A 102,328-nucleotide genomic window follows, 5' to 3' on the forward strand; every position below is an offset into this window, starting at 1 on the left:
ATGCCGTTTGAGTTGCTTGCGGCATTTGACCTGCTCATGGCTGTCAACACCATGAACTTGAAAAACCTGCTTTGCCAAATCCACGCCTATGCGTTTAAGTTTCATGCGGGCTCCCCCTCCGGGATTGCTTGTTTTACAACCTTCAGTCTGGCGCAATGACGCCGTAGGAGGGAGGAGTCCATCTCATTGGGCTACGGACTGAACTCAGCGTTTGTCCGCATCGTCTGGTTTGTTCAGATCCATCACCGTTTGCGCCGGCTCTTGCGGTTTGGCCTCGGCAACCGGTGAGACCGGAGCGCTCACTGCGTCGGCCGGAGCTTGCTTCTTGCGCATGCCAATGCGCTTGAACAGCCAGCCGCCCAGCACCACCGGGATGAACCAGAACTTCTTCAGCAATACCAGCAGCAGCGCCAGCAAACCAGTCTTGGCCGCCACCTTGCCGGCGACCAGCGCTCCCAGGCCGTATGCGGCTACGGTATCCAGATCTGGATCGAACTCGGCATAGCGCTAGCCCGGGTTGAACTCGGTTACAGCCAGCACGGTCGGTACGCTGGCCTCGATTTCTGCCAGTTGATCCATATTGGCGACGAAATTCAGCACCAGCACGCCCTTACGGCCCAAGACGCGAATGTTGTAGTTCAGGGTATTGGCCTCGCTGTCGCCAAACTTCAGCTCCTTGGCCCAATACAGCTTCTTGCCTTCGGTATCTTAGTGCGGCTCGGCGGCCCAGCCGACCAGTTGCACGGCCTCGCAGCCGTTCTCTTCACGCCAGGTGTTGGCCTCGCGCACGTCGGCCTGCATGTCCTTGAGCATGTCGCCGTAGTCGATATCGCCGGCGTTCTCATCGGACACGTAGCCGCTGTCTTCGTATTCGACGGTCACACCCCAGGATTCATCGGCCAGCGGCGACACGCCAGCCGGCAGGATCATGCCCAGCGGCGGAACGTCATCTGGCGGATTGCCCCAGCCATCGACCAACAGACGCTGGGCGTTCTCACCGTCGAGAAACACCAGGGTATCGGGCAGGTTGAGGGTCGCCAGATCGTTGCCCAGGACGACGCGGCCGCTCTTGAACTCCAGGCTGGCGACGAATTCTTCAGGACTGATGGATTGCGCCGCATCCTCGGTCTCGATGACCTCGGCGTCGACCGCAGCGTTTTCTGGCTCGATCTCGGGATTGGCGTATGCAACACAGCTGAATGGCAGGACAGCAGCCAGCGCGACTGCCAGGATCGAATCCTTGATCGACATGAGAACTCCATAGGCACGGCTAGGTAAATATAACCGCGTATTTCGTTGCCACGCGCATGGAACTCGACATGCGCCATACCGCAACTTTTTGCGATATTCCGCCCCCCCTGCAAAGAAGACCACGGAGCACCGCCCCCGCAGGCGATGCTCCGCAGCCAACCTGGCGCCGACCTTGGCTACCGTGCGTGATCCGAACGCCAGGGATCACGCCACCTCATACCAACTGGAAGTCGGCGATGGTCACGCTGGTGTGGTCGGTCACACCGACCAGGCGGATATTGCCGCCATCTGCACCGCCCACCGTCACCAGCACATCGTTGCCAGCATCGGCGATTGATACCCGACTGGCGAAAGTCGCCGCCGTCAGATTGAACGCCGCGATGTTGAGCAGGTCCTGCCCTCCAGCCGGGTTGGCGTCGAAACCGATGATGGTGTCGTTACCGAAGTTGGGGCCGAACACGAGGATGTCGTTGCCCTGACTGGCATACAGAGTGTCGTTGCCGGCACCGCCGATCATGATGTCGTTACCCACACCACCATCGAGGATGTCGTCACCGTCGCCGCCGTCGAGGATGTCGTTGCCACCCTCGCCGAACAGGGTATCGGCCCCCTCGCCTCCCAACAGACTGTCGGCACCGGCTCCGCCGTAGAGGGTATCGTTGCCGCCCAAGCCGCTGAGCACATCGTCGCCGCCCTGGCCGCGCAGGATGTCAGCGGCTGCCCCACCGGTCATCTGGTTGGCCAGGCCGTTGCCGGTGGCATTGGCTGCACCGGCACCGAGATGCACGTAGTTCTCCACATTGGCGCCCAGGGTAAAGCTGGCACTGGTGGAGTAGACGGTATCGACCCCTGCGCCAGCAGCCTCGACCACCACATCGCCGGGGTTGTCGACGTAGTAGCTGTCGTTGCCCGCCCCACCAACCAGACGGTCGATTCCGGTACCGCCATCGAGCACATCGTTGCCCGCGCCGCCGGTGATGGTATTGGCCAGCTCGTTACCATAGCCGGTGAAGTTGCCCGTGCCGATAAAGGTCAGGTGCTCGACGTTAGCGCCCAGACCGTATTCCTGCAGGGTGGTGCGCACGGTATCGGTGCCGCCACCTGCCGCCTCTATCACTTGGTCGCCCACGTTATCGACGATATAGATGTCGTTGCCCAGACCACCGAGCATGACATCGGCGCCGAGGCCGCCATCCAGGGTGTCGTTGCCCGCGCCGCCGTCGAGGATGTCGTTACCGGCCAGACCGTTGAGCACGTCGTTGCCGCCCAGGCCGAGGATATGGTCGTCCAACGCCGTACCGTTGAGCGTATTGGCCGCGTTGGTGCCCATGATCACCGCGCTGGCCACCACCGCGGTGGCCGCCGAGGTCAGCGACTCGAAGGTGCCGCGGTTATCGGTGTAGCTGACCTGCACCCGCACCTGCTGGCCGGCCTGAGCCGCCGTCAGGGTGAAGGACTGCGCGGTGGCGCCGGCGATATTGCTGAAGCTATCGCCGCTGCCGACCTGCCACTGGTAGGCGAAGGTCACCCCGACCAAGCCGTCGGCATCGGCGATCATCGCCGTGGAGGCGATCAGCACCTGACCGACACTGGGCGAAGCATTGTTGAGTTGCGGCAAGCCGGTCGGCGCATCGTTGACGTTGAGCACCGGCGCGGTGACCGCGGACACCAGGCTCTCCGGGTTGCCCATATCATCGTTGAAGCTGACCACAACGCGCAGCGCCAGCCCGACCTCGGCATCGCCGGGGGTGAAACTCTGCCCCGTACCGACCTGCACCCACTCGCCGGCCACCAGCGCCTGCCAGGCGTAGCTGAGCACGGCGAACTCGGTGCCATTGGGATCGCTGACGGTGGCGGCAGCCAGCAGCATCTCGTCCTCGGCCGGCGCCATGTTGCTGATGGCCACGCTGCCCTCGGCCGGGCGGTCGATCAACCAGACCACCTGGTCGGCGAACTGCACGCGGTCGATATTGCGCAGGGTATCGGTGCCGTCGGAGACGATCTTGCGGGTGGTGCTGAGGCCGTCCGGATCGAGCGGGTCGAAGGTGGTCACGGTACCGCCGCCACCGGCGAAGCGGGTATGGCTGACGGTCCAGGTACCATCGAAGTTCTCAATGATGTCGTACTCGTCGGCCAGACCGAAGTACACCGCGGTGTCGATGTCGTTCTCGTCCTTGCTATAGAGAATCTCACGCACGATATGTAACTGGCCGGGATTGAGCAGGCGGCTGAACATCGCCTGATCCAGGGTCAGGCTCTCCGCAGTGCCGGCCAGCACCCCGCTCTTGCCGGTGATCACCTTGGTCATACCATCGGCCGTGCCGATCTCGTTGCCGGCGTCGTCGCGAATGCTGATGCGCACGTTGAGCCAGGCCGCACCGTCGATGTAGTCGTCACCACCGCGGCCCTCGATCACGTCGCTGCCGCCGCCGCCGAGCAGGATATTGCCGGCATTGAAGGCGATGGCGGCCTCGAGGTCGCCCTCTTCTGGCGGCAGTTCCACCAGATAGTCGAGCATCTCGCGCAGACCATTGATACGGTCGACCCCGGCCTGGCTGAGGGCGTTGTTGGCGTTGAGCTGTTCCTCCTCGCCGGCATCCGGGTCGTTGCCGCGGTCGTCGCCGCGCAGCACATCGTCCCGATCCCAGCCCGACAGCGCCTCGACGTCGCTGAAGCGGTCGCGCAGCACCTTCAGCGGCTCGGTGTCGAACACCAACTGGTTAAGATCCGAGTAGGCGGACACCGTGCTGTCCTTGTGGATCACCCAGTCGAAGCCCCACATGCCGATATTCTTTTGGATACCCGCGCCGGCGAACATGATGTCGTCGCCGGAGTCGGCGTCGTAGTCGGTGTCGCCCTGGCCGCCGTTGAGCACATCGTGGCCGAGGATCGGGCTCTCGAAGAAGATGTCACCGTTGTCGCCGGCGATGTAGTCGAAACGACCGCCGCCCTCCACCCAGTCGTCGCCGGAACCGCCGAACAGCGCGTCGATACCGTCGCCACCGTGGATGAAATCGTTACCCGTGCCGCCCAGGATCTCCTTGCCGTCGGTGCCGCCGATAACGAAGTCATGGCCGTCGCCGGCGAAGATCAGATCGAGGCCGTTGCCGCCATGGATCACGTCGTTGCCGGCGCCGGCCTTGATGATGTCGTCGCCGCCGATGTCGGTGATGATGTCGTCGCCGTCACCGCCCTGGATGATGTCGTTGCCGTAGCCACCCTCCAGACGGTCGTTGCCGCCATCGCCCCACAGGGTGTCGTCGCCGATGCCGCCGATCAGGGTGTCGTTGTCTTCGGTGCCACCCAGCACCACATGGGCTTCGCCGTTGTAGCGCAAATAACCTTCGCCACGTTCCACCATGGGCGTCAGCGCCTGCATGATGGGATTGCCCCAGACCGGATCGGCGCCGATCTGCAGCGCCTGGTTCAGCTCGAGGATATGGTCTACCGAGGCGAACAGATCCCCCGGCAGGTGCGAGGAGCCCGGTTGACCAAGGTCGGTATTGGCCATCACCAGCGAGGCGAAGGAGTTGGCCTCCAGCGCCCCCAACAGGTCGAGCCCCTGGGTACGCGACAGGTAGTAGAAGCGGTCGCCGTCCTGCAGTTTTTCCATCTGTATTTCAAAGACGAAGTTGAAGGTCGAGCCGAGCATGCCGCCGAACAGCATCTTGCGCTCGGCCAGCCCGCCGATCCAGAAGTCCACCAGGTTCAAGCCGGACTCCCGGTCGGCCCAGGTGCCGCTGCTGTTGAGGAAGTCGGTGCGATCGCTCGGGCTGCCGCTACCGCCCATCACCAGCAAGGTGGCGGCGGCGCGCTTGGCCTCGGCGGTATCGGCCGCGAGGATACTCTCGTGTTGGCCGTAGGCGGCGATGAAGTTGATGATCGATGCCGGGTTCTTGATGTTCAGCGCGAAATCGACCCAGCTGACATAGGGCTTGAGGTTGCTGTCGCCGGTGGCGGCGAAGAACTGCTCGCGCGCACTGTTGAGCGACGGCACGCCGGTGTCGCGGCCGCGGGCGATATTGATCGCCGCCAGATCCAGGGGCAGCCCCACCAGGTTGTTGCGCAAGACGCCGGTGACGAACTCGTCGATCTCGTTGCCGGTCTGCCGGGTCATGCCGCGGATGATCGAGCCAGCCATGACATCGCCGTCGGCGCTGGCGAACTCGACCGGGTTGAGGAAGGCCTCGATCAAGCCGATATCGCTGGACTGCATGTCGAAGCTCAGCCGATCCACCGTTTCGTTGAGCATGGAGTGGCCGAAGCGGTACACCACGTGGGCGAACTCGGCGACGATGGCCGCATCGATCTCAATATCCGGCTGCACCATGAAGATATCGGTGAACGGCTGGATCTTGCGCACGAACTCCTCGAACACCAGGTGCTGGTACTGCATCTCGTTGACGAAGCGCGCGGCCTGGAACAAGCGCTCGCCATTCCAGATCAGCCCGTCGGCACTCTCCGGCACCTGGTCGACCTGCACCAGCAGCCACTCGTTGATAAAGGCCAGATCGCCGCTGGCGAGGATGGTCTGCTTGTTGGCCTCCACCAGGCGATTGTGCTCGGAGTGGAACACATGGTGCACCGCGGTCAGGCCGATGTTCTCGTTGCCGCGACCGTCGCCGGTGATGTAGTGGGCGTCGAGAAGTTCGTTGTCGTACTGCTGGTTGCGTCCGGTCATGGAATTGACCGGTACGGCATTGCCCACGTCGCTGTCGCTATCGGCCATCAGTTGTCCGCCGACGATCACCGGCACCGCGTTGTGAGCGATATCGTCGAGGAAGGCATGACCGGTGCGCACGGCCCCCTGGGTGCTGATGGGATTGTCCGGATCGCCCTCCACCTGCACTGGCGGGTTGCCGGGCATGATCAACATGGCGAAACCGTTCTCGCCACGGATGAACTGACCGTATTGGTCGGTGGCCAGCAGCGGCACGTTGGTCACATCGGCATCGGTGAGGTCGATGCCGAGCATCTCGCGCGCCTGCGCCTTGATGTCGGCCCAGGTGGCCAGGCCGCCGTTGGGCCCGTCGAGCAAATGCCCGGTGGCGACCGGCTTGCCGTCGACCATCACGTACTCGCGCAGGAAAACCTGGTGCGAGGCGTGCGAGGTGTAGGTCTGGTTCTGGTCGACGAAGGGGGTGGTCTGGTTGACATGCTCACGCACGTCGTCGGGCGTGCCGAGGATGCCATCCGGCCCCGGCTGGTTGGTGGCGCGGGTAAGCACCATGAAGTTGCTGTGCGAGCCCTCAACGTACAGCGGGTCGTCCGGCTGCAGCGGGATATACACGGTGCCGCTGCCGCCCTTGTTGACCAGATCCAGGCCATGGTCGAAGAACTGGCCGAACAGGCTCATCCAGGCGTTGAAAGGCGCGCTCAGGCCTTCGTCCGGCGAGACGTTGGGCACCTGCACGCTGCCGTTGTCCATGACGATACCCATATCGTCCAGCAGCCCATCCAGCGCGGCCTGGGCAGCAGCAACCTCGGCGCTGTTTTCGGCAACCTCGGTCAACAGCAATTCGTGGGCGGCCGTATCGCTGGCCAACCGTGTAGCCGCTGCCTGGGCATCGGCTTGGGCGGTTTCTGCGGCGGCAGCCGAAGCCGCAGCGCTTTCACCAGCCGCCGCGGCCTGCTCCTGAGCGGTGACAGTCGCAGCCGCTGCCGTGTTGTAGGCAGCCAAAGTGCCGACAACATCACCACCGTTGTTCAGGGCGAAAATCAACGCCGCCAAGGCAGCCCCTTCCGCGGCCTGCGCAGCAGTTACCAGCGCCAGCGCCTCGCTGTGCGCCAGGGCTTCGGCATCGGCCTGCGCCTGCGCCTGCGCCGCCGCTTCGGCTGCAGCCTGGGCCGCAGCGGCAGAGGCGGCCAGCAGCGCGGCGCTGGCCTCGACCAGCGCGCTATTGCCCAGCGCCGCCGCCTCGGTGGTTTTCAGCGTGGCCAGGGCGTTGGCCACCAACTGTGCATCGCCGAAGACGTCGCTGGATCCGGCGTACTCCAGCGCGGCCATCACCGCCGCCGGGTTGTTCAGGCTCTGGTCGACGATCAGGTTGCTGATCACCCGCGGCTGCGAATCCACCACATAGCCGCTGGTCTGTTCATAGCTGGTCTGGGTGCCCGAACCGGGGAAGCCGGGGGGCGCGCCGTTGCCGTCGATGCCGTTTTCCGCGTCGCGGAACTCCGGCTCCAGCAGGCGCGGCATGGTCTGGTCGGCCGAGCCGTAGTGCTGCTGGCCAGGCACCAGGTTGTTGTAGGTGCCGTCGACCGTGCGCAGACCATAGGGCAGCAGCGGGTTGCCGACCAGGTCGTAGAGCGAGGCGCCACCGGCGTGGGCTTCGGCGATCTTGATTTGCTGGAGGATGAATTCCAGATCGGATTGGGTTGTCTTGACAGCCATTTTGTTGTGCTCCCTTTGATGTGAGCGCGACTGACGGAGACGTCAGTGAAACCACATGCATACGGCAACATTGCAACGGCGTGGCGCAGCGCAGGAATATGTGTGTCTGGGCAGATGGAAAAGGGCTCGAACCGCACCTGGCGATCGTTTGCCCCGGCGGCAGCTGGGCCGAGGGATGGGACTAAGGTGGCCCGTGACCATGCCACAAACCGGTACCACACAAGCTCGCCGCTACGGGACGGCGTGGACTGCTGTCCATCTTTTGCGCTCCATCACAGGTGGCCTGAACGACAGCCGTGGCGCCCTCTCTTGCCCCGCATGCCATCGCCAGCACCACGCTTGAGAATGCTCAAGACCCACTCCATGCGTCCTATCAAGCTACAGCTGTAACTGCCACCTCACCTGTCGCCTGAAGCACACGCCAACCTCTGCGGAGTTGGTGATCTGCTCTCGGCGACCCGACAAGGCCAATCCTGAACTAGCTTGTTGATAGACCTCAGCACGTCGCAGCCAGCAAAAGGTCTTTCAGCACTTGGCTCCAAGCATCCGGGAGTAACGGCAATGACCATAGATGCAAAGGTCGAATCCATTTCAACGACCTTGGTCGAGAATGGTGATGGGACTTTGGTCGAACCCACTTCATCCGGCTGGCGTCGCCTGGGGTCGGCGAACCGTTCGGTGCAGTTCGTTCTCGCTGCTGCACTGATTCTCGGCGTAAGCATGACCTTCGTCGGCAGCCTGGTCAGCCAGCAAATCAGGCTGGCCGCAGCGCAGAGTGCAGGAGAAGGCGCGGCCATCTATATGGAGGCCTATCTCGACGAGTACGTGCAGGAGCTGGCCAGTGCGCGCAACCTCAAACCCGAGAGCACGCAGGCCATCGATGCACTGATGCAGCAAACCTCGCTCAACAGCCACATCGTTTCGGTGAAGATCTGGCTACCCGACGGCAGCAACGTCTACAGCAGCAAGCGGCCGGTCTTCTACTATCACCCGGCCGGCCCCATCGCCGCCGCCATGCAGGGCGAGGTGGTCACCCGCCTGAGCCCGCTGGATCACGACGAACACGCCTACGAGCGCAGCTTCAATCAGCCGCTGTACGAAACCTATGTGCCGCTGCGCGAGTTCGGTAGCGGACGGATCATCGCCATCGGTGAGTTCTACGAGATGGAGCACGAGATCGCCAGCATCCATCTGCAGGTCTGGGCAATCATCGCCGCCGCTACCCTGGCCATGCTCCTGCTGCTGTTTCTCATCGTCCGCCGCGGCGACCGCATCATCGATCGCCAGCAGGCGATCCTGCGCCAGCAGATGTGCGAGCGGGAGGCCTTGCACCAGCAGAACACCGCGCTGCAGCAGCGCGTCAATACCGCCAGCCACGAGTTCGCCACCATCAACGAGCTGACACACAGGCGTCTGGGCGCCGACCTGCACGATGGTCCGGCGCAGCTCCTGACCCTGATCCTGCTGCGCCTGGATGAACTGGCGGCATTGTCTACAAGCACGACCAGAGAGCCATTGGAGACCATCCGCAACGCCGCGCAGGAAAGCCTGCGCGAGATTCGCGGTATTTCCCGTGGCCTGGCCCTGCCGGAAATCAACGAACTGAATCTGGATGAGCTGCTCAAACTGGTGGTGCAACGCCATGAACAGCGCAGCGAAACCAAGGTGCAGCTAGATCTCGGCGAGTTACCCGAGGCGCTGAGTCTGTCCTACAAGATCTGCGTCTACCGGCTGGTACAGGAGGCGTTGAACAACGCCTTCCACCATGCCGGCGGCCAGGGACAGCGGGTCAGTGCCAAGTGCCGGCAGGGCGTACTGGAAGTACAGGTGGCGGATACCGGCGCCGGCATCGATAAGGGTCTTCAGGCCGCGACAGGGTCACATCGCTCGCGCCTGGGACTGGTGGGCATGCGCTATCGCGTGGAGTCTCTGGGTGGGACGTTCGAGCTCGAATCGGCCCCCGGGCAAGGTACCCGGGTCACGGCCAGATTCGATTTACACGATGACGAAAACTGCCAGTAACACCTGTGCCGTCACGGCGCACCGATGCCTACAGTCCAGGTCTTGTGGCTTTCCCAATAGCGGCGCACTGCCGCCACCGCCTCGACACGATTGCGCGCATGCAGTTTCTGCATCACGTTGGTCATGTAGTACTTCACCGTCTTCTCGCTCAAACCCAGCTTGACCGCCACCTCACGATTGGTCAGACCGTTGGCGACCTCGCGGATGATCTGTTCTTCGCGGTGGGTAAGGTCCACCCCGCGCTGCTCGGTCTGGTGCTTGCGGAAGTTGCTCAGCAGGCGCGTCGCCAGCGCCGGGGTGATAAAGGTTTCACCCTTGGCCACGGTGCGAATCGCCTGAATCAGCTCAGGACCACTGACCCCCTTTAGCACGTAGCCCTGGGCGCCGCCCTCCAGGGCCGAATAGGCGTCGTCCTCGGACTCTGACACCGTCAGCATCAACACCTTGACCTTTGGCTGTGCCTTGCTGATGGCGCGTACCGCAGCGAAGGTATCACCCGGCATGTTGACATCCATCAGCAGCACATCGGGCTGACAGCGCGCGGAAATTTCCCGCGCCTCGTCGGCGCAACCGCCCTGCTCCACCACCTCGAAGTCCTCGACCCGGCTAAGGGTCGCGGCGACCCCCTGCCGTAGCAGCGGATGGTCGTCGACTATGCCTACCTTGATCTTGTCACTCATCGAATATGCTCCCCTCAAGGTTTATACCCTTGTCGCCATGGTGCCGGGCAAAGCCAGGCACCAGGCTTCCCGACTCAACTCAACTGGAAGTCCGCTACCGTCACCGTGGTGTGATTGGTGACTCCAACCAGGGTGATGGTGCCGCCATCCGCACCGTTGACCGTCACCAGGGTGTCGGCACCGGCATCGGCGATGCTCACCCGCGCAGCGAAGGTCGCTGCCGTAATCCCCAGCGCGGCGATATTGAGTAGATCTTGGCCCTCCGGCAGAGTTGGCATCGAAGTCCGTGATCCGGTCATTGCCGAAGTTCGGCCCGAACACAAAGATGTCGTTGCCAGTACCACCGGTCATGGTGTCGTTGCTGGCACCGCCAGTCACCCTGTCGTTGCTGACGCCGCCATCGAGGATGTCATTGCCACCATCGCCAAACAGTTGGTCGTTGCCGTTGCCGCCGAGCAACTGATCGGTACCGGCGCCCCCGTTAAGGTTGTCGCTGCCATCCACTGTACGCAGCCCCCAGGGCACCTGGGAGTTGGGCAGCAACTCGCTCAGGCTCTGTCCGGCGGCATGCGCCTCAGCAATGAAAATCTGCTGCAGGATGAACTCGAGATCGGATTTGATGAAATCGGCCATTTCCTTCCACCTCTGAAACCCAGCAGCTGAATGCGCGAAATCGGAGGAATCGCTGGCCCAGAAGCAGCCCACCCCATCCGTTGCGCATCACACAATCGTCAGAGCGTCCCCGGGATAGAGGCCAAACGCTGCCACTCCGACCTGCTGGGCTAATCGGCGTGCAATCAGTATTTGGTATGTCCCTATGCTGAAGCTGGCACGAAGCCTGGCGTCAAAAATCAGGCAGTAGGAGACCCGTGCAGTTTCAGGTCGGCGAAATGCCCTAGCAAAGACGCCTCAGGCGTCCGGTAAAACGTGATTCCGATGGTGATCACCCCATGCAGGAGCTTGCCAACGAAAGCTGTGTCGACTTATTGGCTTGGATCACACGCCTAGACTTAAGTCCAAGCCAATAGGATTGTCAAGATACCGTCAATCGCCTCATTAATTATCCTTATTTCCTATAAGCTTTTATTGAATAAAGATTTTTTTTATGAAACAAAACGAAACATCGAAAAAATAAGGCGATTAAATCCCTTGCACATCGACGAAAACCCCATCTATACCTAGAGGGCGACACCCAAAGAGACAAGAAAACGTCTCCAATAGACGGTCCTGCACGCCAATCGTCGAAATGCCGTCACCCCACGCAGGACACCCAGCGAACATGCAGTGCCGGAGGGTCCCATGGACGTCCCGCAGTCCCCGCGTTCCGAGCTGGCCGAGGTGCTCTTTCGCCTGCGCCGCACCTTCTACGCCCTGGCCGCCTTCAGCGGGGTGATCAACCTGCTGATGCTGACCCCGGCTGTTTATATGCTGCAGGTCTACGACCGCGCCTTGGTCAGCAGCAATGTCACCACCCTGCTGATGCTCACCGTGCTGGTGATTGGTCTGTATGTACTGATGGCGCTGTTGGAAGTGGTGCGCTCAAGCGTGCTGATCCGCGTCGGCAACCGCCTCGACATGATGCTCAACAAGCGCATCTTCGGCGCCGCCTTCGAGCGCAACCTGCGCCGCGCCGGCGGCAACCCGGCACAGGCGCTGCAGGATCTCTCGCAGGTCCGCCAGTTTCTTACCGGTAACGGCCTGTTCGCCTTTTTCGACGCCCCCTGGACCCCCATCTTCCTGCTGGTGATCTACCTGGTACACCCACTGCTCGGCCTGATTACTCTGATCGGTTCGTTACTGCTGGTGGGCCTGGCCTGGCTCACCGAAGTCAGCACGCGCAAGCCGCTGGCCGAGGCCAATCAGGCCTCGCTGGTATCCGGCAGTTTCGCCAACAACAACCTGCGCAATGCCGAAGTGATCGAGGCCATGGGCATGCTGCCGGCAATTCGCCAGCGCTGGTTCGGCAACCACCTGAAAATTCTCGAGCTGCAGACCCTGGCCTCCGACCGCGCGGCCTACATCGCCGGAGGCAGTCGTTTCGTGCGTGTCACCCTGCAGTCACTGATCCTTGGTGCCGGCGCCTGGCTGGCGATCCAGGGCACGATCACCCCGGGCATGATGATCGCCTGCTCGATCCTCTCCGGCCGTGCCATGGCGCCGGTGGAGCAGGTGATCTCGGCCTGGAAGCAGTTGCTCTCCAGCCGTGCAGCCTGGGCTCGGCTATCCGGACTGCTGGCTGACTTTCCTGCGCACAAGCCATCCATGCCGCTACCCAAGCCGCTGGGCATGCTCCACGTGGAGAACGCCTTCGCCAGCGCACCGGGCTCGCCCGCGCCGATCCTGCGCGGCGTCAGCTTCAACCTGGCACCCGGCGAGGTCCTGGGCATCATCGGCCCCTCGGCCTCAGGCAAATCCACCCTGGCACGTCTGCTGGTTGGCGTCTGGCCGGCGCAAGGCGGTAAGGTGCGCCTGGACGGCGCCGATATCTATCAATGGAACAAGGCTGAGCTGGGTCCCTGGCTCGGCTACCTGCCACAGGACGTCGAGTTGTTCGAGGGCAGCGTCGCCGAAAACATCGCGCGCTTCGGCGCTATCAACGGCGAGGCGGTGATCCTCGCCGCCAGGCAGGCCGGCGTGCACGAGATGATCCTGCACCTGCCGCAAGGCTACGACACCCACCTGAGCGCCGACGGCGGCTCCTTGTCCGGCGGGCAGAAGCAACGCATCGGCCTGGCCCGTGCACTCTACGGCGAGCCATCACTGATTGTCCTCGACGAGCCCAACGCCAGCCTCGACGACGTCGGCGAAGCAGCGTTGCTGCAAGCGCTGCTCGACCTCAAGCAACGCGGCAAGACCCTGGTGCTGATCTCCCACCGCCCCACCGTGCTGAACATGGTGGACAAGGTGCTGGTACTGCGCGAAGGCGCTGTGCAGATGTTCGGCAGCCGCGATGAGGTATTCGCTGCGTTGCGCCAGGCCAACGTGATCCCCACCGGCAAGGGGTCGCCGACCCTGGCCTCGGTACGGGCCAAGGAGTGACATGTCATGTCCGATCTGCAGTACGAAAGCAAGGGGCTGATACTGACGGATAGCCCCTGCACGGTTGACATGGACGACGGCAAACCGAGTCGCTGGGGCTTGTCGCTGGTGCTCGCAGGCTTCGGTGGATTCATTCTCTGGGCCATTCTCGCGCCTCTGGATGCCGGGGTGGTGGCCAATGCCACGGTCAACGTCACCGACAACCGCAAGACCATCCAGCATCTGACCGGCGGCTCGGTCGGCGCCATCCTGGTGCGCGAGGGGGATCTGGTGCAACGCAACCAGCCGCTGATCGAGCTGGATGCCACTCGCGCCATCGCCGAGCAGGGCATGGTCAGCGCCCAGTACATAGTGGTCAGCACGGTGAAAAGCCGCCTGCAGGCCGAGCGCGACGGCGCCACACAGGTGGAGTTCGATCCCGAGCTGCTCAGCCGTTTCGCCGGCGACCCACGTTTGGATGCCTCGGTCGCCCTGCAGCAGCGCCTGTTCGCCACCCGCCGCGCGGCACTGAGCGGCGAAGCCGAGATTCTCCGCGAGAACATCCACGGCGCCGAGGAACAGCTCAAGGGCCTGCGCCAGGTACAGCACTCGCGCAGCGCGCAGATCAGGCTGCTCAACCAGGAACTCGACGGGGTGCGCAGCCTGGCGGCGGAAGGCTATGTGACGCGCAACCGCATGCTCGAACTGGAACGCAACGCCGCCGAACTGAGCGCCTCGCTGGCGCAGAACATCGCCGACACAGGGCGTACGCGCAACCAGATCGCCGAGCTCAAACTGCGCATCCTCCAGCTTGAACAGAATTACCAGCAGGAAGTGCAATCGCAGCTCAGCGATATGCAGAAAGAGGCCGCCGCTCTCGCCGACCGCCTGCGGGCGCTGGACTACGAAGTCAGCAACACGGTGATCCGCTCGCCCATCGATGGCGTGGTGCTGGGACTGTCGGCCTCCACCATAGGCGGGGTGATCCAGGCCGGCTCGCGAATCATGGACGTGGTGCCGGCCAATGAGCCGCTGCAGGTCGATGCCATGGTGCCGGTGCAGGCCATCGACAAGATGCAACCGGGATTGCCGGTGGACATCGCCTTCCCCGCGTTCAATCACGCGCAGACGCCGAACATCCCCGGTCGCGTACTGACGATTTCCGCCGATCGCCTCATCGACGAGACCAACAAGCAGCCCTACTACCTGGCCGAGATCGAGGTCACCACCGACGGCATGGACAAGCTGGGCAGCAATCGCATTCGCCCCGGCATGCCGGCTACCGTGACGATCAAGACCGGTGAACGCAACCTGATGAGCTATCTGATGAAGCCCATGCTTGACCGTATCGACGGAGCCTTCAAGGAGCAATGACATGCTCGTACGCCAGATATTGTCAGGCCTCTGCTGCCTGGCCTGCCTGCCCGCCCACTCCATGGACCTGTTGCAGGCCTGGGAATTGCTGCAACTGCAGGGCCCAACCTATCGTGCCGCCGTCCACGAGCGTGCCGCTGGTCTGGAAAACCCCGCTATCGGCAGAGCCGGGTTACTGCCGCAGATCACTGCCAGGGCCAGCAAAAGCCAGGTCGACGGCACCCAGGAGCAACAGAATGCACTTGGCCGGCGCATCGAGAACGATCTGGACTACGACTCGGAAAACCTCAGCCTGCAATTGCGTCAACCGCTGTATAACCGCCAGAAAATGGTCGAGTATCGCCAGGGCAAGCAGCGCGCCAGCTATAGCGAAGCGGTGTTCGATGCCAAGACGCAGAGCGTTGCCGTACGCCTGGCCAGCCGCTACTTCGATGTGTTGCTGACGCGCGAGACCATCGAGCTTTCACGCGCCAAGCTCAAGGCTTTCGAGCAGCAGGTAGCGGCTGCCAAACGCCGCTTCGATCTGGGCGACGGCACCATCACCGACGTCGACCAGGCCACCGCCCGACGTGACCTGGCGCAGGCCGGCGTGATCGAAGCCGAAGACAATCTGGTAGTCGCCCTGCGCCTGCTGCAGGAGTTGCTCGGCAACAACCCGGATCAACTCGCCACCCTGCACGCGGAATTTCCTACCCCGCCCCTGCAACCGGACAACCTCCAGGACTGGCTACAGAAGGCGCAATTGAACAACCCTTCGCTGCGCGCACGCCAGCTCAATCATGGCCTCGCCGAAGAAGAGGTCAAACGCGCCAGCAGCGCCCACTGGCCGACTCTCGACCTGGTCCTGGGCTATACCGACAGCGAGAGCGATTCGCTCTCCACCATCAACCAGACCAACCGCTACAGCTCCATCGGCCTGGAATTCACCATGCCGCTTTACTCCGGCGGCGGCGTCAGCGCGCGGGTGCGCCAGGCCACCGCGAGTCGTGAACAGGCCGGGGAAGAAGTCAATGCCAGCCGCGAGGAAGTGTTCTCCGCCACAACCCGTGAGTTCCACGGCGTGCAGAGCGGCCAGGCACGCATTCGCGCCCTGCAGCAGGCCGTCATTTCCAGCGAGCGGGCACAGGATTCAGCGCGCAAGGGGTTTCTCGCGGGCTCCAGTACCAATGTCGATATCCTCAACGCCGAGGAACAGGTGTTCATCGCCCGCCGTGATCTGCTCGAAGCCAAACTTCGCTATCTGCTCGCACGCCTGCAACTGGCCGCTGCGGTCGGCCTGCTCGGCGAGGACGATATCCTCCAGGTCAATGACTACCTGGGTCCGGAGTTGGCACTCGGCTACTGAGCCAGCGTTTGCCCGAGTCCCCTGGGCAGGTATTCAGCGCCAGTGGCGCTGTTGAGCGCGCCTGGTCTGCCCTGCGCCGAACATCCAGCCGCACAGCACCACCAGCACCTCCGCCAGCCAGGCCAGCAGCAGTGCGCTGATCACACCCCAGAGAATCGCATCCGGGGTAAACAGCACCTGATAACGGTAAGCCTGCAGGGTTTCCTCGAACAGCTCGTGATCCGCGCCAGTTGCCAGGTGCCAGGCCTGGGCGTACCAGGGCCCCTGCATGGCCTGCCATTCGCGTTCGAGCAAGGCGGAGCGCTGCACCAGGTGCCCGACGCTCTTGGCATCGCTGCGCATCACCGGGTCATCGCTGACGCGGTAGTGCGCAACCAGCGCGTCCATATCGCCCTTGAAGAAATTGCGCGCCGTTTCCTGAAAACCTTTGAGACTCTGCTGCGACTCCAGGCGATGAGCTTCGACCCGCTTGGCGTAGTCATCGACGAAGCCCGGCACCTGCACGCCGAGCAACAGGCCGAAAGCGAACAGCGTCAGGCGCAGGTAGCTTCTAAGCATGAGATCAGGCCTTGCCGTGAGTGATGCATTCGCCGCGGCGCCACAGGCGCCATTCGCCCGGCTGGTACAGCGACCACTGTTCGTTGTCGGTCAAAGGTTCAGTGGCGATGACGGTCACCACGTCGTTGGGCGTGGTCTCTGACTGGAAATCCACCTTCAGGTCAGCGTCCTTGAGCTGCGCAGGGCCAAACGGCGCGCGGCGGGTGATATGCGCGAGCTTGGTCGAGCAGAAGCTGAACAGCCAGTCGCCATCGCTGAGCAGACAATTGAACACGCCGAGCTTGCGGTAACTGGCACAGGACGCCACCAGCACCGGCAGGAGCATTTCCACCGATACCGGCTCGGGAAAGGCGCGACGCACGCGGTTGAGCAGGTCGCAGAACGCCGCTTCGCTGTCGGTCTCGCCGACCGGTCGGTAGAAGGTAGTGGAGCCTTCCAGGCCCGCCAGCTGGCCGTTATGGGCGAAACACCAGTTACGCCCCCACAACTCACGACTGAAGGGATGAGTGTTGACCAGGCAGACCTTGCCGACGTTGGCCTGGCGGATATGGCCGATCACCACTTCGCTCTTGATCGGGTAGCGCTGCACCAGCTGCGCCACCTCGGATTCGCTGCTCGCCCGCGGGTCCTGGAACAGACGCAAGCCGCGCCCTTCGTAGAAGCCGATACCCCAACCATCACGGTGCGGCCCGGTGCGGCCGCCACGCTGCATCAGCCCGGTAAAGCTGAACACGATATCGGTGGGTACATTGGCGCTCATGCCGAGCAATTCGCACATCGAATCAATTCTCCTTGCCGAGGATCAGGCGCAGACGCTCGGCTTCATCTTGCAGACGCGCTTCGATTCGCTTGCGGCCCATTGGCAGAAAGCGCACCAGCAATCGCCAGAGCAGCGCCGGCAGGTCACCCGGCCGACGCGGAATCAGGTGTAAATGGAGATGGGGCACGTGCTGATTGGAATCCGGACCGTCATTGATCAGCAGATTGATGCCGTTCTTACCGAAGCCGGCCTCGCGCAGCGCAGCGGCGATACGCTCGGCCAGCGTCAACAGACGTTCACGCACCGGTGGCGGCAGATCTCGTAGAAATGGCGCATGCACACGACTGACGATCAGCACATGGGCCGGACGCATCGGAAAGATATCCAGCAGCACGATGAAATCTTCGTCTTCATACAGACGATGAGCGGGTAGACGTTGCTCGGCAATGGCACAAAACACGCAATCCATCAGGCCTCCCTTGCACAAGGCCATCATGCTGAACGCCTGGGCCGGCAGGCGCAAGGGGTCAGATCAAATACGCGGTTCCATACGCCCCGAGCGATCGCGCCCGTAGTCACGAGTTGGCAGGTCGTCGCCCTCTTCCATGCGCTCGCGCAGGGTGCGCGGGTCCTCGTCGGGCTCGGTTACATGCTCGCCCTGACGCCCCTTCCACCAACGCTCGATGGGCCAGCGAACAGCGACGAACAATAGATACATGGCAAGCGCGATCAGGCTATAGAGCGCCAGATCAGCGACCGCGCGCCAGGCGTTGTTGCCAACCTTGAGCAATATATCCATGGCGGTCACCGCGAGGGCGGGCGCGAACAGTTCGCGCGCCGGGTCGACGATGGTCGGGCTGAACAGCAGCACGGCCATCAGCACCCGCAGCGGCTCGCGCAGGTAGCGCCACATCCAGCTGGTCAGGCGCATCCACACCAACAGGCAACCCAGAGCGGCAATCCCGTAGGCCGCCCAGGCCAGGAGGTAGTCGTTTTCATTCATCATAAGCAGGCGCCGGCGTGGCAGGTCTGGCAAAGGGGCGCTTATGATAGCGGCTTTTGCCCAGTGCGGCGCCCCTGCCGTCGCCCTCTCGTTCTCTGGAGCCACGCCATGTCCTCTGCCCCCATCGCCCGCCAGGAAGCCGGCAACGACCCTTATCACTGGCTGGAAAACCGCGACAGCGAGGAGGTGCTGGCATACCTGCAGGCCGAGAACGCTTACCTGGAGACGGTGCTGGAACCGCAGCAGGCGCTGCGCGAGCAACTGTTCGAGGAGATCAAGGGGCGCATTCGCGAAAACGACCTGTCGCTGCCCACGCCCTGGGGCGACTACCTCTACTACCAGCGCACCACCGCCGGAGACGAATATCCGCGGCACTATCGCTGCCGCCGTCCTGCCGATGGTTCGCTGGATGTCGACGCGGCCAGTGAAGCCTTGCTACTCGACGCCAACGAACTGGCCGGCGGCGGCTTTCTTTCCGTAGGCGCCTTCAGCATCAGTCCTGACCAGCAACGCCTGGCCTACAGCCTCGACAGCAACGGCGACGAAATCTACCGCCTGTTCGTCAAGGAACTGGACAGCGGCCAGATCATCGAACTGCCCTTCGACGACTGCGACGGCAGCATGATCTGGGCGAACGACAGCCAGACGCTGTTCTTCACCGAACTGGACGACACCCACCGCCCCTACAAGCTCTACCGTCACCGCCTCGGCGACGCCGCTGCGCAAGCCGTATTCGAGGAAGCAGATGGCCGCTTCTTCCTGCACTGCTACCGCTCCAGCTCCGAGCGCCAGTTGATCCTGCAACTGGGCAGCAAGACCACCAGCGAGGTCTGGGTGCTCGACGCGCAGCAGCCGCAAGGCGATTTCAGCTGCCTGGCACCGCGCGAGGAAGGCCACGAATACGATGTCGATCACGGCATGCTGGACGGCCAGTGGTGCTGGCTGATCCGCAGCAATCAGAGCGGCATCAACTTCGCGCTCTACCGCGCCAGTGAGGCGCAGCCGCAGCGCCCGCACTGGCAACAGATTCGCGCCCACGACCCGCAGGTAATGCTCGAAGGCGCCACGCTGAACCAGCGTGCCATCGTCCTGGCGCTGCGCGAAGGCGGTCTGCCGATCCTCGAAGTGCAGCCACAGGGCGCTGAAGCCTATCGCGTGCAGTTGCCGGATGCCGCCTATAGCCTCTACGTGCAAGACAGCCTGGAGTTTCACAGCCCGGTGATCCGCCTGCGCTATGAAGCGCTCAATCGCCCCGCGCAGATACGCCAACTGGAGCTGACCAGCGGCGCGCAGCAGGTACTGAAGCAAACGCCCGTGGAAGGTCCGTTCGATGCCGACGCCTATGAAAGCCGACGCCTCTGGGCCACTGCGGCCGACGGCACGCAGATACCGATCAGCCTGGTGGCGCGCCGCGAGGTATTCGCCGCAGGGAAGCCTGCACCGCTCTATCTCTATGGTTACGGCGCCTACGGCGCGAGCCTCGACCCCTGGTTCTCCCACGCCCGCCTAAGCCTGCTGGAGCGCGGTTTCATCTTCGCCATCGCGCATATCCGCGGTGGCGGCGAGATGGGTGAAGCCTGGTACCGGGCCGGCAAGCTCGAACACAAACAGAACAGCTTCGACGATTTCATCGCCAGCGCCGAACACCTGATCGCCGAGGGTCTGACCACCACCGCACAACTGGCGATCAGCGGTGGCAGCGCCGGTGGCCTGCTGATCGGCGCCGTGCTCAACCAGCGCCCCGAGCTGTTCGCTGCTGCCATTGCCGAAGTGCCTTTTGTCGATGTGCTCAACACCATGCTCAACCCGGACCTGCCACTGACCGTCACCGAGTACGACGAATGGGGCGACCCGAATCAGCCCGAGGTATATGCACGCATCAAGGCCTACGCGCCCTACGAGAACGTACGCGCCCAGGCCTACCCGCCCATCCTCGCCGTCGCCGGTTACAACGACAGCCGCGTGCAGTACTGGGAAGCGGCCAAGTGGGTGGCCAAGCTGCGCCGCGACAAGACCGACACCAATCTGCTACTGCTCAAAACCGACTTCGGCGCCGGCCATGGCGGCATGAGTGGGCGTTATCAGGGCATCAAGGATGTGGCGCTGGAGTATGCCTTCCTGTTCCGTGTGCTCGGGATAGCACAGCCGTAGCAGCGACTTCAGCCGCGATTCCCCAAGCATCGCGGCTGAAGCCGCTCCTACGCCGATCACTCCGCCTTGCGCTGCCCGTCCAGCCCCTGGCTATTGCGGCGCAGTTGCTCATCAAGCTGCGGAATCGATTGATCGCCAGTGGATTTCAGCGCAGTCCCTGGAGGCGTTTGTCCCTGGGGCGGCGGTAAGAGGGGCGCCGATCCCTGGCGCTTGATCGTAGTGGGCGTGGAAGGCTGGCCGTAAGGCTGTGGCGTCGCAGTGCCCGGCGCACCTGCCCCAGGCGCGGACGGCATGCGCATCGGTTCCTGAGCCCAGGCCAAGCCGGCAAGGCTGGAGGCCAGAATCATCACGGCGAACATAGGCAAGCGCATGACATATCTCCTGTACAGCTGGCTTTCGTTCTATTCTGGCAACATATCCAGTCAAGCGTTCACCTCCCGATAACAGGTTCTGTCATGAGCACCAATAACAACCGCTACTACCTGTCCGCCCAGGCCGAAGAAGGCTACCGGCAGAAAGCGCTGAAAATGTACCCACATGTCTGCGGCCGCTGCGCCCGCGAGTTCTCTGGCAAGCGCCTGAGCGAACTGACCGTGCATCACCGCGATCACAACCACCACAACAACCCGGCCGATGGTTCCAACTGGGAGCTGCTGTGCCTGTTCTGTCATGACAACGAACACTCGCGCTACACCGACCAGCAGTATTTCGCCGAAGGCTCCACCGCCAGCCCTCAGGCTGCCAAATCGACCTACAAGGCCTTTGGCGATCTGGCCAGCCTGTTGAAAAAGGACTAGCAGGCCGTTGAAAAACGTAGGCGAGGCAGGCAAGACAAGGAAAACACGGCCGAAAAAGCGCAGTTTACGAGTTGTAAATGAGCATTTTGAGGCCGTTTTTGACGCAGTATTGCCAACGTAGGTAGTTTTTCAACAGCCTGCTAGGGGCCGGTGGTTAGCACCGTATAATAGGCGCTTTTGCGAGTGCCACCGTGGCCAACAAACGATACGCCTGCATCGGCCTGTTCAACCCGAAATCACCGGAAAACGTCGGCTCCATCATGCGTGCGGCGGGCTGCTATGACGTCAGCTCGGTGTTCTACACCGGCACCCGCTACGACCGCGCCAAGGATTTCATCACCGACACCAAGAAGGTTCACCAGGATATCCCGCTGATCAACATCGACGATCTGCGCAAGATCCTGCCGCTGGGTTGCACCCCAGTGGCGGTGGAACTGGTCGATGATGCACGCGCCCTGCCCGCCTATACCCATCCCGACCGGGCGCTGTACATCTTCGGCCCGGAGGACGGCTCACTGCAGCAGGAGATTCTCGACTGGTGTGGCGCTGAAGTCGTGTACATCCCTACTCAGGGCTGCATGAACCTGGCCGCGACGGTCAACGTGGTGCTCTACGACCGCCTGGCCAAAGGTAACAATACCCGCTCCGGCCCCTTGTTCTGACCCGACAGGGAGCGAAGCGGTAACACTCAACGCAGCAACCGCGTATCCAGCGTCTTCGACGGCCCACCGATGACGTTCTCAGTGATGTCGATGAAGTCCTTGGTGCTGACCTTGTCCAGACGCATCAGCCCACGGGTCACGTCATCCAGCGACAGGTTGCCCTTGTCCTTGGTCTTCTGACGGATTTCCCGGTCCAGCTCCTGCAACAGCAGCACCGCACGCGCGGTGACAGCGCCGCTGGCATTGTCGGTACGCAGGCTGTTGACCGGCTTGCTCCAGCGAATCAGCTGCTCGCGGATCTTCTGATAACGGTCTTCGCTGATGCCCCCGGCGCGGCGCATCAATTCGATGGCGTAGTACTCGGCCAGGCCTTCGGAGATCCAGTCACTGCGCTCGCGGCCATAGATGCGGCTGAATACGTGCACCAGTTCGTGCACCAGAGAGCTGGTGCCGTTCTCGCTGACCAGGGGCCGGTCAGCGTGCATGAAGTAGGAGTTGGCCGCCGACAGGCCGCCACGCCACATCGGATCGCCAGCGCCGACGATCAGCAGCTTGTCCGGGTCGCGCGGAAACACCTGCTGCATCTGCGGCCAGACGAAGGTGAGGAAGGTCATGATATCCATGCGCCGCATGCCCTCGCCGACCGGCGCGGAGATGGCGATTTCGGTATCACCCAGGCGGGTGCGCCGGGTACCCAGCTTGCCGGCCAGCATCCAGCCGGTCGGACGATCGAACTTGCGCTGCGGGTTGTCGATGCGAAAGCGGTTCTTGCCGATGCGCGGCCAGCCGGTTTCCACGCTCGTCCAGCCCTTGGGCAGCTCGAACTGCAGGCGCGCCACCAGCTCGGTCTTGTTCTGCTGGTCGAGCTTGGCCGCCGGAATCAGGTCGTCGCCCCTGAACAATGCCCAGTCGTCAGTCATCCTGGCGTCGTAGCGCCCCGGCTTGCGTTCGCTGTCGATCAACACGCGGTAGTTCAGTACGCTCTTGCCCTCGCCTGGCTGCCACTTGCCGCGTCCGGCAACCTCCTGCGACCACTGGCCATCGGCCTGGAAATCGCTGAAACGCCCGTCTTCGCCAAGATTGAAGTCGAGGCTGCGCACGTACTCGCCCTTCTCCAGCGTGATGCTGACTTCAGCCTGATTGCTCTCCGGCAAGAAGCGCACCCGGTAATCCAGATCGACCTTCTGCGTGGCAGCGAAGGCCGGCAGACCCAGAAGCAGCAGAGACGCGTACAACGGCAAGCGAAGGGACATCGAGCAAAACTCCTGATGCGGGACGTGGCAGCTTATGACAGCTGCGCCACAGGGCAAATTCCATTAACGGGGGACAGATTTGCCACGAAGCCGCGCGGCAATCAACCGGCGCGAAAAATCAGATGATCTTCCCAATCGTCTTCGGCCACGCTGTTCTCACTGAGCATGCGTCCTGATTGGGAAATGCGCTCGGCGTGCACGGCGTCCGGGTCGCCGCTGACCAAGTAGTGCCAATGTGGCAGGTCCTTGCCTTCGCTGACCAGGCGATAAGCACAGGTCGGCGGCAGCCAGCGGAACTGATCGGCCTGCGCCGGAGTGAGCTGAATGCAGTCAGGCACATGTTTGACCCGGTTGGGATAATCGCTGCAGCGGCACGTCTGCAAGTCCAGCAATTTGCAGGCGATGCGCGTGTAGTAGACGGCGCCATCGTCCTCGTCCTCGAGCTTCTGCAGGCAGCACAGGCCACAGCCGTCGCACAGCGACTCCCACTCCCCCTGATCGAGCTGGGCGAGGGTCTTGCGTTTCCAGAAGGGTTCGAGGTCGGCAGCCATGGCAGCGGTATGGACTCAAGCGGAAAAAGCGCGGCAGTCTAACTTGAGCCCCAGCCCTGGCCAAGCGGCGCATGCCGAATGGCGCCATCAGGGATTGATTGTACGAGCCGGTCATCGCCGCTGGCGGGTTGCACCCGCACTGCAGATCTGCACCCGTAGGGCGGGTGTAACCCGCCAAGTACCTCAATAACCGCGGGCGAAATCCACTTCACCCCGTAACGGCTCTCCCGTTTGCCAGCGCACCAGGTTGTCGATGAAAAGCTCACTCATCAGCGCCGGATCGGTAGGCGCCGAGCTGTGGCCGGTGAGCAGTAGGCGCGGGGCATTCCAGAACGCATGACCGGGCGGCAGCGGCTCTTCGCGACAGACGTCGATCACCGCGCCGGCCAACTGGTGGCGCTCAAGCGCGGCGACCAGATCGGCATCGACCACGGCGACACCGCGACCGGCATTGATCAGCACCGCTTCTGGGCGGAAATGGGCGAGCAGCCGGGCATCGTACAGATCGCGCGTGGCCGGCGTGTCCGGCAGCAGGTTGACCACGTAATCGGCCCAGGTGACCAGATGAGGCAGTTGATCCATCGCCGCCACGTCGAGAAACGGCGCCTGCTCACGCGCCTGACTGGCGACGCCGCGCAATTCCACCCCGAAAGGCTGGAGAAACTCGGCGACGGCCTGACCGATATCACCGCAACCGACCACCAACACGCGGCGTCCGCGCAGGCTGCGTGGCAGACGGTGATCCCAACGCTGCTCGACCTGCGCCGCCAGGCGGGCGAACAGACGCCGTTCATGGGCCAGCAGATGACCGAGCACGTATTCGGCCATCACCTGACCGAAGATGCCGACAGCGCGGGTCAGACGGTAATCGCGCGGTAATCCTTGCGCCAGCAGCGGCGTGATGCCGGCCCAGGTCGACTGCAGCCACTGCGGGCGCACACCTTCGCGCAGCAAGGGCGCGAGCAGGTCGGGCTGTCCCAGCCAGAGGTCGCAGTCGCGGGCGACCACACGCAGTTGTTCGAGCTGTGCGCCGGCGACCAGTTGCAGTTCAGGGCAGGCGCTACGAATACGCTCGGCGTAGAACGCATGATCCTCTTCGGCGATCAGCAGGCGCATGACTTACCAGGCCGTTGAAAAACTACCTGCGTTGGCAATACTGCGTTAAAAAAAGCCTCAAAATGCTCATTTACAGCATGTAAACTGCGCTTTTTCGGCTTTTTTTGCCTTGTCTTGCCTGCCTCGCCTACGTTTTTCAAGGGCCTGTTACACCGGATCGTTGCGGCGCAGCAGTTCGTCGGGCAGATGCTGAATGTACTCCTCCTCGGGAGGCGGCATCTGCAGGTGATAGCCCTGCTTGTCGAGATTCTCCAGCACGGTGGCGATGTCTTCCCGAGACAACTTCCGCTCCGGGCTGAGCACCAGATCGAAGGCATGCGCAGGCGGGCCGAACACGGCGAGCAGCCCTTCGGGCACACGCTTCAGGGCATCGGCCTTGAGCACGTAGAGATACATCTCGTTCTTGCGCGGACTCTTGTAGATGGAACAGATGCGTTTCACGCGGATTCTCCTTCAGCGGCCAGCAGGCTTTTGAAAAATGTTGGCGAGGCAGGCTGGCCTGGGCAAAAGCAGTCGAGAGAGCGCAGTTTACAAGCGGCTAAATGAGCATCTCGACCGGGCTGGCGACCCAGACTGCTTTTAACAACGGCCAGACAACGTAGATAATTTTTCAATCGCCTGCGAGGCAATCGAGCAGCGCTTGCCCCATCAACTCCCGACGCCAGCCGCGCAGGGAGTCGGGCAATTGATAAGGACCATTGGGATAGCCGCTTTTCAGCAGGGCTTCCAGGGTTTTCTTGCGCAGCATCAGCTCGGGCACGATATCCAGGCGCTCGCCCTCGCGCTGGCCGACGGCGCGCAGCTTCTTCAGCAAAGCCGAGGCTTCGATGGGCAACGGCTCGGGCAAGGCTTCGGGCCACTGTTCGGGCGGCAGCGCCGCGGCATCATGGATCAGCTGCAGCAGCGTCTCTCCGTCCTGACGCACGGTTTTCGGGTGCATGTCCTCGATGCGCGCCAGCGCCACCAGGTTATCTGGCTGGGTACGGGCCAGTGGCCACAACGAATGCTCGCGCAGGATGCGATTGCGTGGCTGGTTGCGCGCGCGCGCCTCGCGCTCGCGCCAGGCGCACAGCGCGCGCAGCACGGCCTGCTGCTGGCGCGAGAGTTTCCAGGCCAGCTTGGCATCGCGCCAGGCATCTTCCGGAGCGACTTCACGACCAAGATTGGCAACCAGCTCGGCACCGTCCTCCAGAATCCACTCGACCTTCTGCGGCGCCAGGCGGGCCATCAGGGCGCGATACACCTCAACGAGATGCAGCACGTCCTCGGCAGCGTAACGCACCTGCAGCTCAGACAGCGGCCGCTGCAGCCAATCGGAGCGGGTTTCGCCCTTGGGCAGTTCGATATCGAGCAGCGCCTGCACCAGGCGCGAGTAGCCCATGGAGAAACCGAGATTGAGGTAACCAGCCGCCAGTTGCGTGTCGAACAGCGGCGCCGGCAGGCTGCCGGTCAGGCGTAGAAAGACCTCCAGGTCCTCACTGCATGAATGCAGCACCTTGACCACGCCCGGCGCTTCGAGCAGTGCGGCGAACGGCCGCCAGTCGCTGATGCGCAGCGGGTCGATCAGGTAGGCGCCGTCGCCACCGCTGACCTGCAGCAACCCGGCGATGGGATAGAAGGTGTCGACGCGCATGAACTCGGTGTCCAACGCGACGAAGGGCAGCGCCTGCCAGGCAGCGCAATGCTCGGCTAGGCTGGCGTCGTCGAGAATCCAGTGAATGTCGTTAGCCACGCGGCTCTCCCGTTAACGGGCATGCCGCACAGGCACCCCGCATTATCAAATACCTACGCGGCATACCCGCCCCCTCATCCGGCGCTTCGCGCCACCTTCTCCCGGAGGGAGAAAGGCCCTAAGGAAGGCGTCGCTACGCGACTCTCAGGTTAAGAATGCCGCGCAGTATATATGCCCGGGCCAGCGCACGGGGCGACAGCCTGCCGCCGATCACCGGACCTGTGTAATCTGTGGCGCGCACCACCTCCGACACGGAAGAACAACAATGCTGAAGAAACTGCTTGCCCTGATCGTCATACTCCTGGCCGCAGCGGCCAGTTACCTGGCCCTGACCCCCAGCCCGATCGATCCGCTGCCCTGGGACGCCGCGCCCGCTCCGGCGATGACGGGCGCACTGGAGCCCAACGATACCCTGATGAAAGCCGAGCTGCTGGCGCGCGGCCAGGTGCACGGCCCGGAAGACACCGCCGTCGACAGCCAGGGCCGGGTATACGCCGGCCTGCATGACGGCCGCATCGTTCGCGTGCTGGCAGACGACAGCCTGGAAACCTTCGCTGACACCGGCGGCCGCCCGCTGGGCATGAACTTCGACGCCAGTGGCAACCTGATCGTCGCCGACGCCTACAAGGGCCTGCTGAGCATCGACCCGCAGGGCGCGATCAAGGTGCTGACCACCGAGGCTGAAGGCCTGCGTTTCGCCTTCACCGACGACCTGGACATCGCCAGCGACGGCACCATCTACTTCAGCGACGCCTCATCGCGCTTCGAACAGCCGGACTACCTGCTCGACCTGCTCGAGGCCCGTCCTCACGGCCGCCTGCTCAGCTATGACCCGGCCAGTGGCGAAACCCGCGTATTGCTGAAAGACCTGTACTTCGCCAACGGCGTGGCGCTGTCGGCGAACGAGGACTTCGTGCTGGTCAACGAGACCTATCGCTATCGCATCACCCGCTACTGGCTCAAGGGCGACAAGGCCGGCCAGCACGACATCTTCATCGACAACCTGCCGGGCCTGCCGGATAACCTGCAGGGCGACCGCAATGGCACCTTCTGGGTCGCGTTGCCGACCCCGCGCAAGGCCGACGCCGACTTCATCCATCGCCACCCCTGGCTCAAGGCGCAACTGGCCAAACTGCCGCGCGCGCTGTGGCCGAAAGCGATCCCTTACGGCTTCGCCATCGCCCTCAACGAGAACGGCGAGATCGTCCGCAGCCTGCATGACACCAGTGGCACCCATCTACGCATGGTCACCTCGGTGAAGCCGGTAGGCGACTACCTGTACTTCGGTAGCCTGGACAACGATCGCATCGGCAAACTGCAGATTCACTGAGAGTCTGCCCACGATCTTTCGACGAGATTCCACCTGCGAATAGCGGTAAAAAGGCGAAGCAGTCATTCGCGGTGGTGCGGTGGCGCGTCATGTTGGTGGGCTGAAGCGGATCGCCGCCCGGCCCATCCTACGGTAGGGTGGGCTTCAGCCCACCAAATCGAAAGGCTGCAGGCTCAGACCTTCTGGGCAATCCAGATGGTATGTCGCGTGCCCCTGTTGCCATGGGCATACACCTGCACCGCCTCGCCCTTGAAGCCCGCCTTGCGCACCTTCTCCGAAAATGCCCGGTCGGCGCTGGACGACCACACTGCCAGCATGCCCTTGGGCCTCAGCGCCTTGGCACACTGACGCAGGCCGTCCATGCTGTACAGCCAGTCATTACCCTTCTGGGTCAACCCTTCGGGGCCGTTGTCGACGTCCAGCATGATCGCGTCGTAGCACTGCTCGGCAGCCTGCAGCACCTTGGCGACGTCCTCCTGAATGATCACTGCACGCGGGTCATGCAACGGATAACCGGACTTCGCCCCCAGTGGGCCACAGTTCCACTCGACCACCCCGGGCACCAGCTCGGCCACTGCCACCTCGGCGTCAGGCCCAAGGTGCTGTAGCGCCGAGGCCAGGGTAAAGCCCATGCCCAACCCGCCGATCAACACCCGTACCCGTGGGCGACTGGCGATCTGCTTGCAGGGAATTGCGGCCAGGGCATCTTCCGAGCCGTGCATGCGCGTATTCATCAGTTGCCCGCCATCACCACCGGCGATCTTGATGACGAAGTCTTCCCCATGCTCAAACAGGTTCAGCGCACCATTCGCACCCGGGATCGGAGCGGTATCGAGCAAGACAAAACGTTTCATGCAGAACCAAGACCTGTGTAGCGAGCGTGAGGGCAGGCAGCATGCCTGAATCGGCCGGGCAGCACAGCCCCACCAGAAACGACGAGGCCCCGCGTTCTCACGCGGGGCCTCGAGTCTACTGTGATGAGCTCAGACCACGCCTTGCGCCAGCATCGCATCGGCCACTTTGACGAAGCCGGCGATATTGGCGCCCTTGACGTAGTTGATGCGACCGTTCTCTTCCCCGTGATGGACGCAGGCATGGTGGATGTTCTGCATGATGCCGTGCAGACGCTCGTCCACCTCGCCGGCGCTCCAGTGCAGGCGCATGGCGTTCTGGCTCATTTCCAGGCCGCTGGTGGCCACGCCACCGGCGTTGGACGCTTTGCCTGGTGCGTAGCAGATGCCGGCCCCGACGAACAGGTCCACCGCTTCCAGGGTCGAAGGCATATTGGCGCCTTCGGCCACGCAGATGCAGCCGTTCTTCAGCAGCGCGCGAGCATCCTCAGCGTCCAGTTCGTTCTGCGTCGCGCAGGGCAAAGCGATATCGCAGGCCAGGCCCCACGGACGCTGCCCGGCGAGGAACTGCAGACCATAGTACTCAGCCATCTCGCGCAGGCGGCCACGACGCACGTTCTTCAGGTCCATCAGGTACAACCACTGCTCATCGCTCAGGCCGCCCTCGGCGTACAACGTGCCTTCGGAGTCGGATACGGAGATGACCCGGCCACCCAGCTCCATCACCTTCTGCGCCGCGTACTGGGCGACGTTGCCGGAACCGGAGATGGCCACGCGCTTGTCCTCGAAACCCTGATCGATGCGCTTGAGCATCTCCTGGGCGAAGTACACGCAGCCATAGCCGGTGGCTTCCGGGCGGATCAGGCTGCCGCCGTAGCTCAGGCCCTTGCCGGTCAGCACCGAGGTGAACTGGTTGGACAGGCGCTTGTACTGGCCGAACAGGTAGCCGATCTCGCGGCCACCTACGCCAATATCACCAGCCGGCACATCGAGATCGGCACCGATATGGCGATACAGTTCAGTCATGAACGACTGACAGAAGCGCATCACCTCGCCCTCGCTCTTGCCCTTGGGGTCGAAGTCCGAGCCGCCCTTGCCGCCGCCCATGGGCAACGAGGTCAGCGAGTTTTTGAACACCTGCTCGAAGGCGAGGAACTTGAGCACGCCCAGGTTGACCGAGGGGTGGAAACGCAGACCGCCCTTGTACGGACCGATGACGCTGCTCATCTGGATACGGTAGCCGCGGTTAACCTGCACCTGGCCACGGTCGTCGACCCACGGCACGCGAAACAGGATGGCCCGTTCCGGCTCGACCATACGCTCGAGAATGCCGGCCTCGCGATAGCGCGGACTGGCTTCGAGGAAGGGCCATAGGCTGCGCACCACCTCCTCCACCGCCTGGTGGAACTCGGGCTGGTCAGGATCGCGCTGTTTCAGGCGCGCCAGGAAAGAATCAACGGACAACGACATGCGGCACCTCGACACCACAAAAACAAAGTGGCCGGCACTCTATCAGGCGGCAAAGCACCAAAACAGATCAAAATGTCGCCTTGATGAAACTTCTTAGTGCATTTACTCGCACAGCAAGACTGGATACGGCTCTATAACGCGACTCTAATGGCCTTATGGCGCACCAAAACAACACCAGCGCTGCACGTATTTTGCCCCCATCTGACCTGCTGCGCACGACGGGGCCACGGTGCGATCTCAATGGAGGATCGAACAGCAGGCTAGGCGGTATGATCGGGCAAACGTTGCTACGACACAGGAGGCACCATGCCACTCGCTCAACTGATCAGCACGGAACAACTTCAACAACGTCTAGGGCAGGAAAACCTGCTGATCCTGGACTGCCGCTTTGCCCTCGAAGACCCGGCCTACGGCCGCCGCAGCTACCTTGATGGGCATATTCCAGGCGCCCACTTCCTCGACCTCGAACAGGACTTGTCCGCGCCAGTGGTCAAGGGCGTCACCGGCCGTCACCCGCTTCCCGACCCGAGCGCACTGGTAGAACGCCTGCGCAGCTGCGGCCTGAAGGCGGACAGCCAGGTGGTGCTGTATGACGATGGCCCCGGCGCCTTCGCCGCGCGCGCCTGGTGGTTGCTGTTGTGGCTGGGCAAACGTGATGGCCTGTACCTGCTCGATGGCGGCCTGAAAGCCTGGCGTGAAGCCGGCCAGGAGTTGACCACAGCGGCACCGAGCAATGCCCCCGGTGATTTTTCCGCGCAGCCCGATAACAGCCTGCTGCTGACGGCCGATCAACTGGCCCAGCGTTTGGGCAACCCGGACCTGACCCTGCTCGATGCGCGGGCACTACCGCGCTTTCGAGGCGAGGTCGAGCCGCTCGACCCGGTCGCCGGGCACATCCCCGGCGCGCAATGCGCCGTGTTCACCGACAACCTGGGTAACGATGGCCGCTTCCTTGCGCCGACCGCCTTGCGCGAGCGCTTCGACAAACTGCGCGGAGAACGTCCCCTGGAAAATCTGGTGGCTTATTGCGGCTCCGGCGTCACCGCCTGCCACAACCTGTTCGCCATGAACCTCGCCGGCTACCCCTTGGCACCGCTCTATGCGGGGTCCTGGAGCGAATGGATCACCGATCCGGCACGTCCGGTTGCTACCGGCCAATGAACAGCGGTTTAAGCACGAATCGAAATATGCCTAATAGCTCAAGTCAGTAATCAATTTAAAAACAGACCGTTACCGCTTAAATATCGCACTAGGCTTGAGAATGAGCGGCTAACTCCGCTCCCGGTGGAGTCTTTATCGAACAACGATCAGAAGCACGGCCCCCACCGGCACCTTCCGCGAGGATGCAATGGGAATAGCCGCCTGCGATCTCAGCCAGCACGTGATCCGCCCGACCCTTGTCTACCTGCAGCGCCACAGCAACAGCGCCGAAGCCCTGCTACTCGGAACTGCCGCTTGCCAGTCGGCGCTGGGCAGCGCGCTGGATACGCCGCAAGGTCATGGCTTGTATCGCATCAGCGAACCGACCCACCAGATGCTCTGGGATCAATACCTGGCCTTCGATCCGGAGCTTGCCAGCCGTGTTCGCGGCCTTGCCAGCCAACACGCGTTTCTCGAGGCGCCGCACCTCGAACTGACGGTCAACCTGCGCTATGCAACGGCCATTGCCTGGCTGCTGATCGAGCAGGAAAAGCTGACGCTGCCGGCCGCCGATGACGTACTGGCCATGGGCCGAATTTGGTGCAAGGTTTTTCAGCCGCAGGCAAGTCAACAGGATTTCCTCGAGACCTGGCAGCGCTGCATCACCCCAGTGAGCCGGGTAGCCTGACCATTCAATCAGGAAATAAACTTCGTATTTTTCATACCTATTTGCAGAAATTGTCTGACAATCCACTCAATATCATTGAATTTGTTTGCCTTGGCAGGGAGCGGGAAAAACGGTAGCGTGCGCCGCTCGCCTCACCACAGGAGCCTCCCCCGTGAGCAAACGCCTTCTCAAGACCGGCCTGGCAGTTGCCATCACCGCCACCTCGGGCCATGGTTTCGCCAGCGGCTTCGCCCTCAACGAACAAAGCATTTCCGGCATGGGTACCTCCTTCGCCGGCCGCTCATCGTTCGCCGATGACGCCAGCACCGTGTTTGGCAACCCGGCCGGCATGTCCCGCCTCAAGCGCGACGAAGTGTATGTAGGGGCGGCGGCGATTCATGCCAAGAGCGATATCAGCCACGCCAGCGCCAACGCCGGCCCTGCGACACTGGCAGGCAGCAACGACGGCAATATGGTGCCGACCACCGGCGTACCCATGGGTTATTACGTCAAACCGCTGGACGACAAGGTCGCCTTCGGTCTCGGTGTCTACGTGCCCTTCGGCCTGATGACCGACTACGAGCGCACGTTCCAGGGCCGCTACTACGCCGACAAGAGCTATTTACGGGTGATCACCGTGCAGCCGACCTTGAGCTATCGCTTCAACGACAAGCTGTCGGTCGGTTTCGGCCCGACCTTCAACCACATCGAAGGGGAACTGAGCTCCTCGCTGCTCAACCCGGGCAACAGCGATGGCAAAGTGAGGGTCAAAGGCGACGACACCGCCGTCGGCTTCAACGCCGGTGTGCTCTACGAGTTCACCCCGAACACCCGCGCAGGCGTGACCTACCATTCGCGCGTGAAGTACGAACTGGAGGGCGATACCCGTGTTTCCGGTAACGGTGCACTGGCTGCTATCGCCGGCAAGTACGACGCCAATCTGGGGCTGACTACGCCCGAGTCGGTGGACATGTCCATCACCCACAAGCTGACCGATGCGCTGACGCTGTATGTCGGCAGCACCTGGACGCGCTGGAGCCGCTTCAAGGAAATCCGCGTGGAGAACAATTCCGCAACGCTGCCGGCCAACCTCTCCACCATCGTCGAAGAGCAGAACTGGCACGACGCCTGGGCCCATGCAGTCGGTCTGTCGTACAAGGTCAGCCCGCAGTGGACGCTACGCACCGGTATCGCCATCGACCAGTCGCCGACCAACAACGTCGACCGCTCGCCGCGCGTGCCCTCCGGTGACCGCACCATCTTCAGCGTCGGCGCCGGCTGGAGCCCCAACCAGGACATGACCATCGACGTGGCCTATTCCTACCTGCAGGAAGAGTCAGTGGACGTGAACCACGTCAGCGCTACCCGTGGCACCTACAGTGCGCGCTACAAGAACAGCGCTCATGGCCTGGGGGCTTCACTCAGCTATCGTTTCTAATCGCAGCGCAGCATTGGCTAACAGCCCATTGAAAACTACTTCGGCTTTGGCTTCCTGCGTCGCTCTACCTCCTGCATCCATGCAGTCGTGCGTTGCCATTGCTGCGTTAAAAACAGCCTCGCGTGCGAGCCCAGTCAAAATGCTCATTTACAACGCGTAAACTGCGCTTTTTCGGCTGTTTTTGCGGGGCCGCCATCGGTATTGCACTGACTGCCTCGCCTACGTTTTCAACAGCCTGTTACACTCACGCGGCAGAACAACAATAAAAGCCGCGTGAGAACATCATGACTGCCCTCTGCACCACCCTGCCCGACAATCTTCGCCTGCTGCTGGTCGACGACCACCGCATCTTTCTCGACGGCCTCTCCCTGGCCTTGTCGCCACTGAGCCAGAACCTGCAGATCCACACCGCGCACAGCGCTGCAGAAGCGGAGCAGTGCCTGCGCCAGCATGACTACGACCTGGTCCTGCTCGACCTGCGCCTGCCTGACGAACCCGGCATCGAACTGTTGCAGCGCTGGCTGGCGCGCGGCGAGAGCACACCGGTGGCGATTCTCAGCGCCAGTGACTCCGCGCTAGAGGCGCAGGCGGCGCTGGCCGCCGGTGCGCTCGGCTTCATCCCCAAGAGCTCCGATGGCAACGCACTGCGCCAGGCAGTGACCCGCGTCTTGCTGGGCGAAATCCTGCCGGCGCCAAGCAGCTCATCACCGCTGACACCCAGGCAGTTGGAAATTCTCCAGTTATTGGCAGAAGGCTTGCCGAACAAGGCCATCAGCCGCGAGCTGGGTCTGGCCGAAGACACGGTGAAAACGCACCTCAAGGCGCTGTTCGAAACCTTCGCCGTGCATACCCGCACCGCCTGCGTCAGCGCTGCCCGTCAGCGCGGCTGGCTGTGATCAGGTGAGTGCCTGGCGTGCCTGCAACTGAGTGGCCAGCACCTGGCGCAAACGCGCCGGCAACAGGGGCTTGCCCAAGGGAATGACGTGCGCCGGCAGGCAGCGTTCATGCAGTTCCGGGCTCAGATCAGCAGTGATCAACAACGCCGGCAACATCTGCCCTGCCGCCTCGCGCAGTCGCTCGATGGCCTGCAGCCCGTCGCCCCGCTCGGCTAACCGATAGTCGCTGATCAGCAACTGCGGCGCCTCCTGGCGCAGAGCCTGCAGCGCACTGGCCAGATCGGCGCAGGCCTGCACCTCGCAACCCCAGCGACGCAGCAAGCCGGCCAGGGCTTCGCGCCCAGTGGCGTCGTCTTCGAGCAACAGGATGCGCCCGCGCAACGCCAGCGCAGCATCAACGCGTGGTGCCGGCGCCGGTACCTCGGCCAACGGCAGGCGCAGGACGAAACGCGCACCGCCGTCAGGTCGGGAATGCAGCCGCAGGGGATGCTCCAGCACCTCAGCCAGCTGCCGCACGATGGCCAGACCGAGACCGAGTCCGCGCTCGGCATTACGCCCGGGATTGTCCAACTGACGGAACTCCTCGAACACCAACGCCTGTTCCGCTTCGCTGAGACCGCGGCCATCGTCCGCCACCTCCAACACGATTGCGTCGCCGTCACGCCGCACACTCAGCTTCAGGTGCTGCGCCTGTGCGTGCAGCAGGACATTGTTGAGCAGATTGCGCAGCAGTCGCTCCAGCAACAGCGGATCGCTGTACACCCCGTAGTCGTCACAGTGCAGCTCAAGTTGCAGCCCTTGTTGCTGCGCCTCTGGAGCCACTTCGGCAATCAGCCGCTCAAGCAATGGGCGCAGGGCGAACACATGTGGCCTGGCCTGCACGCCACCGGGCAAGGTCAGGCGGGTGTAGTCGAGCAACGATTGCAGCAGACGCCCCAGCTGCTCTACCGAAGCGGCCAGACTCGCGCTGATGCGCCGGGTTTGCTGATCACCGCCCTGTTCCGGCAGGTGTTCGGCGTATAACCCCATGGCGTTGAGCGGCTGGCGTAGGTCGTGACTGGCAGCCGCCAGCAGACGCAACTTGCGCGCGTCATCGGCTTCGGCGCGCTGGCGCGCCAGGTCGAGCAGGCGCAGGTTCAGCCAGGCACCGCGCTGACCGTGCTCCTGCATATAAGCACCGACGCTGCCGATCAGGTTGGCACAGAACAGAAACAGGCCCTGGTAGGCCAGCTCACCGCCGGTTTCGCCGAACAGCACACCCACACCGATGAACAACAGGCAGAAGCTCCAGCTGCACAGACTGATCGCGCGGAACGACAGCCCAAGCAGGGCGTAGCCGAACAACAGGACGAGGAACAGGCCGTCGTAGGGCATCGCCACGCCCTGCTGCCAGCACAGGTGCACGATCAGCGCGACGCTGACACCGTTAACCCAGTAGGCCGCGGCATAGACCAATGGCACCCTGGCAGGCGGTGCCTCGATCCGGCGACAGTAGAAAAAGGACAGCGCCAACACCGCCAGTGCGAGCAGGCGCAGCGGTAGCACCGTGAGACTGACCGTCAGCGGCATCAGCAGAAAATCCAGCAGCGCATAGATCAGCTGGAACAAGGCTGCCGTGGGGGCGATCAGGGGCAGACGCCGACGAATGCGCTGCACCCGATGCTCGGCAAAACCCGCCTCCAGCTCGGCGACGAAACGCAGCGAGCGATAGCCTCGGCGCTGCTGGGCCAGCAGCAGGCGCTCGCTCATGGGGAGCATCCGTCAGGGGTCGAGCGGCTCCGGCTGCTTCGCGGCAATGGCGTCATAGGTTTCCACACGGTGTCGGTCTTCACTGCTGAACAGCCGCTCGCGCAACTGGCGCTGCAGTTGCTCGCCATCCGCCTCGCTCAGCCCCCGACCTTGCAGGCTGGCCAACTCATTGCGATAGGCCTGGTAATGCTGCTGCCAGTCGCGCTCGCGACGCTGCTCATCGAGCAGGCGCTGCACGGTGTCATTGAAGGCAGCGACACTGGCGACGTGCACCCGGGCGCCATCGCGCTCGAGGTTCCAGGGAATGGTAGGAAGTAATTGACCAGCCCGCCGATAGTTGGCCTAGGCCTCGACGGCGCCAAGCAGAGCGAGTGTTGCCAGGGCAGCGGTATAGACGCGACGCATGGGTGCCTCCTTATTGTTCTTGTAGGGCACGCCGGGTGAACTGCCTCCGGCTCCTGGCCAGTCTAGGCAGGCAGACGGACACGGCCCATCGCCCAGATGGGTGAAGGGCCTTGAAGCGGGACGGCTCAGAGCCTGTTCAGAGACTCTCAGGGTTGCGAGGCGATCGCCTTTTCTACGGCGGCAATCAGCTCGGGATCGTCAGGCTTGGTCAGACTGGAGAAACTCGCCACCACCTTGCCCTGACGGTCGACCACGTACTTGAAGAAGTTCCAGCGCGGCTGGCGGCTCTGCTCGGCCAGGCCCTTGAACAACGGGATGGCATTGGCACCGGAAACCGGCTGCGGCTCGGTCATGGCGAAGGTCACGCCGTAGTTGACGTAGCAGACGGTGGCCGTTTCCTTGCTATCGGCGGATTCCTGGCGGAAGTCGTCGGACGGCACGCCCAGTACTTCCAGGCCCTGATCCTTGTACCGCTGGTAAAGCGCTTCAAGCCCTTTGAATTGCGGGGTGAAGCCGCAAAAGCTGGCGGTATTGACCACCACCAGCGGCTTGCCCGAGAACTGACAGAGCTCGATGTTTTCACCTTTGGCGCGCAGCTTGGGCAGTTCGCCCTGGAGCATGGCCGGACACTCTGCGGCCAGCGCCGGCAACGCCAGGCTGGACAGCAACAGGGAACAGGCAAGAGGGCGAAGAGACATGGCGGTGACCTCAGGCGATGACGCGATTCCACCACGCTACTCGCAGGCCCAGACGCAAGCAACTAGCAGATACCGACGCCCAACTGCAGCAACGCCAACCCACCCTGGCGCCAGCCCCACCAGGCCAGCGCCAACAGTAGACCAAAGCCCAGCGTCAGGCCGGCGAACAGCAGTACCCTGTGGCTCACGCCGGCGCACCTTGCAGCCGCGCCACCGGCACCTCACGCACCGGCCAGTTCAGCGCGGCAGCCATCACACTCAGGCCAATGGCGATCTGCCAGACCAGGTCGTAGCTGCCAGTGGTGTCGTAGAGGTAGCCGCCCAGCCAGCCACCGAGGAAGGAACCGATCTGGTGGAACAGGAAGACGATACCGCCGAGCATCGACAGGTTGCGCACGCCGAACAGGGTCGCCACGGTACCGTTGGTAAGCGGCACGGTCGACAGCCACAGCAGGCCCATGGCGATACCGAACAGGTAGGCACTCCACTGCGTCAGCGGTGCCACCAAAAACAGCGTGATCACCACCCCACGCAGCAGATACAGCGCACTGAGCAGGCGCGGCTTGGACATGCGTCCACCGAGCCAGCCGGCGATGTAGGTGCCGAAGATATTGAACAGGCCGACCAGCGCCAGCACCGTGGTACCGGTCAACGCCGGCAGATGGTGATCGACCAGATAGGCCGGCAGGTGCACGGCGACGAATACCACCTGAAAGCCGCAGACGAAAAAGCCCAGCGCCAGCAGCCAGAAACCGGAGTGACTGGTGGCCTCACGCAGCGCTTCGACCAGCGTCTGCTGCGGACCATTGGTCACTGGTGGCGGCGTCTCCTTGATCATCGCCGCCAGCGGAATCATCAACGCCACCAGCAGCCCCAAGGCCAGCAGTGCTGCCGACCAGCCGAGCCAACCGATCAGACCGAGCGTGCCCGGCAGCATGGCGAATTGACCGAAGGAGCCGGCCGCCGCAGCGATGCCCATGGCCATGCTGCGCTTTTCCACCGGCACGGCGCGACCGACCACGCCGAGAATCACCGAGAACGACGTGCCGGACAGACCGATGCCGATCAGCAGACCTGCGCTCAGCGACAACGACAGCGGCGAGTCGGCCATGCCCATGCACACCAGGCCCAGCACGTAGAGCACGCCGCCGATGACGATGGCCTTGCGCGCGCCGAAACGGTCGGCCAGCGCACCGGTGATCGGCTGGGCCAGACCCCAGATCAGGTTCTGCAGGGCGATGGCGAAGGCGAACACCTCACGGCCCCAGCCGAATTCCGCACTCATTGGCGGCAGGAACAGGCCGAAACCATGGCGCGTGCCGAGCGACAGCGCCAGGATCAGCGACGCGCCGAGCAGCAGCCAGGTGGTTGAACGCCATGTAGTTGTCATCGGTATCTCCAGCGGACGGTCGCCTGCGACCGTGTAGGCAGTGATGCGGCCTTCAGGCCAGTTCTTCGAGCAGCCTCATCAGCTCGGCACGGCGATCTGCGCCTAACCGGGCATTGAGTTCACGCTGCACCTGTTCCCATAGTGGCAGCGCCTGTTCGATGCGTTGCAGGCCGGCTTCTGTGAGCCGTACCTCGCGAGCGCGCAAATCGCGCCCTTCTCCCAGTTGCACCAGCCCCTGTTCCTCCAGCACCCGCAGATTGCGCCCGAGCGTGCTGCGATCGAGCCCCATGGCGTCGGCGAGCAGGGAAATGCTCGGTTGACCGAGCCGCTGCACATGACGCAACAGGGAAAACTGCGCGGCACCGAGCCCGACGGCCGCGAGGGCATCGTCGTAACGGCGGGTGACACCACGGCTGGCGCGGCGCAGTTGGGTACAGAGACAGGAGGTCGGCAACATGGATACAGGTATATACCCGCATCAGCGATGGGCACTCATACAGTTGCCCACCGCCTCGCCATAACAGTTGAGGTCAGAGACTCAGGGCCAGCGTCAGGAGCACGGCGCACTCGGCCAGCTCGACCAGTGCACCGGCGGTATCTCCGGTGGTGCCGCCCAGGCGTAGCAGCAACGCGCGACGCAGCCAGACGAACAGCAGCAATGCCGTGGTCAACGCCAGCAGCCCCGCCCAGCCGAACAGCAGCATGCCCAGTAGATGCACGCCCAGCACCCAGGGCAGTTGCCCGCGCGGCAGATGATCGACCAGGGCCTGACCCAGCCCACCGGCCCGCACGTAGGGCGTGGTTGCCAGCAGCAACGGCAACAGGCTGCGCCCCAGCCAGGGCAGCAGCAACAGGTAGATGCCGTGCCCGGCCTGCAGGAGCGTGAACAATGTGGCGAACTTGAGCAGTAACAGCAGCACCAGCACCACCACGGCGATAGGGCCGCTGCGCGGGTCCTTCATGATCGTCAGAGTGCGCTCGCGATCACCGAAACCGCCGACCCAGGCATCAGCGGTATCGGCCAGGCCGTCCAGATGCAGACCGCCGCTCAACCCCACCCACAGCGCCAGAATGATCGCCGCCTGCAATAACGCCGGTGTCGGCCCCAACAACAGATGGGCGCCCCACAGCAGCAGACCGAGCAGCAGCCCCACTAACGGGTACCAAAGCAGCGAGCGCCCCACCTGCTCGGGGGTCGGCATGCCCGGCAGGCTGACCGGCAGACGAGTGAGGAACTGCAAGGCGATCAGCAACGCGATCATGGCAACTCCGCCAGTTGCCCATCGGCATCCAGGCGCAGACGAAAACGCTGGGCATAGCCGACGTTGACCTGCAGCAGATCCTGACGTGGCAGGCCGCGCGCACGCGCCAATAGCAGGCGCATCACACCGCCGTGAGTGATCAGCAGCAGCCGCTCTCCCGTGTGGCGCTGCTGCAAGCGCCGCAAGGCAGCCAGCACACGCGCCTCGAACTGCAGCAACGGCTCGCCATTAGGCGGCGTGAACGCATAGGGATCGGCCCAGAAGCGACCCAGCGCCTCAGCATCGCTGTCCATCAGCTGGGCAGCAGTGCGCCCTTCCCAATCACCGAAATGCAGCTCTTGCAGATCCGCCTCGAAGTGCAGCGGCAAGGCATTGGCCAGCGCGACTTCCTCGGCAAAACGCGCGCAGCGCTGCAGTGGCGAGCTGATCAGGCGATCCCAGGGGCCGGCGCCCTGCACCGCTGCGCGCAGTTGCGCCCAGCCCTGCTCGGTCAGCGCATCATCCAGGCTGCCACGCAGCCCACCGCCCAGCTCGGTTTCACCGTGACGCAGCAATTCCAGATGCAGCATCAGCTCGGCCTTTCGGCGACGGCCGCTTCGGCGAAGGTCGCCATCTGTCCGTGCAGGGCGCAGGCCAGGCGCAGCAACGGCACGGCCAATGCAGCACCACTGCCTTCACCCAGACGCAAGCCCAGCTCCAGTAGCGGCTCCGCTTCCAGCGCCTGCAGCACACGCACATGACCGGGCTCGGCACCGTGATGGGCAAACAGCAGCCAGTCGCGGCAGCCAGGGTTCAGGCGCACGGCGAGCAAGGCCGCAACGCTGCAGATAAAGCCATCGACCAATACCGCCATGCCTTGCTGCGCGGCGGCCAGGTAGGCGCCGGTGAGTGCAGCGATCTCAAATCCGCCCAGGTGGATCAGCGCCTGCAATGGCCCGTCGATCTGCGCCCGGTGCAGGGCCAACGCGGCATCGATCACCCGCGCCTTGTGCGCCACACCCGCGCCATCCAATCCAGTACCGGGCCCTGCCAGTTCGCTCGCCGGGCAATCCAACAGCCAGCAGGCCAGCGCTGCCGCCGCAGTGGTATTGCCGATGCCCATCTCGCCACCGACGAACAGATCACAACCAACGGCACGCGCGCGTTGGATGCTGTCGCGGCCAGCTTCCAGGCAAATCATCGCCTGGGCCAGGGTCATGGCCGGATCACGGGCGAAGTTCTGCGTACCGGCACCGACCTGCAGATGACGCACGCCTGGCAGCGGCGGCAAGGGTGCGGCAGTACCCAGGTCGATCACCTCGAGCGCCGCATCCAACTGACGCGCGAGCACACTGATCGCCGCACCGCCAGTGACGAAGTTGGCCAGCATCTGCCCCGTCACCGCTTGCGGATAGGCGGAAATGCCCTCGGCCACCACGCCATGGTCACCGGCAAAGATGGCGATCCACAGCTTGTCCAGGCTCGGCCGCTCGCGCCCCTGCAGCGCTGCCAAGTGAATAGCCAGTGCTTCCAAGCGGCCGAGCGAACCCGTGGGTTTGGTCAACTGCTGTTGCCGCGTTTCGGCCTTGGCCCTTGCAACATGATCGAGCGGCTGACACGGCCCTTGCCACCATTGCAGACTCATAACGCATCCCCCTTGAGCACCATGGGCAGCCCGGCCACGGTGAACAGCACACGCTGGCTGCGCTCGGCCAGCGCCTGGTGCAGCCAGCCGGCCTCATCGACATAACGGCGAGTCAGCTCGCCCAGCGGCACCACGCCCAGCCCGGTTTCGTTGCTGACCAACAGGATGCGTCCTGGCAACCCATCCACACAACCGAGCAACAGCTCGCGCTCAGCCTCAAGCCGCGCCGAATCCTCCAGCATCAGTAGATTGGTCAGCCACAGGGTCAGGCAGTCCACCAACAGGCAACGACCGGGCGCAGCCTGTTCGCGCAGCACACGGGCCAGCGCCAGCGGCTCCTCGACCAACGCCCAGTGCGCCGGGCGACGCGCGCGATGCTGAGCGACGCGCGCATTCATCTCGCCATCGAGCGGCTGGCTGGTGGCAATGTAGACGACCTCCAACCCGGACTCGTCGGCCAGCTTCTCGGCCAGCCGGCTCTTGCCGGAACGAGCACCGCCGAGGATCAATTCAAGCATCTTCACTCCGTAGGGTGCGCTGTGCGCACCATTTCAAAACCTGCGGCTGCCGCGCGCCCTACCCCAGGCCGCAAAGCGCCTTGAGTTTTTCGGTATCCAGGTGCAATTCCACCTGATCGGCCAGGCGTTCGATATCGCGCTCGCGCAGCGCCTGGTAATCCACCGTCTGCACCTCACGCAGCCCGGCCCAGCGCAACAACACGGCGAGCGCCGAGGGTTGCTCGAACAGGCCATGCAAGTAAGTAGCAAGCACCTGCCCATCGGCGCTGAGGCCCCCGTCACTGCGGCCGTCATCGAGTTGCACGGCGCCGTTGAGGCCCGGACCACGACTGACGCCGGCATGAATCTCGTAGCCGCTGACATCAGCCTGCTCCAGGCACAGCCGACCGCGGACGTTACGCAGCTGTTTTTCCGGCTCAAGCAGCGTCTCGAAATCCAGCAGGCCGAGGCCCTCGCTGCTGCCGGCAGCGCCTTCCAGGCCATGCGGGTCGTGAATCTGCCGGCCGAGCATCTGCAGGCCGCCACAAATACCCAGAACCTTGCCGCCGTATCGCAGGTGGCGGGCAATGGCGGCGTCCCAGCCCTGCTCGCGCAGCCGTGCGAGATCGGCGCGCACGCTCTTGGAGCCGGGCAGGATGATCAGATCCGCCGGGGGAATGGCTTGCCCCGGCCCGACGAAGGTCAGCTGCACCTGTGGGTGCAGGCGCAACGGATCGAAATCGGTGTGGTTGCTGATGCGCGGTAATACTGGCACCACCACGCGCAAGGCCTGTTCGTCCTTGGCCTGCTGGCGGGTATCGACGGCGTCTTCGGCTTCCAGGTGGAAATCCATCAGATACGGCAGCACGCCGAGCACCGGCTTGCCGGTACGCTGCTCGAGCCAGTCCAACCCCGGTTTGAGCAACGCAATGTCACCCCGAAAGCGATTGATCACGAAGCCCTGGACACGCGCCTGCTCGCTCGGGCTGAGTAGTTCCAGGGTGCCGACCAGATGGGCGAACACGCCGCCCTTGTCGATATCGGCAATCAGAATCACCGGGCAATCCACCGCTTCGGCGAAGCCCATGTTGGCGATGTCGCCGGCGCGCAGGTTGATCTCGGCGGGCGAGCCGGCGCCTTCGACCAGCACCAGTTCATGGCGCTCCAGCAACCGTGCATGGGATTCCAGTACCGCTGCCATGGCCACCGGCTTGTAGCCGTGATAGGTCAGCGCCTGCATGTTGCCGATGGCGCGACCGTGGATGATCACCTGGGCACCCATGTCGCTGTTGGGCTTGAGCAGCACCGGGTTCATGTCGGTGTGCGGCTCCAGGCCGGCGGCCTGTGCCTGCACCGCCTGCGCGCGGCCGATCTCGCCGCCGTCGGCGGTCACGGCGGAATTGAGTGCCATGTTCTGTGGTTTGAACGGTGCCACGGAAATGCCCTGGCGCCGCGCCCAGCGGCACAGTGCCGTCACCAGCGTGCTCTTGCCGGCGTCGGAGGTGGTGCCCTGCACCATCAAGGTCGGCATCAGGGCGTTTCCTCGAGGTTCGCCAGCATCGGCGCGCACTCAAGCAGCCCCTGCTCCAGACGCAACCAGCCACATTCGTCGGCCGGCAGGCCGAAGCGCAGGCTGTCCAGCTCGGCGAACAGCCGCACCAGAATGCCGCGCCGCGCCAGCAGCTCGGCGCAGGGCACGGCGCGACGGGTGCAGCAGAACTGGAACAGCGATGAGCCACCGGTCGACGGCAAGCCACAGTCACGCAGCAGCGCCTTGAGGCGCTCGCCGTCAGCCAGCAGGCGCTCACGCTGGCGGCGCTGCCCCTCACCATCGACCAACAAGCTGAGCGCCACGCTGCGCGCCGGGCCGCTGACGGCCCAGGGCCCGAGCAGCGCCTCCAGCTCATCCAGCAAGGCCTGTGCGGCCAGGACAAAGCCCAGACGCAGACCGGCCAGGCCGAAGAACTTGCCGAACGAGCGCAGCACGATCAGCCCCGGCATGTCGCTGTAGGCGGCCAGGCTGTGCTCCGGCGTGCAATCGATGAAGGCTTCGTCGACCACCAGCCAGCCGCCGCGCTCGGCCAGTTCATTGTGCCAGTCGAGCAGGCGCGCCGGCTCGATCAGGCGGCCGGTCGGATTGTTCGGGTTGACCACCAGCAACACATCCAGGTGCGGCAGCGCGCGATGCACCGAACCCTCACTGAGTTTGGTGACACGATGGCCTTCACGACGCCAGGCCGCGGCGTGCTCGGCGTAAGTGGGCGCGATGATGCCGACGCTGGCATTGCGGCGCAGACGTGGCAGAGTCTGGATCGCCGCTTGCGAACCGGCTACCGGCAGCAGGCTGACGGCGCCGTAGTAGTCGCGCGCCGCCTGCTCCAGGCCGTCATCCGCCTCAGGCAGGCGCGCCCAGGCAGCCCCCGGTACAACCGGCAGATCCCAGCCGTAGGGCGCGACACCGGTGGACAGATCCAGCCAGTCCTCCAGGGGGATGCCGTAGCGCTGCGCGGCGGCGCGCAGTCGACCTCCATGCTCAAGCAACCCAAACCTCCCACAGCGTCAGAATCACCAACCACAAACCCACGCCAGCGACGACCCGATTCATTGCCCGCTCGATATCCCGTGCCTGCGGCGGCGGGCCTTCGCCCAGTTGCGGGCGCTCATGCCGCTCGCCGTGATACTCCGCCGCGCCGCCCAGGCTTACACCCAAACTGCCTGCGCCAGACGCCATTACCGGGCCGGCATTGGGACTGTCCCACAAGGGTGCCTGCCTACGCCAGCAGCGCAGCGCCAGAGCCGTACGCCCAAGCAGTGCATAGGTCAGCGCCACCAGGCGCGCCGGGATGTAATTGAGCAGGTCATCGATCTTCGCCGCCGCCCAGCCAAAGCGCTCGAAGCGTTCGTTGCGGTAACCCCACATGGCGTCGAGGGTATTGCTCAGGCGGTACAGCACGACGCCGGGGGCACCGGCGACGATGAACCAGAACAAGGCGGCGAATACCGCATCGGAGCCATTCTCCAGCACCGACTCGGTGCCGGCGCGAGCCACACCGGTGGCATCCAGTTCGGCGGTATTGCGGCTGACCATCCAGCCGACGCGCTCGCGCGCCAGGGCCAGGTCGCCCAGACGCAGCGCGCGGGCCACCGGCTGTGCGTGCTCATACAGGCTGCGCAGGCCAAGGGCGAAGTACAGGGCGAAGATCTCCACCGCCCAGCCAAACGAGCTGACCTGCACCAGCAGCCAGGTGATGAAGGTCAGCGGCAGCACTGCCAGGCACCAGGCCGTCACGCCATGGCTGCGCCAGCCACCACCAGCGGGATTGAAACGCTGCTCCAGGCGCCCGGCCAGGCGGCCGAAGGCGACCAGCGGATGCGCGCGGCGTGGCTCGCCCAGCACGGCATCCAGCGCCACGCCGGCACAGGTGATCAGCGCCAGGCTCATCGTTCACTCACCAGAGGATCCCCATCGATTCTCGAACAGCAATTCGGACAGCGGCCGGGGCGTGGCCCAGCCCTCTTCCACCAGCATCGGTTTCTCGTAGAAGGCGTGCACCGGCCCCAGGCACAGCAGCGCCACCGGCTTGCTGCCAGCCGGCATGTCCAGCAGCCCGGCCAGCGCCTCGGGGTCGAACAACGACACCCAGCCCAGGCCCAGCCCTTCGGCCCGCGCGGCCAGCCACAGATTCTGAATGGCGCAGGCCACCGAAGCCATATCCATTTCCGGCAACGTGCGTCGCCCGAAGACATGCGCCTCGCGCCCCTCCATCAGCGCCACCGCCAGCAGCTCGGCGCAATCGCGGATGCCTTCGACCTTGAGCCGCATGAACTCATCCGAACGCTCGCCCAGGGCTTCGGCGGTGCGAACGCGCTCCGCCTCCACCAACGCATGGGCCGCCTCACGCAATTGCGGATCGCTGATACGAAGAAAGCGCCACGGCTGCATCAGGCCGACGCTGGGCGCATGGTGCGCCGCTTCGAGCAGTCGCGCCAACACCTCGGCAGGCACCTGTCCGCCAACGAAGTGGCGCATGTCGCGGCGCTCGGCGATGGCGCGGTACACCGCCGCACGCTCTGCTGGAGTGAAGGCATGCTCGCTCATGGACGCAGCAGCGCAGCGGCCGCCTCCGGATTGGACGGCAGATAGAAGTGGATATAGCTGGCCGTCAGTCGCCCCAAACGATACACCGCCTCGGCCACCGGCTTGCCGTTCGGGCAGCGGCCGAGCGTCAGAGGCTGCAATGGACTCTCCAGGCGCGAGTGGTGGTAACTGTGGCCGCGCAACTCGCCTTCCGGCAGTGTCACTTCCTGCAGGGCCAGTGCCGTCAGCCGTGGCTGCAAAGCCGCACTGCCGCTGAGCAGGCCAAGCATGCGGCCACTGCCGCCCTGCTTGTCGCGCAGCTCATCGAGCAAATAGAGCATGCCGCCACACTCGGCGAGCAGTGGCTTGCCGGCCTGGTGATGGGCACGGATCGCCGTAGCCATGGCCTGATTGCCCTCCAGCTCTGCCAGGTACAGCTCGGGATAACCGCCAGGCAAGTAGAGACTGTCCACGTCCGGCAGCGCTTGATCGGTCAGCGGCGAGAAATAGCGCAGCTCAGCCCCCAGTGCCTGCAGCAGGTCGAGATTGGCCTGATAAAGGAAGGCGAACGCGGCATCGCACGCCACACCGATGCGCACACCGTTGAGCAAGGGCGCAGGTTCGTCGATCTGCGGCGCAGCGAAGCTCACCGCCGGCGGTAGATCGACATCGGCGCTGGCCGCCAAGGCATCGGCGGCGGCGTCCAGGCGTGCATCCAGATCGGCCAGCTCAGCTGCCTGCACCAGGCCCAGATGCCGACTCGGCAACTCCACCGCGGCACTGCGCGGCAAGGCGCCGAACCAGCGAATGGTCGATGGCAAGGCATCGCGCAGAATATCGCCATGGCGCGTACTGGCGACGCGGTTGCCGAGCACTCCGGCAAACGGCAGATCCGGCTGGAAGGTGGCCAGGCCATGAGCCAGGGCGCCAAAGGTCTGGGCCATGGCCGCACCGTCGATCACGCCCAGCACCGGCACGCCGAAGTGACGGGCCAAATCGGCCGCCGACGGTTTGCCGTCGAACAAACCCATGACCCCTTCGATCAGGATCAGATCGGCCTCGCCCGCGGCCTGCCACAACAGCCGGCGGCTCTCCGCCTCACCCACCATGGCCAGGTCGAGCTGGTACACCGGCGCGCCGCTGGCACGGGCATGGATCATCGGATCGAGAAAGTCCGGGCCGCACTTGAACACCCGCACCCGACGCCCTTGACGCGTATGCAGGCGCGCCAGCGCGGCGGTGACGGTGGTCTTACCCTGACCCGAAGCCGGCGCAGCAATCAGCAGCGCCGGGCAGTGACGTGCTTCCATCAAAATTCGATGCCCTTCTGCGCCTTCACCCCGGACTTGAACGCATGCTTGACCAGGCTCATCTCGGTGACCGTGTCAGCCGCCTCGATCATCCCCGGCAACGCGCCACGGCCGGTCACCACCACGTGCTGCAACAGCGGCCGCGCCTCGATATCGGCCAGCACCGGCTCCAGTTCGAGATAGCCGTGCTTGAGTGCGATGTTCAGCTCGTCCAGCACCACCAGGCCGACGGTTTCGTCACTGAGCAGACGCCGGGCGACCGCCCAGGCTGCCTGCGCCTTGGCGATGTCGCGCTGACGATCCTGGGTTTCCCAGGTGAAGCCTTCACCCATCACGTGATAGCTGACTTCCTCGGGGAAACGGCGGAAGAAGGTTTCTTCACCAGTGCTGGCCGCGCCCTTGATGAACTGCACCACGCCGACCTTGAGGCCATGACCGAGGGCACGCGCGACCATGCCGAAGGCGCTGCTGCTCTTGCCCTTGCCATTGCCGCTGTGCACCAGCAACAGGCCGTATTGGTCCTGGGCCTGGGCGATCTTCTCGTCGATCAGGGCTTTCTTGCGCTGCATGCGCGCCTTGTGGCGGGCATCGCGCTCGGTGGACTCGCTCATGCTGTGCTCCTGTACGTCAGGCACCCGCGCCGCCTGTTCATCGAACAGTACGAACGGCAATGAGGAAGAATCGCGATGATCCGCACGCACTCATCCAGGCGCCAATGGCTGGTCAGGCGAGCGGAAGACGAAAAAACACGAACACCCCGGTCAAACCGGAGCGTTAGCCGGACAGCGCCCTCCGCGATGCCGTGAAACTGCGACAGGCCGGTCTCCGGGCTTGTGAGCGAACCATGGGTTCGACGCCGCGCCTTCCCGTGCATAGCACAGTGGCTTTGCAGACTGCGTGAAAACTACTGCGCTCGGCCATGCGGCGTTAAAAACAGTCTCGTGCGCGAGTCCGATCAAAATGCTCATTTACAGCTCGTAAAGTCGAGCGCGACTCCGACCATTTTTCGCCTGTTTTTGCCTTGCCTGACCTTCGCTCGCTACGTTTTCACACGGTCTGCTTAAGCAGCGTTTGACTCACCTACCGTTGCGGGGGCAGCGCCGGCATTGGAACCGGCTTCCCTGTTTCACCCCTTGGCCGCCACTCACAGCGACTCGGGGCACCTGAAGCAAGGCGCGCAGGGTAGAGGCTGGCAGCCCTGCGCGTCAACGCCAACGCCACTCAATGCCTGGGTGTGAAACCTGGCGGTTTGCTCGCCAGCCACTCGACGAAGGTACGCAGGCGCTCATCTCCCAACAAGGCCTCGCGACTGTTGAAGGTCAGCGCCAGCTCCTTTTCACTGAACAGCCGGTGGATCTGGTTATGACAAGCACGGCAGAGCCACAGCGTGGCGGTAATTCGTTCCTGACGAGGATACCGCCTCTGTACGTAAGCCTTGTCGTGTAGTGACTTGGGAATCAGGTGATGGCGGGTCAAGGCCACAGGCCGTGCACAAAACTCGCAGGCCTCAGGTTGAGGCGGCAGGCGAATGGGGTCGGCCATAAACGAAAGCTCAGGGGTTGCGAGCGAGCTCTGGAGTGATAACACGCTTGGCGTCGAGATAGACACGCTGCCAGTAGACGTTGTCGAGGCTGTCCAGACGAACCGTGCCACCACTGGACGGCGCATGCACGAAACGCCCATCCCCCACATAGATACCGGCATGACTGACAGTGCGCCCGCCATTGGTGGCGAAGAACACCAGATCACCACTTTGCAGGGCGTCACGACGAACATCTGGCGTACGCATCGCACTCAGCTCACGAGTAGAACGCGGCAGGCTGATGCCAGCGGCATCACGATAGACATAGCCGATCAGGCCACTGCAGTCGAAACCGCCATCCGGTGTATTACCACCGTAGCGATAGGGTGTTCCAACCAGGCCAAGCGCGCGAAACAGCACATCTTCGGCACCGCCCTGATAGGACGAAGAAGCAATTGGCGGCGTGTAGGCAGGCTGAGGAGAAGGGGCGCGACTGCTACAGGCACTCAGTAGCAGAACAAGAGAAATTACAGCGACACGGGTCGTGACGGGCATAAGCGAGGCGATCCTGAGCCTGAATGCGCCCTACTCTGCCCGAGACACGACGAACGGCGCAACCCTGGGGTTACGCCGTGAAACATCAGGGATGACGCCTGGCTGCGACTTGATCGTCCACTGGCGCCAGCGCCAGTACGCGCTTGGCTTGCAGGTAGCTGCGATTCCAGTAACTGTCATCCAGGCTATCGATGCGCACACCACCGCTGCGGCTGCTGCTGGAGTGGATGAACTGATCATCACCCAGGTAGATGCCGGCATGACTGACGCGACCACGACCACGATCATTGAACAGGATCAGATCACCCGGTTCCAGATCGGCGCGCGCCACCTTCGGCGCATCGAGGTTGATCAGCTCACGCGTGGAACGCGGCAGTTCCAGGCCGACTTCCTCGCGGAACAGGTAGCCGATAAAACCGCTGCAATCAAAACCTGACTGTACCGAGCTACCGCCGTAGCGATAACGGGTACCGATCAGCGAACGCCCGAGATCGAGCAGGCTGTCGGCCAGTTGCGGCATTTCATAGGGTTGATCGTCGATCAGCGCGTTGATCTCATCATCGGCAGGTTCATCCTGCTCGATCATCAGGCGAGTCACAGGTTCGACTGCTGCATCGCTGATCGGTTGCTGCGGTTGCGTCTGCGGCGCATGGCCGGCACAGGCAGCGAGAAAGACTGTGAGTGCAATAGGCACGAGGGGTGCGAAGCGTTTTAGCATGGGCACGACCGTGTCGAGTGAATTTAACAAGTCCGCGACTATGCCTTCTATAACGCTAATTTGCAAATTCTATCGACAGAATTGTGACTCAGTGGTCTCGCCATTTCATCTAAAGCGCCCAACCATCTGCATGGTCGGGCGACTCGGAAACCTAGCCGAGAATCTCGCTGAGCGGAATGAAACGCAGCATATCTCCCTCGGCCAGCGTACTGCCTTCCATGACCTCGGCCAGCCCTTCGGCCCAGGCGGCGCTGCGCAAAACGCCGGAACTCTGATTGGCATAGGGCACCACGCGCCCATGCTCCAGACGCGCGCGCAGGTACTCACGGCGCATACCCGGCTTAGCCCAGGTAAAACCTGCCGGCACCGCGAAGCCCAGTGGTTCGACCCGCTGCACCCCAAGACGACGCAACATGTAAGGACGCGCCAGCAGTCCGAAGGTGACCAGTGTCGAGGCCGGGTTGCCCGGCAAACCTATTACCGGAACGCCCTGATAGTGGCCGAAGGTCAGCGGTTTACCTGGCTTGATCGCCAATTTCCACAGCGCCAGTTCGCCCGCCTCGCGCAGGGCTATGCCGAGAAAATCCGCCTCCCCCACCGAAACGCCACCCGTGGAGAGAATCAGATCGACCTCGCCCAGGGCGCCCAGCGCTGCGCGGGTGCGTTGCAGGTCATCAGGCAATATGCCCGCATCCACCACACTGCAGCCCAGCCGTTGCAACCAGGCAATCAGCAGACGGCGATTGCTGTTGTAGATCTGCCCCGGCCCAAGCGCCTGCCCCGGCTCGACCAGCTCATCGCCGGTGGACAGCACGGCAACGCGCAGGCGCCGACGCACCGACAGCCGTGCGGCGCCAAGAGAGGCTGCCAGCCCCAGCTCGATTGGCCCCAGGCGGGTACCGGCCGGCAGCACGCATTCGCCGCTGCGGGTTTCCTGGCCTTGAGCCCGTACGTTCTGCCCGACTTTCAGCGGCTCGCGGAAATGCACGCGCCCTGCCTCATCCAGCTCAACGTTTTCCTGCATCTCGACGGTGTCGGCACCTTCCGGTAGCGGCGCACCAGTGAAGATGCGCGCGCAGGTTCCGTGCTCCAGCGGTGTGGGCGCGGTGCCCGCCTGGATGCGCTGGCTAATCGGCAACGCCTGGCCACTGCAATCGGCCAGGCGCAGGGCGTAACCGTCCATGGCGCTGTTGGCCCAGGGCGGCAGATCCAGCGCCGCGATCAGCGGCTCGGCCAGCACACGACCATCAGCCTCGGCCAGCCCAACCAGCTCGTTCTGCTCGATGGGCGCCGCCTCTGCCAAAGCCAGCAGGCGCTCCAGCGCCGCCTCCATAGGCAACAGTCCGGGATGATCGCAACCACTCATCCGCGCGTCTCGCAGGCGCCCACCTGCTTCAGATGCGGCACGAAGTTGCAGGGACGATGGCGCGCATCCAGTTGCTCACCGAGGATGCCGTCCCAGGCAGTGCGGCAGGCGTTGGTCGAGCCCGGCAGGCAGCACACCAGGGTGCCGTTGGCCAGACCGGCCAGCGCGCGCGACTGGATGGTAGAAGTGCCGATATCGGCCACAGAGATCTGCCGGAACAACTCGCCGAAACCATCGACCTGCTTGTCCAGCAGGCAGGCGACCGCTTCCGGCGTGCTGTCACGCCCGGTGAACCCGGTACCGCCAGTGATCACCACGACCTGCACCTGATCCTCGGCAATCCAGGTCGCCACCTGAGCGCGGATCTTGTAGAGGTCATCCTTGAGCAGAACGCGAGCGGCCAGTTGGTGCCCGGCGGCGGTCAGACGGTCGACCAGCAATTGACCCGAGGTGTCGGTCTCCAGCGTGCGCGTGTCGCTGACGGTCAGCACGGCAATGTTCAGCGGCACGAAAACCGCGTCGGCCTTATGGTTCATGGCAGGCATCCAATTGGGAGAGAATGGGCGCTGTTATATCACACAGCCTGCCTTCGGAGACTGCACACATGCCCGTATCCAACCCACTACCCCCCTGCTCGGTGCTGCTGCTTTCCGGCGGCCGAGGCCAGCGCATGGGTGGCCGTGACAAGGGCTTGCTGGACTGGCGCGGCCGCCCACTGATCGCCTGGCTGCATGACCTGACCAGACCCTTGAGCGACGACCTGATCATCTCCTGCAACCGCAACACGGAGCACTATGCACGCTACGCCGACCAACTGGTCACCGACGAAGATCAGGATTTTCAGGGCCCACTGGCTGGTATCCGCGCCGGCATGGCTTCGGCACGCCATGAGCAAATGCTGGTCCTGCCCTGTGACGCCCCCCTGGTGGACCGTGCACTGATCGAGTCACTGCTTGCCCACGCGGGGAGCCGGCCGGTGGTGATCCGCCAGGGCAACTACTGGCAGCCACTGTTCTGCCTGTTGCCCACGGGGCTCAGAGACGATCTGGAACACGCCTGGCAATCCGGTGAACGCAGCCCGCAACGCTGGTTCGACAACCTAGCCCCCATCGCCGTCGACTGCACGCTGGAAGATCCCCGCCTGGCCAACCTGAACACACCGGAAACGCTCGCGAACGGCATATCGCCTTGCTGAAGCGAGAAGCCCTGCGCGGAACTCATACGACAGTTTCACGTCTGAGCGAGGGTATAGCACCTCTTTAGCACCCAAGGAGACACACCATGACCAAACGGATAATCCCCGCCCTGCTGATGGCAATCGGCTTCACTGTGCTGGCCGGCTGTTCCACGCCGTCGGTGATCACCCTGAATGACGGGCGTGAAATACAGACGGTAGACAAACCCCAGTTCGATGAAGAATCCGGCTTCTACGAATTCGAGCAACTCGACGGCAAGCGCGCCACGATCAACAAGGATCAGGTGCAGACCGTCAAGGAACTCTGAGGCGAGAGCCCGAGCCACCGCTGAAGGACAGCGGGGCTCGCCCCGGCAGCAGAAAGGGATATCGGCCTGCTGATTTTTTCAGGCTAACCCCTTGTGCAGTAAAAGTTTTTCGGTAGAATACGGCTCATTCGGAGTGTAGCGCAGCTTGGTAGCGCGTCTCGTTCGGGACGAGAAGGTCGCAGGTTCGAATCCTGTCTCTCCGACCAATCCCTTGTTCCTACATGTTCCTACATGCCTCGGAACCCCAGAAAGCCCGGCCTCTAGCGCCGGGCTTTCTGTTTCTGCTTGTCTCATGCCATCCCTAGGGTCTGTTGCCGTTTCGCGCACGGCCGCAACGGAGCCAGTTTTTGCGTGGGCTAGGCGCGAGACGCGAAGTTTGGTCGCCCAAATGAGCCGTCGAGTAACGACGTACCACGCAAAAACTGGCCCGTCCCTTCGGGTTGCGCGGCAAATTGCGCCATGCGTCGTTGCGGGATTTGGCAAGGGAACGACCATTACCTGCATCCCGCGCCTCGCGTGGCGCAATTTGGCGCAGCAACGCGGCTCGCGTCGAAACGGCAACAGACCCTAGCTATCTCTACCGATTTGGTATGCCCGTTGGTATGCTGCCCGATCGTTAGGGGCTGTTGCCGTTTTTTTCACTAACCAACTGATAAGTAAGAGAAAACTCGTACCGCTGAAGCTCTGATCCATCATCGATACGAGTTTACAATGCCCCGATTATTGCTCAGTGATGAGCATTGGTCGAAGCTGCGGGAAATTCTGCTGCGCAAGGCCATCTACAACAATGGAATGGGTGTTCATTGATGGCAGCTATGCCAAGGCCCACCAACACAGTGCAGGCGCTGCCAGTGGCAACGATGAGGCCATAGGAAAAAGTCGAGCTGGCAATACCAGCAAGATTCACCTGGCAGTTGATGCTCATGGACTGCCCATCGAGTTTGAAATTACGGGGGGTCAAATCAATGATTGCACCCAGGCTCCCGCATTGATTGCCAAGCTCCCGGAGGCAGAAACCATTGTCGCGGACAAGGGCTATGACAGCGAGAGAGTTCGGCAGCAGGTTGAGCAACAAGGGGCCAAGGCCGTGATCCCGAGAAAGCGTAACTCCGTGAAAGGCAACGCGGATCTGGACAGAGGTCTTTACCGCAACCGGCACTTGGTGGAGAACGCCTTCGCCCGGCTAAAGCACTACCGGGCAGTGGCATCTCGGTTCGACAAACTCAAGAGAAATTCGAAAGCGTCGTGGCCATGGTGTGTGTCTTTCTCTGGTTACCTATGTGAAACGGCAACAGACCCTAGGTCGTTGATTTTCCAACAAACCGCTTGATGGATCCGCGCTTGCGGACTGCGGACTTTCAATGGGCCGGAAATCTGGCTCGCCCAGAGGCTCTCGGTAACGACACGTTGCAAACAGTCGGTACTTCTCGATAAATACCCGACGAATCGGAACATCTCAGCCAGCACTGATGTTACCCCTGCTTGCTGACGCAGCTTGGAAGTTCTGGCTGCAATATTGCCCCCCAATCGCTGTGGAAGGCAGCTCCCTGGGTAACTGCAATCGAAGGGGGGGGGGGGGCGCTGCGTAGGGCCGTGCCCCCCCATCCTGCAGAGTGAGCTGATTTGGTCAAGGCCGGGTTGTCATGCAGGCAGTTTGGCTGCAAGCAGTTCGACCTTCTCGATATTGGGCGGAGAACTGAGCAAGGTCGCGGCGTTGGCCATCAAGGCCGCGGCGATCTGGCCGTTCAGATGTGCCTGGCGACCTGCCTCATCGGCAAAGGCATCGAACACACCGAACGTCGAAGGGCCAAACTTCAATGCGAACCAGGCAGTGGTGCCGGACTCGGCGTTGGCGAGCGGCAGCGCACTGGCCAGGAAGTCGGCAAGCGCAGCCTCTTGGCCTGGTTTAGCTTCGAGGCGAACAAACAGGGCGAGCTTGGTCATGCTGTAATCCTTGGGGTAAATGGAAAAATGGGTGAAGGGATCGACGAGACAGCAGCCTAAGTCTTCATGACAGACATCTCTATAGGCAATAATGACAACATTGATATCATTATTGCCATGAAACTCCACATCCTTGTTTGTGATGGCGTGTTTGATCTGGGGCTTGCGGCGCTCACTGACACAGTGGGCTTGGCCAATGCGATGTCGGGCTCGCTGCCACAGGCTCCCGCGCACATAGAGCTCACGCTGGTGGGCGTGCGGCGTCGCATCCGAACTGCGCAAGGCTTGACGGTCCCCGTGGTCACTGCGCGTGGCGTACCGGAACCAGACGTCGTGCTCGTGCCCGCGTTTGGTGACAAGATGCCTGACACGCTCTCGGCTCGGCTCACACGCCCCGACGTGCCCGATGCGGTCGCCGCGCTGCAGCAGTGGTCCACCACTGGCGCGCACCTTGGTGCCGCCTGCTCCGGTAGTTTCTTGCTTGCAGAGAGTGGCCTGCTTGATGGGCATCGTGCGACGACGTCATGGTGGCTGGGGCCGATGTTTCGGCAGCGCTATCCGAACGTCACGCTGGACGAGTCACGCATGATCGTGAACTCGACACGCTTCACCACCGCGGGTGCCGCTTTGGCCCACGTCGACTTGGCCTTGCGCATCATCCGGGGGCGCAGTCCGGCGCTGGCGGCCCTGGTGGCACGCTATCTGCTGGCCGAGACACGCAGTTCGCAAGCCGAGTTCGTGATTCCCGACCACCTTGCGCATGCCGACCCGATGGTCGAGCGCTTCGAGTGCTGGGCCAGAGGTCGGCTCGCGCAGGGGTTCTCGCTGGCGGAGGCTGCCAGCGCCGCAGGCACAAGCGAGCGCACCTTGGCGCGGCGGCTGCAAAGCGTTTTGGGCAAGACACCACTGTCGTATTTCCAGGACCTGCGCGTGGAGCACGCCGTCCATCTCTTGCGCACCGGAAACGCCAGCGTCGATCAGGTCGCCGCACAGGTCGGGTATTCGGATGGGGCGACCCTGCGAGCCCTGTTGCGCCGCAAGCTGGGCCGGGGCGTCAGGGAGTTGCGACGCGGCGGATGACCAGAGGCATGAACGGCTGGAGACCACCGCGAAACTGGCGCAGGCCAAACGGCGCATTTGGACCTGGCAAAACTACTGCCAGCGACGGTGCGCAAGCTCCAGTTTGACCCCGGACAAAGTTTTGCTGGCAATGTCGTGGTTGAGCAAATCAATACCTTGATTGAACAACGCTGTGCCTTGGCGATTCGGCGGCTCACCGCCCCGCCGCCGACAATGACGCAGCCGTCGAGCCCACCGTTTGAACCACCGTGCGGACGCAGGCTCGCCGCAGGTTCGATTCCGCGCAGCCGATTTCAGTGATGCCTTGCTCAAAACCAGCTTGGTTGCCAGCAAAGTCATCGCAGAGCAGCTTGCCATTCCACTGACCAAGAAAATTGCGCGCATGCTCGCCGGCACAGCTGGGACTGAAGTCGTAGACCACGGCCTTCACTCAGCAGCTCGCGCAGGAAGCGAGCGCAGCCTTCATGGCGTCGCTCTGACTGGCTCTGAAGGAGTAGGCGCCATCATTGCAGGCTGGCAAGGCGTTGAAGAAGTCGACCCTGGAACTAGGTGGTGCAGATGCCTTCCCAACTGATCCAGAAGTGAGCTGCAAGTGCGTGGAAATATGCATACGCGTCGGAAAAATATCGACACATTGAAATATATGAATATTGCGAATAACCTTAACGCGTAACCCGCGCTAGAAACCTCAGGAAGCCCCCATGAAAGATTCCAGCGATACCCATCCGAATCACCTTCCCGACAGCAGCTACGGCCTGTTTATTGACAACCAGTGGGTTTCGTTCGGACGAATACGGTGAAACCCTCGACATCATCAACCCCGCCAACGGAAAAATTCTCACCAACATCCCAAACGCCACGGCTGCCGACGTCGACCGCGCGTTGCAGGCCGCACAGCGCGCCTTCGCGGCCTGGCGTACCACCTCACCCGCAGAACGCGCCAATGCATTGTTGAAGATCGCCGACCCGCTGGAAGCCGATGCCGATCGGTTCGCCGTTCTGGAAACCCTTGATGTAGGTAAACCCATTCGTGAAAGTCGCTCCGTCGACATCCCGCTGGCAATTGATCACTTCCGCTACTTCGCCGGCGTAACCCGCAGCCAATCGGATGAGGCGATCATGCTGGATGAGCAAACTCTCAGCATCGCTCTCAGTGAAGCCTACAGCCAGAAGAAGAACATCGACGTCAGCCTCAACGAAGCACCGCTCGGGCTCTTCTGAGCTCATTGATCCATGTTTCTTGACCTATAACATCGAATATTTTAGATATGCAGGTAAACGAAATGACACAATCAGAACTTTTCAAAACCACTCAGCTGGGCCCATACACCCTCAAGAACCGAATCGTTTTGCCACCGCTGACCCGTTCGCGTAGCTCCCAGCCTGGCAACATTCCGAACGATCTCATGGCCACCTATTACCGTCAGCGCAGCGGTGCTGGCTTCATGGTGACCGAGGGCACACAGATCGAACCCCGAGGACAGGGTTATGCCTGGACACCCGGCATTCATAGCCCGGAACAGATACAAGGCTGGCGTAAGGTCACCGACGCTGTTCACGCCGAAGGGGGGGTGATCTTTGCTCAACTTTGGCATGTAGGCCGCGTGTCGCACACATCGCTGCAACCCGGTGGTGAAGCGCCCGTCGCGCCATCAGCCATCCGCGCGGACAACGTCAAGGTGTTCATCGAAACTGGCCCCGGCACGGGTACACTGGCCGACCCTTCGACCCCACGAGCCCTGTCCACCAAGGAGGTAAAGGAACTGGTTGAGCTCTACGCCCAAGCAGCCCGAAATGCTTTGGACGCAGGTTTTGACGGGGTGGAGCTTCACTGCGCGAACGGGTACCTGGTAAACCAGTTCATTTCGGCCCATACCAACCAGCGTGATGATGAATATGGCGGTTCGCTGCAAAATCGTCTTCGTTTCCTGCGCGAAATCACACTCGCCGTTGCTGGTGTGGTCGGCAAGGAGCGCGTTGGCGTTCGCTTCGCTCCGCTGTTCGCGACCACAGACGAAGACCGCGTTTACCTTGGCCTGGTCGAAGAAGATCCTCACCAAACCTACATCGAGGCAGTGAAGATCCTCGAGGAAGTGGGCATTGCCTACCTGTCGCTCGCCGAAGCCGATTGGGACAACGCACCCGAGCTGCCTGAGACGTTCCGGGAAGCTGTTCGTAAGACTTTCAGCGGCAAGATTATCTATGCCGGCAAGTACACCGCTGAACGAGCAAATCGCGTGATAAAAGCTGGCTGGGGCGACCTGATCGCTTTTGGTCGCCCCTTCATTGCGAATCCCGACCTGCCCGCTCGTATCGCCAACAACTGGCCGCTTAACCCAGTTGATCCAAGCAGCATGTACGGCGGTACCGATAAGGGCTACACCGACTACCCGACTTACAAACCCTAAGCGCTCAGAGCCACACCCCATAACTCAGGGGCGTGGCTCAGCGTTTGCTGACCGAGGAGGTTAAACATGTACCAACCGAGCACGATCCCCTACCAAGAGCATAGGGGATTCAAACGGACCTTCAGACAGGGTCATCTAAGCCTTGGGCTGTTCTTTCCCCTGGAGGCTTTCGAGGGTGACACACCGCGCATGCTGGATCAGGTCGCGCTGGCCAAACGTGCAGAGGCACTAGGTTTTTCGGCGCTCTGGTTTCGCGACGTCCCGCTCAGGGACCCAAGCTTCGGTGATGTCGGCCAGGTTTTCGATCCTTGGGTGTATCTGGGCTACATCGCAGCCCATACAACAAAAATCGCACTAGGCACCGCCTCCATCGCCCTTACCTTGCGTAATCCCTTGCACACGGCAAAGGCCGCAGCGAGCATTGATCAGTTGAGCGGAGGTCGTTTGCTCCTGGGAGTTGCCTCTGGCGATCGTCCTGTGGAGTTTCCCGCATTCAGCGTTGATCCGGAAAAGCGTGGCGAGACCTTTCAAGAAAACCTCAATGTGATACGCCAAGCCCATCGAACACACTTCAAGCCCATTCGCTGGAGTCACGGCGAGTTACTGGGGGCTGATCTCGTTCCCAAACCTACGACTCGGGAAATACCGTTATTCGTAACCGGACATAGCCGCCAGTCGCTCGATTGGATCGCGCGTGAAAGCCATGGATGGATCAACTATCCACGTCCGCCAAAAATACAGCGACTGATCGTGGAAGATTGGCGACAGGAAACGGCTAAACAATGTGGCGCTATCTACAAGCCGTTCTTGCAATCGCTGTATATCGACCTGGACGAACACCCATCCACGCCGCCCTCGCCTATCCATCTAGGATTCCGACTGGGACGTAACCACCTTCTGGCCTTGCTGGATACACTTCAGGAAATCGGTGTAGATCACGTCATCCTGAACCTCAAGTATGGTAAACGCCCCGCAGCAGAGGTTATCGAGGAGCTTGGCAAGCATATCGTCCCTAAATTCGGCGGCGCGCAGGTGCCCGATAGTCCAACCTGACAGGACAATAGGATTCCAGTCCAAACCAGCCAGTCATTGCGACTGGCTGGCGCGCAGAGATCATGGCGAAGCCGGACTATAAAAATAAAAAACCCAAGTAAGAACAGTAGGTTGCGAAAGAAGTTCTATTCCTGTCTCTGTCGGCGGGTTTTTATTGCCTTCGATTTGTCGGTAGCGCCTTTCAGCTCAGAAAAGCCACCACCTGCTCGGCATCGAATGGCCAGTTCAGCTCGCTTCCACTGTCGCAGCGGCGCAGCACCGGAATGCGCAAACCGTACTGCTCGACCATCCCTTCGTGCTCGGCGATGTCGATCAACTCGACCAGCAGACCATTCTCGACGAATGGCATGAGCAACGCCTCGGCCACCTCGCAAAGGTGGCAGCCCAGGGTTCCGAAAAGTTGGCATTCAGGCGTCATGAGCGCACCTCACTATCAGCAAGGTGCGCAGTTTAGCACCAGCTGTCGATCAGCTCGCGTCAACGCCCTTGCCCGCTTGGCCAGCGAGCAGCGACTGCAAGCCGTCGAGCAGGCTGCGGTTGAGGCTGTCGGCTTTTTCCAGGCGCGGCAGGTCGAAGCGCTCATCGAGCGAGAAGCCGCCCTTGAGCAACTCTTTGAGCATGCCGCCGGCATCCTGCGCCAGATCGCCGGCACTGCGCAGCGCATCGAGCAGGCCCTGGGCATATTCCTGCAGCCCGGCATTGACCGCACTGGCGCCTTGCCCAGCCACGGCGCCATAGGCATCGGTGGCCTGACGCACGCTGGTCTGCGTCAGGCGCAGCGACATCGAAGCCAGTTGCTCACCGTCCATATCCACCGCCATGGCACGGTCGAAGACACCTGCCAGATCACCGGCGTAGAACTTGTCGGAGAGATCCTGCACCTGACTGAAAAGCTTCTCCAACGCCTTGATCTCGTCGTCGTCCAACTCACCCTCGACATCCACCTGCCAGCCACCGATGCGCATGCTGCCAGACTGACTACTGCCCACCACAGTGGTGGACTTACCGTCGCTGGAAGCGGCGAAACTGCTCTGCGACCAGTTGGCCGAAGCCTGTGCCACGGAAATGCGCAGGCGATCACCATCGCGGGTCGTGACGGACAGGTCGAAGGTCTCCGCCAACGCACTGAAACGCTCGCTGTAACCGGCCACCGCAACCTTGTCCGAGGCGCCCGGGGCAGCGCTGCCGAAGCGTTTGTCGAGATCGCCGAAGCCATCCTGAATACGCTTGTAGGTATCGTCCATATCGCTAGCCACCTGCCCCTTGAGCACGCCCATGCCATCGAGAATTTTGCGCGCCTCGGCAAAGCCCTTCTCGACACCATCGCGCGCCTGGGACAGCAGCTTGTCCAATTTGGCCGGATCAGCGCCAGCCGCCGCCTCGCTCTGCAGACGCTGCTCGATGAAGCCCAGAATCCGCCCCGCCACTTTCTCCGGGGTGTATTCATCACGCGATCCAGACAACGAGCCCGACGGCACACCGAGCTTCTCGGCGAGGCGATTGGCCAAGGTGGCCTGGGCATCGACGGCATTGCTGCGCGCCGCCAAAGCCTGGCTGGCTTGCGCAGTGCGGGAAGCGGCCGAATTCAGTGAGCTCAGAGGATTCATGACGGGGTACCCAAACAGGTTATCTGCCGAACTTAACGGCCGTTGAAAGGCAAGCTTTAACCTTTATCGACCAACGGTTGTCGACTTTTCTCAGCTCGTTTGCGCTCGAACGAGATTTTCCCGCTCGATGGCCAAACCCAGAAAATCCCTGCTAACCGCGATCTAGAGGCCGCCCTCACCTACGCTCCAGCCACGCTCAAAGCCCCGCGAGACTAAAGTCTTACAGTCGACTCGCTATCGAGATGCTTTATTTCATCGCGCCGTAACTGGCCGGTCACATCGTGGCCGACCTGCTTATAACAACGAGGAGACAACAATAATGAGTAAGACTCCCCTCGCCCGCGCCGTGGCCCTCGCCACGCTGGGCGCCAGCCTGACCCTGCCGAGCCTGGCACAGGCTGACTTCATCGGCGACAGCAAAGCGACGCTGGAACTGCGTAACTTCTATATGAATCGCGACCTGCGCGACCCCGGCGTCGCCCAGTCCAAACGCGAAGAATGGGCGCAGGGCTTCATCCTCAAGGCCGAGTCCGGCTTCACCGAGGGCACCGTTGGTTTTGGCCTGGACGCCTATGCGGGCCTGGGCCTGAAGCTCGACTCATCTGATGAACGCGCCGCCACCGGCCTGCTGCCCAACGCTTTCGGCAACGAGGGGCCGGACGAATATTCCGAACTCAGCGGTGCAGTCAAAGCACGCATTTCCAAGACCGTCGGCAAGGTCGGCGGGCTGATGCCCAAGCTGCCCATCGTCTCCTCCGGCGACTCGCGCCTGCTGCCGCAGGTGTTCACCGGCGGCATGATCACCTCGCAGGAAATCGACGGACTGACGCTCAACGGAGGCCAACTGCGCGAAGTGAACTTCCGCAACTCCACCGACCGCCAGGACATCAGCGCAACCAACTACACCTCGGCGGCGAGCCCACGTGACAGCGACCGCTACAACTTCGCGGGCGGCGACTACAAATTCAATGGCGGCAACACCACCGTTGGCTTGTGGTATGGCGAGCTGGAAGATATCTACGACCAGAAGCTGTACAACCTGATTCACGTGCAGCCAATCGGCGACTGGAAGCTAGGCGCCAACCTGGCCTATTTCGACTCCCAGAACAATGGCTCCAGAAGAGCCGGCAAGATCGACAACAACCTGACCTCGGTCAACCTTTGGGCAGGCATTGGTGCGCACACGTTCCGCCTTGGCTATCAGAAAGTCAGCGGCCACGGCGCATTCCCTTTCCTCAACGAGACCGACCCCTACATCGTCAACTATATCCAGATTCTCGATTTCACCCGTGAAGACGAGAAATCCTGGCAGGCACGTTATGACGTCAACTTCGCCAGCTACGGCATTCCGGGTCTGACCGCGTTCGTACGCTACGTGACCGGTGACGGCTTCGACGGCATGGGTGGGGCGAGTGGCAAGGAATGGGAACGCGACGTGGATATCAGCTACGTCATCCAACAAGGCCCACTGAAGAACCTTGGCGTGCGCTGGCGTAACGCGATGGTGCGCTCCAACGCGAACATTGGCGATCTGGACGAAAACCGCCTGATCGTCAGCACACCATTCCGTTGATGTAAGGCGCGTCCGCGAAACGAAAACGCCGTAACACCAGTATCGGGTTGCGGCGTTTTTGGTTTTTATCGAAGCTGGAAAAGCACGGGCTGCCTGACCCCTTCTCGACCAGGGATACGCTCAAAAGCTGTACACCGTCACTCCCGCGAAGGCGGGAGCCCAGATACTGCGGGGTTCTGGTTTCCCGCCTGCGCGGGAATGACGACTACTTCATTCCGGGCTGGCCTGACCAACACGGAGGACGCCCTCGATGGACAACTACCAACCCTTGGCCTGTGATCTCTACGACTACCTGGAGATCGCCTGCATGCACCGCTATCAACTGGATATCGAACTGGTCGACGGCTCGACCCTACTGGGCCAGGCCCTGACCACCGAAACCACGGCGAGCAAGGAAGAGTTTCTGCTGGTGCGTACTGCCGAGGGCGAGCAGCGCCTGCGTATGGATCGCCTGCTGGCGATCACCCCGCAGGATGCAGGCGCCAGCTTTGGTCGAGTGCTGTTGAGCAGCAACCGCTGCTAATCTCAGGGCGGCGCGGCGCACCCTACGGCGTCCTGCGATGCGGTATTACCACATCAGATCATCAGGAATCTGATAAGCCGCGTAAGGATCATCGGCATCTGGCTCTTCGACATGGGTGTTGAGCAGGACGATGCGCGATGCATCGCGCTCCTGAATCTTCAGCGCAGCCTCGCGCGGGATGATCTCGTAACCACCGCCATGACGGACGATGGCCAGCCAGCCGTTGGACAGCTTGTTGCGCACCATGGTGTTGACCGGCAGGCGCTTGACCTTCTTGTCATCGACGAAGTTGTAGTAGTCCTCGCCGTCGAGCTTGGGCAGGCGTGAGCGCTCGATCAGTTGCTTGACCTGCGCCGCACGGGCTTTCTGTTCGGCTTTTTCCTGCTGCTGACGATTCAGCTCCTGATCACGTGCGGCCTTTTCGGCTTGCGCCTGCAGCGCGGCCTGGCGTGTGCTGTCATCCAGTTCGGCCTGGCCTTTCTTGGCCAGACGCTGCTGCTTCTGTTGTTGCTTGCCGGCCTGTTTGGCCTGCTTTTCATTGACCAGACCGGCTTTGAGTAGCTGATCGCGCAGGGAAAGACCCATGACTAAAGATCCCGAACATGATTCAGTTGCGGCAGCGACACAGATTTGCGCTGCCAATCCAAGGCGCCCAGCATAAGGGCTAAGGCGCAGCGGCTCCAGCCCGAAAACCCACCGTAGCCCGATGCAACCCGGGAAAAGCAATTCAGCAGCCAGGCTGCGTTATACCCGTCAGTCAAGCGTCGACGCTGCCAATGCGTAGGAGCGGCGCCCCGCCGCGAACCAGGGCGATGCGCAATTGAAAAGCTTCGCCCCGGGGCGGGGCTCCTACGAAAGGCTGCCTTGGCAACCTTATCTGATCGGCATTAGCCAGGAGCCTGTTTTTCCTGCTTCTTCGCCTCGCCCCATAGCGCGTCCAGCTCCTCCAACGAGCAACTGTCCAGGCGACGACCGGCCTCACGCACGCTTTGCTCAATGAAGCGAAAACGCCGCTCGAACTTGCCATTGGCAGCACGCAACGCGCTTTCAGGATCAACCTTCAGGTGCCGTGCCAGGTTGCTGACGACAAACAGCAGGTCGCCGATCTCTTCGGCCACCGCCTCGGCATCGTTCTCACTCATGGCTTCGAGCACTTCATCCAGCTCTTCGCGCACCTTGTCCACCACCGGCAACGCATCGGGCCAGTCGAAACCGACCTGGGCCGCACGCTTCTGCAGCTTGGCCGCACGTGAGAGTGCAGGCAGCGCAGCCGGCACGTCATCAAGCAAAGAAAGCTGCTCGGGGGCAGCAGCCTTCTCCGCGCGCTCCTGCGCCTTGAGTTCTTCCCAGCGTTGCTTGACCGCAGCCTCCTCCAGCTTCGCCGCATCCGGCACACCGTACAGATCGCCGTCGGGAAACACGTGCGGGTGGCGACGAATCAGCTTGCTGGTGATGCCATCGACCACCCGGGCGAAGTCGAAACGCCCCTCCTCCTGCGCCAGCTGGCTGTAATAGACCACCTGGAACAGCAGGTCGCCCAGCTCACCCGGAAGATGCTCGAAGTCACCACGCTCGATGGCGTCGGCGACCTCGTAAGCCTCCTCCAGGGTGTAGGGCACGATGCTTGCGTAGCTTTGCTTGAGATCCCACGGGCAGCCGTGTTGCGGGTCACGCAGACGCGCCATCAGGTGCAGCAGATCGTCGAGTTGGTACATAAAAACTCCTGGGCTGCACGCTACAAGCGGCAAGCCACAAGAAAAGGCGCTGCGGCGCCTCTGACTTGCTGCTTGTCACCTGAAGCGTGCCGCTTAATTGGCCCGCTGGCGACGCGCCTCGATGATGTTGGGCAACTGGCCGATACGCGCCAGCAGACGCCCGAGCGCATCGAGCCCCGGGATCTCCACGGTGATCGACATGGAGGCGGTGTTGTCCTCCTTGTTCGAGTGGGTGTTGACCGCCAGCACGTTGAGTTTTTCGTTGAGCAGTACCTGGGTGACGTCACGCAGCAGACCGGAACGGTCGTAGGCCTTGATGACGATTTCCACCGGGTAGGTCTGCACCAGCACCGGCCCCCAGCTCACCTGGATCATCCGCTCCGGCTCGCGCGCCGTTTGCTGCAGTGCCGTCGGGCAGTCCTGACGGTGGATGGTGACGCCACGGCCAAGAGTGATGTAACCGACGATCGGGTCGCCCGGCAGCGGCTGGCAACAGCCGGCCATCTGTGTCAGCAGGTTGCCGACGCCCTGGATCTGAATGTCGCCGCGCTTGCCCGGCTTGAACCCCTGCGCCTTGCGCGGGATCAGTTCCAGCTGCTCGTTGCCGCGCTCAGGCTCGAGCAGTTGCTGCGCCAGGTTGACCGCATGAGCCAGGCGCACGTCGCCGGCCCCCAGGGCGGCGAACAGGTCCTCGGCGGTTTTCAGGTTGGCCTTCTCGGCCAGCTTGTCGAAGTCCGCACCGACCAGAGCCATGCGTGCCAGCTCGCGTTCGAGCAGCTGCTTGCCGGCGGCGACGTTCTGGTCGCGATCCTGCAATTTGAACCAGTGGACGATCTTCGCCCGCGCGCGGCTGGTGGTGACATAGCCCAGGTTGGGGTTGAGCCAGTCGCGGCTCGGCGAGCCCTGCTTGCTGGTGATGATTTCCACCTGCTCGCCGGTTTGCAGGCTGTAGGTCAGCGGCACGATACGCCCGTTGATCTTGGCGCCGCGGCAGTTGTGGCCGATCTCGGTGTGCACGCGGTAGGCGAAGTCCAGCGGTGTGGCGCCCTTGGGCAGGTCGATGGCGTGGCCGTCAGGGGTGAAGACGTAGACCCGATCCGGCTCGATATCCACGCGCAACTGCTCGGCCAGGCCGCCGATATCGCCCAGTTCTTCGTGCCACTCGATGACCTGACGCAGCCAGGAAATCTTCTCTTCGTAGTGGTTGGAGCCGGACTTGACGTCGGTGCCCTTGTAGCGCCAGTGCGCGCACACACCCAGCTCGGCCTCTTCGTGCATGGCGTGGGTGCGTATCTGCACCTCCAGCACTTTGCCTTCCGGGCCGAGCACGGCGGTGTGCAGCGAGCGGTAGCCGTTCTCCTTGGGGTTGGCGATGTAGTCGTCGAACTCCTTGGGAATGTGCCGCCACAGGGTATGCACGATGCCCAGGGTGGTGTAGCAATCACGCACCTCCGGCACCAGCACCCGTAATGCGCGCACGTCGTAGATCTGGCTGAACTGCAGGCCCTTGCGCTGCATCTTGCGCCAGATCGAATAGATGTGTTTCGCCCGGCCGCTGATATCGGCCTTGATACCGGTGGCTTCCAGCTCCTGGCGCAGATTCGCCATGGCGTCGTTGATGTACTGCTCGCGGTCGAGGCGACGCTCGTGCAGCAGCTTGGCGATCTGCTTGTATTGATCCGGCTCCAGGTAGCGGAAGGACAGGTCTTCCAGCTCCCACTTGATATGGCCGATGCCCAGGCGGTGAGCCAGTGGTGCATAGATGTCGAATACTTCGCGCGCCACACGCTGACGCTTGTCTTCGTCGGCCTCCTTGACCGCACGGATGGCGCAGGTACGCTCGGCCAGCTTGATCAGCGCCACGCGCACGTCGTCGACCATGGCCACCAGCATCTTGCGCAGGTTCTCCACCTGCGTCTGCGAGCCGACCACCACCGATTCACGCGGGTTGATACTGGCGCTGATCGCCGCCATGCGCAGCACACCTTCGATCAGCTTGGCCACCACCGCACCGAAGCGCTGCTGCACGGCGGCCAGGGTGATCTTGCCCTCACGTACGCCGCGATAGATGACCGCGGCAACCAGCGAATCCTGATCGAGTTTGAGATCGGCGAGAATCTCGGCAATGTCGAGACCGGCGCGGAATGTCGAGGCGCCCTCGCTCCAGTGATGCTCGGTTGTGTTGGCCTGTTGCTCGGCGTCACGGGCAAACTCGCAGGCCTCTTGCAATGCCTGGCGATCCAGCGCCGGATCGACACGAGTGACATGATCCAACCAGGCCACGAGATTGATGCTGCCGTCGTCGTTGACCGGCTGATGCGCTCTCACCTGAACCATCGTCTTACCTTCCCTACGGTGCGCCTGAGCGGCACCGAGCAGTCGCCGGCCTTCTCTGAGCCGGTCGGATTAACTGAAAGGGTGCGCGTCCTGCGCATCCCCGCGGTACCGAACGTACCGCTTTGACAGGTCGTTGAAAAACTACCTGCGTTGGCAATACTGCGTTAAAAACGGCCTCAAAATGCTCATTTAGAACACCTAAACTGCGCTTTCTCGGCCGCTTTTGCCTTGTCTTGCCCGCCTCGCCTACGTTTTTCAACGACCTGTTAGACCGAGGCTAGGGCTCGGATTTCTCGAATAGAGCCATCGCCTCGACATGCGCGGTTTGCGCAAACATGTCGAGAATCCCGGCACGGCGCAGGCGATAGCCCTGCCGCAGCAACTCGGCCGCATCACGTGCCAGCGTGGTCGGGTTGCAGGATACATAGACCAGGCGCCGCGCGCCCAGCTCGCTCATCCCACGTACCGCCTCCAGCGCGCCGTCACGCGGCGGATCGAGCAGCACAGCGGCAAACCCCCCACGCGCCCAGGTCTCGTTGACCAGCGGCTTGGACAGGTCGGCGCGATAAAAGTGCACATTGTCCAAGCCATTGTGGAGCGCGTTGTCAGCGGCCCGCTGCACCATCGCGGCGACGCCTTCCACAGCCACCACTTCGGCAGCCTGACGCGCCAGCGGCAGGGCGAAATTGCCCAGACCGCAGAACAGATCCAGTACCCGCTCGCCAGGCTGCACGCCCAACCAGTCTAGCGCCTGAGCGACCATGGCTGCGTTGACCAGACCATTGACCTGGACGAAATCACCCGGCCGATAGTCCAGTTGCAAGTGCCAGCGTTGCAACTCAAAGCCGAGCTCAGCACTCGGCTCATCAGGCTGTGGCGGCCCTTCACCCTGCAGCCACAGCTGCGCATCATACTCGCTGCAGAACGCGCGCAGGCGGCTCAGATCCGCCTCGGCGAGCGCTGTCGTATGGCGCAGCAACAATGCTTCGGCAGTACCGCTGAACAGTTCCACGTGCCCGACTGCCTGTGGCTTTTCCAGACTGCGCAGCAAGGCCGGCAAGGCGCTGAAAATGGGCTGCAAGGGCTGTACCAGTACCGGACATTGGTCAATGGCCACGATGTCCTGGCTGGCCTCGGCACGGAAACCGACCTGCAGCTGCCGCGCCTTGGCATCCCAGCGCACGGCAACGCGTGCGCGGCGCCGGTAACCGAGTTCGGGGCCAACCAGCGGCGCAGCCCACTCATCTGGCTGCACGCCGCCCAGGCGTGACAAGTGCTCGGCCAGCGTGCGCTGTTTCAGGGCCAACTGATCGGCATGGGGCATATGCTGCAGGTTGCAGCCGCCGCAGCGGTCAGCATGAATGCAGGGCGCCGCGCGGCGCTCGCTGCTGGCGGCGATGATGCGTTCGGCACGCGCCTCGACGGTCTGGCTGCGGGCACTGAGTACCCGCGCCTCGACCTGCTCGCCGGCCAGGGCGCCACTGACGAACCAGGTGCGCCCGCCTTCGAAGGCAATGCCGCGACCGTCACCCGCCAGGCGTTCGATGGCGAGCTTCTGCTTCTTGCCGACCGGAACCTGCGCCGCACGACTGCCGCCGCTGGGCTGAAAGCGCAGGTTGGAGCTGCGTCTGGCCATCAGTGCGCCGGTTCTTCGTAAACGCCGGTGGACAGGTAACGGTCGCCACGGTCGCAGATGATCGCCACCAGCACCGCGTTCTCCACCTGTTGCGACAGGCGCAGCATGCCGGCCACCGAACCGCCGGACGAAACGCCGCAGAAGATGCCCTCTTCCCGCGCCAGGCGGCGCATGACGTGCTCGGCCTCGGCCTGGCCCATGTCCATCACCTGATCGACACGTTCGGCCTGATAGATCTTCGGCAGGTATTCCTGCGGCCAGCGACGGATGCCGGGAATGGCCGAGCCTTCCTGCGGCTGCAGCCCGACGATCTGGATCGCCGGGTTCTGCTCCTTGAGGTAGCGCGAAGTGCCCATGATGGTGCCGGTGGTGCCCATGGAGCTGATGAAGTGGGTGATGGTTCCGCCGGTCTGGCGCCAGATTTCCGGGCCGGTACCACTGTAATGCGCCTCGGGGTTGTCACCGTTGGCGAACTGGTCGAGCACCTTGCCACGCCCTTCGGCCTGCAGCCGCTCGGCCAGATCACGCGCGCCCTCCATGCCCTCCTCCTTGCTGACCAGGATCAGCTCGGCACCATAGGCGGTCATCGCCCACTTGCGCTCGGCGGTGGAGTTGTCCGGCATGATCAGGATCATCTTGTAGCCCTTGATCGCCGCCGCCATCGCCAGGGCAATGCCGGTATTGCCGCTGGTGGCTTCGATCAGGGTATCGCCAGGCTGGATATCGCCACGCAGCTCGGCGCGGTTGATCATCGACAGGGCCGGACGATCCTTGACCGAACCGGCCGGGTTGTTACCTTCCAGCTTGACCAGCAGGGTGTTGCTGGTATCGCCGCCCAGGCGTTGCAGACGTACCAGGGGGGTATTGCCGATGCAGTCGGCAATGGTGGGAAATTGCAGGGTCATGGGTCGCTCGAATCCAGACTGACGCGAAGGGGCGTCATGATACGCCGAACCCGCCGCGGCATCACCCAGCGAACGTAACCAGCGGCTGTTCGGCGTGATCAGGCCGCTGGCATGCACAGCGATACGCGCAAGCCATGCCTGCCGTTTTCGGCCCAGACGCGCCCGCCTTGTGTCTCGATCATGCTGCGGGCGATGGCCAGGCCCAGGCCGAAACCGTCGCCGCCCGGCCTGGCGGTGCTGAGACGGGTAAACGGACGGAAGATGGTCTCCAGCTCGTTTTCCGCCACACCCGGCCCCTGATCCTCGATCCACAGCAACCAATGATCGCCTTCCTGCCGGCCAGCGAGGCGAACCAGCCCGCCGTGCGGCGAATGCCGAATGGCATTGCGCAGGATGTTTTCCAGCGCCTGCGCCAGGCCGTTGAGATTGCCCAGCACACGGCAATCGGCCGGCAGCTCGCAGGGCATGCGTTCGATGGCCCAGCCGGCCTCGAAGCCAGCATTCTCCCTGATGACATCCCAGAGCCGACCGACGTCGACCTCCTCCAGCGGCAGGCTGGGGCGTTCGGTATCAAGCCAGACCAGTTCCAGGGCATCGCCAACCAGTTTTTCCATGCCCGCGACCTCGCGCGCCAGACGCTGACGCAGCGCCTCGCCGTCCTGCTCGCTCTCCCCGGCCACGCGCAGGCGGGCCAGGGGCGTGCGCAGCTCATGGGACAGATCACGCAGCAGCTGGCGCTGAAAGGCTACGGTGCCGTCCAGGCGCTCAGCCATATGATCGAAGGTTCGCGCCAGCTCACCCAGCTCATCCCTGCGCCCGGTGACCTGCGCGCCGAGCCTGGCGGACAGATCGCCTGCACTGAGGGCCGCAGCCTGACGCCGGAGAATCGCCAGCGGAGCAATCAACAGGCGATACAGCAACAACGCCACGAGCACAGCCAGCACGGCCGGCAGCACACGCTGCAACAACGCCTCCCAGAGCATGTTGTAACGGCGCGGGTTCAGGCGCTGCGGCAGCTCCATCACCAAGCGCGCCTCGCCAGCATTGAAGGGGATATAAAAGGTCGGCGTAGCGCCGGGGCGTCCAACGGAAAAATCCAGCTTGCGCACGAAATCCAAACGCTGCGCCTGTTCGGCGCTCAGCGGTCGGGAAGACAGCGACCGCTTGTGCGCATCGACCACCACGGCCCAGATTTGCTCGCGCTCCTGCAATTGCCGGAGAAAGGCATCGACCCCGGATGAGCCTTCCTCTTGCCAGGCCGTCTCCGCCTCACGGGCATAGCCCTTGAGCGTCTGCCGGGTGGGTTCGGGCAGATAGGAGGTCGCCTCGATCAGTTCACGCCCCACATCCACATGCAGGCTGACCAACAGCAGGCAGAACAGGGCCAGCGCACCAGCCAGGCGCCAGAGCAGCGAGTGCCGGCCCGGCAGACTCATGCGCCGGCCCTGACCAGAACGTAGCCCTTGCCCCACACGGTATCGACGCGCGCAGCCTCGTAACCGACAGCCAGCAGTTTGCGGCGGATGTGGCTGACATGCATATCCAGACTGCGGTCATGCTGAGCGTAAGCACGGCGCAGCGCCTGCTGATAAAGGAAAGGCTTGCTCAGCGCCTCGTCCTGGTGTCGCCAGAGCAGCTCCAGCACCCGGTATTCGCTGGGCGTCAGACCGCCCCAGTGGCCACGAAAGGCGACATCGCTGCGCCCTTCGTCGAACTGCAAGCCATTGCCCTCTGAACCTGGCTGAGGCTCACGACGCTCATAGGCGACACGACGCAGAATGGCTTCTACCCGTACGCTCAACTCACCAAGACTGAAGGGCTTGGGCAGGTAGTCATCGGCACCCTGACTGAAACCGGCGATGCGGTTCTGCTCGTCCCCCAGAGCCGACATCAGCAAGACCGGCACGCTGCGTTGCCGGCGCAGCCGCTGCAGAGCCTCCAGACCACTGATTCCCGGCAGCAGGATATCCATCAGAATCAGATCGAAATCCTCACGTTCAGCCAGTTGCAGGCCTTCGCTGCCGTCATGCCTGAGGGTTACATCGAACCCACAGCCCATCAGGTGCGATTGCAGATGGCAGGCAAGCAGTGGATCGTCTTCGACGGCAAGAATGCGAGCCGGGGTGCGCGTGGAGGTCAGCATGGCCAGGAACCAGAAGGCATAATGAGAACAATTCTACCTATTAAACGACAATCGCTCACCTAAAGATTCCAGCGCGCCGAATCGCTACACTGCCGGCATGTAATTAAGGAGGAAGGTCGTGTTCAAGGATCTCAGCATCAGAGGCCGCGTACTGCTGCTCACTTTGCTGCCCACCAGCTTGCTGGCGCTGGTGCTGGGCGGCTATTTCACCTGGGTACAGCTCTCGGGCCTGCAGACGCAACTGCTGCAACGCGGCGAGATGCTGGTCGAACACCTGGCACCCCTGAGCGCTCCGGCCCTGCACCAACAGGATGTGAGCAAACTCGAGCGCATAGCCCGACAGGCGCTGGAGCACCCGGATGTACGTGCGGTGGCCTTGCTCACGCCCGAACGCACGCCGCTGGCCTATGCCGGCCCGAGCATGCTCAACCTGTCACCGGCCAGCCAACCGACCCTCAACCGCATCAGCGGCCAGGACGCCACGCGCTTTCTGCTACCGATCTATGACCAACATCTGGCGCTGAGCGACGATCAGGCCGATGAAGCCAACTTCCAGTTGCTCGGCTGGGTCGAGCTGGAGCTTTCGCATCAGGGCACCTTGCTCAGCGGCTACCGCAGCCTGTTCGCCAGCCTGCTGCTGATCATCGGCGGTCTGGCCCTGACAGCCATGCTCGCCCTGCGCATGAGCCGCAGCATCATTGCCCCCTTGCACGAAATCAAAGCGGGGGTTGCCCAGCTCAAGGACGGCCACCTGCAAACCCGCCTGCCGCCGCTGGGCAGCCATGAGATGGATGAGCTGGCGGCCGGCATCAACCGCATGGCCGAGGCCCTGCAGAACGCGCAGGAAGAACTGCAGCACAGCATCGAGCTGGCCACCGAGGACGTGCGGCAGAACCTGGAAACCATCGAAATCCAGAACATCGAGCTGGACTTCGCACGCAAGGAGGCGCTGGAAGCCAGCCGTATCAAGTCCGAATTCCTGGCCAACATGAGTCACGAAATTCGCACCCCGCTCAACGGTATTCTCGGCTTCACCAACCTGCTGCAGAAAAGCGAGCTAAGCCCACGTCAGCGCGACTACCTGGCCACCATCGAAAACTCTGCCGACAACCTGCTCGGCATCATCAACGAGGTACTCGACTTCTCCAAGATCGAGGCCGGCAAACTGGTACTGGAGAGCATTCCGTTCAACCTGCGCGACCTGCTGCAGGACACCCTGACCATCCTCGCTCCCGCGGCCCATGAAAAGCGGCTGGAGCTGGTCAGCCTGGTCTACCGCGACACCCCGTTGGCTCTGCGCGGTGACCCGCTGCGCCTGAAGCAGGTACTGACCAACCTGGTCAGCAATGCGATCAAGTTCACCCACGAAGGCACCATCGTCATGCGCGCCATGGTCGAGGACGAAAGAGCCGACAGCGCGCAACTGCGTATCAGCGTGATGGACACCGGCATCGGCCTGTCGGCTGAAGACCTGCGCGCGCTATTTCAGGCCTTCAGCCAGGCTGATAACTCGCTCAGCCGCCAGGCCGGTGGCACCGGCCTCGGCCTGGTAATTTCCAAACGCCTGATCGAGCAGATGGGCGGCGAGATCGGCGTCGACAGCACCCCGGGCGAAGGCTCTGAGTTCTGGATCACCCTGACCCTGCCCAAGGCCCGCGACGACACCGAAGACCTGCCACGTGCCTCTCTACAGGGCCGCCGCGTGGCTGTGCTGGAAAGCCACGAGCTGGCGCGCAAGGCGCTGGCCCACCAACTCGAAGACTGCGGCCTGGAGGTGGAAAGCTTCGCCGATCCCGCCCAACTCTTCGATGCGGTTAACCAGCAGCAGAATCAGGAACGACCGCTGAGCCTGGCCGTGCTTGGCATCACCGCCAGCCAACTACCACCCGACAGCCTCGGCCAGCGTATCGAGGAGCTCGACCGGCTCGGCTGCAAGGCCCTGGTGCTGTGCCCGACCACCGAACTGGGGCTGTTTCACGACTCGCTGCCCGATGCCTACGCGCAACTCCAGGCCAAACCACCCTGCACGCGCAAACTGCACAAGGCACTGGTCGAGCTGGTCAATCCGCCACGCACGAGCACCGAGCCAGTCGCCATCGGCGACACACACCGGCCACAGATTCTCTGCGTCGACGACAACCCGGCCAACCTGCTGCTGGTACAGACCCTGCTGGATGATCTCGGCGCCCAGGTCACCGCCGTGGACAGCGGCTACGCGGCTATAGAAGCGGTACAGCACGGCAGCTTTGACCTGGTGTTCATGGACGTGCAGATGCCCGGCATGGATGGCCGCGAAGCCACCGAAGCGATTCGCCAGTGGGAAAGCGAACAGGGTCGCAGCGCCACGCCAATCATCGCCCTTACTGCCCACGCGCTGGCCAACGAGAAGCGCGCCCTGCTGCAGAGCGGCATGGACGACTACCTGACCAAGCCAATCAACGAACGCCAACTGGCCCAGGTGGTGCTCAAGTGGACGGGGCTGAATCTGCGCAACCAGCCCAATCAGAGGATTGCACCGGCTGCTGCGCCGCAGTCGCAACCCAAGGTACTCGACGCCGAAGAAGGCCTGCGCCTGGCCGCAGGCAAAGCCGATCTGGCGGCGGACATGCTGAGCATGCTGCTGGCCGGTCTGCCCGGCGACCGCCAGGCCATACGCCAGGCACGCGATGCCGGCGAACGCACCGCCCTGATCGAGCGAGTGCATCGCCTGCACGGCGCCACGCGCTACTGTGGCGTACCGCAACTGCGCCTGGCCTGCCAGCGCAGCGAGACCTTGCTCAAACAGGACGACCCCGAGGCCCAGCGCGCCCTGGACGAACTGGACGCCGCAATCGCGCGCCTGACCGAAGCGGCGGCACAAAGCGCCTGAGGAACTGCCATGCGTATCTGCCTGTTCAGCAGCAAGGGCTACGACCGTGTGTCGTTCCTGGCCGCCAACGACACCTCAACACCGGCCGCGGCGCGCTGGTCGACGCGCCGGCACTGATCAAGGCGCTGAAAAGCAGCCAGCTCGGCTACCTGGGCCTGGACGTCTACGAAGAAGAGTCGGAACTGTTCTTCAAGGATCATTCCGACCTGCCGCTGCAGGACGATACTCTGGCCCGCCTGCTGAGCTTTCCCAACGTCATCGTCACCGCGCACCAGGCTTTTCTCACCCACGAAGCACTCGATGCCATCGCCCGCACGACACTGGACAACATCGCGGCCTGGCTCACCGGGCAGCCAAGCAATGAGGTCAAGGCCGGTGCGTGATAGCATGCCGGCTGATCCGGAGGACCCATGGCCGAACACGATTTCCGTTATTCCCTGCTCAACCCGCAACACACCCTCACCGAATGCCGCGCACTGGCGCCGGGCCGCTACCAGGTCACCGGCAACGGCGGTTCGATCCAGGCCAACGACGTGCTGCTGGTCACCCTCAAGGGCAGTCGCGACCTGCACATGCGCCTGGAAGTGGAGAAGGTTCGCCACCTGATCAACCCGCCCGGCCAATGGCTGGCCGTGTGCAAGGGCCCGCAGTTCAAGGAGCTGGCCATCCATAACTGGCAGGTGAACTGCGACAGCTGCGGCAAACAGCTGGATTTCGAATTCGCCGTCGATGCCGCGCTCGGCAAAGCCGCGCAAGCACCAGCCGCTGAAGCTCGTATCGCCGAGCTTGGCTGGCGCAACGACGCTGGCCGACACCTATGCCGTACCTGCCAGGAGGCCTGACACCATGTACCGCGCCCTGCCCCTCGCCCTGCTCACCGCCACCTTGGTCGGCTGTGCCAGCGACGCACCGCAGCTGGAAACCGAACGCAGCTACCGCGTGGAATGGATCGGTGAACGGCCGTTGATCGACCGCAGCCACCTGACCATTACCTTCGCTGCCGACGGCCGCGCCCATGGCAATGCCGGCTGCAACCACTGGTTCGCCGGCTATACGCTCAAGGGTCAGGCGCTCAACTTCGACCCAGCCGGCAGCACCCGCAAGCTGTGCGCCCCCGCCCTCATGGAGCAGGAACAACGCTTCCTCGCGGCGTTGGAGGAAGTGCAGCGCTGGGACTTCAACGCCATCGGCCAGCTGCAACTGTGGCCGGCCAGCGGCAAGCCAATTCGCCTCTGGGCAGAATGACACGACGCTCGCCCTGCAGGACGCACACTGTCCTGTAGGAGCGGCGCCCCGCCGCGAACACCGGCGCTATCGGATCGCAAGGCTTCGCCCCGAGGCGGGGCTCCTACAAACAGCCGCTTTGCAGGTACTTGCATGCGTAGCACGGATGCAATCCGGGTTCAGGCTCAAGAACACCCCGGATTTCATCCGTATATGGGCTACGCAAACAGCTCCAATTGCTCCTGTCGCCCGCGCAGATCATGCAGCCTGACGCCCACCCCGAGCAGGCGCACCGGCTTGTCACCACGGGCGAAAGCGTTGCTCAGCAATAGCCGGTAACTGTCCAGGTCGCGACTGGCGCCCGCCTGCTCCAGGGTGGTCTGGGTGAAATCATGAAACTTCACTTTGACGAAAGGCTTGTCCGGTCGATAGCTGGCGTCCAGACGCTGCAGGCGGCCGTTCATCTCCTCGAGCAGTGCCGGCAGTTTCTCCAGGCAGCTCTGCAGATCCGGCAGATCCTGATCGTAGGTGTGCTCCACGCTCAACGACTGGCGACGGCTGTCCACCTTCACTGCGCGCTCATCGATACCATGCGCCAGGCGCCACAAGCGCTCACCGAAACTGCCGAATTCGCGCACCAGCGCCAGCTTGTTCCAGTCGCGCAGATCCAGACAGGTGCGAATGCCTAAGCGCGCCAGCTTGTCCGCCGTGACCTTGCCGACGCCATGCAGCTTGTTCACCGGCAACTGCGCCACGAAATCGTCGACCTGATCCGGGGTAATCACGAACAACCCGTTGGGTTTGCGCCAGTCGCTGGCGATCTTGGCCAGGAACTTGTTCGGCGCGACGCCAGCCGACACGGTGATGTGCAGCTCCTGCACCACACGACGGCGAATTTCCTGGGCGATGCGCGTGGCGCTGCCGGCAAAATGCGCCGAGTCGCTGACATCCAGATAGGCCTCGTCCAACGACAGCGGCTCGATCAGGTCGGTGAACTGACGAAAGATGCCGTGAATGTCACGCGAGACCGAGCGGTACACCTCGAAGCGCGGTTTGACGATCAACAGATCCGGGCACAGCTTCAGCGCATGCCGCGACGCCATCGCCGAACGCACGCCATAGGCGCGCGCCTCATAATTGCAGGTAGCGATCACCCCACGTCGGTCCGCCGAACCGCCGACTGCCAGCGGGCGATTGGCCAGGCTCGGGTCGTCACGCATCTCGATGGCGGCGTAGAAGCAGTCGCAGTCGACGTGGATGATCTTTCTTTGGCGGGTAAGCGGTTGATTATTCAATGGTTTCATTAGGGTTTGCGGATTTGATACCCGCTCTGATACCCGCTTTTTCGTTCACTGCGAAACAGCAGGTAACCGACTATCAACCGACCCCAATATAGGTGCCGACTACGTTCGGTTCTCTTAATTATACCCTCACGACCACCAGCTCTCCAGATTCGCATCTCTACACGCACCTCGCGCCGTTCAGGTTGTACACCGCTGATTTGATCGTCAAACCAAACTGCGCGCGTGCCAATCCGATGCTGCGGATCGTCTTGCCGCCCACGGTGCTGGAAAACGTGTTGATGCCGCTCATGCTGACTACTGGAAAACCTATAACGGAACAGCGTCGGCGGGCCATCGATCTGTTGTCGCGTGTGGGCCTGCAAGGCATGGAAAAACGCAAGCCAGATCAGCTCTCCGGCGGGCAGCAGCAGCGAGTTGCGGTCGCCCGAGCACTGATAACCCGTCCTGCCTTGTTGCTGGTCGACGAGCCAACCGGCAACCTCGACAGCAAATCGGCCGCAGAGGTCTTTCAGTTGTTCCGTCAGTTCAACCGCGAGTTCGGCTGCGCTGTGCTGCTGGTCACCCACGACTTGCGCCTGTCTGATCAGTGTGATCGTGTCATCTCTCTCGCAGATGGCTACATAGAGATCGATATGGCTCGGCAGGGGTGAATTGTTCGATTAAGCATCAGAGCCTGTGTCCCAATCAAAGCCCCATCGATTGCATCATCTCACTTTCACTAACCGCCTCTGGTGTCACTACCGCCTCTTTAAGCATCAGCTTTCCGCGCAATAAGCGGTCAAGGTGCACATCGAATGAATCAAACTGGGGGTGGATGACGGCAGGCAGATGGATGAACACGGGCTTGGTTTGGCCGATCCGGTAAACCCGATCAGACGCTTGCGCTTCTTTAGCCGGGTTCCAATGACGCTCTAAATGCACCACATGGTTGGCCCCAATCACCGTCAAACCGACACCAGCGGCTACTGGCGACATGATCAGGATGTTGAAGCCACTTTTCGCTTCAAACTCGGCAATTAGCTTCTTGCGCGTCATATCCTCGGCGCGAGTCGCCACAGCCTGGGTGTCACCATTGATCACCGCTACATTCAGGTCATAGATCTGATCCAGCCAGAGCTTGAGGACTCGTTGCAGGCGCTTTGTCATCATGAACAGGATGACCTTATCACCTGTTGGCGCTGATGGAAAATTGACCCACCCTGCCGATTGAAATTTGACCCAGGGCGGATTGCTGATTTTGTTACCAGCAACTGTGGATAAGTCTACCAGCGCAGCTGCTTTTGAACCCACTCCCTCGCTGTCCCAGTTCAGCTGTTGAAGACCTGCCACATGCAGCCATGCATCACCGCAAAGCGTGCATTCACCGCCCGGCCTTTGCCCTTATTGACCTTGTCGACGGCGGTCTTCATGTTGTCGTAGATGCCCCGGCGCGGCACGCCGCCCAAGGCGCCGAACGAGCGTGTATGGGCGTCAAATAACATCTCATGGCCCTGGCTCGGATACGCCACAAGCCAGAACGCACGGCTGGCACACAGCTTCAGATGTGCCACCTGCATACGCCGGTAAATGCCGCCGACCAGCAAGCCTTCCTCGCTCCAGTCAAACTGAAACGCCTCGCCAAGAGCAAAGGTCAGCGGCACAAAGGCCTGCGACGCCTTGCCCTGTCCCCCTCGCCAGGCACGGATAAACGCGGTGAGCTGGCTGTAGCCACCGTCATAACCTTCGGCTTTGATTTGCGCCAACAGCGCCTTGGCACTGCGCCGCTGTTGCTTGGGCCGCAGCGAATCGGCCTTTAGCGCCTGCTCCAGCGTGGTGTGAAAAGGGCTGAGTTTGTTGAAGATCGCGCGGCGTTGGTAGACCGGCGGCTTGGCCTCAGGTGCTCTGACCCACTTGCGAATCGTGTCGCGCGCCAACCCGGTGCGCTTGGCTATCTCATGCAGCGACAGCTTGTCGCGGAAATACATCCGGCGGATTTTGCCCATCATTTCCATACTGATCGCCCTGTGTTCTCCTGCTCAAAAATTGAGCAGAAGCAGTTGAACACCTGGGTCAGTTTTCAGTCGGCAGAACAGCCTCTACTGGGTCAGTTTTCGGTCAGCGGCAACAGGCAGCCAGGTTCTCGGCAGACTGCATGTCTGCAAGGATCAGTTTTGCTCGCGGGTAGAACGCCCTGCCGAAGTCGGTGAGGCTTTGCCTGCGCGTAGTCCGGTGCAGCAGGGAAACACCCAGATGTTGTTCGAGCATTTTCACCTGCTTCCCTACTAATTGAGGGGACAGATTCAGGTCGTCCGCAGCGGCGCTGAATGAACCCAGCTCAACGGCTTTGACGAACGTGGCCATCTGGGTCAGGCGATCCATTATAAACACTCTGTTTCTAGTAATACGCCATCATAGGCCTTTATCTAGCGCCAACCAATGACTAAATTTTTTTCACCTTTCGAGTGCCCGGATACCTTCCGGATGTACGTCGAGGCCCATTGATAAACGAGGTATCCATATGGCACGCATTGTCAGAATTCATGAATACGGTGACGCCAGCGTTCTGAAGCTGGAAGATCTGGAAGTATCGGCACCAGCAGCAAACGAGGTGCAGATTAGTGTTAAAGCCATTGGCTTGAACCGAGCCGAAGTGATGTTCCGCAATCACGCATACCTACAAGAAGCGGAGTTCCCCAGCCGCTTAGGCTACGAGGCCGCAGGCATCGTAACGGCAGTTGGGAGCGACGTAACCGAGATCAAGATTGGTGACTCGGTCGCTCTGATCCCACCTCTGGATATTGCTCGCTGGGGCACCTACGGCGAGCTGGCCAATGTACCGGCCTACCTGGTGGTAAAGAGCCCTGAGAACTTGTCCTTTGAAGAGGCTGCGGCGTCTTGGATGCAGTACGTCACCGCCTGGGGGGCATTGATTGAACAGGCGAAGCTACGGCAGGGCGACTTTGTCATCGTTACCGCCGCGTCAAGCAGTGTTGGCTTGGCCGCCTTCCAAATGGCTCGTATGGTCGGCGCCACATCAATTGCGATCACTCGAACTCAGGCGAAGAAGCAAGCCCTACTTGATGCAGGCGCTGCGCATGTCATCGTCAGCGATGAAGAGGATATCGTCGAGCGTGTTATGACGATAACTGCCGGTCAAGGCGCTCGCGTTGTATTCGATCCTGTAGGCGGGCCGTCCTTTGAACCTCTCACGCAGAGCATGGCGCGGGGCGGAATTTTGCTGGTGTACGGCGCACTTAGCTCTGAACCGACACCATTCCCACTGTTTACCGTGCTGGGCAAAAGCCTGACTTTGAAGGGCTATATCTACGCAGAGATTGTGGCCGACCTTGAAGCCCTAGAGAGAGCGAAGGCTTTTATTCTGCAAGGGTTGAAGTCCGGTACGTTGCGCCCGATCATCGCAAAGACATTCGCACTTAGCTACATCCAGGATGCCCATCGTTTCCTTGAAGCCAATCAGCAGATCGGCAAGATCGTGGTAACTGTCTGACCAGAAATTATGGGGCTGAGGGCGTAATCCTTCGGCCCCGATTCAAGCCAGCCCTGATGGCGAAGTCGAACGCCAAGTGCGTGACATGATCCGTATGCCTATCTCAAGGATGTGCTAGGGTCTGTTGCCGTTTCGCGCACGGCCGCGCCGGAGCCAGTTTTTGCGTGGGCTAGGCGCGAGACGCGAAGTTTGGTCGCCCAAATGAGCCGTCGAGTAACGACGTACCACGCAAAAACTGGCCCGTCCCTTCGGGTTGCGCGGCAAATTGCGCCATGCGTCGTTGCACACCAGCGCCCCCGCGGACACAAACCGCCCGAAACCAGCGCGCTGCGCAGAGGTTACGAACGGTAAAAACAGGGGTGAACAGGCCTCATAGTCAACATGGATTATCTTGCGCACAACCCCCTCGTAAACCTCGTCCAGCCTGGCCTGGAGCTAGGAAGTCTAACAGTTGTTTAACGCTAAGCACCTGAGTTGAAAACACTTTTCTTGCAATTAGCGGTTGACAGCGCAGCTTCTGGCTGTAGAATACCGCCCCACAGACGCGGGATGGAGCAGTCTGGTAGCTCGTCGGGCTCATAACCCGAAGGTCGTAGGTTCAAATCCTGCTCCCGCAACCAGCTTCACGAAAAGGCCACTCATTGAGTGGCCTTTTTTGCTTTGGCGAGAATTAACTTTTTCGATCAAACTCAACAAATCGATTGACAAGATATTAAGCAAGCGTAGAATGGCCGGCGCGGGATGGAGCAGTCTGGTAGCTCGTCGGGCTCATAACCCGAAGGTCGTAGGTTCAAATCCTGCTCCCGCAACCACCTTCAGATAAAGGCCACTCAATCGAGTGGCCTTTTCCGTTTGCGATCATTCATCCTCCTCAGCTTCTCCTCAGCCAAGCGGGCCTATGCTCAACGCCCCGCCTCAGTTGCAGCGGATTGACCGAGGAAACCCCGATGAACTGGAAGAACACCCCCTCACGTTATGGCAGCCTGTCCATTGCCCTGCACTGGCTGATGCTGCTTCTGATCGCCGCCGCTTATGCCTGCATAGAGCTCAAAGGGAATTTCCCCAAGGGCAGCGACACCCGTGAACTGCTCAAGCAATGGCACTTCATGCTTGGCCTGAGCGTCTTTGCACTGGTCTGGTTGCGCCTGCTCGCTCGTGCGCTGAGCCCTACCCCAGCCATCCAACCTGCGCCACCGAGCTGGCAGAACCTGCTCGCCAAGCTGATGCACCTGGCCCTGTACGCCCTGATGATCGGGGCGCCGCTGGCCGGCTGGCTGATCCTCAGCGCCGCTGGCAAGCCCATCCCCTTCTTCGGCCTGGAGCTGCCGGCACTGATCGGCCCAAACAAGGAACTGGCCGGCCAAATCAAGGAACTACACGAGCTGGCCGGCACCGCTGGCTACTGGCTGATCGGCCTGCATGCAGTTGCCGGCCTGTATCACCATTACGTGGCGCGCGATAACACCCTCAAGCGTATGTTGCCCGGGCACAATTGAGGTGAAGACGCCTCTGGTCAAGTGCCCGATCCGCCGCTAGAATTGCGCACTTTTTGATCAGAGGCGCCCACAAGGCGCCCGTTAGAGGTTAGCCCGCATGTCCACCGCCACCCCGAAAGTCGGCTTCGTCTCGCTCGGCTGCCCGAAAGCGACTGTCGACTCCGAACGCATCCTGACCCAACTGCGCATGGAAGGTTACGAGATCGTACCGACCTACCAGGATGCCGACGTGGTGGTGGTCAATACCTGTGGCTTCATCGACAGTGCCAAGGCCGAGTCGCTCGACGCCATCGGTGAGGCGCTGGCGGAGAACGGCAAGGTGATTGTCACCGGTTGCATGGGCGTGGCCGAAGACAGCATCCGCGACGTGCACCCGAGCGTGCTGGCCGTCACCGGCCCGCAGCAATACGAGCAGGTGGTCAACGCCGTACACGAAGTCATCCCGCCGAAGACCGAGCACAACCCGCTGATCGACCTGGTGCCGCCGCAGGGCATCAAGCTGACCCCGCGTCACTACGCTTATTTGAAGATTTCCGAAGGCTGCAACCATACCTGTAGCTTCTGCATCATTCCGTCCATGCGCGGCAAGCTGGTCAGCCGCCCAGTGGGCGACGTACTGAGCGAAGCCGAGCGCCTGGTCAAGGCCGGCGTGAAGGAGCTGCTGGTGATCAGCCAGGACACCAGCGCCTACGGCGTCGATCTGAAGTACAAGCTGGACTTCTGGAACGGCCAGCCAGTGAAAACGCGCATGCTCGAACTGTGCGAAGCGCTGTCGTCGATGGGCGTGTGGGTGCGCCTGCACTACGTTTACCCCTACCCCAACGTCGATGACGTGATCCCGCTGATGGCCGCCGGCAAGCTGCTGCCGTACCTGGATATCCCCTTCCAGCACGCCAGCCCGAAAGTGCTCAAGTCGATGAAGCGCCCGGCCTTCGAAGACAAGACCCTGGCGCGCATCAAGAAGTGGCGCGAGATCTGCCCGGAGCTGACCATCCGCTCCACCTTCATCGTCGGTTTCCCCGGCGAGACCGAGGAAGACTTCCAGTACCTGCTGGACTGGCTCACGGAAGCGCAGCTCGACCGCGTCGGTTGCTTCCAGTATTCGCCAGTCGAGGGCGCACCAGCCAACGACCTGGGTCTGGAAGTAGTGCCTGACGACGTCAAGCAGGACCGTTGGGAGCGTTTCATGGCGCACCAGCAGGCCATCAGCTCTGCACGTCTGCAGGCCAAGATCGGCCTGGAGATGGACGTACTGATCGACGAAGTGGACGGCGAAGGCGCCGTGGCCCGCTCCTGGGCCGATGCTCCGGAGATCGACGGCAGCGTGTTCATCGACTCCCCCAACGTCAAGCCGGGCGACAAGGTGCGCGTGCGCATCGTCGATGCCGACGAGTACGACATGTGGGGCGAGCTGGTCTGACCGACCTATCTCCTGAAAAGCCCCGCAGCATGCGGGGCTTTTTCTTTCCCGGCACCACAGCTTCTTGCCGGTACAATGACCTTCTTTTTGTCGAGCCCAGTCATGAGCGAAGCCACCCGTCTGTCCAAACGCGTCATCGAGCTGTTCGGTTGCTCGCGCCGTGAAGCCGATCTTTACATCGCAGGGGGCTGGGTGACGGTGGACGGCCAAGTGGTCGAAGCACCGCAGTTCAAGGTCGAGGATCAGCGCGTCGAGTTGCACCCCGATGCCAGCCTTGACCCCGTGGAGCCCGTCACCCTGCTGGTGCACGGCTCGACTGGCTGCAACGCCGCACAGTTGCAGCACCTGCTGGTACGCGAACGCCACTGGGAGCAAGACCCGCACACCCAGCGCGTCCTGCATGGCCACTTCCTGCGCCAGGAGCAGAGCCTGCCGCTGCAGACCGGTGCCAGTGGCCTGATAGTGCTCAGCCAGGACTGGCGAACGCAACGCAAGCTGCGCGAGGATGCGGCCAAGCTGGAGCAGGAATACCTGGTCGAAGTCGCCGGCGAAGTGCCTGCCAGCACATTGGAGCGCCTGAAGAAAGGCTGGCTGCACAAGGGCACGCAGTTCCCGCCATGCAAGGCCAGCTGGCAGAGCGAACAGCGCCTGCGCTTCGCGCTGAAGAATCCGGCCCCTGACCTGCTGCGGCAGATATGTACGGCACTGGGCCTGAAAGTGCTGGGCATGAAGCGCATCCGCATCGGCGGCGTACCGATGGCCAAGCTGCCAGTCGGGCAATGGCGCTATCTGGGCGAGAAGGAACGCTTCTGAGGCCATGTTAGGCTGTGCCTGTCACGCTCTGGAGACCACCATCATGCGTACCCTGCTATTTACCGCACTGCTCGCCATGAGCCTGCCCGGCCTCGCCGCACCAGCGCCGTTCTTTCTCTGGCAGAGCAAGATCGATGGCCACCTGACCTGCGCTCAGGTCAGCCCGGGTGAGGGCTGGATTCGCTTCACCGGCCCATTCCGCGACGCCGGCTGCCGCGTGGCCTACGACGCCCCCGTCAACAGACGCTAGGCAAGCCACCATGCAGCATCTGGTTTCCCCGGTCGGTATCGTTCACTCCTGCTTCAAGGAGAAATTCGCCATTCCTCGCCAGCCGCACCTGGCGCCCGCCGCACGTGGCGTGCTGGAGCTGCTGCCGCCCTTCGATCAGGGCGAGGCCGTACAGGGCCTGGAACAGGTCAGCCATGTCTGGCTGCTGTTTCTGTTTCACCAGGCGCTGGAAGACAAGCCGCGCCTGAAGGTACGCCCGCCGCGTCTGGGCGGTAACCAGACGGTCGGCGTGTTCAGCACCCGCGCCACCCATCGCCCCAATGGCATCGGCCAGTCCGTGGTGCGCCTGGAACGCGTGGAACCAGGCCGCCTGCACCTGTCCGGCATCGACCTGCTCGACGGCACCCCGGTGCTGGATATCAAGCCCTACGTGCCCTACGCCGACGCCGTGAGCGATGCCCGCAACGACATGGCCGATGCTCCGCCGCCATTGATAGCTGTGGACTGGCAGGAAGATGCGCTACACCTGGCGCGCCAACACGCGCTGCGTCTGGATGAACCCTTAGTGGAGCTGATCGAGCAATGCCTGGCGCAGGATCCACGTCCGGCCTATCAACAGCCCCAGCCTGAAAGGCGCTACGGCGCGCGCTTCTGGGATCTGGACGTACATTGGCATTACCCCGCATCAGGGCGCATTCGCGTGCTGGACATGCAGATGACGCCAAGCGCCGATTGCCGCCCTGGCGATTGAAGTCATACCTGGCTGGGCCTGAGCCCAGCCAGGCTGACGATCAGGTACGGAACTGCCGCACCAACTCCTGCAGCTCGACACCCAAACGCGCCAGCTCGGCGCTGGAGGCCGCAGTCTGTTGCGTGGCACTGGCGCTCTGCTCACCAATATCACGCACACGGGTGACGCTTTCATTGATCGCCTCGGCCACGGCGCTCTGCTCTTCGGCAGCGGCGGCGATCTGCTGGTTCATCTGCTCGATGGTGCTCACCGCCTGGGTAATGCGCCCCAGCGCGTCCCCAGCCTCGCCCGCCAGTTCGACGGTGCGGCGGGTCAGGTCACGGCTGCTGTCCATCTGCTGCACAGCGCCCTTGGCCATGCGCTGCAGCCCGGCGATCAGGCTTTCGATCTCCTCGGTGCTGTCCTGCGCGCGCTTGGCCAGTGCTCGCACCTCATCGGCGACCACGGCGAAACCGCGACCCTGCTCGCCCGCGCGGGCCGCCTCGATGGCAGCGTTGAGCGCCAGCAGGTTGGTCTGCTCGGCGACGTTGCGAATCACCTCCAGCACAGTGCCGATACGCGCGCTCTCCTGATTGAGGTCGGCAATGGCCTTGGCCGACTGCTCCACTTCGCTGGCCAGGCTGTCGATCTGATCCACCGCCTGCTGCACCACGCGATTGCCCTGCTGCGCCTCCAGGTCAGCGTCACGCGCCGCCAGCGAGGCCTGCTCGGCGTTCTGCGCCACTTCCTGCACGGTGGCCGCCATCTGATGCATGGCAGTCGCAGTCTGTTCGGTCTCCAGTTTCTGCGTCTGCACGCCGGCGCTGGTTTGTGCGGTGATCGAAGAGAGTTGCTCGGCAGCCGCAGCGATCTGTCCGACACCGCCACCGATGCGACCGACCAGGTTGCGCAGGCTGACGGTCATGTCCTGCATGGCTGCAAGCAGCTGACCGACTTCGTCACGGCGGTCCTGCGGGATCTCCTGACTGAGGTCGCCCGCCGCAATACGCTGGGCAAAGGCCACGGTCTGGCGCAGCGGCGCGACTATCAGGCGAGTGATCAGCAGCGCGGCGAACAGCCCCAGCACCACCGCAGCGACGCCCATGATGCCGAGCATCACCAAGGCACGCTGGGTATCGGCGAGCATGTGAGTCTCGGCGCTGGCCTGAGCCGACTCGGCCAGATCGACGACCGAGCGCGCGCGCTCGATCATGGCCTTCTCGGTCGCCTGATTCTGCTCACGCAGCTGCTGGTAGTAGAGGAAGGAACGCTGGTAAAAGGTCAACGCCTGCAAGGCGGTATCGATGGATGCCTTCTGATCATCGTCGAGCCACACCTTCAGGCTGCCGGCGACGGTCTGCAGGTCTTCGCTGGTGTACTCCCACTCCTGCAGCGCCTCGGCAGAACCGTCGATGATGTAGAGGCTTTCCTGGCTGCGCAGATCGAGCATGCGCTTGCTCAGGCCAGACGCGGTTTCTGCCAGGGTCAGCGGATCACTGCCACGCAGGCGGTCGCCCTGTAGCCGCAGCTCGCGTACTGCGTCATACATGTCCAGTTCGATCACCTCGAACTGATCGCGCGCTTCCGCCGCTGCGGTGCGCATATCCTGGCGGGCTTCACGTGCCTTGCCCTGCTGCTAGACATAGTTATCGAACTGCTTGAGGTACTCGGACGTGGCTTGCTGCATGGTCTGAATGCGCGAGCTTTCGGCCACATCCTGCCCGAGATGCTCCAGCATGCCCTGTACCTTGAGCAGGCTCTCGCGTACGCGCGCGGCGCTGTCTTCAGTCTGCTCGATGGCGAAGTTCCGCTCCAGGCGACGTGCCTGGAGGATCTCCTGGTTCACCTGCGCCAGTTCCCCGACTTGCTCATGCCCTTTCAATACCGCCTGGACGGCAAGGTAGCCGCTGACGGTCATGGCGGCTGTCAGCAACAGCACCAGACCGAAACCAATGAGGAGCTTCTTGCCCACGGCAAGATTGGCGAAAAGGCGTGTGGCAGACTTGAACATAACGGCGACTCCAGATTTTTCTTATATAGCCGCGCCTCGTGAGCCCGGCCTGATCGACTGGCTACGCAACTGCTATGCCATATCGATTACAGGCTACCGGCAGGAGAGTGGCACCGCTTGAGTGCTGGCACTTAGCCAATGCATTACTTGCAGCATAGCCAGAGTCTTACGTGCAGACGGGAAGATTCGGCAATTATCCGCTTATTGGCGCCCAAAAACCGGCGATTTCTCGCCGACCACCTGTGCGCCTTGCCGATACGCGAACCATAAAAAAGGCGCAGTTTCTGACGAAACTGCGCCCCGCTTGACCTGGACCAGGCTCAACGTCCGGCAAGCACCGGCATCACCCGTGGCCGCAGCATTTCACCCGCGATCGCCAACAGGCCGATGGCACCAGCGATCCAGTACCACTGGGCGACCGGATCGAACAGCAGCCAACCCAGCGCATGCAGAAACACCACCATGATCAGCACCGGGCTGACGTAACGCACCATGAACAGCCACAGGGCATAGCCTGCAGGTGGCAGGTCCAGTTCGTCGCGCATGATTTCGCAGCGCAGCGCATAGCCAGCGAGCACCACCATGAAGATGCCGCCCAGCGGCATCATCCAGCGCGAGGTGAGGTAATCCAGCCAGTCGAAGAAGTTCTTGCCCAGCGGTGTCCAGCCGGCCAGCAGGTTGAACGAGAGCATCGCCAGCAGGCTGATCACCAGCAGCACGGCGCCGGAAGCCAGCGCTGCACGCAGACGGCTGATACCGTGTTTCTCGTTCAGATAGGCCACCGTGGCTTCGATCATGGAGATGGCCGAGGTCAGCGCGGCGATCGACACCATGGCGAAGAACAGCACGCCGAACGCGGTGCCCAATGGCATCTGCTGGAAGGCCAGCGGCAGGCTCATGAAGATCAGACCTGGCCCTGCGCCCGGACTCATGCCGTTGGCGAAGATGATCGGAAAGATCGCAAGGCCAGCCAGCAGCGCCACACAGGTATCGCAGATGGCGACCAGCAAGGTGGTGCGGGCGATGGACTGACCGTCGGGAATGTACGAGCCGTAGGTGAGGATCGCCCCCGAGGCCAGGCTGAGGGTGAAGAAGGCATGACCCAGGGCGGCCAGCAGCGCCTCGCCAGTGATCTTCGAGGCGTCGAAATGGAACAGGAAATCGAAACCGGCCTTGAAGCTGCCGCTGGTGAAGGCGTAGCCGACCAGCACAATCAGCATCAGGGCCAGGCCCGGCATCATCCAGCGCACGGCATTCTCGATGCCTTTCTGCACGCCCTTGGCCACGATCCACAGGGTCAGCAGCGCTACCAGCACGCTCCAGCCGCCTAGCTGCCAGGGGTTGGCGTTGTGCGCCTCGAACACCCCGCCAAGCGCCTCGACACTGGTGGCGGCCAGCGAGCCGTCGAGCATCTTCCACGTATAGGCGAAGGCCCAGCCGGCGACGACCACGTAGAAGCACAGGATCATGAAGCCGGCGAGCATGGCCATGCCGCCGACGGCCTTCCACAGCGGGTTGCCATTGTTCTCGCGCACCACGCGACCGATGGCGTCGATGGGGCTGCCGCGGCCACGACGACCAATGGCGATCTCGGTCATCATCACCGGAATGCCAATGGCCAGGATGCACGCCAAGTACATCAGCACGAAGGCGCCGCCGCCGTACTCACCGGTGATGTAGGGGAATTTCCAGATATTGCCCAGGCCCACGGCCGAGCCGGTTGCAGCGAGGATGAAACCCCAGCGCGACAGCCAGAGGTTCTTCGGTTTTTCACGGGTCATGCGTCACCTGTTTGTTTTTATCTGTGACGGAATCGGACCCGCTACGCTTGTGGCGCAGCGGAATGCAAGGCTTGGTTAAGCCGGGGGTGTCACTGGGCGTCGGCTTGTACCTCCGGTGCGGCCAGTTGAAAGGCCTCCAGGGGTTCACAGCGCGCCGCCATGGCGACAATGCGTGGGTACGCGGCAAGGTCACAGTTAAAACGCCGCGCATTATACAGCTGCGGAATCAGGCAGGCTTCAAGATATCCGGGGCGCTCGCCGAGTGACAGACGTCCGTCGAATACCGCCAGGCCCTCCTCCACAGCGGCCAGGCCGAGTGCGACCCAGTGCCGGTACCAGGTGCTTTTCGCCTCATCGGCGACGCCCAGTTCGCTGGACAGGTACTGCAGCACGCGCAGATTGTTCAGCGGATGCACATCGCAGGCGATATGCAGCGCCAGCGCCCGCACCTGCGCACGCTCGGCCGGGTCGGCCGGCAGCAGCGCCGGCACTGGGAAGATTTCCTCGAGGTATTCGAGGATCGCCAGCGACTGGGCGATGCGCACGCCGCCGTTCTCCTCGTCCACCAGCAGCGGCAGCAGCCCTTGCGGGTTCAACGCGCGATAGTCGGCGCTGTGCTGCTGGCCGCCATCCTTGACCAGGTGCACGGGCACCTGCTCATAGGCCAGGCCCTTGAGGTTGAGGGCGATACGCACACGGTAGGCAGCGCTGGAGCGCCAGTAGCCGTAGAGTTTCAGCATCTCGACGCGTCCTGTAGGAGCCAGCTTGCTGGCGATCCGCTCTGCGCCAAGGCATCGCCGGCAAGCCGGCTCCTACCATTGAGACTGGCATCAGTGCTCATAGCGTTCCACCACCTGATCGATGGCGCCGAAAATGCTCTGCCCGGCTGCGTCGAACATCTCGATGCGCACCCGGTCGCCGAACTTGAGAAACGGCGTCTTTGCCTCGCCCGATTCAACGATTTCCAGCATGCGTTTCTCCGCCAGGCAGCTGGAGCCTGCACTGCGGTCGTAGTTGGACACGGTGCCGGAGCCAATGATGGTGCCGGCGCCCAGCGGACGAGTCTTGGCGGCGTGGGCGACCAGGGTCGGGAAGTTGAAGGTCATGTCCACGCCGGCATCCGGCTGGCCGAACAGCGCGCCGTTGATATGCGACACCAGTGGACGGTGCACCTTGCCATCCTTCCAGCTCTCGCCCAGTTCGTCCGGGGTGATGGCCACCGGGGAGAAGCTCGATGACGGCTTGCTCTGATAGAAGCCGAAGCCCTTGGCCAGCTCGCCGGGAATCAGGTTACGCAGCGACACATCGTTGACCAGCATCAGCAGGCGGATATGGCCTGCCGCTTCGGCCGGCGTGGCGCCCATCGGCACGTCGTCGGTGATCACTGCCAGTTCGGCCTCCAGGTCGATGCCCCAGGCTTCGTCGGCCAGGCGGATCGGGCTGTGCGGCGGGATAAAGGCATCGGCGCCGCCCTGGTACATCAGCGGGTCGTGCCAGAACGACTCCGGCATCTCCGCGCCGCGCGCCTTGCGCACCAACTCGACATGATTGACGTAGGCGCTGCCGTCGGCCCAGTGGTAGGCGCGCGGCAGCGGGCTGTGGCAGGCGGCCTGATCGAAGGCGAAGGCGCCCTCTTCCAAGCCGTCGTTGAGACGCTGATAGACCGCTTCGAGCTTGGGCCGGGCCACGGCCCAGTCGTCCAGCGCAGCCTGCAGGGTGAAAGCGATCTTCGGCGCGAGCACGGCGCGGGTGAGATCGCGGGAAACGACGATCAGCACGCCATCGCGGCCTTGGTTCAGTGATGCGAGTTTCATATGCGATTTCCGTTCTTGGCGTAGGAGCCGGCTTGCCGGCGATCCGGGGATCGCTGATCGCCGGCTCCTACAGGTTCAACCTTGGGTACCCGGCGCGCGCCAGGAGTTGACGTACTCGGCCACGTCCACCGCGCCGGCGGCATCGGCCACTTCCAGGGCACGACGGGTGTCGATCATCACTGCCACCTCGTCGATGAAGGTGGCCGGATCCTCCTGGCTCTTCTTCAGCGCCTTGGGGTGTGGCCCATGGGGGAAGCCGCACGGGTGCAGGGTGACCATGCCCTGCTCGATGTTGTCGCGGCTGAAGAAGTTGCCACGGTGGTAGAACAGCACTTCGTCGTAATCGTCGTTGTTGTGGAAGAACGGCACCTTGAGCGCACCGGGATCGGATTCCACCGGCCGTGGGGTGAAGGTGCAGATCACGAAACCATTGGCGACGAAGGTGGTGTGTACCGACGGCGGCAGGTGGTAGCGATGGCTGATCAACGGGCGAATATCGCGCCAGTTCAGGCGCACCACGGTGTTGTCGCCATGCCAGCCGACCACATCCAGCGGGTTGTAGGGGTAGGTCACGGTGCTGATCTGGCCGCGCCGCTTGATGCGGATCTGCCAGGTGTTCTCGTCCTGCTGCGCCTTGAAGGCGTCATCGATATGCGGGTGCTCCAGCACCGCCGCATCGAAGATCGCCTGCGGGCCGAGCAGGCCCTTGTCCGGCAACTGGTAGGCGCCGTCGGTGTTCTCGATCAGCAGGAAGTAGCTCGGCGTGCTGGCCTCGACGCGCCAGGCGGTGCCGCGCGGAATCAGCAGGTAGTCGCCGTCGCGGTACTGCAGATGACCGAAATCGCAGTAGAAATGCCCACTGCCCTCGTGGACGAACAGCAGCTCGTCGCCATCGGCGTTGCGCACCAGATGGCGCATGGCGCCGTGGGTGCGCCAGACGCGCAGCTTGACGTCGGCGTTGTGCAGGGTCAGCGGCGCCGCCAGCGGGCAGTCGCGCTCGCTGGGGATGTCGTTGAAGTTGAACGCGTGCGGGCGCAGCGGGCCTTCCCAGTCGATCCAGCCGGTGGGCAGATGCTTGTGGTGCAGGTGTGCGGTGGGGCCGAAGAAGCCTTCACGACCCATCTCGCGCTCATAGGTGCCCTGCGGCAGGTCGCAATGCGCCTGGCGCGAGCACTCGCCTTCACGCAGGGGAAAGCGAATCCATTGGCGGCTCATGGCATCACTCCTCGGAGATCACACCGCGACGCAGCTGGTCTTCCTCGATCGACTCGAACAGGGCCTTGAAGTTGCCCTCGCCGAAGCCCTGATTGCCCTTGCGCTGGATGATCTCGAAGAAGATCGGGCCGATCACCGTGTTGGTGAAGATCTGCAGCAGGATGCCGTCGTCCCCAGGGGCACCATCGATCAGGATGTTCAGCTCGCGCAAGACATCGGTCGGCTCACCATGGCCGGCGACGCGGGTGTCGACCTTCTCGTAATAGGTGTCCGGCGTGGTCATGAAGTCCACGCCGTTGGCACGCAGTTGGCGCACGGTGGCGTAGATATCGTCGGTGGACAGGGCGATGTGCTGAATGCCCTCACCGTGGTATTCGCGGATGAATTCCTCGATCTGCGACTTGTCGTCGGCTGACTCGTTGATCGGGATGCGGATCTTGCCGCAGGGCGCGGTCATGGCGCGGGAGAACAGGCCGGTGAGCTTGCCTTCGATATCGAAGTAGCGGATCTCGCGAAAATTGGCGATACGCTCGTAGAAACCGGACCAAACGTCCATCTGCCCACGACGCACGTTGTGGGTCAGGTGGTCTATGCATTGCAGGCCGACGGCGTTGTCGTTGGCACTGCGGCCTTCGATGTACTCGAAGTCGACGTCGTAGATGCTCTTGTCGCCGCTCTCGTTGGAATAACGGTCAACCAGATACAGCAGGGAACCGCCGATGCCCTCGACGCAGGGAATGTTCAGCTCGCCGAAGTTGGCGTGGCTGCCCACCAGCTTGGCGCCCTGCTGCTCGACGTAAGCAGCGGCCTGAGCGGCGTTCTTCACCCGGAAGGCCATAGCGCAGGCGCTGGGGCCATGCTTCTCGCCGAAGGCGCGCACGTGGCCGGTGGGGCTGCCGTTGAGTACGATGTTGATGTCGTTCTGCTGGAACAGCCAAACCTCTTTAGAGCGATGCTTGGCGGTCTCGGTAAAACCCATGGCGGTGAACAACTGGCGCAGTTGCTCGATGCCTTCGGCATTCGGTGCGGTAAATTCGACGAACTCGAAACCGTCGGTTCCGATGGGGTTGTGCTGCTCGATCTTGGCCACGGCGGTCATTTAGCCTCCTGATTGTCATTGTTATGGCAGCCGCACGAATGCGTTGCGGACAACCTCATGACAACCGAGCGCAGACGCGCTCTCAAGATGGCTTGAGACACTTAGACACGTTAGCCGCGCTCAGCAGTGGCAAATTTTCCTTACGCCTTTCAGGCAAGGCAGGCAACGCCCTGGCAACCGTAAAATAATCCTTACACGACGGTCAGTCGGCTTGCCACTGTCACTCAGCTTGGGCGTGAGAATGTGTAGGCCCGTTCGACCCTGGCCACGCGAGCTGGGCGTGGCCCTGTTCGAGAAAAGCCGGCGTGGCTACGAACCCAGCGAAACGGCCCGCGCCCTGGCCGAACAGGCCGAGCGCGCCGAGTAGGCACTGGATGCTGCACGGGTAGCGCTGGAACTGGGCAAGCAGGTGATCAGCGGCACGGTACGCCTGACCTGCACCGATGCGGTACTGGGCAGCCTACTGCTGCCGGCACTGGCGCGCTTCATGCCCAGCTACCCGGCGCTGGAGCTGGTGACCTCCAACGACTTCTCCAACGTCAGCCGGCGCGATGCCGACCTGGCCCTGCGCCTGACCAACGAGCCGCCTGAGCACCTGGTCGGCCGCCGTCTGGCCAAGGTGTCCTACGTGGTTTGCGCACGCGACGATGGCCAGGATGGCAGCGACCTGGCGCGGCAGAGCTGGATCGCCCCGGACGAGGCGATGCCGGAGCACGCCACGGCGCTCTGGCGCCTGCGCGAGTTGCCAGGCGTCACCCCCAACTACCGCTGCAGCAGCATGTACGCCGTGGCGCAGCTGGCACGCGCCGGAGTGGGCGTCGCCGCCCTGCCCGACTTCGTGCTGCGCGCCCATCCCGAACTCAAGGCACTCGGCCCGCCGCTGGCCGGCTGCGACACCGAACTCTGGTTGCTGACCCGCCCGGACTGCCGCGCCTTGCGTTCGGTGCAGACGCTGTTCGAGAAATTGAGCGAAGCTCTGATGAGCCATGGCTGAGGTAGAGCGTCGCCGCTGAAGCGCCTCCCACAGAGCGGGGGCAGCCGGTCATTGCAGCAGCGAAACCTTGTGGGAGGGGCTTTAGCCGCGACAGTCCAGGAAGCTGTGTAGCCCAATGCAATCCGGGGACATTGGTTGCGCAAAAGAGCATCGCGACTGAAGCCGCTCCGTAGAAGCGGCTTCAGATCCGTAGGGCGGGTGCAACCCGCCACTCATTTATGGCGGGTTGCACCCGCCCCACAACATTACAGATGCCCAACTGCCCCCGTAGGAGCAGTTTCAGCCGCGAAGAATAGACACCTCAGCCCTGCTGCAAATGCCCGTAGAGCTTGGCGTACAGGCCACCTTCGGCGATCAGCTGCTGGTGGTCGCCATCCTCGGCGACGCTGCCGCCATCGAACACCAGCACGCGGTCGGCCTGTTTCACCGCGCTCAGACGGTGGGCGATGATCAGCGTGGTGCGGCCGTTCAAGAACTGCGCCAGCGCTTCGTGCAAGGCGTACTCGGTGGCTGCATCCAGCGCCGAGGTAGCCTCGTCGAGAATCACCACCTTGGGCTCGGCCAGCACCATGCGGGCGATCGCCAGGCGCTGACGCTGGCCCCCGGACAGGCGCACGCCGCTGCGCCCGACCACGCTGTCCAGGCCCTGCGGCAGCGCCTGGATGGTCGGCGCCAGCTGGGCGATCTCCAGCGCGCGCCAGCAATCCTCGTCGCTGCGCTCACGACCCATGGTCAGGTTGGCACGCACCGTGTCGTTGAACAGTGCCGGGTGCTGCAACACCACAGCGACATTGTCACGCACGCAGTCCAGGCCGATCTCCTCCAGCGCGCTGCCGCCGAAGCGGATGCTGCCAGCCTGTGGCGTATAAAGGCCCAGCAGCAGCTGCACCAGGGTGCTCTTGCCGCCGCCAGAGGCGCCGACTATGGCGACCTTCTCACCCGCGCCGATGGACAGATCGAGACGATCCAGCACTGGCTCCTCGCCATAGCCGAAGGTCAACCCGCGCACCTCAATACCCACCGTGTCGCGCCCCTTGAAAGGGTCGACGCGCCCGTCGTACTGCGGCTCGTCCTTGCGTGCCAGCAGCTCGTTGATCCGCGTCAGCGCGCCACCTGCGGCATAGAAGGCGTACTGCAGGCTGAGCAGCTGCTCGACCGGGCCGATCATGAACCACAGGTAGCTGAACACCGCGAGCATCTGGCCGATCGACAGGTCGGAGAACAGCACGGTGAGCATCGCCGCCGCGCGGAACACATCGATACCGAACTGGAACAGCAGGCCGCTGGCACGGTTGGAGGCATCGCTCTTCCACTGCGAGGCCACGGCGTAGTCACGCACCTCGCGCGCGCGCACGCCGAGGCGGCCAAGGAAGTAGCCCTGGCGATTGCCGGCGCGCACCTCCTGAATCGCCTCCAGGGTCTCGGTCAGCGCCTGGGTGAAGCGCGAGGTGCTGTCGTTCTCCAGCTTCTTCAGGTGCTTGACCTTCTTGCCCAGCAGCACGGTGGCGTAGATCACCAGCGGGTTGAACAGCAGGATCAGCAAGGCCAGTTGCCAGTGCATCCAGATCAGGATGGCCGAGGTGCCGACCAGGGTCAGCACCGCCACCAGAAAGCGGCTGAGGGTCTCGCCGACGAACTTGTCCAGAGTGTCCAGATCGGTGACCAGGTGGGTGGTCACGGTGCCGCTACCCAGGCTCTCGTACTCGCCGAGGGAGATGCGCTTGAGGCGCTCGATCAGGCGCATACGGATACGGTAGACGATGTCTTTCGACAACCTGGCGAACAGCCGCGCCTGCAAGACGTTGAAGATCAGCGCCGAGCCTCGCAGCAGCAGGGTCAGCACCAGCATCAGGCCGATATAGCCGGCTGCCGTTTCCCACTCGGTCGGGAGGAAGTTGTCCATCACCTTGAGCGCCGCGTCTCCGTCATGCAGCAGCACTTCGTCCACCAGCAGCGGCAACAGCAACGGGATCGGCACGCTGCACAGGGTCGCCAGCACGGCGACCAGGTTGGCCAGGATCAGCGCTTTCTTGTGATGCAGGGCCAGGCGACGGATTTCTGCCCAGCTCAACCGATCAGGCATGGGCAGCGCGCTCCAGCCAGCGGCCGAGCAGCGGCGCCAGCACCTCCAGCGGTTGATAGCCGTTGGTCAGCAGCGCCAGCTGGCCGTCGCGCTCCGCCAGCAAAGTAGGGAAGCCGGCGATGCCCAGATCCTGTACCCAGGTGAAGTCGGCAGCAGTCGCCTCCTGCATGGCCTGACTGTCGAAGGCTTCGGCGAACTCGATGCGCGGGATGCCCGCCTGCTCGGCCAGTTGCACCAGCACGCTGGCCTGGGTGACGTCGGCGCCCTCGGTGTAGAAGGCTTGCTGAACTAGTTTGAGCAGCGTCCAGGCGCTGGCAGCATCGAGCTGGCGCGCGGTGACCAGGGCACGGCAGGCTGGCTCGGTGTCGTACACCAGCCCCTCAGGCAGGCCGCGGTCGAAGTCGAACAGCTGCCCGGTACTGGCGTTGACCGCCTGCCAGTAACCCAGATAGCGCACCCGCGCTGCGGCATTTATGGCCAGCTGATCACGACGTAGCCCGCCCGTCACGATCTGCAGTGGTACGCCATCGACAGCCGCCTGCTCGGCCAGTGCTTCGACCACCGGGGCGAAACCCCAGCACCAGGAGCACATCGGGTCCATCACGTAGAGCAGGCGGCTAGCCATGGGTCAGGCCTTGTTCAGTTGGCGGGGGTCGCGGCCAATGGGGTGCGGCTGGTTGCGCGCACGCGCCAGTTCGATCTGCTTCTGCCGCTCGCGGGCGCTTTCACGGGTTTTCTCCGGCAGCGAATCCCAGCAATGCGGACAGCTGACGCCGGGGCTGTAGAACTCGGACTGGCGGTCTTCCACGGAGATCGGTGTGCGGCAGGCGTGACACTGATCGTAGTCGCCCTCGGAGAGGTCATGACGCACGGTCACACGATTATCGAAGACGAAGCAGTCGCCCTGCCACTTGGTCTCTTGCTGCGGTACTTCCTCGAGGTATTTAAGGATGCCGCCCTTGAGGTGATAGACCTCCTCGAACCCCTCGCCGAGCATGTAGCTGGAGGCCTTCTCGCAGCGAATACCGCCGGTGCAGAACATCGCCACCTTCTTGTGTTTGCTCGGGTCGAAGTGGGCCTTGATGTACTCGGGGAACTCGCGGAACGACTTGGTCTTGGGGTCGATGGCGCCCTCGAAGGTACCGATGGCCACCTCATAGTCGTTGCGGGTATCGATCAGCAGCACTTCGGGATCAGAGATCAGGGCGTTCCAGTCCTGCGGCTCGACGTAGGTACCGACGCGCTGGTTGGGGTCGACACCGGGCACGCCGAGGGTGACGATTTCCTTCTTCAGCTTGACCTTGGTGCGATAGAACGGCTGTTCATCGCAATAGGATTCCTTGTGGTCGATATCGGCCAGACGGGCATCCTGGCGGAACCAGGCGAGCAGTGCATCGATGGCGGTGCGGCTACCGGAGACGGTGCCGTTGATGCCCTCTTCGGCGAGCAGCAGGGTGCCCTTGATGCCGTTGTCGAGCAGGGTTTGCAGCAGAGGTTCACGCAGCGCCTGGTAATCTGGCAGGGAGACGAATTTATACAACGCCGCGACGACGATCTTGTCGGTCATGAGGGGTTTCCTTCAGTAGTCGCCCACGTAAAGGGCGGACTGGTGGCACATGAAAAACGCCGGCTCAGCTGGCCGGCGCAGACGCGATTGTAGCAAAGCGTGCAATCGCCGGGGTGGCTTGGCGACAGGACGCGACAGCCTGTCACGTAGCCTGGGTGCAATCCGGGAAATAATCGCTGCCGCGGATTGGGCTACATCAATGACCGCCGCGGCAGGTCGGCGAGGCCGGCGCCACGCCCTGCGCTGCCCACTCCTCGGGGGTGTAGGTGTGCAGGGCCAGGGCATGGATCTGTCCCATCAGCTCGCCCACCGTGGCATAGACCTTCTGATGCCGCTTGACTGCGTTCAGGCCGGCGAACAGTGGACTGACGATCACCGCCTTGTAGTGGGTTTCCAGGCCACGGCTGTGCATATGGCTCTCGTCCAGTACCTCGAGATGCTCGGGCTGCAGGTCAGCGAGGGCAGTGACGATCAGGTCTTGCTTGGACATCTTGGACTCCATCAGGGCTGTTTTGGCAAACCGAGCTCGTTGCTCATGTCGGTCAGCAGCTTGTTCACTTCAGGTACGGCCGCTTCCAGCTTGCTCTGGGTGATCTGCGCGGATTGCGCGGTCAGCGTCGGCATCTTCTGCAGCACCTTCTGCCCCAACGGCGACTCGTAGAAGGCGATCAGGTCCTTGAGCTCCTGCTCGTTGAAGTTGCTGGTGTAGAGCTTGACCATGTCCGGCTTCAGCTTGTCCCAGCCGACGGCCTTGTCCAGCGCGGCATTGGCCTTGGCCTGATAGCTTTCCAGCACGGCCTTCTTGCCATTCGGCGCCTCGGCGAAACGCTGGGCGAACATCTGCTGCACCTGGCCGTACACCGGTACCGTCAGCCTGTCGGCATTGGCCAGTTTGAGAAAACGCTCGGCATCGGCGGCGTGGCTGGCAGCATCGGCCATGGCCAGGGATGCGCTCGCGCTGAGCAGAACGGCGGTGCAGAGTTTGGAAAAACGGAGCATGGAGAGCGTCCAGAGGTTGTGAATGAGTCTGGGTAGACTACGAAGGCGGCATTTTGTGCCCTGCGCGGAAATCCCTCAAGCGATGCGCGTTGTGCGCTGGCTCACACCCGTCATGTTGACCGGCGCACCCACTGGTCAGTTGCCAACTGCCCGAGCTGCCGCTGGAGAGCCACGCCTTCAGCCACTCTCGCCTGCAATTGCGCATCGATGAGCACCCCGGACGCCTGCGCATCACCGCTGCCGCCCCGGATATCGGCGGCCAGCCCCTGCAGGTGGCCCTGGACATTCAGCGCCCTGCCCATCTGCAATCGGTCAACCTGATCGCGCCCTTGCAACATGGCGGCTTTCATGCCACCTGTCGGCAGTCTGCAGTTGGGCGGTAAGCATTACAGCTGCGTGCCGGGCCAGAGCTTCGCCGCACTGGACTTCGGTCGCGGCGCCTGGCCGCTGAACACTTACTGGCAGCGGGCAGCATTCGCTGCAGCGGGCGGCATCGCCGGCAACTTCGGTGCTGGCTGGCTCGATCACAGCGGCCTGTCGAAAAATTCCCTGTGGTTCGGCGGTAAAGTGCAACTGCTCGACAGCCCCCTGCATATCGAGCGCAGTTCACAGGCGCCACTGGCCCCCTGGCGCCTGGACAGCGAAGATGATTGCGTGGCGCTGCGCTTCACGCCCCGCCAACTGCACAAGGTCTGCCCAAACTCGGCCCTTCCACGCCAGCACCGTACAGCGCTTCGGTCATTACCAAGGCGTGCTGCGCGGCCCCAAAGGCGAGCGCGTGCCGGTGGACGGAGCGCTGGGCTGGCCGGGTGATACCCACGCCCGCTGGTAGTCGCCCGTTCACAGGCTCCAATCAACCTTATAGATAAGTTGTGGAACCAGTCTTCGGCGGCACGACCTAAACTGTCAGCAACCTTGCACTTGCCCGGAGAACGCCATGAGCCGCACCGAAACCGACAGCATCGGCCCCATCGAAGTCCCCAACGACGCTTACTGGGGTGCGCAGACCCAGCGCTCGCTGATCAACTTCGCCATCGGCCAGGAGCGCATGCCGCTGGCCGTGCTGCATGCCCTGGCGCTGATCAAGAAAGCCGCCGCACGGGTCAACAGCCGTAGCGGCGAATTGCCGGCGGACATCGCCCGCCTGATCGAGCAGGCCGCCGACGAAGTGCTCGAAGGCAAACATGACACACAGTTCCCCCTGGTGGTGTGGCAGACCGGCAGCGGCACGCAGAGCAACATGAACGTCAACGAGGTGATCGCCGGCCGTGCCAACGAACTGGCCAGCGGTCAACGCGGCGGCAAGAGTCCGGTACACCCCAACGACCACGTCAACCGCGCACAGAGCTCCAACGACTGCTTCCCCACCGCCATGCACATCGCCGCCGTACAGGGCGTGCGCCATCACCTGCTGCCGGCACTGGCCGAGCTGCGTGACGGCCTGCAGGAGCAGGCGCAGCGTCATGCCAACCTGGTCAAGACCGGGCGCACCCACATGATGGACGCCACGCCGATTACTTTCGGCCAGGAGCTGTCGGCCTTCGTCGCTCAACTCGGCCACGCCGAAGCGGCGATTCGTGCCGCCCTGCCCGCCGTCTGCGAACTGGCTCAGGGGGGGACCGCCGTCGGCACCGGTCTCAATGCCCCGGCCGGCTTCGCCGAAGCCATCGCTGCCGAGCTGGCCGCGCTTACTGGCTTGCCACTCACTAGCGCGCCGAACAAATTCGCTGCGCTGTCCGGCCATGAACCTCTCGTACACCTGTCCGGTGCCCTGAAAACCCTGGCCGTGGCGCTGATGAAGCTGGCCAACGACCTGCGCCTGCTTGGTTCGGGCCCGCGTGCCGGCTTCGCCGAGGTGCGCCTGCCGGCCAACGAGCCGGGCAGCTCGATCATGCCCGGCAAGGTCAACCCGACCCAGTGCGAGGCGCTGTCGATGCTCGCCTGTCAGGTGCTGGGCAACGACGCCACCATCGGTTTCGCTGCCAGCCAGGGCCACCTGCAGCTCAACGTGTTCAAGCCAGTGATCATCCATAACCTGCTGCAATCGATCCGCCTGCTCGCCGACGGCTGCCGCAACTTCCAGCAGCACTGCGTAGCCGACCTGCAGCCGGATGCCGTGCAAATGGCCGCGCACCTGGAAAACGGCCTGATGCTGGTGACCGCGCTCAATCCCCATATCGGCTACGACAAGGCCGCGGAGATCGCCAAGAAGGCCTACGCCGAAGGCAGCACCCTACGCCAGGCCGCTCTGCAGCTTGGCTACCTGAACGAAGAGGAATTCGACCAATGGGTACGACCACAGGACATGCTCGGAGCCGGGCGGCATGACTGAAGGCAAAAGCGGCGCTACACCGCTGGAAGGCGATGGCAAACGCATTCTGTTGATTCTCGGCACACCGAAACAGAACAGTTTCTGCCACGCGCTGGCCGAGGCTTACAGCCAGGGCGCGCGCAGCAGAGGCCACGTCGTCCGCCAGTTGAAACTGGGCGAGATGCAGTTCGACCCGATCCTGCGCGACGGCTATGAGCAGAGCCAGAGCCTGGAGCCGGATCTGCTCGAGGCCCAGCGCCTGATCCACTGGGCCGAACATCTGGTGTTCGTCTACCCGGTCTGGTGGGGCGGTGTTCCAGCGCTGCTCAAGGGCTTCTTCGACCGGGTGTTCCTGCCTGGTTTCGCTTTCAAGTACCGCAACCGCTCGCAACTCTGGGACAAGCTGCTCACGGGGCGCAGCGCCGACCTGCTGGTGACCCTGGACACGCCGCGCTGGTACTTCCGCTGGGTCTACGGCGCCCCGGCGCATCGGCAGATGGTGCGCACCATTCTCGGTTTCTGCGGGATCAGGACCCGCCGCCTGGCTGAGTTCGCCCCGGTGCGCCCGTCCAATGAGGAACAGCGCCAAGGCTGGCTGCGCAAGGCCGAAACACTGGGCAGCAAGGCGTAGCCCAATGAGATGGACTCCTCCCTCCTACGGCGTCATTGCGCCAGACTGAAGGTTGTAAAACAAGCAATCCCGGAGGGGGAGCCCGCATGAAACTTAAACGCATAGGCGTGGATTTGGCAAAGCAGGTTTTTCAAGTTCATGGTGTCGACAGCCATGAGCAGGTCAAATGCCGCAAGCAACTCAAACGGCAT

The 102,328-nt window shown here is 62.8% G+C and carries 90 protein-coding genes, 3 tRNA genes, 12 pseudogenes and 1 riboswitch; of the genes and pseudogenes, 40 read left to right on the plus strand and 65 right to left on the minus strand.

Features of this window, described 5'->3' with window-relative positions:
- The 3 genes and pseudogenes from PSOLE_RS23700 to PSOLE_RS12255 form a co-directional block, all read right to left on the minus strand.
- Positions 1-105 (minus strand): annotated as a pseudogene (locus PSOLE_RS23700) (IS110 family transposase); the annotation flags it as partial.
- Between the two features lie 99 nt (positions 106-204).
- Positions 205-1,251, minus strand: a pseudogene (locus PSOLE_RS12250) (DUF2167 domain-containing protein).
- Positions 1,252-1,465: 214 nt separating this feature from the next.
- A complete protein-coding gene (locus tag PSOLE_RS12255) occupies positions 1,466-7,645 on the minus strand; it encodes a peroxidase family protein (protein ID WP_074858982.1) in 6,180 nt (2,059 codons plus the stop codon).
- Between the two features lie 561 nt (positions 7,646-8,206).
- On the opposite strand from PSOLE_RS12255, the gene PSOLE_RS12260 reads away from it, so the two are divergent.
- Positions 8,207-9,667, plus strand: a complete 1,461-nt coding sequence (locus PSOLE_RS12260; protein WP_074858980.1) for a sensor histidine kinase — start codon at positions 8,207-8,209, stop codon at positions 9,665-9,667.
- A gap of 11 nt (positions 9,668-9,678) precedes the next feature.
- Here PSOLE_RS12260 and PSOLE_RS12265 read toward each other — a convergent pair whose 3' ends face one another.
- Together PSOLE_RS12265 and PSOLE_RS12270 are read right to left on the minus strand one after the other, a co-directional pair.
- On the minus strand, positions 9,679-10,347 hold the full coding sequence (locus tag PSOLE_RS12265) for a response regulator (RefSeq protein WP_074858976.1): 669 nt from the start codon (positions 10,345-10,347) through the stop codon (positions 9,679-9,681).
- A 74-nt stretch (positions 10,348-10,421) separates the two neighbouring features.
- A pseudogene (locus PSOLE_RS12270) lies at positions 10,422-10,980 on the minus strand (calcium-binding protein).
- A gap of 666 nt (positions 10,981-11,646) precedes the next feature.
- Here PSOLE_RS12270 and PSOLE_RS12275 point away from each other — a divergent pair.
- The 3 genes from PSOLE_RS12275 to PSOLE_RS12285 are packed head-to-tail and all read left to right on the plus strand — an operon-like array spanning position 11,647 to position 16,084.
- Positions 11,647-13,386, plus strand: coding sequence for a type I secretion system permease/ATPase (locus tag PSOLE_RS12275; protein ID WP_074858970.1), 1,740 nt, complete (start codon positions 11,647-11,649; stop codon positions 13,384-13,386).
- A 6-nt stretch (positions 13,387-13,392) separates the two neighbouring features.
- Entirely contained in the window at positions 13,393-14,739 is a 1,347-nt protein-coding gene (locus PSOLE_RS12280; RefSeq protein WP_074858967.1) for an HlyD family type I secretion periplasmic adaptor subunit, read from the plus strand.
- 1 nt (position 14,740) lies between these two features.
- A complete protein-coding gene (locus tag PSOLE_RS12285) occupies positions 14,741-16,084 on the plus strand; it encodes a TolC family outer membrane protein (RefSeq protein ID WP_074858964.1) in 1,344 nt (447 codons plus the stop codon).
- 33 nt (positions 16,085-16,117) lie between these two features.
- Here the strand turns inward: PSOLE_RS12285 and PSOLE_RS12290 are convergent, their stop codons facing one another.
- The 4 genes from PSOLE_RS12290 to PSOLE_RS12305 form a co-directional block, all read right to left on the minus strand.
- Positions 16,118-16,642 (minus strand): DUF2937 family protein, encoded by a 525-nt coding sequence (locus PSOLE_RS12290; protein WP_003461655.1) that lies wholly within the window; start codon positions 16,640-16,642, stop codon positions 16,118-16,120.
- Positions 16,643-16,646: 4 nt separating this feature from the next.
- Entirely contained in the window at positions 16,647-17,420 is a 774-nt protein-coding gene (locus PSOLE_RS12295; RefSeq protein WP_003461657.1) for a class II glutamine amidotransferase, read from the minus strand.
- 4 nt (positions 17,421-17,424) lie between these two features.
- A complete protein-coding gene (locus tag PSOLE_RS12300) occupies positions 17,425-17,871 on the minus strand; it encodes an HIT family protein (RefSeq protein WP_074858985.1) in 447 nt (148 codons plus the stop codon).
- A 63-nt stretch (positions 17,872-17,934) separates the two neighbouring features.
- On the minus strand, positions 17,935-18,408 hold the full coding sequence (locus PSOLE_RS12305) for a hypothetical protein (RefSeq protein ID WP_039964782.1): 474 nt from the start codon (positions 18,406-18,408) through the stop codon (positions 17,935-17,937).
- Positions 18,409-18,513: 105 nt separating this feature from the next.
- Between PSOLE_RS12305 and PSOLE_RS12310 the strand changes: the two genes are divergently transcribed.
- Positions 18,514-20,556 carry a S9 family peptidase gene (locus PSOLE_RS12310; RefSeq protein ID WP_074858961.1) on the plus strand — a complete coding sequence of 681 codons (2,043 nt, stop codon included), beginning with the start codon at positions 18,514-18,516 and terminating at the stop codon, positions 20,554-20,556.
- Between the two features lie 56 nt (positions 20,557-20,612).
- Here the strand turns inward: PSOLE_RS12310 and PSOLE_RS12315 are convergent, their stop codons facing one another.
- Entirely contained in the window at positions 20,613-20,927 is a 315-nt protein-coding gene (locus PSOLE_RS12315; RefSeq protein ID WP_074858958.1) for a hypothetical protein, read from the minus strand.
- 84 nt (positions 20,928-21,011) lie between these two features.
- On the opposite strand from PSOLE_RS12315, the gene PSOLE_RS12320 reads away from it, so the two are divergent.
- Together PSOLE_RS12320 and PSOLE_RS12325 are read left to right on the plus strand one after the other, a co-directional pair.
- The gene (locus PSOLE_RS12320) at positions 21,012-21,353 is read left to right on the plus strand and encodes a YajD family HNH nuclease (RefSeq protein ID WP_003461667.1); all 342 of its coding nucleotides are present in this window, start codon (positions 21,012-21,014) and stop codon (positions 21,351-21,353) included.
- A 191-nt stretch (positions 21,354-21,544) separates the two neighbouring features.
- Positions 21,545-22,015: an RNA methyltransferase gene (locus tag PSOLE_RS12325; RefSeq protein ID WP_003461669.1), complete on the plus strand. Its 471-nt coding sequence runs from the start codon at positions 21,545-21,547 to the stop codon at positions 22,013-22,015.
- A 26-nt stretch (positions 22,016-22,041) separates the two neighbouring features.
- Here the strand turns inward: PSOLE_RS12325 and PSOLE_RS12330 are convergent, their stop codons facing one another.
- The 5 genes from PSOLE_RS12330 to rnd all read right to left on the minus strand — a co-directional run bounded on the left by PSOLE_RS12330 (position 22,042) and on the right by rnd (position 26,667).
- Entirely contained in the window at positions 22,042-23,268 is a 1,227-nt protein-coding gene (locus tag PSOLE_RS12330; protein WP_074858955.1) for a hypothetical protein, read from the minus strand.
- 101 nt (positions 23,269-23,369) lie between these two features.
- On the minus strand, positions 23,370-23,819 hold the full coding sequence (locus PSOLE_RS12335; RefSeq protein ID WP_003461673.1) for a YcgN family cysteine cluster protein: 450 nt from the start codon (positions 23,817-23,819) through the stop codon (positions 23,370-23,372).
- A 183-nt stretch (positions 23,820-24,002) separates the two neighbouring features.
- The gene (locus PSOLE_RS12340; protein ID WP_074858952.1) at positions 24,003-24,935 is read right to left on the minus strand and encodes a D-2-hydroxyacid dehydrogenase; all 933 of its coding nucleotides are present in this window, start codon (positions 24,933-24,935) and stop codon (positions 24,003-24,005) included.
- A 147-nt stretch (positions 24,936-25,082) separates the two neighbouring features.
- Positions 25,083-25,376 (minus strand): YcgL domain-containing protein, encoded by a 294-nt coding sequence (locus PSOLE_RS12345; RefSeq protein WP_003461676.1) that lies wholly within the window; start codon positions 25,374-25,376, stop codon positions 25,083-25,085.
- A gap of 169 nt (positions 25,377-25,545) precedes the next feature.
- A complete protein-coding gene (gene rnd, locus PSOLE_RS12350) occupies positions 25,546-26,667 on the minus strand; it encodes a ribonuclease D (protein ID WP_074858949.1) in 1,122 nt (373 codons plus the stop codon).
- A 268-nt stretch (positions 26,668-26,935) separates the two neighbouring features.
- Between rnd and PSOLE_RS12355 the strand changes: the two genes are divergently transcribed.
- The gene (locus tag PSOLE_RS12355; protein WP_088339318.1) at positions 26,936-27,997 is read left to right on the plus strand and encodes an SMP-30/gluconolactonase/LRE family protein; all 1,062 of its coding nucleotides are present in this window, start codon (positions 26,936-26,938) and stop codon (positions 27,995-27,997) included.
- A gap of 173 nt (positions 27,998-28,170) precedes the next feature.
- On the opposite strand, the gene PSOLE_RS12360 is transcribed toward PSOLE_RS12355, so the two are convergent.
- Together PSOLE_RS12360 and gdhA are read right to left on the minus strand one after the other, a co-directional pair.
- Positions 28,171-28,851 (minus strand): spermidine synthase, encoded by a 681-nt coding sequence (locus tag PSOLE_RS12360; RefSeq protein WP_074858942.1) that lies wholly within the window; start codon positions 28,849-28,851, stop codon positions 28,171-28,173.
- 129 nt (positions 28,852-28,980) lie between these two features.
- Positions 28,981-30,318 carry an NADP-specific glutamate dehydrogenase gene (gdhA, locus tag PSOLE_RS12365; RefSeq protein WP_074858941.1) on the minus strand — a complete coding sequence of 446 codons (1,338 nt, stop codon included), beginning with the start codon at positions 30,316-30,318 and terminating at the stop codon, positions 28,981-28,983.
- Positions 30,319-30,624: 306 nt separating this feature from the next.
- Here gdhA and PSOLE_RS12370 point away from each other — a divergent pair, with 306 nt between their 5' ends.
- From PSOLE_RS12370 to PSOLE_RS12385, 4 genes are all read left to right on the plus strand, one after another.
- Positions 30,625-31,479, plus strand: coding sequence for a sulfurtransferase (locus tag PSOLE_RS12370; RefSeq protein WP_074858939.1), 855 nt, complete (start codon positions 30,625-30,627; stop codon positions 31,477-31,479).
- A gap of 187 nt (positions 31,480-31,666) precedes the next feature.
- Positions 31,667-32,146 carry a hypothetical protein gene (locus tag PSOLE_RS12375; RefSeq protein WP_074858937.1) on the plus strand — a complete coding sequence of 160 codons (480 nt, stop codon included), beginning with the start codon at positions 31,667-31,669 and terminating at the stop codon, positions 32,144-32,146.
- A 151-nt stretch (positions 32,147-32,297) separates the two neighbouring features.
- Positions 32,298-33,563: an OmpP1/FadL family transporter gene (locus PSOLE_RS12380; RefSeq protein ID WP_074858934.1), complete on the plus strand. Its 1,266-nt coding sequence runs from the start codon at positions 32,298-32,300 to the stop codon at positions 33,561-33,563.
- Positions 33,564-33,847: 284 nt separating this feature from the next.
- Positions 33,848-34,459 (plus strand): response regulator transcription factor, encoded by a 612-nt coding sequence (locus tag PSOLE_RS12385; RefSeq protein WP_074858930.1) that lies wholly within the window; start codon positions 33,848-33,850, stop codon positions 34,457-34,459.
- Here the strand turns inward: PSOLE_RS12385 and PSOLE_RS12390 are convergent, their stop codons facing one another.
- The 21 genes from PSOLE_RS12390 to moaB all read right to left on the minus strand — a co-directional run bounded on the left by PSOLE_RS12390 (position 34,460) and on the right by moaB (position 52,169).
- Positions 34,460-36,208 (minus strand): hybrid sensor histidine kinase/response regulator, encoded by a 1,749-nt coding sequence (locus PSOLE_RS12390; protein ID WP_074858927.1) that lies wholly within the window; start codon positions 36,206-36,208, stop codon positions 34,460-34,462.
- A gap of 12 nt (positions 36,209-36,220) precedes the next feature.
- A complete protein-coding gene (locus PSOLE_RS12395; protein ID WP_244185560.1) occupies positions 36,221-36,481 on the minus strand; it encodes a lipase secretion chaperone in 261 nt (86 codons plus the stop codon).
- Between the two features lie 278 nt (positions 36,482-36,759).
- Complete coding sequence (locus PSOLE_RS12400) at positions 36,760-37,311, minus strand: glutathione peroxidase (protein ID WP_003461700.1); 552 nt, start codon at positions 37,309-37,311, stop codon at positions 36,760-36,762.
- A gap of 62 nt (positions 37,312-37,373) precedes the next feature.
- Complete coding sequence (locus PSOLE_RS24940) at positions 37,374-37,499, minus strand: hypothetical protein (RefSeq protein WP_021490053.1); 126 nt, start codon at positions 37,497-37,499, stop codon at positions 37,374-37,376.
- On the minus strand, positions 37,496-38,701 hold the full coding sequence (locus tag PSOLE_RS12405) for an MFS transporter (protein ID WP_074858924.1): 1,206 nt from the start codon (positions 38,699-38,701) through the stop codon (positions 37,496-37,498). Before PSOLE_RS12405 ends, PSOLE_RS24940 begins: the two co-directional genes overlap by 4 nt.
- A gap of 52 nt (positions 38,702-38,753) precedes the next feature.
- The gene (locus tag PSOLE_RS12410; protein WP_074858922.1) at positions 38,754-39,158 is read right to left on the minus strand and encodes a MarR family winged helix-turn-helix transcriptional regulator; all 405 of its coding nucleotides are present in this window, start codon (positions 39,156-39,158) and stop codon (positions 38,754-38,756) included.
- Between the two features lie 73 nt (positions 39,159-39,231).
- Positions 39,232-39,963: an adenosylcobinamide-GDP ribazoletransferase gene (locus PSOLE_RS12415; RefSeq protein WP_074858919.1), complete on the minus strand. Its 732-nt coding sequence runs from the start codon at positions 39,961-39,963 to the stop codon at positions 39,232-39,234.
- Entirely contained in the window at positions 39,960-40,532 is a 573-nt protein-coding gene (gene cobC, locus PSOLE_RS12420) for an alpha-ribazole phosphatase family protein (protein WP_074858916.1), read from the minus strand. The genes PSOLE_RS12415 and cobC overlap by 4 nt, the downstream gene beginning before the upstream one ends.
- Complete coding sequence (gene cobT, locus PSOLE_RS12425) at positions 40,532-41,587, minus strand: nicotinate-nucleotide--dimethylbenzimidazole phosphoribosyltransferase (RefSeq protein ID WP_074858913.1); 1,056 nt, start codon at positions 41,585-41,587, stop codon at positions 40,532-40,534. Before cobT ends, cobC begins: the two co-directional genes overlap by 1 nt.
- Entirely contained in the window at positions 41,584-42,105 is a 522-nt protein-coding gene (gene cobU / locus PSOLE_RS12430; RefSeq protein WP_074858911.1) for a bifunctional adenosylcobinamide kinase/adenosylcobinamide-phosphate guanylyltransferase, read from the minus strand. The genes cobT and cobU overlap by 4 nt, the downstream gene beginning before the upstream one ends.
- Before the next feature lie 58 nt (positions 42,106-42,163).
- Entirely contained in the window at positions 42,164-43,615 is a 1,452-nt protein-coding gene (locus tag PSOLE_RS12435; protein WP_074858908.1) for a cobyric acid synthase, read from the minus strand.
- Positions 43,615-44,625 (minus strand): threonine-phosphate decarboxylase CobD, encoded by a 1,011-nt coding sequence (gene cobD / locus PSOLE_RS12440; protein ID WP_074858905.1) that lies wholly within the window; start codon positions 44,623-44,625, stop codon positions 43,615-43,617. The genes PSOLE_RS12435 and cobD overlap by 1 nt, the downstream gene beginning before the upstream one ends.
- The gene (gene cbiB / locus PSOLE_RS12445) at positions 44,618-45,526 is read right to left on the minus strand and encodes an adenosylcobinamide-phosphate synthase CbiB (protein ID WP_003461717.1); all 909 of its coding nucleotides are present in this window, start codon (positions 45,524-45,526) and stop codon (positions 44,618-44,620) included. Before cbiB ends, cobD begins: the two co-directional genes overlap by 8 nt.
- Before the next feature lie 3 nt (positions 45,527-45,529).
- Positions 45,530-46,183, minus strand: a complete 654-nt coding sequence (gene bluB, locus PSOLE_RS12450) for a 5,6-dimethylbenzimidazole synthase (protein WP_003461719.1) — start codon at positions 46,181-46,183, stop codon at positions 45,530-45,532.
- Positions 46,180-47,472, minus strand: a complete 1,293-nt coding sequence (locus PSOLE_RS12455) for a cobyrinate a,c-diamide synthase (RefSeq protein WP_003461721.1) — start codon at positions 47,470-47,472, stop codon at positions 46,180-46,182. Before PSOLE_RS12455 ends, bluB begins: the two co-directional genes overlap by 4 nt.
- Positions 47,472-48,083: a cob(I)yrinic acid a,c-diamide adenosyltransferase gene (gene cobO / locus PSOLE_RS12460; RefSeq protein ID WP_003461722.1), complete on the minus strand. Its 612-nt coding sequence runs from the start codon at positions 48,081-48,083 to the stop codon at positions 47,472-47,474. Before cobO ends, PSOLE_RS12455 begins: the two co-directional genes overlap by 1 nt.
- Before the next feature lie 435 nt (positions 48,084-48,518).
- Positions 48,519-48,654, minus strand: a riboswitch (cobalamin riboswitch).
- A 39-nt stretch (positions 48,655-48,693) separates the two neighbouring features.
- The gene (locus tag PSOLE_RS12465) at positions 48,694-49,014 is read right to left on the minus strand and encodes a hypothetical protein (RefSeq protein WP_039964784.1); all 321 of its coding nucleotides are present in this window, start codon (positions 49,012-49,014) and stop codon (positions 48,694-48,696) included.
- A 10-nt stretch (positions 49,015-49,024) separates the two neighbouring features.
- Positions 49,025-49,549 (minus strand): NlpC/P60 family protein, encoded by a 525-nt coding sequence (locus tag PSOLE_RS12470; RefSeq protein ID WP_003461723.1) that lies wholly within the window; start codon positions 49,547-49,549, stop codon positions 49,025-49,027.
- Positions 49,550-49,634: 85 nt separating this feature from the next.
- Complete coding sequence (locus PSOLE_RS12475) at positions 49,635-50,267, minus strand: C40 family peptidase (protein ID WP_074858902.1); 633 nt, start codon at positions 50,265-50,267, stop codon at positions 49,635-49,637.
- A gap of 151 nt (positions 50,268-50,418) precedes the next feature.
- A complete protein-coding gene (locus tag PSOLE_RS12480) occupies positions 50,419-51,633 on the minus strand; it encodes a molybdopterin molybdotransferase MoeA (RefSeq protein ID WP_074858899.1) in 1,215 nt (404 codons plus the stop codon).
- A complete protein-coding gene (moaB, locus tag PSOLE_RS12485) occupies positions 51,630-52,169 on the minus strand; it encodes a molybdenum cofactor biosynthesis protein B (protein ID WP_045732987.1) in 540 nt (179 codons plus the stop codon). The genes PSOLE_RS12480 and moaB overlap by 4 nt, the downstream gene beginning before the upstream one ends.
- 68 nt (positions 52,170-52,237) lie before the next feature.
- Here moaB and mobA point away from each other — a divergent pair, with 68 nt between their 5' ends.
- From mobA to PSOLE_RS12505, 4 genes and pseudogenes are all read left to right on the plus strand, one after another.
- On the plus strand, positions 52,238-52,828 hold the full coding sequence (gene mobA / locus PSOLE_RS12490; RefSeq protein ID WP_074858896.1) for a molybdenum cofactor guanylyltransferase MobA: 591 nt from the start codon (positions 52,238-52,240) through the stop codon (positions 52,826-52,828).
- 86 nt (positions 52,829-52,914) lie between these two features.
- Positions 52,915-53,136 (plus strand): YgdI/YgdR family lipoprotein, encoded by a 222-nt coding sequence (locus PSOLE_RS12495; protein WP_003461730.1) that lies wholly within the window; start codon positions 52,915-52,917, stop codon positions 53,134-53,136.
- A 129-nt stretch (positions 53,137-53,265) separates the two neighbouring features.
- Positions 53,266-53,342, plus strand: a tRNA-Pro gene (locus PSOLE_RS12500).
- A 505-nt stretch (positions 53,343-53,847) separates the two neighbouring features.
- Positions 53,848-54,420: pseudogene (locus tag PSOLE_RS12505) on the plus strand (IS5 family transposase).
- 357 nt (positions 54,421-54,777) lie between these two features.
- Here PSOLE_RS12505 and PSOLE_RS12510 read toward each other — a convergent pair.
- The gene (locus tag PSOLE_RS12510; protein ID WP_007182542.1) at positions 54,778-55,080 is read right to left on the minus strand and encodes a putative quinol monooxygenase; all 303 of its coding nucleotides are present in this window, start codon (positions 55,078-55,080) and stop codon (positions 54,778-54,780) included.
- Between the two features lie 771 nt (positions 55,081-55,851).
- On the opposite strand from PSOLE_RS12510, the gene PSOLE_RS25145 reads away from it, so the two are divergent.
- Positions 55,852-56,160 carry a helix-turn-helix domain-containing protein gene (locus PSOLE_RS25145; protein ID WP_373855184.1) on the plus strand — a complete coding sequence of 103 codons (309 nt, stop codon included), beginning with the start codon at positions 55,852-55,854 and terminating at the stop codon, positions 56,158-56,160.
- A 193-nt stretch (positions 56,161-56,353) separates the two neighbouring features.
- On the opposite strand, the pseudogene PSOLE_RS23715 reads toward PSOLE_RS25145, so the two are convergent.
- Positions 56,354-56,590 (minus strand): annotated as a pseudogene (locus tag PSOLE_RS23715) (IS66 family transposase); the annotation flags it as partial.
- Between the two features lie 332 nt (positions 56,591-56,922).
- Here PSOLE_RS23715 and PSOLE_RS12525 point away from each other — a divergent pair.
- From PSOLE_RS12525 to PSOLE_RS12535, 3 genes are all read left to right on the plus strand, one after another.
- Positions 56,923-57,381: an aldehyde dehydrogenase family protein gene (locus tag PSOLE_RS12525; RefSeq protein WP_003461735.1), complete on the plus strand. Its 459-nt coding sequence runs from the start codon at positions 56,923-56,925 to the stop codon at positions 57,379-57,381.
- A 62-nt stretch (positions 57,382-57,443) separates the two neighbouring features.
- Positions 57,444-58,568 carry an alkene reductase gene (locus tag PSOLE_RS12530; RefSeq protein WP_074860610.1) on the plus strand — a complete coding sequence of 375 codons (1,125 nt, stop codon included), beginning with the start codon at positions 57,444-57,446 and terminating at the stop codon, positions 58,566-58,568.
- Positions 58,569-58,634: 66 nt separating this feature from the next.
- Positions 58,635-59,621: an LLM class oxidoreductase gene (locus tag PSOLE_RS12535; protein WP_074860584.1), complete on the plus strand. Its 987-nt coding sequence runs from the start codon at positions 58,635-58,637 to the stop codon at positions 59,619-59,621.
- Positions 59,622-59,802: 181 nt separating this feature from the next.
- On the opposite strand, the gene PSOLE_RS12540 is transcribed toward PSOLE_RS12535, so the two are convergent.
- Both PSOLE_RS12540 and PSOLE_RS12545 read right to left on the minus strand, forming a co-directional pair.
- Positions 59,803-60,039 carry a glutaredoxin family protein gene (locus PSOLE_RS12540; RefSeq protein WP_003461739.1) on the minus strand — a complete coding sequence of 79 codons (237 nt, stop codon included), beginning with the start codon at positions 60,037-60,039 and terminating at the stop codon, positions 59,803-59,805.
- A gap of 49 nt (positions 60,040-60,088) precedes the next feature.
- Positions 60,089-61,228: a DUF5610 domain-containing protein gene (locus PSOLE_RS12545; RefSeq protein ID WP_074860586.1), complete on the minus strand. Its 1,140-nt coding sequence runs from the start codon at positions 61,226-61,228 to the stop codon at positions 60,089-60,091.
- A 319-nt stretch (positions 61,229-61,547) separates the two neighbouring features.
- Between PSOLE_RS12545 and PSOLE_RS12550 the strand changes: the two genes are divergently transcribed.
- On the plus strand, positions 61,548-62,801 hold the full coding sequence (locus tag PSOLE_RS12550) for an OprD family porin (protein ID WP_074860588.1): 1,254 nt from the start codon (positions 61,548-61,550) through the stop codon (positions 62,799-62,801).
- A gap of 250 nt (positions 62,802-63,051) precedes the next feature.
- Positions 63,052-63,324, plus strand: coding sequence for a Rho-binding antiterminator (locus PSOLE_RS12555; RefSeq protein ID WP_074860590.1), 273 nt, complete (start codon positions 63,052-63,054; stop codon positions 63,322-63,324).
- Positions 63,325-63,369: 45 nt separating this feature from the next.
- Here the strand turns inward: PSOLE_RS12555 and PSOLE_RS12560 are convergent, their stop codons facing one another.
- The 7 genes from PSOLE_RS12560 to PSOLE_RS12595 all read right to left on the minus strand — a co-directional run bounded on the left by PSOLE_RS12560 (position 63,370) and on the right by PSOLE_RS12595 (position 72,060).
- Positions 63,370-63,909, minus strand: a complete 540-nt coding sequence (locus tag PSOLE_RS12560) for a DUF2058 domain-containing protein (protein ID WP_003461743.1) — start codon at positions 63,907-63,909, stop codon at positions 63,370-63,372.
- Positions 63,910-64,211: 302 nt separating this feature from the next.
- Positions 64,212-65,039, minus strand: coding sequence for a nucleoside triphosphate pyrophosphohydrolase (mazG, locus tag PSOLE_RS12565; RefSeq protein WP_074860592.1), 828 nt, complete (start codon positions 65,037-65,039; stop codon positions 64,212-64,214).
- A gap of 93 nt (positions 65,040-65,132) precedes the next feature.
- Positions 65,133-67,376, minus strand: a complete 2,244-nt coding sequence (gene relA, locus PSOLE_RS12570) for a GTP diphosphokinase (protein WP_074860594.1) — start codon at positions 67,374-67,376, stop codon at positions 65,133-65,135.
- Between the two features lie 277 nt (positions 67,377-67,653).
- Positions 67,654-69,012 (minus strand): 23S rRNA (uracil(1939)-C(5))-methyltransferase RlmD, encoded by a 1,359-nt coding sequence (rlmD, locus tag PSOLE_RS12580; RefSeq protein ID WP_074860598.1) that lies wholly within the window; start codon positions 69,010-69,012, stop codon positions 67,654-67,656.
- Positions 69,012-69,917, minus strand: a complete 906-nt coding sequence (cysM, locus tag PSOLE_RS12585) for a cysteine synthase CysM (protein ID WP_003461752.1) — start codon at positions 69,915-69,917, stop codon at positions 69,012-69,014. The genes rlmD and cysM overlap by 1 nt, the downstream gene beginning before the upstream one ends.
- A 98-nt stretch (positions 69,918-70,015) precedes the next feature.
- Positions 70,016-71,353, minus strand: a complete 1,338-nt coding sequence (locus tag PSOLE_RS12590) for a sensor histidine kinase (RefSeq protein ID WP_074860600.1) — start codon at positions 71,351-71,353, stop codon at positions 70,016-70,018.
- Entirely contained in the window at positions 71,350-72,060 is a 711-nt protein-coding gene (locus PSOLE_RS12595) for a response regulator transcription factor (protein ID WP_074860602.1), read from the minus strand. The genes PSOLE_RS12590 and PSOLE_RS12595 overlap by 4 nt, the downstream gene beginning before the upstream one ends.
- A gap of 118 nt (positions 72,061-72,178) precedes the next feature.
- Between PSOLE_RS12595 and PSOLE_RS12600 the strand changes: the two genes are divergently transcribed.
- The 4 genes and pseudogenes from PSOLE_RS12600 to PSOLE_RS12615 all read left to right on the plus strand — a co-directional run bounded on the left by PSOLE_RS12600 (position 72,179) and on the right by PSOLE_RS12615 (position 76,174).
- The gene (locus PSOLE_RS12600) at positions 72,179-74,929 is read left to right on the plus strand and encodes a response regulator (protein WP_084343999.1); all 2,751 of its coding nucleotides are present in this window, start codon (positions 72,179-72,181) and stop codon (positions 74,927-74,929) included.
- 74 nt (positions 74,930-75,003) lie between these two features.
- A pseudogene (locus PSOLE_RS12605) lies at positions 75,004-75,312 on the plus strand (NAD(P)-dependent oxidoreductase); the annotation flags it as partial.
- A 27-nt stretch (positions 75,313-75,339) separates the two neighbouring features.
- A complete protein-coding gene (locus tag PSOLE_RS12610; protein WP_003461765.1) occupies positions 75,340-75,771 on the plus strand; it encodes a hypothetical protein in 432 nt (143 codons plus the stop codon).
- Between the two features lie 4 nt (positions 75,772-75,775).
- On the plus strand, positions 75,776-76,174 hold the full coding sequence (locus PSOLE_RS12615; protein WP_074860606.1) for an META domain-containing protein: 399 nt from the start codon (positions 75,776-75,778) through the stop codon (positions 76,172-76,174).
- Positions 76,175-76,371: 197 nt separating this feature from the next.
- Here the strand turns inward: PSOLE_RS12615 and dinB are convergent, their stop codons facing one another.
- Positions 76,372-77,457: a DNA polymerase IV gene (gene dinB / locus PSOLE_RS12620; protein WP_074860608.1), complete on the minus strand. Its 1,086-nt coding sequence runs from the start codon at positions 77,455-77,457 to the stop codon at positions 76,372-76,374.
- Between the two features lie 92 nt (positions 77,458-77,549).
- Here dinB and PSOLE_RS12625 point away from each other — a divergent pair, with 92 nt between their 5' ends.
- Positions 77,550-78,107, plus strand: coding sequence for an ABC transporter ATP-binding protein (locus PSOLE_RS12625; protein ID WP_083393762.1), 558 nt, complete (start codon positions 77,550-77,552; stop codon positions 78,105-78,107).
- A gap of 34 nt (positions 78,108-78,141) precedes the next feature.
- On the opposite strand, the pseudogene PSOLE_RS12630 reads toward PSOLE_RS12625, so the two are convergent.
- From PSOLE_RS12630 to PSOLE_RS12645, 3 pseudogenes are all read right to left on the minus strand, one after another.
- Positions 78,142-78,627: pseudogene (locus PSOLE_RS12630) on the minus strand (helicase-related protein); the annotation flags it as partial.
- A 170-nt stretch (positions 78,628-78,797) separates the two neighbouring features.
- Positions 78,798-79,448, minus strand: a pseudogene (istA, locus tag PSOLE_RS12635) (IS21 family transposase); the annotation flags it as partial.
- A gap of 106 nt (positions 79,449-79,554) precedes the next feature.
- Positions 79,555-79,815 (minus strand): annotated as a pseudogene (locus tag PSOLE_RS12645) (LysR family transcriptional regulator); the annotation flags it as partial.
- 139 nt (positions 79,816-79,954) lie between these two features.
- Here PSOLE_RS12645 and PSOLE_RS12650 point away from each other — a divergent pair.
- The 8 genes from PSOLE_RS12650 to tsaA all read left to right on the plus strand — a co-directional run bounded on the left by PSOLE_RS12650 (position 79,955) and on the right by tsaA (position 85,653).
- Positions 79,955-80,944, plus strand: coding sequence for a zinc-dependent alcohol dehydrogenase family protein (locus PSOLE_RS12650; protein WP_074860700.1), 990 nt, complete (start codon positions 79,955-79,957; stop codon positions 80,942-80,944).
- 543 nt (positions 80,945-81,487) lie between these two features.
- Positions 81,488-81,564, plus strand: a tRNA-Met gene (locus tag PSOLE_RS12655).
- Positions 81,565-81,679: 115 nt separating this feature from the next.
- Positions 81,680-81,756 (plus strand) — tRNA-Met (locus tag PSOLE_RS12660).
- 135 nt (positions 81,757-81,891) lie between these two features.
- A complete protein-coding gene (locus PSOLE_RS12665; RefSeq protein WP_003461777.1) occupies positions 81,892-82,440 on the plus strand; it encodes a cytochrome b in 549 nt (182 codons plus the stop codon).
- A 97-nt stretch (positions 82,441-82,537) separates the two neighbouring features.
- Complete coding sequence (gene rimO / locus PSOLE_RS12670; RefSeq protein WP_003461779.1) at positions 82,538-83,860, plus strand: 30S ribosomal protein S12 methylthiotransferase RimO; 1,323 nt, start codon at positions 82,538-82,540, stop codon at positions 83,858-83,860.
- A 102-nt stretch (positions 83,861-83,962) separates the two neighbouring features.
- A complete protein-coding gene (locus tag PSOLE_RS12675) occupies positions 83,963-84,673 on the plus strand; it encodes an rRNA pseudouridine synthase (protein WP_074860703.1) in 711 nt (236 codons plus the stop codon).
- Between the two features lie 43 nt (positions 84,674-84,716).
- Positions 84,717-84,923, plus strand: coding sequence for a hypothetical protein (locus PSOLE_RS12680; RefSeq protein ID WP_074860706.1), 207 nt, complete (start codon positions 84,717-84,719; stop codon positions 84,921-84,923).
- A 10-nt stretch (positions 84,924-84,933) separates the two neighbouring features.
- Positions 84,934-85,653, plus strand: coding sequence for a tRNA (N6-threonylcarbamoyladenosine(37)-N6)-methyltransferase TrmO (tsaA, locus tag PSOLE_RS12685; protein WP_074860709.1), 720 nt, complete (start codon positions 84,934-84,936; stop codon positions 85,651-85,653).
- Between the two features lie 40 nt (positions 85,654-85,693).
- Here the strand turns inward: tsaA and PSOLE_RS12690 are convergent.
- From PSOLE_RS12690 to hppD, 6 genes and pseudogenes are all read right to left on the minus strand, one after another.
- Positions 85,694-87,643 (minus strand): annotated as a pseudogene (locus PSOLE_RS12690) (methyl-accepting chemotaxis protein).
- A gap of 320 nt (positions 87,644-87,963) precedes the next feature.
- On the minus strand, positions 87,964-89,424 hold the full coding sequence (locus PSOLE_RS12695) for a sodium-dependent transporter (protein ID WP_074860712.1): 1,461 nt from the start codon (positions 89,422-89,424) through the stop codon (positions 87,964-87,966).
- A gap of 89 nt (positions 89,425-89,513) precedes the next feature.
- The gene (gene maiA / locus PSOLE_RS12700) at positions 89,514-90,164 is read right to left on the minus strand and encodes a maleylacetoacetate isomerase (protein WP_074860715.1); all 651 of its coding nucleotides are present in this window, start codon (positions 90,162-90,164) and stop codon (positions 89,514-89,516) included.
- 90 nt (positions 90,165-90,254) lie between these two features.
- On the minus strand, positions 90,255-91,238 hold the full coding sequence (locus PSOLE_RS12705; protein ID WP_074860717.1) for a fumarylacetoacetate hydrolase family protein: 984 nt from the start codon (positions 91,236-91,238) through the stop codon (positions 90,255-90,257).
- Positions 91,239-91,313: 75 nt separating this feature from the next.
- The gene (locus PSOLE_RS12710; RefSeq protein WP_074860720.1) at positions 91,314-92,453 is read right to left on the minus strand and encodes a homogentisate 1,2-dioxygenase; all 1,140 of its coding nucleotides are present in this window, start codon (positions 92,451-92,453) and stop codon (positions 91,314-91,316) included.
- Between the two features lie 4 nt (positions 92,454-92,457).
- Entirely contained in the window at positions 92,458-93,552 is a 1,095-nt protein-coding gene (gene hppD / locus PSOLE_RS12715; protein WP_003461803.1) for a 4-hydroxyphenylpyruvate dioxygenase, read from the minus strand.
- Positions 93,553-93,763: 211 nt separating this feature from the next.
- On the opposite strand from hppD, the pseudogene PSOLE_RS12720 reads away from it, so the two are divergent.
- Positions 93,764-94,546 (plus strand): annotated as a pseudogene (locus PSOLE_RS12720) (LysR family transcriptional regulator).
- 301 nt (positions 94,547-94,847) lie between these two features.
- On the opposite strand, the gene PSOLE_RS12725 reads toward PSOLE_RS12720, so the two are convergent.
- The 6 genes from PSOLE_RS12725 to PSOLE_RS25270 form a co-directional block, all read right to left on the minus strand.
- Complete coding sequence (locus tag PSOLE_RS12725; protein WP_074860722.1) at positions 94,848-96,629, minus strand: ABC transporter ATP-binding protein; 1,782 nt, start codon at positions 96,627-96,629, stop codon at positions 94,848-94,850.
- A complete protein-coding gene (locus PSOLE_RS12730; RefSeq protein WP_074860725.1) occupies positions 96,622-97,254 on the minus strand; it encodes a DsbA family protein in 633 nt (210 codons plus the stop codon). The genes PSOLE_RS12725 and PSOLE_RS12730 overlap by 8 nt, the downstream gene beginning before the upstream one ends.
- A 3-nt stretch (positions 97,255-97,257) precedes the next feature.
- The gene (trhO, locus tag PSOLE_RS12735) at positions 97,258-98,196 is read right to left on the minus strand and encodes an oxygen-dependent tRNA uridine(34) hydroxylase TrhO (protein ID WP_003461811.1); all 939 of its coding nucleotides are present in this window, start codon (positions 98,194-98,196) and stop codon (positions 97,258-97,260) included.
- A 196-nt stretch (positions 98,197-98,392) separates the two neighbouring features.
- The gene (locus PSOLE_RS12740; RefSeq protein ID WP_003461815.1) at positions 98,393-98,686 is read right to left on the minus strand and encodes a BolA family protein; all 294 of its coding nucleotides are present in this window, start codon (positions 98,684-98,686) and stop codon (positions 98,393-98,395) included.
- A gap of 11 nt (positions 98,687-98,697) precedes the next feature.
- Entirely contained in the window at positions 98,698-99,195 is a 498-nt protein-coding gene (locus PSOLE_RS12745) for a DUF2059 domain-containing protein (protein WP_003461817.1), read from the minus strand.
- A gap of 110 nt (positions 99,196-99,305) precedes the next feature.
- On the minus strand, positions 99,306-99,545 hold the full coding sequence (locus PSOLE_RS25270) for a hypothetical protein (protein WP_455737535.1): 240 nt from the start codon (positions 99,543-99,545) through the stop codon (positions 99,306-99,308).
- Here PSOLE_RS25270 and PSOLE_RS12750 point away from each other — a divergent pair.
- From PSOLE_RS12750 to PSOLE_RS23730, 4 genes and pseudogenes are all read left to right on the plus strand, one after another.
- Positions 99,544-100,008 carry a DUF2804 family protein gene (locus PSOLE_RS12750; RefSeq protein WP_373855183.1) on the plus strand — a complete coding sequence of 155 codons (465 nt, stop codon included), beginning with the start codon at positions 99,544-99,546 and terminating at the stop codon, positions 100,006-100,008. The genes PSOLE_RS25270 and PSOLE_RS12750 overlap by 2 nt on opposite strands.
- A 124-nt stretch (positions 100,009-100,132) precedes the next feature.
- Positions 100,133-101,527 carry a class II fumarate hydratase gene (locus PSOLE_RS12755; RefSeq protein ID WP_003461837.1) on the plus strand — a complete coding sequence of 465 codons (1,395 nt, stop codon included), beginning with the start codon at positions 100,133-100,135 and terminating at the stop codon, positions 101,525-101,527.
- The gene (locus tag PSOLE_RS12760) at positions 101,520-102,137 is read left to right on the plus strand and encodes an NAD(P)H-dependent oxidoreductase (RefSeq protein WP_074860728.1); all 618 of its coding nucleotides are present in this window, start codon (positions 101,520-101,522) and stop codon (positions 102,135-102,137) included. The genes PSOLE_RS12755 and PSOLE_RS12760 overlap by 8 nt, the downstream gene beginning before the upstream one ends.
- Before the next feature lie 86 nt (positions 102,138-102,223).
- Positions 102,224-102,328: pseudogene (locus tag PSOLE_RS23730) on the plus strand (IS110 family transposase); the annotation flags it as partial.

Source organism: Pseudomonas oleovorans subsp. oleovorans (genome assembly GCF_002197815.1).
GTDB classification, from domain to species: Bacteria; Pseudomonadota; Gammaproteobacteria; order Pseudomonadales; family Pseudomonadaceae; genus Aquipseudomonas; species Aquipseudomonas oleovorans.

Bases quoted from the DNA above. Each gene is read 5' to 3' on its own strand.
- PSOLE_RS12255 (WP_074858982.1), bottom strand. From the start codon at position 7,645: ATGGCTGTCAAGACAACCCAATCCGATCTGGAATTCATCCTCCAGCAA.
- PSOLE_RS12260 (WP_074858980.1), top strand. From the start codon at position 8,207: ATGACCATAGATGCAAAGGTCGAATCCATTTCAACGACCTTGGTCGAG.
- PSOLE_RS12265 (WP_074858976.1), bottom strand. From the start codon at position 10,347: ATGAGTGACAAGATCAAGGTAGGCATAGTCGACGACCATCCGCTGCTA.
- PSOLE_RS12275 (WP_074858970.1), top strand. From the start codon at position 11,647: ATGGACGTCCCGCAGTCCCCGCGTTCCGAGCTGGCCGAGGTGCTCTTT.
- PSOLE_RS12280 (WP_074858967.1), top strand. From the start codon at position 13,393: ATGTCCGATCTGCAGTACGAAAGCAAGGGGCTGATACTGACGGATAGC.
- PSOLE_RS12285 (WP_074858964.1), top strand. From the start codon at position 14,741: ATGCTCGTACGCCAGATATTGTCAGGCCTCTGCTGCCTGGCCTGCCTG.
- PSOLE_RS12290 (WP_003461655.1), bottom strand. From the start codon at position 16,642: ATGCTTAGAAGCTACCTGCGCCTGACGCTGTTCGCTTTCGGCCTGTTG.
- PSOLE_RS12295 (WP_003461657.1), bottom strand. From the start codon at position 17,420: ATGTGCGAATTGCTCGGCATGAGCGCCAATGTACCCACCGATATCGTG.
- PSOLE_RS12300 (WP_074858985.1), bottom strand. From the start codon at position 17,871: ATGGATTGCGTGTTTTGTGCCATTGCCGAGCAACGTCTACCCGCTCAT.
- PSOLE_RS12305 (WP_039964782.1), bottom strand. From the start codon at position 18,408: ATGATGAATGAAAACGACTACCTCCTGGCCTGGGCGGCCTACGGGATT.
- PSOLE_RS12310 (WP_074858961.1), top strand. From the start codon at position 18,514: ATGTCCTCTGCCCCCATCGCCCGCCAGGAAGCCGGCAACGACCCTTAT.
- PSOLE_RS12315 (WP_074858958.1), bottom strand. From the start codon at position 20,927: ATGCGCTTGCCTATGTTCGCCGTGATGATTCTGGCCTCCAGCCTTGCC.
- PSOLE_RS12320 (WP_003461667.1), top strand. From the start codon at position 21,012: ATGAGCACCAATAACAACCGCTACTACCTGTCCGCCCAGGCCGAAGAA.
- PSOLE_RS12330 (WP_074858955.1), bottom strand. From the start codon at position 23,268: ATGTCCCTTCGCTTGCCGTTGTACGCGTCTCTGCTGCTTCTGGGTCTG.
- PSOLE_RS12335 (WP_003461673.1), bottom strand. From the start codon at position 23,819: ATGGCTGCCGACCTCGAACCCTTCTGGAAACGCAAGACCCTCGCCCAG.
- PSOLE_RS12340 (WP_074858952.1), bottom strand. From the start codon at position 24,935: ATGCGCCTGCTGATCGCCGAAGAGGATCATGCGTTCTACGCCGAGCGT.
- PSOLE_RS12360 (WP_074858942.1), bottom strand. From the start codon at position 28,851: ATGAAACGTTTTGTCTTGCTCGATACCGCTCCGATCCCGGGTGCGAAT.
- gdhA (WP_074858941.1), bottom strand. From the start codon at position 30,318: ATGTCGTTGTCCGTTGATTCTTTCCTGGCGCGCCTGAAACAGCGCGAT.
- PSOLE_RS12370 (WP_074858939.1), top strand. From the start codon at position 30,625: ATGCCACTCGCTCAACTGATCAGCACGGAACAACTTCAACAACGTCTA.
- PSOLE_RS12375 (WP_074858937.1), top strand. From the start codon at position 31,667: ATGGGAATAGCCGCCTGCGATCTCAGCCAGCACGTGATCCGCCCGACC.
- PSOLE_RS12385 (WP_074858930.1), top strand. From the start codon at position 33,848: ATGACTGCCCTCTGCACCACCCTGCCCGACAATCTTCGCCTGCTGCTG.
- PSOLE_RS12390 (WP_074858927.1), bottom strand. From the start codon at position 36,208: ATGAGCGAGCGCCTGCTGCTGGCCCAGCAGCGCCGAGGCTATCGCTCG.
- PSOLE_RS12400 (WP_003461700.1), bottom strand. From the start codon at position 37,311: ATGTCTCTTCGCCCTCTTGCCTGTTCCCTGTTGCTGTCCAGCCTGGCG.
- PSOLE_RS12405 (WP_074858924.1), bottom strand. From the start codon at position 38,701: ATGACAACTACATGGCGTTCAACCACCTGGCTGCTGCTCGGCGCGTCG.
- PSOLE_RS12410 (WP_074858922.1), bottom strand. From the start codon at position 39,158: ATGTTGCCGACCTCCTGTCTCTGTACCCAACTGCGCCGCGCCAGCCGT.
- PSOLE_RS12415 (WP_074858919.1), bottom strand. From the start codon at position 39,963: ATGATCGCGTTGCTGATCGCCTTGCAGTTCCTCACTCGTCTGCCGGTC.
- cobC (WP_074858916.1), bottom strand. From the start codon at position 40,532: ATGCTGCATCTGGAATTGCTGCGTCACGGTGAAACCGAGCTGGGCGGT.
- cobT (WP_074858913.1), bottom strand. From the start codon at position 41,587: ATGAGTCTGCAATGGTGGCAAGGGCCGTGTCAGCCGCTCGATCATGTT.
- cobU (WP_074858911.1), bottom strand. From the start codon at position 42,105: ATGCTTGAATTGATCCTCGGCGGTGCTCGTTCCGGCAAGAGCCGGCTG.
- PSOLE_RS12435 (WP_074858908.1), bottom strand. From the start codon at position 43,615: ATGCCGACCTTGATGGTGCAGGGCACCACCTCCGACGCCGGCAAGAGC.
- cbiB (WP_003461717.1), bottom strand. From the start codon at position 45,526: ATGAGCCTGGCGCTGATCACCTGTGCCGGCGTGGCGCTGGATGCCGTG.
- bluB (WP_003461719.1), bottom strand. From the start codon at position 46,183: ATGAGCGAGCATGCCTTCACTCCAGCAGAGCGTGCGGCGGTGTACCGC.
- PSOLE_RS12455 (WP_003461721.1), bottom strand. From the start codon at position 47,472: ATGGAAGCACGTCACTGCCCGGCGCTGCTGATTGCTGCGCCGGCTTCG.
- cobO (WP_003461722.1), bottom strand. From the start codon at position 48,083: ATGAGCGAGTCCACCGAGCGCGATGCCCGCCACAAGGCGCGCATGCAG.
- PSOLE_RS12465 (WP_039964784.1), bottom strand. From the start codon at position 49,014: ATGGCCGACCCCATTCGCCTGCCGCCTCAACCTGAGGCCTGCGAGTTT.
- PSOLE_RS12470 (WP_003461723.1), bottom strand. From the start codon at position 49,549: ATGCCCGTCACGACCCGTGTCGCTGTAATTTCTCTTGTTCTGCTACTG.
- PSOLE_RS12475 (WP_074858902.1), bottom strand. From the start codon at position 50,267: ATGCTAAAACGCTTCGCACCCCTCGTGCCTATTGCACTCACAGTCTTT.
- PSOLE_RS12480 (WP_074858899.1), bottom strand. From the start codon at position 51,633: ATGAGTGGTTGCGATCATCCCGGACTGTTGCCTATGGAGGCGGCGCTG.
- moaB (WP_045732987.1), bottom strand. From the start codon at position 52,169: ATGAACCATAAGGCCGACGCGGTTTTCGTGCCGCTGAACATTGCCGTG.
- mobA (WP_074858896.1), top strand. From the start codon at position 52,238: ATGCCCGTATCCAACCCACTACCCCCCTGCTCGGTGCTGCTGCTTTCC.
- PSOLE_RS12495 (WP_003461730.1), top strand. From the start codon at position 52,915: ATGACCAAACGGATAATCCCCGCCCTGCTGATGGCAATCGGCTTCACT.
- PSOLE_RS12510 (WP_007182542.1), bottom strand. From the start codon at position 55,080: ATGACCAAGCTCGCCCTGTTTGTTCGCCTCGAAGCTAAACCAGGCCAA.
- PSOLE_RS25145 (WP_373855184.1), top strand. From the start codon at position 55,852: ATGGTCGAGCGCTTCGAGTGCTGGGCCAGAGGTCGGCTCGCGCAGGGG.
- PSOLE_RS12530 (WP_074860610.1), top strand. From the start codon at position 57,444: ATGACACAATCAGAACTTTTCAAAACCACTCAGCTGGGCCCATACACC.
- PSOLE_RS12535 (WP_074860584.1), top strand. From the start codon at position 58,635: ATGTACCAACCGAGCACGATCCCCTACCAAGAGCATAGGGGATTCAAA.
- PSOLE_RS12540 (WP_003461739.1), bottom strand. From the start codon at position 60,039: ATGACGCCTGAATGCCAACTTTTCGGAACCCTGGGCTGCCACCTTTGC.
- PSOLE_RS12545 (WP_074860586.1), bottom strand. From the start codon at position 61,228: ATGAATCCTCTGAGCTCACTGAATTCGGCCGCTTCCCGCACTGCGCAA.
- PSOLE_RS12550 (WP_074860588.1), top strand. From the start codon at position 61,548: ATGAGTAAGACTCCCCTCGCCCGCGCCGTGGCCCTCGCCACGCTGGGC.
- PSOLE_RS12555 (WP_074860590.1), top strand. From the start codon at position 63,052: ATGGACAACTACCAACCCTTGGCCTGTGATCTCTACGACTACCTGGAG.
- PSOLE_RS12560 (WP_003461743.1), bottom strand. From the start codon at position 63,909: ATGGGTCTTTCCCTGCGCGATCAGCTACTCAAAGCCGGTCTGGTCAAT.
- mazG (WP_074860592.1), bottom strand. From the start codon at position 65,039: ATGTACCAACTCGACGATCTGCTGCACCTGATGGCGCGTCTGCGTGAC.
- relA (WP_074860594.1), bottom strand. From the start codon at position 67,376: ATGGTTCAGGTGAGAGCGCATCAGCCGGTCAACGACGACGGCAGCATC.
- rlmD (WP_074860598.1), bottom strand. From the start codon at position 69,012: ATGGCCAGACGCAGCTCCAACCTGCGCTTTCAGCCCAGCGGCGGCAGT.
- cysM (WP_003461752.1), bottom strand. From the start codon at position 69,917: ATGACCCTGCAATTTCCCACCATTGCCGACTGCATCGGCAATACCCCC.
- PSOLE_RS12590 (WP_074860600.1), bottom strand. From the start codon at position 71,353: ATGAGTCTGCCGGGCCGGCACTCGCTGCTCTGGCGCCTGGCTGGTGCG.
- PSOLE_RS12595 (WP_074860602.1), bottom strand. From the start codon at position 72,060: ATGCTGACCTCCACGCGCACCCCGGCTCGCATTCTTGCCGTCGAAGAC.
- PSOLE_RS12610 (WP_003461765.1), top strand. From the start codon at position 75,340: ATGGCCGAACACGATTTCCGTTATTCCCTGCTCAACCCGCAACACACC.
- PSOLE_RS12615 (WP_074860606.1), top strand. From the start codon at position 75,776: ATGTACCGCGCCCTGCCCCTCGCCCTGCTCACCGCCACCTTGGTCGGC.
- dinB (WP_074860608.1), bottom strand. From the start codon at position 77,457: ATGAAACCATTGAATAATCAACCGCTTACCCGCCAAAGAAAGATCATC.
- PSOLE_RS12650 (WP_074860700.1), top strand. From the start codon at position 79,955: ATGGCACGCATTGTCAGAATTCATGAATACGGTGACGCCAGCGTTCTG.
- PSOLE_RS12665 (WP_003461777.1), top strand. From the start codon at position 81,892: ATGAACTGGAAGAACACCCCCTCACGTTATGGCAGCCTGTCCATTGCC.
- rimO (WP_003461779.1), top strand. From the start codon at position 82,538: ATGTCCACCGCCACCCCGAAAGTCGGCTTCGTCTCGCTCGGCTGCCCG.
- PSOLE_RS12675 (WP_074860703.1), top strand. From the start codon at position 83,963: ATGAGCGAAGCCACCCGTCTGTCCAAACGCGTCATCGAGCTGTTCGGT.
- PSOLE_RS12680 (WP_074860706.1), top strand. From the start codon at position 84,717: ATGCGTACCCTGCTATTTACCGCACTGCTCGCCATGAGCCTGCCCGGC.
- tsaA (WP_074860709.1), top strand. From the start codon at position 84,934: ATGCAGCATCTGGTTTCCCCGGTCGGTATCGTTCACTCCTGCTTCAAG.
- PSOLE_RS12695 (WP_074860712.1), bottom strand. From the start codon at position 89,424: ATGACCCGTGAAAAACCGAAGAACCTCTGGCTGTCGCGCTGGGGTTTC.
- maiA (WP_074860715.1), bottom strand. From the start codon at position 90,164: ATGCTGAAACTCTACGGCTACTGGCGCTCCAGCGCTGCCTACCGTGTG.
- PSOLE_RS12705 (WP_074860717.1), bottom strand. From the start codon at position 91,238: ATGAAACTCGCATCACTGAACCAAGGCCGCGATGGCGTGCTGATCGTC.
- PSOLE_RS12710 (WP_074860720.1), bottom strand. From the start codon at position 92,453: ATGAGCCGCCAATGGATTCGCTTTCCCCTGCGTGAAGGCGAGTGCTCG.
- hppD (WP_003461803.1), bottom strand. From the start codon at position 93,552: ATGACCGCCGTGGCCAAGATCGAGCAGCACAACCCCATCGGAACCGAC.
- PSOLE_RS12725 (WP_074860722.1), bottom strand. From the start codon at position 96,629: ATGCCTGATCGGTTGAGCTGGGCAGAAATCCGTCGCCTGGCCCTGCAT.
- PSOLE_RS12730 (WP_074860725.1), bottom strand. From the start codon at position 97,254: ATGGCTAGCCGCCTGCTCTACGTGATGGACCCGATGTGCTCCTGGTGC.
- trhO (WP_003461811.1), bottom strand. From the start codon at position 98,196: ATGACCGACAAGATCGTCGTCGCGGCGTTGTATAAATTCGTCTCCCTG.
- PSOLE_RS12740 (WP_003461815.1), bottom strand. From the start codon at position 98,686: ATGTCCAAGCAAGACCTGATCGTCACTGCCCTCGCTGACCTGCAGCCC.
- PSOLE_RS12745 (WP_003461817.1), bottom strand. From the start codon at position 99,195: ATGCTCCGTTTTTCCAAACTCTGCACCGCCGTTCTGCTCAGCGCGAGC.
- PSOLE_RS12750 (WP_373855183.1), top strand. From the start codon at position 99,544: ATGCCACCTGTCGGCAGTCTGCAGTTGGGCGGTAAGCATTACAGCTGC.
- PSOLE_RS25270 (WP_455737535.1), bottom strand. From the start codon at position 99,545: ATGAAAGCCGCCATGTTGCAAGGGCGCGATCAGGTTGACCGATTGCAG.
- PSOLE_RS12755 (WP_003461837.1), top strand. From the start codon at position 100,133: ATGAGCCGCACCGAAACCGACAGCATCGGCCCCATCGAAGTCCCCAAC.
- PSOLE_RS12760 (WP_074860728.1), top strand. From the start codon at position 101,520: ATGACTGAAGGCAAAAGCGGCGCTACACCGCTGGAAGGCGATGGCAAA.